Below are 107,178 nucleotides of genomic sequence, written 5' to 3' on the forward strand. Positions count from 1 at the left end.
CTGAACTGACCCCAGCAACACGGAGGGCGGGGCGGCGGTTGCCGTCCCGCCCTTCGCGTTCGGAGGAACCATGACTGTCCCCATGACGGGGTCCCTGCAGATCACCGCGGCCGCCCCGGACCCGGCGCTGCTCGACCTCCCCTGGCACATCCCGCTCGAGGACTGGCCGGCCGAGAACCTCGCCGCGCTCCCCCGCGGCATCAGCCGGCACGTCGTGCGCTTCGTCAAGCTCTCCGGCCGCGTCATCGCGGTCAAGGAGATCGGCGAGACCGTGGCCTACCGCGAGTACGAGCTCCTGCGCGCCCTCCGCCGCATCGGCACCCCGAGCGTCGAGCCGGTGGGCGTCATCAACGGGCGGGTCGACCTCGAGGGCGAGCGCCTGGAGACGGTGCTGGTGACGCAGCACCTGCAGTACTCGCTCCCCTACCGCGCGCTCTTCAGCCAGCAGAGCCTGCAGCCGGACACCACCCGGCGGCTCATCGACGCGCTCGCCGTGCTCCTGGTCCGGCTGCACCTGTCGGGCTTCTACTGGGGCGACGTGTCGCTGTCGAACACGCTCTTCCGGCGCGACGCGGGCTCGTTCGCCGCGTACCTGGTCGACGCCGAGACCGGCGAGCTGCACGACCGGCTGTCGAACGGCCAGCGGGCCTACGACATGGACGTCGCCCGCGTGAACATCATCGGCGAGCTCATGGACCTCGAGGCCGGTGACATGCTCGAGCCGGGCGTCGACCCGATCGAGATCGGCGACCGCCTGGTCACGCGCTACGACGAGCTGTGGGACGCGCTGACGGGCGAGGAGTCGTTCGGCACGAGCGACCGCTGGCGTGTCGCCGCCCGCATCGAGCACCTCAACGAGCTGGGCTTCGACGTCGGCGAGCTGGCGATCACCACCGACGTCGACGGCACCACCGTGAGCATCCAGCCGAAGGTCGTCGACGCCGGTCACCACTCCCGGCGGCTGCTCCGGCTCACGGGGCTCGACGTCGAGGAGGGGCAGGCGCGTCGTCTGCTCAACGACCTGGACGCCTACCGGGCCGCGACGGACCGCCAGGGCGAGGACGAGGAGTTCGTCGCGCACGACTGGCTGACGAACGTCTTCGAACCCGCCGTCCGCGCCGTCCCGCGCGAGCTGCGGGGCAAGCTCCAGCCGGCCCAGATGTTCCACGAGATGCTCGACCACCGCTGGTACATCTCGCGCGAGCAGGGCCGCGACGTGCCGATGGTCGAGGCGGCCCGCAGCTACGCAGAGACCGTCCTGCGCCACCGGGCGAGCGAGGCCCAGGTCCTCGGCGCCGACACGGCGATCATCCCCCGCATCGCCGACTGACCGAGTGGAGCCTTCGCGCCCTGTGTGGAGCGAGAACGACCGACACGCGCGCGTGTCACGTCGGTCTCGCTCCACACGGGAGCAGGGGTGGTCGGTCGAGGGGCGGGGTCAGGCCTGTGAGCGGAGGCGGGCGACCTCGTAGAGGGAGATGCCCGTCGCGACGCCCGCGTTGAGCGACTCCGTCTCCGCCCGGATCGGGATGGACGCGACGACGTCGCACGTCGAGCGCACCAGCCGCCCGAGGCCCTTGCCCTCCGACCCGACGACGAGCACCACCGGGTCGGTCGCCAGGTGCAGCTCGCTCACCGGCGTGGTCCCGCCCGCGTCGAGCCCGACGACGAAGCAGCCCGCCTCGCGCAGCTCGCCGAGCGCACGCACGAGGTTGGTCACCCGCGCGACCGGCACGCGTGCCGCGGCACCGGCGGAGACCTTCCACGCGGACGCGGTCACGCCGGCGGCGCGCCGCTCGGGGATGACGACGCCGTGCGCGCCGAACGCGCCCGCCGAGCGCAGCGCGGCCCCGAGGTTGCGCGGGTCCGTCACGCCGTCGAGCGCGACGACCAGCGGCGGCTCACCCGCCCGCTCTGCGCGCGCCAGGATCTGGTCGAGGTCGGCGTACCGGTAGGGCTTGGCCGCCATCGCGACACCCTGGTGCACCATGCCGCCGGTCATCCGGTCGAGCTCGGCCGTCGTGACCTCGAGCAGCGGGAGGTTGCGCTCGCCCGCCATCCGCCGGATCTCGCGGATGCGGTCGTCGGCCTCCACGCGGTGGCCCATCCAGATCGCCTCGCACGGCACGCCGGCCCGCAGGGCCTCGACGACGGCGTTGCGGCCGGTCACGATCTCCGAGGCGGGGGCCGTCGACCCGCGTCCGGCCGGACGCGTCCCCCGGGGCGTCCCGGTGCGGCCGGTGCCCGCGGACGACGCGCGGCCGGTCGCCGACGCACGGCCGGTCCCGGCGCGCTCGCCGCTCCGGGCGCCCGGCTTGCCGCCCTTGGCGGCGGCGCGCTCGGCGGCGGCCTTGCGCTTGGCGGCCGCGTGGTACGGGCGGTCCTCCGCCTTGGGCGTGGGGCCCTTGCCCTCGAGCGCGCGACGGCCCTTGCCGCCCGTGCCGACGGTGGCGCCCTTCTTCGAGCCCGGCTTGCGCGTCGCGCCCCGCCGCTGCGAGTTCCCCGCCATCAGTCCTCGCCTCCCAGCGTCCAGCGCGGGCCCGTCGGCGAGTCCTCGACGACGATCCCCGCCTCGGCCAGCCGCGCCCGGACGGCGTCGGCGGTGGCCCAGTCCCGCTCGGCACGGGCCTTGGCCCGCGCCGCCAGCTCGGCGGTGACCAGGGCGTCGAGCGCACGGGTGGCCCGTGACTCGTCGCCCGCGCCCGCCCAGCGGACGGGGTCGAGGCCCAGCACGTCCAGCATCGCACGGACGGCGACCAGCTCCGTACGCACCTCGTCCGGCGTCCCGTCGGCCAGCGCGATGTTGCCCGCGCGCACGTGCTCGTGCACGACGGCGAGCGCCGCGGGCACGTTGAGGTCGTCGTCGAGCGCGGCGGCGAAGCCGGCCGGCAGCTCCGCCGCGGCGACCTCGGCGTCGGGCACCGTGCCCGTCCGCTCCGTGGCGCGCTCGACGAAGCCCGCGATCCGGGACCACGTCGCCTCCGCCTCGGGCAGCGTGTCCGCGTTCCACTCGAACGTCGAGCGGTAGTGGGCGGCCGTCAGGGCGTACCGCAGCACGACGGGCGTCGTCGTCGCGAGCACGTCCCAGACCAGCAGGAAGTTGCCGAGCGACTTGCTCATCTTGGCGCCGTCGACGTTCAGCAGCCCGGCGTGCAGCCAGATGCCCGCGAAGTCGTCGCCCGCCGCACGCGACTGCGCGAGCTCGTTCTCGTGATGGGGGAACCGCAGGTCGCGGCCGCCGCCGTGGATGTCGAAGGCGCTGCCGAGGTAGCGCCGCGCCATCGCCGAGCACTCGAGGTGCCAGCCCGGGCGCCCGCGCCCGTACGGCGTCGGCCACGACGCGTCGAGCGGCTCGCCCGGCTTCGGCGCCTTCCAGAGGGCGAAGTCCCGCGGGTCCCGCTTGCCGGCCTCCTCGGGGCCGCCGGCGGCGTCGTCAGACGCCGGCACGTCGTCGGGGCGCTGGTTCGTGAGCGCGCCGTACTCGGGCCAGGACCGGACGTCGAACCACACGTCGCCGGCCTCACCCGGATAGGCGTGGCCCTTGTCCAGGAGCCGGTCCATGAGCTCGATCATCTCGATCACGTGCCCGGTCGCACGCGGCTCGTAGGTGGGGGGCAGCACACCCACGGCGTCGTACGCCGCGGTGAACTCGCGCTCCCACCGGGCCGCCCAGGCCCACCAGGGCACGCCCTCCTCGGCGGAGCGCTGGAGGATCTTGTCGTCGATGTCGGTGACGTTGCGCACGAAGGTGACGTCCAGGCCGCTGCGGCGGAGCCACCGGACCAGCACGTCGAACCCGACGGCGGTCTTCACGTGGCCGATGTGCGGCGGTCCCTGCACGGTCGCTCCGCACACGTACAGCCCCACGTGGCCGGGGCGGAGCGGGACGAGCTCGCGCGTGGTCCGGGAGGCCGAGTCGTAGAGGTGGAGCGTCACCGCGCCAGGTTACCGGCGGCGCCCGGGGTGGGTGACCTGCTGTGTCGTGGCTGGACCTCGCACGTCTCGGCGGCAATGATCGGGTCATGGCGCACGCAGTGGTGGCGACCTCGTACGGCGGGCCCGAGGTCCTCGATGTCATCGAGCTGGACCCGGGGCACCCTGGCGCGGGGGAGGTCCTCCTCGACGTGCGGGCGTGCGGCGTGAACGCCTCGGACTGGAAGCGGTACTCGGGCGCCTGGGGTACGGACCCCGACGACCTGCCGATCCGCATCGGCCAGGAGTGCGCGGGCGTCGTGCTCGAGGTCGGGCCGGACGTCGAGGACGTCCAGGTGGGCGACGAGGTGATCGCCTACCGCGTCTCGGGCGCCTACACCGACCGGCTGGTCGCCCCGGTCACCGCACTCACCCCGAAGCCCGCCGCGCTGACGTGGCAGAAGGCGGCGGGCCTCATGGTCACGGGCGCGACCGCCGTGCACGCGCTGAGCGCGACGAAGGTCGGCGCCGGCGACACGGTGCTGGTGCACGGCGCCAGCGGCGGCGTCGGCTCGATGATCGTGCAGCTCGCGCACGCCAAGGGCGCACGCGTCATCGGCACGGCCGACCCGAGCAACCACGAGTACCTCGTCGACCTCGGCGCCACGCCCGTCGGCTACGGCCCCGGCCTCGTCGACCGCGTCCGCAAGGCCGCGCACGGCGAGCTCACCGCCGCGATCGACGTGTCCGGGACGCGCGAGGCGCTCGACGCCTCGGTGGCCCTCATCCGCGACCGCCGGCGGGTCGCGACCATCGTCGGGTTCAGCTACGGCGCGGCGCTGGGCATCAAGCTGCTCGGCAACGGTCCCGGTGCGGACCCCGGGGTCGAGATCCGTGCGGCGGCCCGGCCGCAGCTGGCCCGGCTCGTGGAGCAGGGACGCCTGGACGTGCGGGTCGGCGCGACCTACCCGCTGCACGAGGCGGCGCGGGCGCACCGGGCGGGCATCGAGATGCGCGTCCAGGGCAAGGTCATCCTCATCCCTGGTGAGGTGCCGGCACGAGCAACGCAGTCGCGATCGCGGCGACTCCTTCGCCGCGCCCGGTGAAGCCGAGCCCGTCCGTGGTCGTGGCGGCCACCGAGACGGGCGCCCCGCAGGCCGCGGACAGGGCGGCCTCCGCCTCCGCGCGCCGCGGGGACAGTCGCGGCCGGTTGCCGACGACCTGGACGGCGACGTTCCCGACCTCGTAGCCGGCCGCGCGCACGCGCGCCGCGGCCTCCGCGAGCAGCCGCGCCCCGGACGCCCCGGCCCACTGCGGGTCGGACGTGCCGAACACGGCGCCCAGGTCACCGAGCCCGGCCGCGGACAGGAGCGCGTCCGCCGCCGCGTGCGCCGCAGCGTCCCCGTCGGAGTGACCCGCGAGCGCGCGCTCGCCCGGCCAGTGCAGGCCGGCGAGCCAGAGCTCGCGCCCGCTGCCCTCGTCGGCGAAGGGGTGGACGTCGATGCCGATGCCGGTGCGCGGGATCACGGCTCCCCCACCCCCGCGGCCGTCGGCGCCGCGGCGGGGACCGCGACGGACGGGCCGACGAGAGCCGACACCAGGGCGGTCGCGACGACGAGGTCGCGCGGCGTGGTGATCTTCATGGCGTCCTCGTGTCCCTCCACGACCCAGACCTGGCCACCCGCGGCCTCGACGAGACCGGCGTCGTCCGTCGCCGCGAGCGCCTCGTCGTCGGCGCGGTGCGAGGCCGCCGCGTGTGCCGAGCGCAGGGCGCCCAGCGTGAAGCCCTGCGGCGTCTGGACCGCACGCAGCGCGGGTCGCTCGAGGGTGCGCACCACGGCGCCGTCTGGCCCGACCTGCTTGATCGTGTCGGCGACGGGCAGCGCGGGCACGACGGCGTCGCGCCCCATGGCCACGGTGCCGGCCACCCGGCGCACGACGCGCACGGGCACGAGCGGCCGCGCGGCGTCGTGCACGAGGACGACGGCGTCGTCCGGCTCGTCGGCGAGGCGGGCGAGGGCGGCGGCCACCGACGCCTGCCGGGTGGTCCCGCCCGGGACCACCTCGAGGCCCGGCACCGCCCCGGGTGCCGCGCCGAGCGCCGCGACGACGTCGTCCAGCGCCTCCGGCGGGGCCGTCACGACGATCCGGCGAACGATGCCCGAGGACGTCAGCGCGTGCGCGGCCCGCACGACGAGCGGGATGCCCGCGAGCGGCACCAGGGCCTTCGGGAGGGCATGGCCGAGCCGCGTGCCGGAGCCGGCCGCGGTGAGGATCGCGACGGCGCGCATCAGCGGGGGTGCGGGACTGCGCCCCTGCTCAGGACGCGAGGACCTCGTCGAGGATGGCCTCGGCCTTCTCCTCCTCGGTGTGCTCGGCGAGCGCGAGCTCCGAGACGAGGATCTGACGCGCCTTGGCCAGCATGCGCTTCTCGCCGGCCGACAGGCCGCGGTCGGCGTCGCGGCGGGACAGGTCGCGCACGACCTCGGCCACCTTGATGACGTCGCCCGAGGCGAGCTTCTCGAGGTTGGCCTTGTACCGGCGGGACCAGTTGGTCGGCTCCTCCGTGTACGGGGCGCGCAGGACGTCGAAGACCCGCTCCAGCCCCTCGGCGCCCACGACGTCGCGGACGCCGACGAGGTCGACGTTCTCGGCCGGGACCTCGATCGTCAGGTCGCCCTGGGCCACCTTGAGCTTGAGGTAGAGCTTGTCCTCGCCGCGGATCGTCCGGGTCTTGATCTCCTCGATGAGCGCTGCGCCGTGGTGCGGATAGACGACAGTCTCGCCTACGGTGAAAGTCATGTGGAGGCGTCCCCTTTCGCGGATGCCCAGTCTACCACGCCCACTGTGACGCCCGGGCGGCGCTGCGAATGTTTGCGCAGGTCAGGGGCACCCCGAGGCGCCGATCAGCCGAAACGGCCCGAGATGTAGTCCTCGGTGGCCTTCTGCGAGGGCACCGAGAAGATCGTCCTCGTGTCGTCCATCTCGACCAGGCGGCCGGGCTCCCCGGCCTCCGTCACGTTGAAGAACGCGGTCCGGTCACTCACCCGCGCGGCCTGCTGCATGTTGTGGGTGACGATGACGATCGTGTACTCGTTCTTGAGCTCGGCGATGAGCTCCTCGATGGCGAGCGTGGAGATCGGGTCGAGGGCCGACGCGGGCTCGTCCATGAGGAGGACCTGCGGCTTCACCGCGATCGCGCGGGCGATGCACAGCCGCTGCTGCTGACCACCCGAGAGCGAGGACCCGGGCTTGTGCAGCCGGTCCTTGACCTCCTTCCAGAGGTTCGCCCCGCGCAGCGACGACTCGACGAGGTCGGCGGCGTCGGACCTGGAGATCCGCCGGTTGTTCAGCCGCACGCCCGCGAGGACGTTCTCCGCGATCGACATCGTCGGGAACGGGTTGGGCCGCTGGAACACCATGCCGATCTGGCGCCGCACGGCGACCGGGTCCACCTCACGGTCGTAGAGGTTCACGCCGTCGACGAGGACGGTCCCCTGCACGTGCGCGCCCGGGATGACCTCGTGCATCCGGTTCAGCGTGCGCAGGAACGTGGACTTGCCACACCCGGACGGGCCGATGAGCGCGGTCACCGACCGCGGCTCGATGACCATCGACACGTCCGCCACGGCGCGGAAGTCGCCGTAGAAGACGTCGAGGTCCTTGACGTCGATGCGCTGGGCCATGGTTCTCCTCAGTGCCCCTTGGCCGGGGCGAAACGCCGGGCGACGACGCGCGCCAGCAGGTTCAGCAGCAGCACGATGACGACCAGGACGAGAGCCGCGGCCCAGGCCCGGTCGAAGTTGATGGTGGCGATGCAGTCGAGCTGGTCCGGCCGGCACGGCACGAGACCCTGCGAGTACTGCCGGTAGATGAAGACCGGGAGGGTCATCATCCGGCCGTCGAACAGGTCGTAGTTGATCGAGTCGACCACGCCCAGGGTGATGAGCAGGGGCGCCGTCTCGCCGATCACGCGCGCGACGGCGAGCATCACGCCGGTCACGATGCCCGCGGCCGACGTGCGCAGCACGACCTTGACGATCGTGCGCCACTTGGGCACGCCGAGCGCGAGCGACGCCTCGCGGAGCTCGTTCGGCACGAGGCGCAGCATCTCCTCGGTGGACCGCACGACCACGGGGATCATGAGCACGGACAGCGCGACCGCGCCGGCGACGCCCATCCGCACACCGGGCCCCAGGAAGATCGCGAAGAGCGCGTACGCGAAGAGGCCGGCGACGATCGAGGGGATGCCGGTCATGACGTCGACGAAGAACGTCACGGCCCGTGCGAGGGCCCCGCGCCCGTACTCGACCAGGTAGACCGCCGTCATCATGCCGATCGGCACGGAGATGACCGCGGCCGCCCCGGTGACCAGCAGGGTGCCGACGATCGCGTGGTAGATGCCGCCCGCGTCCATGCCGCCGAAGACGCCGCGCATGGACACGGCCAGGAAGTACGGGCTCAGCCGGTGGTAGCCCTCCGACAGGACGATCCACACGAGCGAGACCAGCGGGATCATCGCGACGAGGAACGCGAGCGTCACGACCACGCGCATGACGCGGTCGACGGTGTGGCGGCGCCGGTCGGGTCGCGTGAGCAGCTCGTGCGTCGTCGGCTGCGGGGCGTCGGTCCGCGTCACGGTGTCCGTGCTGGCCATCAGTTCGCTCCCGAGAAGGCGGCGCGACGGGAGACCACCCAGCGGGCCGCCATGTTGACGAGCAGGGTGATGACGAACAGCGCCAGGCCCGTGGCGATGAGGGCGCTCACGCCGAGCGGGTTCGCCTCCGGGAACTGCAGCGCGATGTTCGCGGCGATGGTCTGGTGGCGCCCGGCCATGAGCAGCGCCCAGCTGTACGTCAGCCCCGGCGACAGGATCATCAGCACGGCCATCGTCTCGCCGAGCGCGCGCCCGAGGCCGAGCATGGACGCGCTGATGACCCCCGACCGGCCGAACGGCAGGACCGCCATCCGGACCATCTCCCAGCGGGTCGCCCCGAGGGCGAGCGCGGCCTCCTCGTGCAGGCGCGGCGTCTGCAGGAAGACCTCGCGGGAGACGGCCGTCACGATGGGCAGGATCATCACCGCGAGCACGACGCCGACGGTCATCATCACGCGGGGCGGCGTCGCGGCGGGGCCCTCGAAGAGCGGGATGAACCCGAGGTTGTCCGAGAGCCAGCCCCACACGCCCTGCAGCTTCGGCGCGAGCCACAGCCCGCCCCACAGGCCGTAGACGACGCTCGGGATGGCGGCCAGCAGGTCGACGAGGTATCCGAGCACGTCGGCGAGCCGGCGCGGTGCGTAGTGCGAGATGAACAGCGCGATGCCGATGGCGACGGGCACCGCGAGCAGCAGCGCCAGGATCGCGGCGAGCACCGTGCCGAAGACGAGTGGGCCGACGTAGCCGAGCAGCGAGCCGTCGTCGGGGATCCAGCTGATGGCCGCGAGGTCCTCGCGGCTCGCCGACAGGGCCGGCCACGCCTCGAGCAGCAGGAAGCCCGCGACGGCCGCGAGCACGGCGAGGATGAGGACGCCCGAGCCCGTGGCGAGCCACCGGAACACCCGGCCGGCGCGGTCGTGACCGCCGCCGCGCACGCTCAGCGGGGCGGGGGCCAGCTCCGGCTCCGCCTCGGCCTGCAGACGCTGTCCGCTCATGGTGCGATCCCCTCGACGACCGCGAGCACCTGCTCGCGCAGGGCGGGCGAGACGGGGGCCGACCCGGCCGCCGACGCCGCCGCGGCCTGCCCCTCCTCGCTCGCCACGTAGGCCAGGAACGCGGCCACGAGCTCGGCGTCCGCGTCGTCCTCGTAGGCGGTGCACGCGAGCGTGTACGAGACGAGCACGAGGGGGTAGGTCCCCGGGGCGGTGCTGGTCCGGTCGAGGTCGACGACCAGGCTGGCGGCCGGGCGGCCGGCGGCCCGCGGCGACGCGTCGACGAGCGCCGCGGCGGCCTCGGGCGAGAACGGCACGAAGTCGTCTCCCACGCCGAGCGCGACGGTCCCGAGCGACCCGGCCTTCGAGGCGTCCGCGTACCCGATCGTGCCGACGCCGTCGGTCACGGTCTGCACGACGCCGGAGGTGCCCTGGGCGGACTGGCCGCCGTCCAGCGGCCAGTTGCCGCTCGGCTCGTACGGCCACGCCTGCGGCGCGGCGGCGGCCAGGTACTCGGTGAAGTTCTCGGTGGTGCCGGACTCGTCGGACCGCGTCACCGGGGTGATCGCCAGGTCCGGCAGGGCGACGCCGGGGTTGTCGGCCGCGATCTCGGCGGCGTTCCAGCGCGTGATCGTCCGGGCGAAGACGCCGGCCACCGTCGCCGGCGACATGTTCAGGCTCGCGATGCCGTCGAGGTTGAAGACGACGGCGATCGGCGAGACGTACAGCGGCAGCTCGGCGACGTCGCCCGGGGCGCAACGGTCCTGCGCCGCCGCGAGCTCCTCGTCGTCGAGCGGGGCGTCGCTGCCGGCGACCTGGATGCCGCCCTCGACGAACTGCGTCCGCCCGCCGCCGGACCCGACGGGGTCGTAGCTCACGACGACGTCGGGGTAGGCCGACTGGAAGCCGGCGGCCCAGGCGGCCATCGCGGACTCCTGCGACGAGGCGCCGGCGGCGGTGAGGCTCCCGGCGAGGTCACCCTCGGCCACCGGGGCCGCCGGGCCCGGCGTGCTTCCGCCGGGGCGCCAGGGGTGGTTGATGGGATCGTCCGAGCCGCACGCGGCGAGCGGGGCTGACACGGCCACTGCGAGCGCGATCGCGAGCGCCGTCCGGCGTCGTGTCACGGTCCTCCGATCCTGGGCGAGGCGGTCGCCTCGTCTGCCCCTCAGCGTAGGAAGGGCCGGAACGCCGACGTCGCCGCCGGGTGAACGCCAGGTGAACACCGGCGGAACACTGGCGACGAACGCCGCAGGGCGGCCGGTCGGGATGACCGGCCGCCCCGCGGGCGGTACGTGACTCAGGCGATCGCGTCGACGATCTCCATCACCGCGGCCCGCATGTCGGCCGAGATCGGCGCGGAGCCGGCGGCGTCGGCCGCGGCCTGCTGGCCCTCCTCGCTCGCCATGTAGGTCAGGAACGCCTTCACGAGGGCGCCCGTCTCGGCGTCCGCGTACTGGGTGCAGGCCATCGTGTAGGAGACCAGCACGATGGGGTACACGCCCGAGGCGGTGGTGTCGCGCTCGAGCTCGCGCACCAGGCTCGTCTCGGCCCGGCCCTCGGCGAGCGGCGAGGCGTCGACGACGGCGGCCGCGGCCTCCGGCGAGTACGGGACGTACTCCTCGCCGACCTTCACCGCGACGGTGCCGAGCGCGCCGACCTTCGAGGCGTCGGCGTACGTGATGGCACCCTCGGCGGACTGGGTCGTCTGGATCACGCCCGACGTGCCCTGGGCCGACTGCGTGCCCGAGACGGGCCAGTCACCGCTGGCCTCGTGCGGCCACGCACCGGCCGCGGCGGCCGCGAGGTACTCGGTGAAGTTCTTCGTGGTGCCGGACTCGTCGGAGCGGTTCACCGGCGTGATGGCCAGGGCCGGCAGCTCGACGTCGGGGTTCGCGTCGGCGATCTCCGGCGCGTCCCACGAGGTGATCTCGCCGTTGAAGATCTTGGCGATCGTCTCGGCGGACATGTTGAGGGAGTCGACGCCGGGCAGGTTGAAGGCCACGGCGATCGGGGAGATGTACAGCGGCAGCTCGGCGGCGGTACCCGGCTCGCAGCGGGTCTCCGCGAGCGCCCACTCGTCCTCGTCGAGCGCGGCGTCCGTGCCACCGAAGTCGGTGGCGCCCTCGGTGAACTGGGTGCGGCCACCGCCGGACCCGACCGGGTCGTAGGAGATGGTCACGTCGGGGTTCGCAGCCTGGAAGCCGGCGACCCAGGCCGCCATGGCCGACTCCTGCGAGGAGGCGCCGGCACCCACGAGGTCGCCGCTGAGCGACTCGGTGCTGGTGCCCTGCTCTGCGTCGGTCGTCGGGTCGGTCGTGGCGTCGCCGGTGGGGTCGTCCGAGCCGCAGGCGGCCAGGGTCAGCGCGAGGGCGCCGAGCGCGGCGATCATGCCGAACTTCTGTCGGTGAGGCTTCACTGTTGTCCGTCCTGTCGCGTCCACCGCCCGCGGTGCGCAGGCGGCCGTGGCCGACGCTAGGAGCGGCGGGTGACCGGTTCGCCGTCGCAGGCTGAACCCCAGGTGAACGACGGACGAGCGTTCGGGGAGCTCAGGCCTCGTCGGCGATCTTGTAGCCGAGGCCGCGCACCGTGAGCAGGTGCACGGGGTTCGCCGGGTCCGGCTCGATCTTCGCCCGGATGCGCTTGACGTGGACGTCGAGCGTCTTGGTGTCCCCGACGTAGTCCGAGCCCCACACGCGGTCGATGAGCTGCCCGCGCGTCAGCACGCGGCCCGCGTTGCGCAGCAGGACCTCGAGGAGCTCGAACTCCTTGAGCGGGAAGGGCGTCGGCTGCCCGTCGACCTCGACGACGTGCCGGTCCGGGTCCAGGCGCACGCGGCCGACGGCGAGCACGTCCGGCTCCTCGGTCACGGGGGCGCTGCCCCGGCGCCGCAGCACCGCGTGCACGCGCGCGATGAGCTCGCGGGACGAGTACGGCTTCGTGACGTAGTCGTCCGCACCGATCTCGAGCCCGACGACCTTGTCGATCTCGCTGTCCTTGGCCGTCAGCATGATGACCGGGACGTCGCTGCGCCGGCGCAGCTCACGGCACACCTCGGTGCCGCTCATGCCCGGGAGCATGAGGTCGAGCAGCACGAGGTCGGCGCCGCCGTCCGCGAACCGGTCGAGCGCGGCGTCGCCGGTGGCGGCCTCCACGACGTCGTACCCCTCCTTCTTCAGGAGGTAGGCCAGCGGCTCGCGGTAGGAGAGCTCGTCCTCCACGACGAGGATGCGGGTCATGCGGCACCTTCCGGATCGGTGGTGGTCGCGCCGCGCTCGAGAGCAGGCGGCAGCGGCAGGTGGATGGTGAAGGTGGAGCCGTGCCCGGGCTCGGACCACAGGGTGACCTCGCCGCCGTGGTCTGCGACGACGTGCTTGACGATGCTCAGGCCCAGACCGGTCCCGCCGGTGTCGCGGGCGCGCGCGGGGTCGACGCGGTAGAAGCGCTCGAACACCCGGGCCTGCGCGGACGCCGGGATGCCGATGCCCTGGTCGACCACCGCGATGTCCACGGTCCCGCCCTGGCGGTCCACCGAGGTCGCGACGGCCACCCGGGTGCCGGGGTCGGAGTACGTGACGGCGTTGTCGAGCAGGTTGCGCACCGCCGTCACGAGCATCCGGTGGTCGCCGAGGACGGTCGCGGCCGGGCCGCTCGACTCGAGGGTGATGCCGCGGGCGCTCGCGGTGGTGCGGCTGCGGTCGACGGCCTCGCTCACGACGGCGGCGACGTCGACCTCCTCGGCGGCCTCGAAGGCGCCCTCCGACTGGACCCGCGACAGCTCGAGGATGTCCCGGACCAGCGCCGCGAGGCGCTGGGACTCCACCTGGATGCGCTCGGCGAACCGCTTCACCGCCTCGGCGTCGTCGGCGGCCTCCGCGACGGCGTCGCCCAGCAGGGCCAGGGCGCCCACCGGGGTCTTGAGCTCGTGGGAGGCGTTGACGACGAAGTCCCGACGCGCGGCCTCGACCCGGCGCGCCTCGGCGCGGTCCTCGGTCAGCAGCAGCAGGTGGCGCACGCCGAGCGGCACGGCGCGCATGCGCAGCGGCACCGGCCCGCGACCCAGGGTCGGCGCGGGCAGCTCGAGCTCGACGTCCCGGCTCTCGCCGTCGGCCGCGACGTCGGACAGCAGGCGCTGCGCGACGGGGTTCACCACGCGGTCGCCCCCGACGATCCGGTGCGCCCGAGCGGCCGCGCTGGCGCGCACCACGCGCAGGTCCGTCGTCGTCACGACCGCGTCGAAGGGCAGGACCTCGAGCAGCTGCGCGACGTCGTCGGACAGCTCGGGCTCGTCGGGCGGCCCGGAGGGCGCGCCGCGCTGGGCGCGCTCGCTGAGACGGAACGCCACGCCGGCGACCAGGCCCACGACGAGCCCCAGCAGACCCGCTCCGAGCACGGCCACTCCCTCGATCACGAGGTCAGCGTAGGCGTGGCCGTGCGCGGCGGATGCGCACCGGCGCCTCCCGCCGACTAGCGTCTGTCAAGAGTTCACCTGACCGTGGGGATGCGTTCACGTAGCGCCGTCATCCTGGTGGACACCGGACGAGAGGACGAGATGCGGCAGGTATTCATCGCCGAGCTGGAAGCGCTCGGCCACGACCTGGTGGCCATGAGCCGGCTGGTCGAGACGGCGATCGACCGCGCGGGTACCGCGCTCCTCACCGCGGACCTCGCGCTCGCGGAGCAGGTGATCGAGGCCGACCGGGCCATCGACGCGATGGAGAAGGACCTCGACGAGCGGTGCGTCCTGCTCATCGCGCAGCAGCAGCCGGTCGCCAGCGACCTGCGCACCGTGATCTCCGCGCTGCGGATGAGCGCGAGCCTGGAGCGGATGGGCGACCTGGCGCGGCACCTCGCGGAGCTCGCGCGCCTGCGCTACCCGGCCACGATGGTCCCCGAGCCGCTCGCGGAGCTCTTCGGCCAGCTGCACGACGCCGCGGTCCGCATCGCGGGCGAGGTGACGGCGGTCCTGGAGGCCCGCGACACCGAGATGGCGAAGGCCATCGACGAGGACGACGACCTGCTCGACCGGCTGCACCAGGAGACCTTCAGCGCCACGCTCGGCGGCACGCTCGAGCTGACCGCCCAGCAGGTCGTGGACGTGACGCTCTCCGCGCGCTACTTCGAGCGGTTCGGCGACCACGCCGTCTCGGTCGCCAGTCGCGTGATCTACATCGCCACCGGCGAGGAGTACGTGCACCACTGACCGGTGCCCGACCGACCGGTGCTGACCCACCGACGCCCGCCCCCGACGCCCGCCCCGGAATCCGAGGGCGGGCGTCGGCGTTCCGCCGTCATGGAACCCCACGCCGCGGCCGAGCCGGCCGTCTCCCCGTCGCAGGCACCCGTGACCGAGCTCCGCCTCGCCGTCACCGTCGAGGACTGGGCCGCCGCCGTCGCCTTCTACCGGGACACCCTCGGTCTGCCGCAGCTCGCGGACTTCTCGTCCGCCGACGGGCGCGTGGTCCTGCTCGACGCCGGGCGCGCCACCCTGGAGCTGTTCGACGCCGACCAGGCGGCGCTCGTCGACGACCTGGAGGTCGGTCGCCGCGTCGCACCCGCGATCCGGGTCGCGCTGCGCGTGCCCGACGCCGACGCCGCCGCCCGGCGCCTGGCGGAGGCGGGGGCCGACGTCGTCGCCGAACCGACGGCGACGCCGTGGGGCTCCCGGAACGCGCGCCTGGACGGGCCCGGCCTGCACCTGACGGTGTTCTCCGGCGGCGAGTGAGCCCCTACTCCCCCACGCCGACGACGACGGGCTCCCGCCTGGGCTCGTCCTGACGTTCCGCGGGCCGGGCAGGGTGCAGCAGGGCGACGAGCCCGACCCCGGCGGCCGCGCCGACGAGCTGCGCCGCGACGAACCCCGGGACGTCCGCCGGGGCGATCCCCGCGAAGGTGTCGCTCACGGCACGGGCCACGGTGACCGCGGGGTTCGCGAAGGACGTCGAGGACGTGAACCAGACGGCCGCGCCGATCCACGCCGCGACGGCGGGGGCCGCCAGGTGGGTGCGACCCGTCCGGACCAGCGTCAGGACCAGGACGACGAGGCCGGCCGTCGCGACGACCTCGCCGAGGAGCTGCCCGCTGCCCCCGCGGGCGGTCCGGGCGAGCGTCGTCGGCACCTCGAACATGAGGTTGGCGAGCACGGCGCCGCCGAGGCCGCCGACCGTCTGCGCCGCGACGAACGCACCCGCGACGCCGAGGCTCGGGCCGCCGTCGGCGCGACGGGACGTCCACCAGTCGGCGAGGGTGACGACCGGGTTGAGGTGCGCTCCGGAGACGGGCGCCAGCACCACCACGAGCACGCCGAGGGCGAGCACCGTCGCCCCGGTGTTCGCCAGGAGCTGCAGGCCGACGTCGTCCGGCGAGAGGCGCTCGGCCATGATCCCGGAACCGACGACGGCCGCCACGAGCGTGCCGGTCCCGACGAGCTCCGCGGCGAGCCGGCGCCCGAGCGGCTGGGTCACGCGACCGGCTCGACGCCGAGCTCGCGCAGCAGGGCCTCGACGCGGCGACGGATCTCGTCCCGGATCGGCCGGACGGCATCGACCCCCTGGCCGGCCGGGTCGTCGAGCTGCCAGTCCTCGTACCGCTTGCCGGGGAAGATCGGGCACGCGTCGCCGCAGCCCATGGTGATGACGGCGTCGGACGCCTGCACGGCGTCGGTGGTGAGGACCTTCGGCTGCTCGGCGCGCATGTCGATGCCCACCTCGAGCATCGCCTCGACAGCCGCCGGGTTGATCTGGTCGGCCGGCGCGGAGCCGGCCGAGCGCACCTCGACCGACCCGCCGGACAGGTGCCGCGTCCACGCGGCGGCCATCTGCGAGCGTCCGGCGTTGTGCACACAGACGTACAGGACGCTCGGACGGGGGTCGCTCGGGCGGTCGGTCGTCTCGCTCATGGGGTCTCCTCAGGGGTGCGGGCGGCCGGGGTCAACCGCGGGGCCAGGTCGGCAGCGCGGCGCTCGATCTGGGCGAGGGCGGCCTCGAAGGCCGCGTCGTCGCCCCGGCGCACCGGGTCGGGCACCGACCAGTGCCCGACGGCGATGCCCGGGGTCTCCTCGTGCGCGCGGTCGCACACCGTGACGACGTAGTCGCCGTCGGCGAGCACGTCGTCCAGGGCGCGCGGGATGCCCAGAGGGGGCAGGTGGTGCCGGCGGGCCGCGCGGACCGCTCCGGGGGCGACCTGGTCGGCGGGGTGCGTGCCGGCCGAGGCGGCCGGGAGGCGGCTGTGACGCTGCCAGACGGCGGCCGCGAGCTGGGACCGCGCGGAGTTGGCGGTGCAGACGAAGACGACGCGGGCGGGCGTCGGGCGGGGCGTTCCGCCCGGGAGGCCGATGCCGTCCAGCGCGCCCGGGACGAGCGAGAGGTAGGTCCGGCGTCGGTCGCCCTCGGACCTGGTGCGGGCGACCACGCCGTGCTCCACGAGCACGCCGACGTGGTGCGCGAGCAGGTTGGACGACAGCCCGAGGGCGGCCCCCACCTCGGACGGCGCCGCGTCGGACCACGCGAGGAGGTCGACGATCGCGAGCCGCGCCGGGTCCGCGAGGACGCCGTGCAGCGTCGCGCGCTCCCGCGCCCGCTCAATCCAGTCAGTGTCCATTGAGTCAATGGTCACTGAGCGACCGGCCGATGTCAACGATCGGCGTCTGGCCCGAGGCTGCGGCCGGCCGTTCGATCAGCGCCCGATGAGCGCCGCCGCGGCGACCTGCCGCTCGGCCTCCACGGCATCCAGGTACGTGCGGGCGACCGGCTCGAGCGTCGCCTCGTCGAGGTCGTAGCGCAGCGGGACGCCGTTGGGGATCTCCAGGGCGGCGATGGCCTCGTCGGAGATGTGGTCGATGTACTTCAGCAGCGCGCGGATCGAGTTGCCGTGCGCCGCGACGAGGACCACGCGCCCGCTGCGCAGGTCCGGCACGATCGCGTCGGTCCAGTACGGTAGCGCCCGCACGACGACGTCGCGCAGCGCCTCGCCGTGCCCCTCCGGCTCGTCCGCGGGCCGGGCGGAGGGGACGCCGTCCGGCGCCGCGCCGCCGTCGGGCGCGCGCTCCCCCGACGGCTCCTCGGGCGGCGGCGCGACGCCGTACGACCGGCGCCACGCCATGAACGCCTCGTCGCCGTACTGCTCGCGCACCCGGCGCTTGTCCTTGCCCTGCAGCGCGCCGTAGTGGCGCTCGTTCAGCCGCCAGCTCCGCGCGACAGGGATCCAGTGCCGGTCGCACGCGTCGAGGGCGAGGTTCGCCGTCGTGATCGCCCGCCGGCGCAGCGAGGTGTGCACGAGGTCCGGCAGGAGCCCGGCGTCGCGCAGCAGCTCGCCCGCGCGCACCGCCTGCGCGAGCCCGAGCTCGGTGAGCGGCACGTCCTGCCAGCCCGTGAACACGCCCTCGGCGTTGCCCAGGCTCTGCCCGTGCCGCAGCAGCACCAGCGTCAGCGTCACGCGACCTCCTCGTGGGCGGGGCCGGGTACGCGACGGCCCGTCGCCCAGTGCTGGACGACGGGCCGGCGCGGACGGCTACTTGCCCTGGTTGGCGACGGCCTTGATCGCCTCGGCAGCAGCGGCCGGGTCGAGGTAGAGGCCACCCTTGGTGATGGGCTTGAGGTTCTCGTCGAGCTCGTACTTCAGCGGGATGCCGGTCGGGATGTTCAGGCCGGCGATCGACTCGTCGTCGATGTCGTCGAGGTACTTCACGATGGCGCGCAGCGAGTTGCCGTGCGCCGCGACGAGCACCGTCCTGCCGGCCTGCAGGTCCGGGACGATGTCCGAGTGCCAGTAGGGCAGGGCGCGCTCGAGCACGTCCTTGAGGCACTCGTTGAGCACGGGCTCGATGTCCGCGTAGCGCGGGTCGGCGTCCTGGCTGAACTCCGAGCCCAGCTCGATGGCGGGCGGCGGGACGTCGTAGGAGCGGCGCCACAGCATGAACTGCTCGTCGCCGTACTCGTCGCGGATCTGCTTCTTGTCCTTGCCCTGGAGCGCACCGTAGTGACGCTCGTTGAGCCGCCAGCTGCGCTTGACGGGGATCCAGTGCCGGTCGGCCGAGTCGAGGGCGAGGTTCGCGGTGGTGATCGCGCGGCGCAGGAGCGACGTGTGGACGACGTCGGGCAGCACGCCCTCGCCCTTCATCAGCTCGCCGCCGCGGGCGGCCTCCGCCAGGCCCTTCTCGGACAGCGGGACGTCGACCCAACCGGTGAAGAGGTTCTTGGCGTTCCAGTCGCTCTCGCCGTGGCGGAGCAGCACGAGGGTGTAGGTCATGGGGTCAATCCTGCCGCAGCAGCCAGGTCCGTGCGTCAGGACCTCGGGCCCCTGAGACGCCCGGACCCCACCCCACCCCCACCCTCGGTGTGGAGCGTTTCCGACCGACACGCCCGCGTGTCGCGTCGGCAACGCTCCACTCGCGTCGCGAACGCGCCACTCGACGCGCGAACGCTCCACTCGGGCGGTGTCGTCAGGCGGTGTCGTCAGGCGGTGTCGTCGGGCGGTGTCGTCAGGCGGCGACGCGAGCCGCGCGCTCGCGGGCGCGCCGGTAGACCGTGAGCATCGCCTGCGCGGCCGCGTCCCAGCCGCGGCGCCCGGTGCGACGGACCCCACCGGCGCCGAGGGCCGCGCGTCGGGCCGGGTCGGCGAGCAGGTCACCGATCGCCCGGGCCCAGGCCGCGGGCTCGTGCCCGGGCACGAGGACGCCGGAGACGCCGTCGTGCACCACGGACCGCAGCCCGCCGACGTCGGCCGCCACCACGGGCGTGCCGCACGCCTGCGCCTCGGCCGCGACGAGGCCGAACGACTCGCTGCGCGAGGGCACGGCCACGACGTCGGCGGCGCGGTACCAGCGGGCGAGGGTGGCCGGGTCGACCGGCCGCCGGATCTCCACCAGGTCCGCCACGCCCAGCGACCGGGCGAGCCCCGCCAGCTCCGTCACGTGCCGGGCGTCGCCGCTCGGCCCGCCCAGGACGACGACGCGCGGCGGCCGGCGGAGCGCACGATCGGCGCCGACCTGCTCCACGAGCGCGGCCAGCGCACGGACCAGGACGTCCGGGGCCTTCAGCGGCTGGACCCGCCCGGCGAAGAGCACGAGCAGCTCGTCCGGGTCCAGGCCCAGCGCACGGCGCGCGCGGGCCTGCGCCGCGGCCAGGTGGCGCGCGTCCGGGTGCGCGTCGTCGGCGCCGGCGTCGGGGTGGAAGACCGCACGGTCGACGCCCGGGGCCACGACGTGGACGGCACCGGGGTCGGCGCCGTAGCGGCGCACGAGGTCGTCGGCCTCGGCCTCGGTGTTCGCGACGAGGGCGTGCGCGGCCCCGACCACGGTCTCCTCGCCCCGGATCCGGGCGCACGGCTCGGGCGCGTCACCGGGGGCCAGCGCGGCGTTCTTGACCTTCGCGAGCGTGTGCATGGTGTGCACGAGGGGCGCCGCCCACAGCGGCGACGCCACGCTCGCGGCCAGCCCGGACAGCCAGTAGTGCGAGTGCACGACGTCGTACGGCGCGCGGCGCACCCAGCCGTCGTCGCCCATCAGGTTCGCGGTGAACTCGCCGACCCGCTGCGGCAGCTCGGCCTTGGCCAGGTCGCGCGCCGGGCCCGCGTGCACGTGCCGCACCGAGACGCCGTCGGCCAGCGGCACGACGCACGGGGCGTCCGGGCGGGTCGCCCGCGTGAAGATGTCGACGGTCGCCCCGGCGTCCGCCAGCGCGCGCGCCAGCGACGTCAGGTACACGTTCATCCCGCCCGCGTCGCCGGTACCCGGCTGGTCGAGCGGGGACGTGTGCACCGACAGCATCGCCACGCGGGGGCCGGACATCGAGCGGTCTCCGATCAGTTGAGGACACAACTATTATCGGGCGTCCGGAAGGGCTGCGCGTCCCACGACCACGCAGGTCGGCGCTGGTACGGGGGCGATCCGCTCAGGTTCACCCGCTGACACGCCCCCGGGCCCGCCCGCGGCCCCGCTCGCAGCGCCGTCCCCCGGGCCCACCCGCACCACCGCGACGGCGTCGGACCGCTGCCCCGCCACGACCAGCCCGACGGTCGACGGCGCGCCCGTCGCGCCGTCGCCCGCGATCGACTCCCCCGTAGCCCCGCCGAGCAGCGCGAAGTGCCGAGGCCACACGGCGCCCAGACCGCCGACCGGGACCGCACCCAGGTGCTCGAGGCGCGCGCCGCCGTCGGCGATCCGCCAGACGCCGACCGCGTCCGGGCCGCGCACGCTCGCCAGGACCAGGCCGCCGTGCCGCACGACGTGCGCCGCCAGCGCCTCGCCGCCGCCGGCCGCGAGGTCGCGCACGACGTCGACCGGCCGCAGCTCCGCGCCGTCCCAGGTCAGGACGTGCACCGTCGCGTCGAGCTCGCCGGTGACGTACAGGTGGTCGCCCGGTCCCCAGGCGGCGTGCCGCGGCCCGGTCCCCGGGGGCAGGCGCAGCGCGACGCCGTCGGCGTCCAGCAGGCCGTCCGCGCGCACCCGGTAGCGGCGGATCTCGTCGGTCCCGAGGTCGAGGGCGAGGAGGACGGCGCCGTCGGCGGTCAGCACGGTCGAGTGCACGTGCGGTGCCTCCTGGCGACCCGCGACCGGCCCGCGCCCGGAGTGCTCGAAGACCTGCGCGACGCCGCCCGCGATGCCCGCCGCCCCTTCGGCGTCGGGCCGCAGCGGCACGACGCCGACCGAGCCGCTCGCGTAGTTGGCGACGTAGAGCGCGTGCCCGCCCGGGTGCAGCAGGAGGTGGCACGGCCCGGACCCGCCCGACGAGACCCGCTCGGCCTGGGTGAGCCGCCCGTCCCGCCCGACGGCGAACCGGGTCACCGCCCCCGGGGCGGTCTCCCCCGCCGCGAAGAGCGAGCGCCCGTCGGGCGTGAGGGCGAGGAACGACGGCGCGGGCGTGCGGGCCCGGAGCACCGGCGCACCGACCCGGCCCGACGCGGGGTCGAGGTCGGCCGACCAGATGCCCGCGGCGGCGCCGTCGGGGTGGTCCTCGGGTGCGGTGCCCAGCCACAGCCGGACGGTGTCGGGCGCCATCGGGGCAGCCTACGGCCGCCGCCCGCACCCGGCAGTCCGGGTCCGGACACGGCTGTGCCCCCGGGACGAACCCGGGGGCACAGCGGGCACAGCATGCGCGGAACGCTCCGCGCGGAGGTGTCAGCGGACGAGGGCGCCCGACCGACGCTTGTTCACCAGGTCGAACGCGACCGCGGCGAGGAGGACCAGGCCCTTGATGACCTGCTGCCACGCCGGGTCGGTGCCGATGATCGACAGACCCATGTTCAGCACGCCCATGATGAGCGCACCGACGATGACGCCGGACACGCGGCCGATGCCGCCGTACACCGACGTACCACCGATGAAGCAGGAGGCGATGGCGTCGAGCTCGTAGCCCTGGCCCGCCAGAGCGCTCGCCGCGCCGGCCTTCGACGTCGTCACGATGCCCGCGATCGCCGCGAGCATGCCCATGTTCACGAAGATCATGAAGTTCATGCGCTTGGTGTTGACGCCGGACAGGATCGCGGCCTGCAGGTTGCCACCCATCGCGTACACGTTGCGACCGAAGACGGTCTTCTGCGTGATGAACGAGTAGGTGACGACCAGCGCGCCGATGATGATCAGCACGATCGGGGTACCGCCGCGGCTGCCCGCGAGCACGAAGGTGAAGTAGCCGATGAGCAGCGAGAACAGCACGAGCTTGATGAGCAGGCCGCTGACCGGCTCGACGTGGAGCTCGTGCTTGCGGAGCGTGCGACGGGCGCGGAGCTGGCTGAGGATCAGAGCGGCGACGACGACGGCACCGAGCACGATGGTCACGGTGTCGCGACTACCGCCGAGCCAGCCCAGGAAGTTCGCGATCGACTTGTTCGAGATCGCCACGAACTCCTGCGGGAAGCTCGCGATCGTCTTGCCACCGAGGATGAGGATGGCCAGGCCGCGGAACGCGAGCCAGCCCGCCAGTGTGACGATGAACGCCGGGACCCCGACGTAGGCGACCCAGAAGCCCTGCCAGGCACCGACGAGCATGCCGATGACGATGGCGCCGACGATCGCCAGCCACCACGGCCACGACTGCTCGCGCATGAGCACTGCGACGAAGGCCCCGACGAAGCCCACCACCGAACCGGCGGACAGGTCGATGTGACCGGCGATGATCACGATGATCATTCCCAGGGCCAGGATCATCACGTAGGCGTTCTGCTGGATCAGGCTCGCCACGTTGTTGGGCAGCAGCAGCTTGCCGTCGGTGAGGATCTGGAACAGCACCACGATGACGCCCAGGGCGCCGACGATGCCGTACTGGCGGAGGTTCCCGCCGAGCGTGTCCTTGAGGGTGGTCACCGGGTCACTTCCTTGTCGTCACTAACCATGGTCATGTAGCGCATGAGGTTCTCCTGGGTGGCCTGCTCGCGCGGCACCTCGCCGGTGACCCGGCCCTCGCTGATCGCGTAGATCCGGTCGCACATCCCGAGGAGCTCGGGCAGCTCGGACGAGATCATGATGATCGCCTTGCCCGCCGCAGCGAGGCTGTTGATGATCGTGTAGATCTCGTACTTGGCACCCACGTCGATGCCGCGGGTCGGCTCGTCGAGGATGAGCACGTCGGCATCCGTGAAGATCCACTTGCTCAGCACGACCTTCTGCTGGTTGCCACCCGAGAGGTTCCCGGTGAGCACGTCCACGCTGGGCGCCTTGATGTTCATGTCGGAGCGGAACTTGCTCGCGACGTTGGACTCGGCGCCGGCGTCGACGACGCCGTACTTGGACACCTTGCGCAGCGACGCCGCGGCGATGTTGCGCTTGATGTCGGTGAGCAGGTTCAGCCCGTACCGCTTGCGGTCCTCGGTGGCGTAGGCGATGCCGCTGTCGATGGCGGCCCCGACCGTGTGCGTGGACACCTCCTGGCCGTCCTTGAAGACCTTCCCGGAGATGTTCGTGCCGTAGGTGCGGCCGAAGATGCTCATCGCGAGCTCGGTGCGCCCGGCGCCCATGAGGCCCGCGAGGCCGACGACCTCACCACGCCGCACGTACAGCGACGCGTTGTCGACGACCCTGCGCTCCTGCTGGATCGGGTGGTGCACCGTCCAGTCCTCGATCCGCAGCACCTCAGTGCCGATGTTCGGCGTGCGCTCCGGGAACCGGTGGTCCATCGACCGGCCGACCATCGCGCGGATGAGGTCCTCCTCGGTGACCGTCTCGACCCTCATGTCGAAGGTCTTGATCGTCTGGCCGTCCCGGATGACCGTCGTCCGGTCGGCGACGCGGAGGATCTCGTTGAGCTTGTGGCTGATGATGATCGAGGTGATGCCGCGCTCGCGCAGCGACTGGATGAGCGTCAGGAGCTTCGCGCTGTCCTCGTCGTTCAGAGCCGCCGTCGGCTCGTCGAGGATCAGCAGCTTGACCCGCTTGGCCATGGCCTTGGCGATCTCGACGAGCTGCTGCTTACCGACGCCGATGTCGTAGATCTTGGTGTCCGGCGACTCGCTGAGGCCGACCTCGGCGAGAAGCTTCGCCGCGTCGGAGTTCGTCTTGTTCCAGTCGATGACGCCGCGGGTGGAGCGCTCGTTGCCGAGGAAGATGTTCTCCGCGATCGACAGGTAGGGGCTCAGCGCGAGCTCCTGGTGGATGATCACGATGCCGTGGTGCTCGCTGTCGCGGATACCCCGGAACTGCACCGGCGTGCCCTCGAAGACGATCTCGCCCTCGTAGGTGCCGTGCGGGTAGACCCCCGACAGCACCTTCATGAGGGTGGACTTGCCTGCCCCGTTCTCGCCGCAGATGGCGTGGATCTCGCCCGGCCGCACGTCGAGGGACACGTCCTTCAGGGCCATGACGCCGGGGAACGTCTTGGTGATGGAACGCATCTCGAGGATGGTCTCCGCGACAGCGGTGGCCGCACCTTCGGGCGTGCTGGGCTGAATGCTCTCGGACATGACTCGCTCGCGTTCTCTCGTCTAGGACGGGGCTATCAGGCCGCGGTCCGCCGACCTGCCCGGTGGCGCGAGCCACCGGGCAGGTCGGCGATTGCCGTACCTGCAGGACCTGTCAGAGACCGAGGTCCTCGGCCGAGTAGAACTCGGAGTCGACGAGCGCGGACTGGACGGTGTCCTTCGTGACGACCATCGGGTCCTCGAGGTACGTCGGGACGACCTTGACCCCGTTGTCGTACGTCTCGTTGTCGTTCGTCTCCGGCTCGCCACCGGCGACGATCTCGTCGATCATCGTGGCCGCACGCTGGGCGAGGACGCGGGTGTCCTTCCACACGGTCATCGACTGCTTGTCGGCGAGGATGTTGATGACGTTCGCCTGGTCGGCGTCCTGGCCGGTGAGGACCGGGTAGTCAGCGCCGGGGACGATGCCGGCGGTCTCGAGAGCCTGCGCGATGCCCAGGGCCAGCGAGTCGTTCGGCGAGAGGACGGCGTCGAGCGGGGTGCCGTCGTTGTAGAAGGAGTTGAGACGGTTGGTCATCTCGTCCTGAGCACCCTCGGTCTTCCAACCGGTGATGCCGATGGACTGCCACTCGTCGTTCGTGGCCGGGTTCTTGCCCGACGGGGTGACCAGCTGGCCCGACTCGAAGTACGGGTTCAGGACGTCCCACGCACCGGCGAAGAAGAACTTCGCGTTGTTGTCGTCCGGCGAGCCGGCGAAGGGCTCGAGGTTGAACGGGCCCTCGCCATCGGCGAGACCAAGGGCCTCCTCGATGAACTTGCCCTGCATCTGGCCGACCATGTAGTTGTCGAACGTCGCGTAGTAGTCGACGTCCGGCGTCTCGTTGATGAGACGGTCGTAGGCGATGACCGTGATGTCCTGGGCCTTGGCCTCGGACAGGATCGGCGCGAGCGCGGTGCCGTCGATGGCGGCGATCACCAGGATGTCGACCGGCGCGTTCACCATGTTCTGGATCTGCGAGATCTGCTGGTCGACCTCGTCGTCAGCGAACTGCAGGTCCGTCTGGTAGCCGGCGTCCTGGAGCAGGCCCTCGAGCTGAGCGCCGTCCTTGTTCCAGCGCTCGAGGCTACGGGTCGGCATGGAGATGCCGACGAGGACGTCCTCAGCAGCGGCACCCTCGTCGCCACCGTCGGTGGTGGTGTCGGTGCCGGTGTCGGTGTCGTCGTCGCGCTCGGAGGAGCACGCTGCGACGCCCGAGAGGAGGATCGCTGCGCTGGCGAGCGCCGCGACCGTCTTGAACTTGCGCAATGACATCTTCGTCACCCTTCGTCGAGCCGCCGTCCGGCTGCTCCGGACGCGTACGGCCTTCCGCCAGAACCCCTCGGGGCTGGGGCGGTGCGCCGTCGAACGCCGCCACTGCCAGCCGTCGGGTGTGTTGACCCGGGGACGGTATTGCGGCCTCCGGGGGCCATCAAGACGGATCGGCCAGAATCGAGGTAACGATGTCATCACAAGTTGAAGACAACGCCTGAACGGATGCATGGGAGCGTGTGTCAGAGGACGAAGGTCCCGCCGCCCTGAGACGGGAGGCCCCGCGTCGGCGGGCGCCGGAAGGCCCACCCGAGGGGCGGCCGAGCCCGACGGCGACGGCCGCGAGCCGAGCTCGCGGCGGGCGCCGCGGAGAAGAACGACGCCGGCACCCACGGTGCCCGGGTCCGAGCGAAGGCCGGGCGCGAAGGTGCCGGCGTCGGAAGCAACGAACGCTCGGCTGAGATTTGTTGCTGCGCTGAACATATCCGGCCGCCGGGCCGCCCGTCCAGCGATGCGCGGGTGATCCGGGCCGCCGACGTCAGGCGGGCACCCAGGCGGCGGGCTCCTCCACGAGCGCCTGCAGCACCTCGAGCGCACCGCCCGTCATGGCCGGGTACTTGCCCGCCCGGGCCACGCTGACGTCGACGGCGGCCCACGGCGCCGTGATCACCCGCCGCTCGAGCTGGGCCAGCACGGGAGCACGCAGGTACGGCGCGAGGTCCGCGTAGATGCCGCCGAGCACGACGTGCTCGAGGTCGACGGCGTGCACCACGTTCGCCAGGGCCACGCCCAGGGCCGCGCCCGCGCGCTCGAGCGCCGCGACGACGCGCGGCTCGCCCCGCTCGGCCGCGGCGACGACGTCGGCGACGGGGCACTCGCGGGGCAGCCCCGAGGCGGCCACGATCGCGTCCTGGCCGGCGTACGACTCGAGCGTGCCGCCCTCGTCGAACGCCCCGGCCGTGGCGAGCGCGGTGTGCCCGATCTCGCCGCTCCAGCCGTGCCGACCGCCGAAGATCCGCCCGTCCAGGACCAGGGCGGCGCCGATGCCGACCTCGCCGGAGACGTAGACGAAGCTGCTCGGCTCGCCGCGGCGCACGCGGGCCTCGGCCCGCGCCGCCAGGTTCGCCTCGTTCGCCAGCCGCGGCGGCATGCCCGCGAGGACCGGGTGGGCCGACATCAGGGCGACGACGTCGACGTCGCGCCAGCCGAGGTTAGGGGCCAGGCGCAGCGGCCCGGTCACGGAGTCGACGAGGCCGGGCAGCGCGAGCGCCGTGCCGACGATGACCACGCCGTCGGCGGACAGGACCGCGAGCACCGAGCCCGCGAGCGCGGCCAGCCGACCGAGCACCGCCTCCGGGTCGCTCCCCCGGAAGTCGCCCATCTCCACCCGCTGCTGCAGCACGCGGCCGCCGACGTCGACGGCGCGCACGCCGAGGTAGTCGACGTTCACCTCCATGCCGACGGCGGCGACGGTGCCCTGCGCGGGTGCGAGCGGGACCGCCGGGCGCCCGGCCCGCTGGGCGGCGACGGGCTCGAGCTCGGCCACGAGGCGCGCGGCGAGCAGCCGGTCGACGAGCGCCGAGACGGTCGCGCGGGTCAGACCCGTAGCGGCCGCGATGTCGGCGCGGGACACTGGCGTCGGGGCGTCCAGCACGTGGCGCAGCGTCAGCGCGAGGTTGTGGTGGCGCAACGTCTCCTGACGCGCTGCGCGCCCTCCGCTGGACGCGCCCTTGGACCCCGGCATGCCTTGACCCTACAGGTCTTCGGGGCATAAGTTTAGTGGGTCAACAAATATCTCCGTGGCCGACCGCTCCCAAGGAGGCCACGCGGAGGCCGGCGAGCGACCGGCCCACGGTTCTCGACGAGGAGACGTCAGATGGTTCGCAAGCCCACCCCCGAGGACAAGTTCTCGTTCGGTCTCTGGACCGTCGGCTGGTCCGCCCGTGACCAGTTCGGCGAGGCCACCCGCCCCGACCTCGACCCGGTCGTGTCCGTCCACAAGCTCGCCGAGCTCGGCGCCTCGTTCGTGACCTTCCACGACGACGACGTCGTCCCCTTCGGCTCCAGCGCCACCGAGCGCGACGCCATCCTCGCCCGCTTCAAGGACGCGCTGGCCGAGACCGGCATCAAGGTGGAGATGGTCACCACCAACACCTTCACCCACCCGATGTTCAAGGACGGCGCGTTCACCTCGAACGACCGCACCGTGCGCCGCTACGCGCTGCGCAAGATCCTCCGCAACGTCGACCTGGCGGCCGAGCTCGACGCCAAGACGTTCGTCATGTGGGGCGGCCGCGAGGGCGCCGAGTACGACGCCTCGAAGGACCTGTACGCCGCGCACGCCCGGTACGCCGAGGGCATCGACACCGTCGCCGGCTACATCAAGTCCAAGGGCTACGACCTCAAGATCGCCCTCGAGCCGAAGCCGAACGAGCCCCGGGGCGACATCCTCCTCCCGACGATCGGCCACGCGCTCGCCCTCATCGACCGCCTCGAGAACAGCGACATCGTGGGTCTGAACCCCGAGGTCGGCCACGAGCAGATGGCGGGCCTGAACTACACGACCGGCCTGGCGCAGGCGCTGTGGTGCGAGAAGCTCTTCCACATCGACCTCAACGGCCAGCGCTCGATCAAGTACGACCAGGACCTCGTCTTCGGCCACGGCGACCTGTTCTCCGCCTTCGCCACCGTCGACCTGCTCGAGAACGGCTTCCCGAGCGGCGGCCCGAAGTACACCGGCCCGGTCCACTTCGACTACAAGCCGTCGCGCACCGAGGGTGTCGAGGGCGTGTGGGAGTCGGCCGCGGCCAACATGGCGACCTACATCCTCCTCAAGGAGCGGGCGCTGGCCTTCCGCGCCGACCCCGAGGTCCAGGAGGTCCTGGCGGCCGCCGGCGTCTTCGACCTGGCCAAGCCGACGCTGGACGAGGGCGAGTCGCTCGAGTCCTTCCTGGCCAACCCGGCCGCGTACGAGGACGTGGACGTCGACGCGCTCGGCGCCCGCGAGTACCACTTCGTGCGCCTGAACCAGCTGGCCCTCGAGCACGCCATCGGCGCCCGCTGACCCCGTCCTGACGATCCCGGCCCCGGCGGCACCCGCCGCCGGGGCCGGGTTCTCGTTGGCCCGTAGACAAGGAGCTCTCATGACGCTCGTGGCAGGGGTGGACTCCTCCACCCAGTCGTGCAAGGTCGTGATCCGGGACGCCGAGACGGGCGCGCTCGTGCGCACCGGCCGCGCGACCCACCCCGACGGCACCTCGGTGGACCCCCGGCACTGGTGGGACGCCCTCCAGACCGCGCTCGCCGCGGCGGGCGGCCTGGACGACGTCGCCGCGGTCGCCGTCGGCGGCCAGCAGCACGGCATGGTCGCGCTCGACGCGGACGGCAACGTCGTGCGCGACGCGCTCCTGTGGAACGACACCCGCTCGGCCGACGCCGCCGTGGACCTCATCCGCGAGCTCGGTGACGGCGACCTCGCGGCGGGTGGAGCGGCCTGGGCGCAGGCCATCGGCTCGGTGCCGGTCGCCTCGCTCACCGTGACCAAGCTGCGCTGGCTGCGCGACAACGAGCCCGAGAACGCGGCGCGGGTCGCGGCGGTCTGCCTGCCGCACGACTGGCTGACCTGGCGGCTCGCGGGCTACGGCCCCGGCAACGCGGACTTCTCGGCGCTGACCACCGACCGCTCCGACGTGTCCGGCACCGGCTACTGGTCGCCGTTCACCGAGGACTACCGGCTCGACCTGCTCGAGCGGGCGCTCGGCCACGTGCCGGCGCTGCCGCGCGTCGTCGGGCCGGCCGAGGTGGCCGCCGTCGTCGAGCGGCCGCAGGGCCGGCTCCTCGTCGGCGCAGGCGCGGGCGACAACGCGGGCGCCGCGCTCGCGCTCGCGATGCGCCCCGGCGACGTGGCGATCTCCATCGGCACGTCCGGCGTGGTCTCGGCGGTCTCGGCCGCCCCGACGGCCGACGGCAGCGGCATGGTCACCGGCTTCGCCGACGCGAGCGGCTCGTACCTTCCGCTCGCCTGCACGCTCAACGCCTCCCGCGTGCTCGACGCGGCCTGCCGGATCCTCGGGGTGGACCACCCCGGCCTGTCCGCGCTCGCCCTGTCCGCACCGGTCGGCGCCGATGGCCTGGTGCTCGTCCCCTACCTCGAGGGCGAGCGCACGCCGAACAAGCCCGACGCGACCGGCGCCCTGCACGGCCTGCGCCTGGCCAACACCACGCCCGCGCACGTCGCGCGCGCGTTCGTCGAGGGCATGCTCTGCGCCCTCGCCGACGGCCTGGACGCCATGACCGTCCTGGGCGTGCCCGTCGAGCGCATCCAGCTCATCGGCGGCGGCGCGCAGTCGGAGGCCGTCCGGCGCATCGCCCCGGCCGTGTTCGGCATGGACGTCGTCGTGCCGGCCCCGGGCGAGTACGTGGCCGACGGCGCCGCGCGCCAGGCCGCGTGGGTCCTGTCGGCCGCCACGGGCGGCTCGACCGAGCCCCCGACCTGGTCGGCTGCCGGCGTCGACGCCGAGGTCTACTCCGCCGAGCCCGCACCGTCGGTCCGGGCGCAGTACGCGGCGGCGCGCGAGCTGACTGTCGACAGGCGCTGAGCACGGCACGCCGTCAGCACGGCACGCGCTGACCGGCGGCAGGCAGCACGACGAGGAAGCCCCCGGGGACGGATCCCCGGGGGCTTCCTCGCGCACCGGCCCGCCTTTGACCCGGCCCCGCGTCTCAAGCGGACCGGCCATTCCTCCGATGACACTCCCGGCGGGGTGCTCGGCCCGCCGGGATGTGGGGGGACATGACGCCGTCGACCGGTCGCACGATCGGGATCGCGCTCGCCGCGGCCCTCGCGGTGACCACGATCGCCACGACGCTCCGCGACGGGCGACCGACGACGGCCGTCGAGGCGGCCTCCCCCGTCGTGGTGAGACCCGACGCGGTCGCCGCCGGCGACCCCCGCGAGGCAGGCTCAGCGGCCCGGCCTGCCGACGGGTGGGGAACCGGTGCCGTCCTGGCACTCGACGCCGCCCGCCCGGCCACCCCCGCCGCGGTCGCGCTGGCCGAGACGGTCCCGCTGCCCGCCACCCCGGACGTCCCCGCGGCCTCGCCGGTCGTGGACCCGTCGGTCGTCGAGTCGCCGGTCGTCGACCCGTCGAGCCCGACGCCGGACGAGCCCGCGACCGAGACGACCGCGCCGCTCGACGCGCCGGCAGCAGCCCTCGAGCGGTCGGCGACGACGGGCGTCCCCGCGGGCACCGTGCTCACCCCCATGACCGGCGGCACCGTGACGACGTCGGGCACCATCGCGAACCGCGTGATCACCGGCGACGTGGTCTTCACCGGCTCGAACCTGACGGTGCGGAACGTGCGGGTGACCGGTCACGCGGTGTTCCGCGGCGACGACGTCGTCATCGAGGACTCCGAGTTCGGCTCCTGGGCGCTGTCCGGCACGGAGCGCGTGCGGGCCGCCCGGATCGACGTCTTCGGCGACCCCGCCAACGACGGCCTGCACGTGACGGCCGACGCCGGCCCGGTGCGCGACGTCGTCGTGACGGACTCGTGGATCCACAACCCGCTGATCGCCAACGGCTCCCACTACGACGGCATCCAGGTGCGCGGCGTCGACGGCCTGACGATCCGGAACGTGCTCATCGACCTCGGCGGCTACGCCACCGGCCAGAACGCCGCGCTGTTCCTCGAGAACGCGAACGGCGGGAACCGGAACGTCGTGGTGCAGGGGTCGTGGCTGCTGGGCGGCGGGTACACGATCGCGTCGTACGCGACCGACGTGCGGATCACCGACACCGTCGTCCGGGCGGGCCGCTGGGGCTACCTCAACCCGACCTCGTGGCCGCTCGCCGCCTTCACCGGCAACACCACCGACGGGGCCGCCGGACTCAACGGGCTCGGCTACGACGGCACCGTGGTCACGGTGACCGGGCCGAGCATCGTCGAGTGCTGGCCGCTGCCCGACGCCGCAGCGCTCCTCGGGTCGTCCCCGCCGGCGCTCGCGGAGGCGCCCGTGGACGCGCCTGTGGACGCGCCCGTGGACGGCGCAGCCCCGGACGGGGCCTGAGCGCGGGAACGACGAAGGGCCCCGGGGTCTCCCCCGGGGCCCTTCTCAGCTCGGCTGCCGTCGTCCTGTGCGCCACCCCCGCGCGCCGCCGACGGCCAGGCCTCAGCGTGCGTCGAAGGCGGCCTTCACCTCGGCAGGGATGCGGCCGCGCTCGCTGACGGTGTAGCCGTTGGCGCGGGCCCACTCGCGGATCTCGGTGTTCTTGCCACCGGCCGACCGCGGCGTGCCGCCGCGCCGGGCAGAGCCGCCGCGCGAGCGCCCACCCACCCGACGGCCGTGGCCGACCCACGGCGCGAAAGCGTCCCGCAGGGCCGCAGCATTCGTGGCGTTGAGGTCGATCTCGTACGCAACTCCGTCGAGCGAGAACGTCACCGTCTCGTCGGCGTCGCCGCCGTCGACGTCGTCGACCAGAACGACCTGGACCTTCTGTGCCATCGCTGCCTTCTTCCGATCGGGGGGGAATGACGCGTCACATTGCGTCAGTCGCACGCTACCGCACGGATGGCCTAACGGTCGCGTCGGCCGCTGACCTATTCCGTGCGCTTTTCGGAAGCCTCGGCCTCCATCGCGGCAATTGACGCACGCTCCCGCCGGTCGGCACGCACGATGGCGCGCATCGCGAACCAGAAGAGCAGACCCACCCCGATGGACGGGACGAGGGCCGCCAGGGCGTCGGTGAGCGAAGGCACCCGACCATGGTACGTCCGCCGCTCAGCGGCCCGGGCGCACCAGGGGGAACAGGATGGTCTCGCGGATGCCGAGGCCGGTGAGCGCCATGAGCAGGCGGTCGATGCCCATCCCCATTCCCCCGGAGGGCGGCATCGCGTGCTCCATCGCGGCAAGGAAATCCTCATCCAGGCGCATCGCCTCGTCGTCGCCGACGGCCGCCATCCGCGCCTGCTGCTCGAATCGCTCGCGCTGCACGACCGGGTCGACCAGCTCGGAATAGGCCGTCGCGAGCTCGAATCCGCGCACGTAGAGGTCCCACTTCTCGACGACGCCGGGAACGCTCCTATGGTCACGTGTCAACGGGCTCGTCTCGACCGGGAAGTCGCGCACGAACGTGGGTGCGTGCAGTGTCCGGCCGACGTGGTGCTCCCACAGCTCTTCGACGAGCTTGCCGTGGTTCTGCCGCTTCGGGTCCACCTCGATGTCGAACCGCGCCACCAGCGCGAGCAGGTGCTCGACGCTCGTCGCCGGCGTGATCTCCTCCCCGAGCGCGGCCGACAGCGACGGGTACAGCTCGAGGGTCGCCCACGCCCCGCCGAGCTCGTACTCCTCGCCGTCGGGCAGGGTGACCAGGGTGGTGCCCAGCGCCTCCTGCGCGGCGGTCTGCACGAGGTCCTGGGTGAGGGCGGCCATGGTGTCGTAGTCGCCGTAGGCCTCGTACGCCTCGAGCATCGCGAACTCCGGCGAGTGCGACCAGTCGGCGCCCTCGTTGCGGAAGTTGCGGTTGATCTCGAAGACCCGCTCCACGCCGCCGACCACGGCGCGCTTGAGGAACAGCTCCGGGGCGATCCGCAGGTACAGCTCGATGTCGAACGCGTTCATGTGCGTGACGAACGGCCGGGCCGCCGCGCCGCCGTGCTGCGTCTGCAGCATGGGCGTCTCGACCTCGACGTAGTCGCGCCGGTGGAAGTTCTCGCGCAGCGAGCGCATGACGGCGGCGCGCAGCCGCACCGTGTCGCGCGCGACCGGCCGCACGATCAGGTCGACGTAGCGCTGGCGGACCCGCGCCTCCTCCGACAGGGGCTTGTGCAGCACGGGCAGCGGGCGCAGCGCCTTGGCCGCGAGCGCCCAGTCGTCCGCGAAGACGCTCAGCTCGCCGCGCCGGGAGCTGATGACGCGCCCGTGGGCGAACAGGTGGTCGCCCAGGTCGACGTCGGCCTTGAAGGCGTCGAGCGACTCCTCCCCGACCACCGCCTGGCTCAGCATCACCTGGAGGCGGTGCCCCTCGCCGTCCTGCACCGTGGCGAAGCAGAGCTTGCCGGTGTTGCGCAGGAAGACCACGCGCCCGGCCACGCCGACGACGACGTCGGTCTCCTCCCCCGCGGCGAGCTCGCCGTGGGCGTCGCGCACCTGCGCGATGGTGTGGGTCGTCGGGACGCCGACGGGATAGGGGGCCCGCCCCTCGGCGAGCATCCGGTCGCGCTTGGCCCGGCGCACGCGCATCTGCTCGGGGACGTCGTCCGTCTCGTGCTCGTGCCCGACCGGATCGGGCTCGCGCGGCCCGCTGGCGCTGCTGCTCACCGGGGAATCGTAGTGGCCGGACCGTCGAGGTCGAGGGCGACGTCCAGCTGGGGGGAGGAGTGCGTGAGGGCGCCGACGGACAGGTAGTCCACGCCGGTCGCCGCGACCTCGTGCGCGGAGGCGAGGGTCAGGCCGCCCGTGGCCTCGAGCTCGACGCGGCCGGTCTGCGGCTCGCGCGCCCGCACGGCGGCGACCACCTCGGCGAGGACGGCCGGCGGCATGTTGTCCAGCAGGAGGAACCGGGCCCCGGCGTCGAGCGCGGTCATCACCTGCTCGAGCGTGTCGGCCTCGACCTGGACCACGACGTCCGGGAAGGCCTGCCGGACCGCGGCGATCGCCTCGGCGACCCCGCCCGCGGCGACGACGTGGTTGTCCTTGACCATGGCGACGTCGTACAGGCCCATCCGCTTGTTCGTACCGCCGCCGCAGCGCACCGCGTACTTGTCGAGCGCGCGCAGGCCGGGCGTGGTCTTGCGGGTGTCGAGCACCATCGCGCCGGTGCCCGCCAGGGCGTCGGCCCAGCGGCGGGTGTGCGTCGCCACGCCCGAGGCGTGCGAGACCAGGTTGAGGAGCGTCCGCTCGGCCGTCAGCAGCGTGCGGACGGGACCGTGCAGGACGGCGAGCACGTCCCCCGCGCCCACGCGCGCGCCCTCGGGAACGGTGAGCTCGACGCGGACGGTCGGGAGCCCGGTCCGCCGGCTCACCTCGTCCAGCACGGGGGCGACGACGACCAGGCCCGCCACGACGCCGTCGGCCCGGGCGACCAGGCGCGCGGTGCCCGTCAGGGACGACGGCACGGTCGCCTCGGTCGTGACGTCCCGGCCGGGGTCACCGCCGAGGTCCTCGTCGAGCGCGCCGGCGACGGTCGCGCGAAGCCACCCGGGGTCGAGGTCCACGGGGCGACCCTAGTCCCCATCATACCCCCTGGGGTATCATGGTGCTTCCCGGCGAGAGGACCACCATGACCGCGACACGCACGCAGGTGCCGCAGCGAGGACCTGCGGCCCGCGAGGCCGCCGACCGGAGCATGACACGATGACCCCGGACGTGAGCCCGCAGGCGCTCCCGGACGCGACCCCGGACGTCGCGCCGGGCGCCGGAGCCGAGGGAGGACGCGGCATGCAGCTGGACCCGGAGGAGATGACCTCGGTCATCAACCGCCTGCGTCGCGCGCAGGGCCAGATCGGTGGCGTCATCAAGATGCTCGAGTCCGGCGCGGACTGCGCCGACGTCGTGACCCAGGTCTCCGCAGCCTCGAAGGCGCTCGACCGTGCGGGATTCTCGATCATCTCCACCGGCCTCGAGCGCTGCCTCACGCAGGGCGAGGAGGCCGCGGGCATCGACCGCGCCAAGCTGCAGAAGCTCTTCCTCTCGCTCGCCTGACGCGCGCGATGGATGCGGGCGACGCCCGGAGCGCGGCCCGCGAGTGGGACGCCCGGTACGCTCACGGGCCCGTGTGGACCCGTGAGCCGAACGTCTGGGTGCGCGACGCCGTCGCGCACCTGACACCCGGGCGCGCGCTCGACGTCGCCGCGGGCGACGGCCGGCACGCGCTGTGGCTGGCGTCGCTGGGCTGGTCGGTGACCGCCCTCGACATCTCGCTCGAGGGCGTGCGCCAGGGCGCCGCGCTCGCCCGGGCGCAGCAGCGGGACCAGCGCCAGGGCGCCCGACGCGCGGGGGAGGTGGCCTGGGTGGTCGCCGACGCCCGGACCCCCGCGGTCGCACCGGGCTCCGCCGACCTCGTCCTCGTCGCGTACCTGCACCTGCCCGCCGACGACCTCGCCGAGGCGCTCGGCCGCGCGGGCGACGCGGTCGCCCCGGGCGGGCGCGCCGTCGTCGTCGGGCACGACGTGCGCAACCCGGCCGAGGGCACGGGCGGGCCGCAGGACGTCGCGGTGCTCACCTCCCCCTCGCTCGTCGCCGGGGTCCTGACCGATCATGGGCTGCAGGTCGAGCGCGCCGAGGTGGCGGCCCGTCCCGTGCCCGACGCCGCCCGGCCGGCGCTCGACACGGTGGTCGTCGCCGTCCGACCGGCGGGACCCCGGTCCCGCACGGAATAGATACCCCCCGGGGTATCTTGGAGGGAGTGGGGCGGCGTGCCGCCGCCCGTGCACCGTCCACACACGTGAGGAAGTGACCATGCGCATCGTCGTCGTCGGAGGCGTCGCCGGAGGGATGAGCGCGGCCGCCCGCGCCCGCCGCCTGGCCGAGGACGCCGAGATCGTCGTGCTCGAGCGCGGCGAGTTCGTGTCCTTCGCCAACTGCGGGCTGCCGTACCACGTCAGCGACGAGATCCCTCGGCGCGACTCCCTGCTCGTGCAGACGCCCGAGTCGCTGCGCGCCGCGTTGAACCTCGACGTGCGCACCGGGCACGAGGTCGTCGCCATCGACCGCGACGCGCGCACCGTGACCGCGGTGCACACGACGCCCGCAGGCGTGCAGGAGACCGTCCTGCCCTACGACGCCCTCGTCCTGGCGCCGGGCGCCGCGACCGTCCGCCCGCCGATCGCGGGCCTCGACCTGCCGCAGGTCCACACGATGCGGACCGTGCCCGACGCCGACGGCCTGCGCGCCGTGCTGGCCGACGGCGCCCGCTCGGCCGTGGTGCTCGGCGCCGGCTTCATCGGCCTCGAGGTCGCCGAGGCGCTGCGCACCCGCGGCCTGGAGGTGGACCTCGTCGACCTCGCGCCGCACGTGCTACCCCCGCTCGACGACGAGCTCGCCTCGCTCCTGGACGCCGAGCTGCGCGCCCACGGCGTGCGCACCCACGTCGGCGTCGCCGCCGAGGCGATCCACGCGACCGGACCCGTCGCCGCCGAGGGCGAGAGCACCGAGCCGGAGGGCGCCGACCGCCCGGCCGCCGTCGAGGTGCGCCTCTCCGACGGGACCGCCCTGAGCGCCGACCTCGTCGTGCTCTCCGTCGGCGTGCGGCCTGACAGCCACCTCGCGGCGAGCATCGGGCTCGAGCTCGCGGCCGGCGGCGCCATCGTCGTGGACGGCCAGCAGCGCACCTCCGACCCGCACATCTGGGCCGTCGGCGACGCGACCGCCGTCCGCAACGCCGTGACCGGCGCCGTCGGGCCCGTGCCGCTCGCCGGGCCGGCCAACCGCCAGGGCCGCCGGGCCGCCGACGCGATCCTCGGCCGCGTCACGCCCGAGCGCGAGGCGCGGGGCGTGCTGGGCACCGCCGTCGTGCGCGTGTTCGGCCTGACCGCCGCCATGACCGGGGCGAGCCAGCGCGCCCTGCAGCAGGCCGGCATCGCGCACCACGTGGTGCACGTGCACCCCGGCCACCACGCGGGCTACTTCCCCGGCGCCGAGCAGCTGCACCTGACGATGTCGTTCGCGCCCGACGGGCGTCTGCTCGGCGCGCAGGCCGTCGGCCGCGCGGGCGCCGACAAGCGCATCGACGTCCTGGCCACGGCGCTGGCCGCGGGCATGACCGTCGACGACGTCGCGGAGCTCGAGCTCGCCTACGCCCCGCCCTACGGCTCGGCCAAGGACCCGGTGAACATGGCCGGCTTCGTCGCGCAGAACGTGCTCGACGGCACCCTGGCGCTCTGGTACCCCGCCGACCTGGAGAAGGTCCTCGACAGCGCGCTCGTCCTCGACGTGCGCTCGCGGGGCGAGTTCGCGTCCGGCCACCTGCCCGGCGCGCTCAACGTCCCGCACACCGAGCTGCGCGACCGCCTCGACGAGGTCCGCGCCGCCGCCGACGGCCGTCCGGTGCGCGTGCACTGCGCGAGCGGGTTCCGCTCCTACCTGGCCCACCGCGTCCTGGTGCAGGCCGGGATGGACTCGGCGAACCTCTCGGGCGGCATGCTCACGCTGCGGGCCGCGCGCCCGGACCTGGAGCTGGTCCGCGCCTGACGCCGCGCCCGGCGCCGCGCCTGACCACACACGCACGCCGGAGCGTCAGGCTTCGACCCCGGGGGTGAGCGGGGCGCGCGTGAGCGCCAGCCCGCCGTCGGGGTCGAGCCTGGCCGCCAGGCGCACCAGCCAGGCGTCGGCCGCGGCCGGATGGTCCTCGCGGTAGTGGCCACCGCGGCTCTCGGTGCGGGCCGACGCCGTCGCGGTGAGCACCGAGGCGACCTGGTGCAGGTTGGTCGTCTCCCACTCGGCGGTCTGCGGTGACGCGACGACGCCGGGGGCCGCGTCCGGCGTCGTCGGCACGCCCGCGAGGCCGGCGGCGGCGACGTCGAGGTCGGCGCCCGTGCGGATGACGCCCGGGCCCTTCTGCGCGAGGCGCTGGATGCGCGGGCGCGCCGCCGCGGCGCACAGGCCCGCCGGCCCGGACCGCTCGACCGGCTCGACGCGCGGCAGCTCCCCCGCGGCCAGCCGGGTGGCGACGTCGTCGGCAGCGCGGTGCGCGAAGACCAGGCCCTCCAGCAGCGAGTTCGACGCGAGCCGGTTCGCCCCGTGCACGCCCGTGCAGGCCACCTCGCCCGCCGCGTAGAGCCCGGGCACGTCCGAGCGACCGACGAGGTCCGTCAGCACGCCGCCGGAGTGGAAATGGTGCGCCGGCGCCACGGGCACCAGGTCGGACGCGAGGTCGATGCCCTCGGCCAGCAGCCGCGCGTGGATCGTCGGGAAGCGCTCGTGCACGAAGTCCGCGTCCAGGTGCCGGCAGTCGAGGTAGACGTGGTCGGCGCCCGTGGCGGCCATCCGGCGCACGATGGCGTGCGCGACGACGTCGCGCGGCGCGAGCTCGGCGAGCGGGTGGATGTCGGGCATGAACCGCACGCCGTCGGTGTCCACGAGCAGCGCGCCCTCACCACGGACGGCCTCGCTCACGAGCGGCAGCTGCCCCTTGGCGCCGGCCCCCAGCCAGAGCACCGTCGGGTGGAACTGGACGAACTCCATGTCCGCGACCGTCGCGCCCGCGCGCAGGGCCGCGGCCAGGCCGTCGCCCGTGGCCAGCGACGGGTTCGTCGAGGACGGGTACACCTGCCCGATGCCGCCCGTCGCCAGCAGCACCGCCGGCGCGAGGGCCGCGCCCACGCCGTCGCGCGACCCGGCCCCCATGACGTGCAGGGTGACGCCGCAGATCGGGCCGGGGCCGCCGTCGGGGCCGGGGGCACCCGTGAGCAGGTCGAGGACCAGGGCGTGCTCGATGACCTCGATGCCGGGGTCGTTGCGGACGGCCTCGATGCGCGCGACCAGCGCGCGGCTGATCTCCGCGCCCGTCGCGTCGCCGCCCGCGTGCGCGATGCGTCGCGTGCCGTGCCCGCCCTCGCGGGTCAGCGAGATCTCCCCGGCCGCGTCGAGGTCGAACGCCGCGCCCAGCCCGGCGAGCTCGCGCACCCGCGCCGGCCCCTCGGTGACCAGCACCTCGACCGCGGCGGGGTCGCACAGGCCGGCGCCCGCGACGAGCGTGTCCGCCAGGTGCGCGTCGGGGGTGTCGCGCGGGTCGAGGGCCGCGGCGATGCCGCCCTGCGCCCAGATCGTCGAGCCCGACGCGAGCACGCTCTTGGTGATGAGCAGGACGCGCGGTCCGCGCGCACGCAGCGCGAGGGCCGCCGTCAGCCCGGCGATGCCGGAGCCCACCACGACGACGTCCGCGGTCGCCGTCCAGCCTGGCTGGGGGGCGAGCAGACGCCGCGCGAACCTCACCGGGGGCCGGGAGCCCAGGCGATGGCGGCCGTGTGCATGCCCTCGGGGGCCGCACCGGGGTCGCCGTCGATGCTCACGATGCGGTTGGCGGCGTCGACGTGCACGACGCTCGGGTTGTACGTGCGGGCCTCGTGGTCCGGCAGCATCGCGTACGCGATGACGATGACCATGTCCCCCGGGTGGATCAGGTGCGCCGCCGCGCCGTTGACGCACACGACGCCGGAGCCCGGGTCGCCCGCGATGGCGTAGGTGGTCAGGCGCGCGCCGTTCGTCACGTCGACGACGTCGACCTGCTGGCCCGGCAGGATGCCGGAGGCTGCGAGCAGGTCGGCGTCGAGGGTGATCGAGCCCACGTAGTCCAGCTCGGCGGCGGTCACGATGGCGCGGTGGATCTTGCCCACCATCATCGTCCGCAGCCAGCCCTGCGTCGGTGCCGACATCACCCCTCCTTCCCGATCCGGCTCGTGCGGGTCGTGCCGCTCGTGTGGTTCGCCTGCGTCACAGCACCACCATCGTATTGTCGATCAGCCGGGTGCTGCCCACCCGGGCCGCGAGCGCGAGCAGCGCGGGCCCCGCATGGTCGTCCCCGACCTCGGTCATGGTGTCGGCGTCGACGAGGGCGACGTAGTCGGTCGTCACCCCCGGCTCGGCGGCCAGCACCTCCTCGGCGGCGCGCCGCACGCCGGCCGCACCCGAGCCCTGCTCGGCGGCCGCCTGCGCGGCGAGCACCGCCTCGTACAACGCCCGCGCGTGCTCCCGCTGTTCCCCGTCGAGGTAGGCGTTGCGCGAGGAGAGCGCGACGCCGTCGGTGTCCCGCACGATGGGCGCGGCCACGACCTCGACCGGGACGTCGAGGTCGCGCACCATGCGGCGGATCGCGGCGAGCTGCTGGGCGTCCTTCTGGCCGAAGATCGCGACGTCGGGCCGCGTCAGGTGCATGAGCTTGAGCACGACGGTGAGCACGCCGTCGAAGTGGCCGGGCCGGACGGCGCCCTCGAGCACGTCGGCGACCGGTCCCGCGTGCACGGTGACCAGCGGCTGGGTCGGGTACACCGTGGCGACGTCCGGGGCGAACACCAGGTCCGCGCCCGCGCCGGCGAGCAGGCGCACGTCGCCGTCGAGGTCGCGCGGGTAGCTCTCCAGGTCCTCCCCCGCCCCGAACTGGAGCGGGTTGACGAAGATCGTCACCACGACCTGGTCGGCCAGCTCGCGTGCCCGCCGCACCAGGGACAGGTGCCCCTCGTGCAGGGCGCCCATCGTCATCACGACGGCTCGTCGCCCCACCGGCGCCACGAGCGCCTCGGCGAGCTCCGCACGCGTGCGCACGACGCGCGGGGCCGTCGTCGGCCGGGGGTCCATGGTCGTCATCGCTCCTCCTGGGTGCTGCCGGCGCCGCCGGGCGGGTCGGCGAGGACGTCGAGCAGGGCGGCCGCCTGCTCGGGGCGCAGCCGGCCACCGGCCAGCGCCCGGGTGGTCGCGGCGCGCGCGAGGACGCGGTAGGCGGCGGGCACGTCGGCCGTGGACGGGTCGCGGCCCGCGAGCCGCGCGAGCTCGGCCAGGTGCGCCTGCACCGTGCGCACGTCGGCGCGCACCACCGGCCCGGTGAGCGAGGCGACGCCGCTGGCGCCCGCCGTCGTGCCGCTCGAGGCGGCCGACGACGCGCGGACCGCACCGTCCAGGGCCGCGCCGAGCAGGGGCCCGAGCACGCGGTCGGGGGCCGCGACGCCCGCGGCCGCCAGGGCCTGCGCCGCCTGGGCCACCAGGACCACCAGGTGGTTCGCGGCGTGCGCGAGCGCCGCGTGGTAGAGCGGCCGGTCCTCCTCGGCGACGACGACGGGCTCGCCGCCGAGCTCCACGACGAGCGCCTGAGCGATGGGCAGCACCGGCGTCGGCGCCGTGACCGCGAACGTGCACCCCACGAGCCGCGCGACGTCCAGCGACGTGCCCGTGAAGGTCATCGCGGGGTGCAGCGCGAGCGGGATCGCGCCGGCCGCGCGCGCCGGGGCGAGCACGCCGGTGCCGAGCGCGCCGGCCGTGTGCACGACCAGCTGACCCGGCTGCCAGCGGCCGAGGGTCGCGAGCCCGGTGACCAGGTCCGCGAGCGCGTCGTCGGGCACGGTGAGCAGCACCAGCTCGGCGCGCTCCACGACCTCGGGCACGTCGAGCACCGGCACCCCCGGGAGCAGCGCCTCGATCCGCTCGCGGCTCGCCGCGGAGACCCCGCTCGCGCCGACGACGGCGTGGCCGGCCGCGCGCAGCGCGTTGCCGAGCACGGCGCCCACCCGGCCCGCGCCGACGATGCCCACCCCGAGCCGGTCGCTCACGCGGGCGTCGCCCCCCGGGCCATCCACCGCTCGGGCACCGCGGTGGCGCGCGCCGCCCGCGCCCGGGCCGCCTGGTCGTCGAGGAGACGTCCGGCGACGTGCGCGTCCAGGTGCGGCACGACTGGCACGACGGGCCCGGGCGTGGAGTGCAGGTGCACGCTCGCGATGCCCAGCCGGCGCTGGAGGGGGCCCTGCTCGACGCCGAGGGACTGGGTGCGCTCGTGCGGCACCACGGTGAGCGTCCGGACGAGCCAGCCGCCCCGGACCAGGACGGCCCGGCCGGTGAGGGCCACGCCGTGGCGTCGCCACGTGAGGGGGTCGAGCCAGCGGGCCTGCCGCGGCGGGGTCACGAACCCGTGCCCCTCACCCGAGCCCGCGAGCGCCGCGTCCAGCAGCGGGCGGGGGTCGCCCTCGACGCCGAGGTCGGGCAGGACGAGCCAGAGCGCGAGCAGCGCCTCCTGCCGGTCGCCGACCGGCAGGAGCACCGACTCGACCTGGCGGCCGCCGTTCTCCGACGAGCCCGTGCCGTACCCGGCGACGTTCATCTGCACGCGCCACCAGTCCTTGCCGCGCCACAACAGCCCCTGCGTCAGCCGCACGGCCTGGACGCGCCCCGGGGGCACCGTCTGGGCCCGGGCCTCGAGCAGACCGTGCCGCAGCCGGATGCCGTCCGGCGACATGGCCACGCGGAAGCCGAACTCCCCGGCGAACCGCTGCCACACGTAGCCGCCGGCGCCGAGCGCCGCGGGGAGCATCGCGACGAGGCCCCCGGGCTCGCCCGTGGCGATCGCGGCGACCGCGAGCCCGACGAGCGCGAGGACGGACACCAGGACGCTGCCGGAGCGCACCAGCGACGCCAGGAGCCGGCCGGGCGTGACGTGCACGATCTCGCGCTCGGGGGCGACGGGGATGCCAAGGCCGGGCCCCGCCGTCGGCGCAGGGCCGCCCGGGCCGGCCGCGGACGCGCCGGGTGGCGGCGGCACCGGCGGCACCCCCGCCGCGGCGTCGACGGGCTCGACCGGGAGGACGTGCGGCGCGCCGGCCCCCGCGGCGGGCACCGGCGAGCCGGCGAGGGCCGCACCGGCCCCCGACGGACCGATCCGCAGCCCGGCGGCGCGGGCGAGGAGCTCGGCCCGGAGCTCCTGCGCGTGCTGCTCGCGCAGGAAGGCCAGGCGCACCGCGGAGTCGGCACCCCCGGCGACCTCGATCTTCAGCTCGGCCAGCCCGAACACGCGACCCAGCAGGGGCTGCACGACGTCGATGGCCTGGATGCGGTCCAGGCGGGCGGTCCGCTGCTGCCGGAAGAGCACCCCCGTGTGCAGGAAGACGGCCGTCTCGTCGACCGCGTACCGGCTCATCCGCCACGCGATGGCCGCGTAGCCGGTGGCCAGGAGCAGGACGGCGAGCGGCACGGCCCCGACGGCCCACCAGCCGACCGAGCTCAGCACCTCCCAGGTCCCCGAGAGGTTGTCGCCGGCCTGCTGCCCGAGGACGACGAGCAGGACGAGCAGCACCTTCCAGCCCTTGACCACGGGCGTGACGGGGTGGAACCGGCGCCAGACGCGCGGGTCGCCGTCGGCCGGGGCCACCGGTGCCGACGGGACGGGTGCCTCGCTCACAGCCCGGCCAGCCGGGCCTCGCCGCGCTCGGCGAGGCGGTCGCGGAGCCGGTCGGCCTCGGTCGGCGGCAGCCCGGGGATCGCGGCGTCGCTCGCGGGGGAAGCCGTGTGCAGCTGCACCTTCGCGATGCCGCCCCAGCGGTCCAGCGGGCCGGCCTGCACGTCCACGAACTGCATGCGGCCGTAGGGCACCACGACGAGCGTGCGGAACATGATGCCCTTGCGGATCAGCAGGTCGTCGTCGCGCTCGGCGTAGCCCAGCGCGCGGACCTGCCGCGGGACGAGGATCGCGAGCCACGCGGCGAACGCGGCCACCGCCGCCGGGACCGCCCACAGGCCCGGCACGCCCACGAGCGCCGCGACGACCACCGACGCCACCAGGGGCAGGCCGAGGCTCAGCGCGAGCGAGATGAGGCGGACCGTGACGAGCTTCGGCGACACCGGCTGCCAGGTCACGCCCGGCGGGTCGAACGGGCCCGCCGAGGTGGGCGGGGTCGGCGGCGCGGCAGGGGACGCTGCGTCGGGGGCGGCCGGGGACGCTGCCGGGGTGGGCCAGGGCTCGGTCATGGCGGCCATCCTTGCACTGTCGCCCGGCCGCGCCGGGGGCCGCTCGGCCCGGGCGGGCGTCAGGCGGCGCTGCCCGCGGCGGACGCGCCCGGGCCCCCCTCGTCGTCCTCGGGCGGGGGCACCTCGCACCAGCGCTCCGCCACCAGCCCGACCACCGCCAGCACGACGGCGGCCAGCGCGGACACCCCCGCGCTCAGGGCGACGTCGCGCCGTCCGGCGATGTCCAGGTCCCCGGCGAGGAGCACGACCAGCACCTGGGCGGCGTACCAGCCGAAGAGCAGCCCGCCGGTGTAGGCGGACGCGGAGGCGAGGACGACGGTCCGCGCGGCGAGCAGGACGTCGAAGCCCGGGCGCTTGCCGCGCACGTACTGCCGCACGTTCCACGCCAGCACGCCGACGACCGCGGCGATGAGGAGCACCGCCACCCAGGCGATCGGCGGGACGGGCAGGAGCGTGCCGCCGCGGCTCTCCAGGAGCCGGAGCGCCGTGAACGACAGCAGCGTCGACGCGAGCGCGATCGCGAGGACGCGAGCCCGGGACGTCCGCCGCATCAGCCCGCCGTCCACCAGTCGAGGTTCACCCAGCGCACGCCCTCCCGGTCGGGCGCGGTCTCGGCGAGCGCCGCCACCGGACCGCCGCCGAGGCCCGGCAGGACGGCACCCGGGTCCACCTGCGCCCACGGGAGCAGGACGAACGCCCGCTCGTGGGCGCGCGGGTGGGGCAGCTCGAGGTCGTCCGTGACGCCGATCGTGGAGCCGTGCACGATGACGTCGACGTCCAGCGTGCGCGGACCCCAGCGCTCGGCGCGGACCCGGCCGAGGCCGGCCTCGACCTCCAGGCACGCATGGAGCAGCGCGCGCGGGCTGAGGACCGTGCCGACCAGGACGACCGTGTTGAGGAAGTCGGGCTGCTCGGGCCCGCCGACGGCGGCGGTGCGCGCCAGCGGTCCGACCGCGGACACCTCGATGCCGGGCACGTCCGCGAGCGCCCGGACGGCCGCGCGGAGCGTGTCCTGGCTCGCGCCGACGTTGGAGCCGAGCGCGAGCACCGCCTGCACCGGGGCCTCGGGTGCCACGTCCATCCGGTCCGACGGCGGCGGCGCGGCCGCGTGCTGCCCGCGCGGGGCGGGCGCGTCGCCGCCCGGGCCGGGCAGTGCGGCGTCGGCCGGGGCACCGGCCGCCGGGTCCAGCGGGTCGGGCACGAGGGCCGGGACGTCGAACGGGTCGGCCGCGGGCCCCGCCTCGAGCGGGGACGTCACCTCGGGGCCGGGCGCACCTGAGGAGGCCGCGCCGGTGGGCAGCACGAGGTCCGCGATCGTCGGGGGCACAGCGCCGACCGGCACAGCACCGACCGGCACAGCACCAACCGCGACGCCGCCGACCGGCGCGACGGCGACCGCAGGCGCGGGGGGCAGCGGCGCCACCGGGGGCGGCTCGGGCGCGTCCGACAGCGGCGACCAGGTCGGCATCGGCGCCAGGGCCTCGGGCGGCATCGGCGCGGGCGGCAGCGGAGCGGGCGGCATCGGCGCGGGCGGCAGCGGAGCGGGCGGCAGCGGCGCGACGGGGGGCGCGACGACGTCGGGCACCCCGGCCCCGGCCGTCAGGTCCAGGACCCCCGGCGCCGGCACCGCGGGGGGCGTCGCGCGGTCCCGGTGGATCTCGACCGTCACGTCCGTGAACGGCACGGGGATGGGCGCCTGCGGCTTGTGCAGGACGACGTCGACCGCGGACACCCGCGGGTCGGCGAGCAGCGCCGCCGCGATGCGTTCGGCGACGGTCTCGATGAGGTCCGCGGGCGCCCCCGCCAGGATCTCCGTGACCCGCACCGCCACCGACGCGTAGTCGACCGTGGCGTCGAGCCGGTCCCCCGCCGCCGCCTCCCGCGTGTCCACGTGGAGCACGACGTCGGCGACGAAGGTCTGGCCGTCGCGGCGCTCGGCCGGGAGCACCCCGTGGTACCCCGTCGCGGAGACGCCCGTGAGGCGGATCAGGTCAGCCACGTCGCCCACCCTGCCCTTCGTCGTGCTGCTCGTCGTTCCGGTCGCCGTGCTCGTCGTCGTGCCCGTCGCTGTGTCCGTCGTCGTGCGGCGCGTCGTCGGGCCGATCGCGCCGCGCGGCCAACCATGCCGCACCGACCCGCACCGCGTCTGCCGAGCCGGGCACGTCGTGCACGCGCACGCACCACGCGCCCGCGGCCGCGCACAGCGCGCTCACGGCCGCCGTCGCCAGGTCCCGCGCGTCGGGCGGGGCGGGCTCCCCGTCCGGCCCGGCCAGGAGGTGGCCCAGGAAGCGCTTGCGGGACGCGCCCACGAGCAGGGGCCGACCCAGGCCGGCCAGCACGTCGAGGTTGGCCAGCAGCGGCCAGTTGTCGCGGCCGGGCTTGGCGAACCCGAGCCCCGGGTCGAGCACCACCTGGTCGAGGCGGACACCGGCCGCCAGCAGCTCGTCCAGCCGTCGCGCGAGCTCGTCCCGCACGTCCGTCACGACGTCGTCGTAGTCGGCGAGCGCGTCCATCACGTCGGCGTGCCCGCGCCAGTGCATCGCCACGTAGACCACCCCGGTCTCGGCGACCACCGAGCGCATGCCCGCGTCGGCGAGACCGCCCGAGACGTCGTTGACGACGCTGGCCCCCGCCTCGACGGCCGCGCGGGCGACCCCGGGGCGCGTGGTGTCGACGCTGACGACGGCGCCCTCCGCCGCGAGCGCGTGGACCACCGGCAGCACCCGGCGGCGCTCCTCGTCCTCGTCCACGCGCGGCGCGCCCGGGCGGGTGGACTCCCCGCCCACGTCGAGCAGGTCCGCGCCCTGCGCGCGCAGCTCGAGGCCGTGCGCGATGGCGCGGTCGCGGTCGAACCACCGCCCGCCGTCGCTGAACGAGTCGGGCGTCACGTTCACCACGCCCATGACGAGCGTCCGGTCGAGACCGGTCAGGTTGGCGGGCAGGGGCGCCGGGTGCCTCACGCGCGCCTCACCGGCCGATGATCAGGCTCATCGCCTCGGCGCGCGTGGCCGGGTTGCGCAGCTGCCCGCGCACGGCCGACGTCACCGTGTGCGAGCCCGGCTTGCGCACGCCCCGCATGGTCATGCACAGGTGCTCGCAGTCGACGACGACGAGCACGCCCCCGGGCGCCAGCACCTCGACGAGCGTGTCCGCGATCTGCGACGTGAGCCGCTCCTGCACCTGCGGGCGGCGCGCGTAGAGGTCGACCAGCCGCGCGATCTTCGACAGGCCGGTGACCCGCCCGTCCGGCCCGGGGATGTAGGCCACGTGCGCGACGCCGTGGAAGGGCACCAGGTGGTGCTCGCACGTGGAGTACACGGCGATGTCCTTGACCAGGATCATCTCCTCGTGCCCGAGCTCGAAGGTCGTCGCGAGGATCTCGCGCGGGTCCTGGTACAGCCCGGCGAAGGTCTCCGCGTACGCGCGGGCGACCCGGGCCGGCGTCTCGCGCAGACCGTCGCGGTCGGGGTCCTCCCCGATCGCCAGCAGCAGCTCACGGACGGCCGCCTCGGCCCGCGGCGCGTCGTAGTGCGGCTCGGGCGGGACGGCCAGGTCGGGCTCGCCGGGGAGCGGGACGTCGTCGGGCAGGTCGGTCATCGCGGCCCTCCTCAGCCGAGCCGGCCGGGGTCCACGGACCCCCCGGGCGGCACCTCGCCGACCGGGCCGGCCGGGTGCTCCGGGCGGGCGCCCGCCGCCTCGTCCTGCGGCACCTCCTCGGGCGTGCCCGCAGGGGCGCCGTCGGCCGCCGCGGCGGACCCGTTGCCGTCGCGCAGCTCCTTCGGGGTGCGCACCGGCGGCAGGTCGGAGACGGGCCGGTCGGGGCTCGACAGCCACACCTCGCGCGGCTCGCGCTTGACCACCGGCGCGAAGATCTCCGCGAGCTGCGCCTGGTTCAGCGTCTCCCGCTCCAGCAGCTCGGTGACCAGGGTGTCGAGGACCTCGCGGTACGCGTTGAGGATCTCCCACGCCTCGTCGTGCGCGAAGTCCACGAGGCGCCGCACCTCGCCGTCGACGACGGCCGCGATCTCCTCCGAGTAGTCGCGCGTGTGGCCCATGTCGCGGCCGAGGAACACCTCGCCGTCCCCCTGACCCACGCGGACCGCCCCGACGCGCTCGCTCATGCCGTACTGCGTGACCATCTTGCGCGCGACGGCGGTGGCCTTCTCGATGTCGTTCGAGGCGCCCGTGGTGGGGTCGTGGAAGACGACCTCCTCCGCCACGCGGCCGCCCATCGCGTAGGCGAGCTGGTCGAGCAGCTCGTTGCGGGTCGTGGAGTACTTGTCCTCGCTCGGCATGACCATCGTGTAGCCCAGCGCCCGGCCGCGCGGCAGGATCGTCACCTTCGTCACCGGGTCCGTGTACCGCAGCGCGGCCGCGACGAGCGCGTGCCCACCCTCGTGGTACGCGGTGATCTTCTTCTCCTTCTCGTTCATCAGCCGGGTCCGCTTCTGCGGGCCGGCGATGACGCGGTCGATCGCCTCGTCGAGGTGGTGGTTGGTGATGAGCTGACCGTTCGTGCGCGCGGTCAGCAACGCGGCCTCGTTGAGGACGTTCGCCAGGTCGGCGCCCGTGAAGCCCGGCGTGCGCTTGGCGACGGCGCGCAGGTCGACGTCGGAGGCCAGGGGCTTGCCCTTGCCGTGCACCTGGAGGATCTTCTCGCGCCCGAGGAGGTCCGGGGCGTCCACGGAGATCTGCCGGTCGAACCGGCCCGGGCGCAGCAGGGCGGGGTCGAGGATGTCGGGCCGGTTGGTCGCCGCGATGAGGATGACGGACGTGTTGACGTCGAAGCCGTCCATCTCGACGAGCATCTGGTTCAGCGTCTGCTCGCGCTCGTCGTGCCCGCCGCCCAGGCCCGCGCCGCGGTGCCGGCCGACGGCGTCGATCTCGTCCACGAAGATGATCGACGGCGCGTTCTGCTTGGCCTGCTCGAAGAGGTCCCGCACGCGCGAGGCGCCGACCCCGACGAACATCTCGACGAAGTCCGAGCCGGAGATCGAGTAGAACGGCACGCCCGCCTCGCCCGCGACCGCGCGGGCCAGCAGCGTCTTGCCCGTACCGGGCTGGCCGTACAGCAGCACGCCCTTGGGGATCTTGGCGCCGACCGCCTGGAACTTGCCCGGGTCGGCGAGGAAGTCCTTGATCTCCTCGAGCTCCTCGACGGCCTCGTCGACGCCCGCCACGTCGGCGAACGTGACCTGCGGCTTCTCCTTGCTGACGAGCTTCGCGCGCGACTTGCCGAACTGCATGACGCGCGAGCCGCCGCCCTGCATCCGGGACATCAGGAACCAGAACAGGCCCAGGATGATGACGAACGGCAGCAGCAGCGACAGCAGGCTGACCCACCACGACGTCTGCGGGACCTCGGAGTTGTAGCCCTTCTCGAGGTCCGCCGAGGCCAGCGCCTCCGCGACCATCGGGCCCTGCGGGGTCACGTAGTAGAACTGCACCCGCAGGCCCTTGTCCTCGAACTCCTCGCGCAGCACCAGGTCGACGCGCTGCTGGCCGTCGACGATCTTGGCCTGCTCCACGGTGTCGCCCGCGAGCAGGGCGAGGCCGTCGGAGGTGTCGATGCGCTGGACGCCCGACGTCATGAAGGACTGGGCCCCCAGCCAGAGGATGAGGACGGCGAGGGCGATCCAGATCACGGGGCCGCGGGCGAGGCGCTTGAGGTTCATCGGCGACGGGCCGGGGCCCGATCCCTTCTGGACGGTGGAGGCTCTCCCAGCACGCTACCGTGCGCCTCACCGCGGCCCGGCCGGTGTTCGCCCAGGGCGTCAGGTCCCCACAGGGCCCTCACATCCGGGGCCCTCGCCTCGCGTGCGTCAGTCCGCGTAGACGTGCGGGGCGAGCGTGCCGACGAACGGCAGGTTGCGGTACTTCTCGGCGTAGTCCAGGCCGTACCCGACGACGAACTCGCTCGGGATGTCGAAGCCCACGTACCGCACGGACACGTCGACCTTGGCGGCCTCGGGCTTGCGCAGCAGCGCCGCGATCTCCACGGACGCCGCCCCGCGCGTGCGCAGGTTCGACAGCAGCCACGACAGCGTGAGGCCGGAGTCGATGATGTCCTCGACGATGAGGACGTGCCGGCCCGTGAGGTCGGTGTCGAGGTCCTTGAGGATCCGCACGACGCCCGACGACGACGTGCCCGCGCCGTAGGACGACACGGCCATCCAGTCCATCTCCACCGCGGAGTGCAGGTGCCGCGACAGGTCTGCCATGACCATGACGGCGCCCTTGAGCACACCGACCAGCAGCAGGTCCCGGCCCGCGTAGTCGGCGTCGATCTGCGCGGCCATCTCGGCCAGGCGCGCGTCGATCTGCTCGCGGTCCAGGAGCACCCGCTCCAGGTCCTGACCCATGTCGTCGACGTCCACCGAATGCTCCTCCTCGTGTGATGCGAGGGTCAGCCTGCCATACCTTCGGGCCACCCGAACGCCGCCCGGAAGACTGACCGGCCCCTGCCCGCGCCAGTTCGTGACGAGCGCGTCGACGGCCGTCACGTGGCGCCGCGTCAGGGCCCCCGCGGGGGCCCCCGCCCGGACCAGGAAGGCCCGCAGCGCACGACGGCGGACGGCGGCCGGCGCGACGGCCAGCACGCCGACGTCCGGCCCGGCGTCGGCCCCGGCGTCCGGCCCGGCGTCGGCCGGCGCGGCCCCACCGACGCACGCCGCGGCCAGCAGCGCGTCGGCGAGCGGGTCGAGCGCCTCCGCGTCCTCGCGCAGCTGCTCGGCCGTGCGCGCGAGCGCCTCCGCGACGCCCGGGCCCAGCACGTCCTCGAGCACCGGCAGGGCCTCGTGCCGGACCCGGCTGCGCACCGGCAGGTCGCCGTCGTCGGGCACCGCGCGGTTCCCCGCGCCGTCCGCCGCGCCGTCCGCGGGGCCGTTCGTCGGGTCGTGCCAGGGCGCCAGCCCGAGGGCCGCGCACGCCCGCAGCGTCCCCGCGCGTCGGACGCCCAGGAACGGCCGGCGCCACGGGCCGCGCCGCGCGGGCATGCCGGCGAGCGACCGCGCGCCCGAGCCCCGGGCCAGCCCCAGCAGCACCGACTCGGCCTGGTCGTCGAGGGTGTGCCCGAGGAGCACGACGCCCGCGCCGTGCCGCTCGGCCGCCTGCTCCAGGGCCGCGTACCGGGCCGCCCGCGCACCGGCCTCGGGGCCGCCGTCGGGCCGCACCGTCACCGCGACGACCTCCACGGGGTCCAGGCCGAGCCCCCGGCAGACGTCGGCGGCCCGGGCGGCCACGACGTCGCTGCCCGCCTGGAGCCCGTGGTCCACGACGACGGCGCCCGCCCGCCAGGCCGCGCGTCGGGCCTCGAACGCGAGCGCCGCGGCCAGGGCGAGCGAGTCCGCGCCGCCCGAGCAGGCGACGAGGACCGTCGCGCCCGGCGACAGGTCCGCGAGCGCCTCACGGACCCGACGGCGCTGCTCGGCGACGTCCGGGTCGAGCCGCCCGACCGGCCCCGCCGGCCCGAACGGCCCCGCCGGCGTCTGCGTCACGGCACGCCCACCTCAGCCGACGCGCCGCAGCCACGCCGCCGGGTCGGCGATCTCGCCCGGCAGCGGCAGGCCCTCGGGCGAGGCCCAGGCCGCGTCGAGCACGTCCCGCCCGCCCCGACGGCGCACTGCCCGCACGAACGCCGCCCCGCCGCGGTACTGGGCGAGCTTGGCGTCCAGCCCGAGCAGCCGCCGCAGCAGCAGGTCGCCCGGCGCCGTGCTCGAGCGCCGCGCCTCCATGCGCCTGCGCAGCGTCCGTGCCGACGGGATCGCGCGCGCGGCGGCGTCCATCGTCACGTCCGCGTGGCCCTCGAGCAGCGACATCACCGCGGTCAGGCGCTCCACGCGCTCGCGCTGCCCGGCCGGCAGGACGTCGAGGAACGACCACTGGTCGCGCGTCCCGCCGCGCAGCGCCCGGACGACGCCCGTCAGGAGCGCCCCCGCCTCGGCGGTCGCCGGCGTCGACTCGACCTCGGCCAGCAGCCCGGCGAGCTCGCCCCGGAGGTGGTCGGCGAGCCACGGCGCGGCCGCGAACTGCAGCGCGTGCGTCTGCTCGTGCACGCACACCCACAGCCGGAAGTCGTCCCGCGGGACGCGCATCGTCCGCTCCGCGCGCAGCACGTTCGGCGCCACGAGCACCAGGCGCCCGTCCCCGGTGTACGGGTCGTACTGCCCGAGCACGCGCGTGGCCAGGAGCGTCAGGAGGCCTGCGGCCTGCGCCGTCGGGCCTGGGATCGGCCGCCCGCCCGCGATCCCCGTGAACGACGACGCCGCGGCCCGCGCCCAGCCCGCCCGGTCCACCACGAGCACCTGCGCGGGTTCGGTCCGGGCGCCCGGCGACTCGAGCGCGTGGTCGAGGCGGGCCGCGCGTCGGGCGAGCTCGCGGGCACGGACCGCCGACGACCGCAGCGTCGCGACCAGCTCGGCCGCCTCGTCCCCCGAGGGTGCGGTGCCCGCCGGGACGAGCGTGCCGGCGAGGCGACCGGCGGCGGCCCAGTCGACGGTCGGGGTGGGGCGGCTCATCCGCCCACGCTAACCGGCCGCGGCCGGCGGCACGGCCGCGAGCCGGGTCACGAGCTCGTCGATCGCGGCCCGCGGACGGTCCTGCCCGACGGCGCCCGTCGCGTCCGCCATGACCGCGAACGCCAGCAGCCGCCCGCCCTGGGTGAGCACCGTGCCGGCCAGCGACGTCACGCCGGGCAGGCTGCCGGTCTTGGCGCGGACGAGGCCGCGCGCCGGGCCCTGCCCGAACCTGTCGAGCAGCGTCCCCGTCCAGCCGCCGACGGCCAGGTCGTCCACGACGGGCAGGAGCTCCGGGTGCGCGGGCGAGCCGGCGAGCACCAGCACGTCGACCAGCAGGTCGGCGGGGATCCGGGACCCCGCGGCCAGGCCGCTGCAGTCCGCGATCACGGTGCCCGTGGTGTCCAGGCCCAGCCCGGCGACGGTCCCGACGACGGCGCGCGTCGCGCCCTCGAAGCTCGCCGCCTCCCCCGTGGCGATGGCGACCAGGCGCCCGAGCACCTCGGCGATCGTGTTCTCCGACTCCTGCACGGTCAGCCGCACGATCTCCCGCATCGACGCGGACTCCACGGCGCCGAGGCGCGTCGCCCCCTCGGGCGCGGTCATCCGCACCGGGTCGCCGACGACGGCGACGCCGCGCTCCCCCAGGGCGCGCGCCAGCTGCCGCGCGGCCTCCAGGGCCGGGTCGGGCTGCCGGACGGAGTACGGGTGGTCGCTCGTGTGGCCGATGTCGATCGCGAGCGCGGAGATCGGGGCGACGTAGCGGTTGTGGTCCGGCGCCCAGCCGGGGTTCCACGACGGGCCGGTGAAGAGCGTGTCGTCGAGACCGAGCGTCACCTGCGTGACGCCCGCGGCGGTGAGGGCCTGGGCGACCTGTGCGGCGAGGTCCGCCAGCCCGGCCCGCCCGTTGACGGCCGCCGGGTCGCCGGCGCCCGCGGCGAGCATCATGTCGCCGCCGCCGACGAGGACGATCGTGCCGGGCGCCGCCTGCACGACGCTCGTCGTGAGCGTCGCGTCGGGGCCGAGGACCTCCGTGGCGGCCGCGGCGGTGAGGATCTTGGTCGTCGACGCGGGCTCCTGCGGCTGCCGGCCGCCCACGTCCGCGATCACCTGCCCGGTCAGGACGTCCGTCACGACGACGGTCGTCGAGCTGCCGAGCCGCGGGTCGGCGACGGCGGTCGCCGCGAGCGCGGCGACGGCCTCGCCCGAGGGCAGCGGCGCCTGCGGGTCCAGCTCCCCGAGGACCGCCGCGACGTCGGGCGCCGGCGCCACGTCCGCCGTCGGGAAGGGGGCGGGGGTGGGCGGGGGCGAGGCGAGCGTGAGCCGGCCGGGGGCGACGTCGTAGGCGTCGGCGACGGCGTAGCCGCCCGCGCCCAGCACCAGGAGGACGGCCGTCGTCCCGACCGCCCACCGCGCACCCCGTGCCATCGCCTGCCTGCCTCCGTCGTTGTGCCGTTGGTCGCCGCCGTGCGTCACACTAATGATCGGCACGCCCGCCCGGCCCACCGGCCGCGCGTCGGGACGTGCCCGGCAGCGAGCGAAGGAGAGCCGTGGAGTTCGACGTCACCATCGAGATCCCCAAGGGCCAGCGCAACAAGTACGAGCTGGACCACGCGACGGGTCGGATCCGCCTGGACCGGATGCTCTTCACCTCGACCCGCTACCCGGACGACTACGGGTTCATCGAGGGGACGCTCGGCGAGGACGGCGACCCGCTGGACGCGCTGGTGCTGCTCGAGGAGCCCACGTTCCCCGGCTGCCTGATCCGCTGCCGCGCGCTCGGCATGTTCCGCATGCGCGACGAGGCCGGCGGCGACGACAAGGTGCTGTGCGTGCCGGCCGGCGACCAGCGCGCCTCGTGGCGCCAGGACATCGACGACGTGTCCGAGTTCCACCGCCTGGAGATCCAGCACTTCTTCGAGGTCTACAAGGACCTGGAGCCGGGCAAGTCCGTCGAGGGCGCCCACTGGGCCGACCGCGCCGCCGCCGAGGCCGAGATCCAGGCCAGCCGCCAGCGCGCCATCGACGCGGGCTACACCACCCGCCCGACCGCCCACTGACCGGGCCCCGCCTGCCCAGCCCCGACCCAGCCCGCCCGCGAGACGCGGGTGGTCGCCACGCGGCACGGCACTCAGTCCGCCAGGACCCGGGTGCGCCGCAGCGCGCCGGGGGGCAACCGCGCCCGGAGCCGACGCGCGAGAGCGATCGGGTCGCGCACGTCCGCCGCGGTCAGCCTGATCACCCGCCAGCCCGCCTCCTCGATGGCGTCCTGACGGCGCTTCTCGGCGAGGACGATGGCGGTGGTTGCACCGCCGTACTTGGCGACGCCGTCGTACTCCGCGGCCATGCGCCACGCCGGCCACCCGAGGTCCACCCAGAAGGTGCCGAGGTGCGTACCGACAGGCACCTGGGTGACCGGGGCGGGCAGCCCCGCACGGATCAGCGACCACCGCGCAACGCTCTCGCCGGCGGACTCCGCACCATCGTCGGCAGCCGCCACGACGTCGCGCGCGCACCGCACGCCACGCCCACCCCGCGCGGCCGCCACCAGGGTCTCGAGGACGTCGCGTCGTGCACCGGCGGCGAGGGCAGCATCCGCCACGACGAGACCGCCGCGGGCATCCAGCGTTCTCGCGCAATCCACGACGGTGCGCTCGAGTGTCGTGACGACGAGGCCCCGGCGTTCCGCGATGCCCTCGGTCGGCTTGCCCACGTCGTGGCGCGCGATGTCACGCGAGGTGTCTCCAGCCCGCGAGGACGACACGAGGATGTGTGTCCGTTCCGGCAGGCGGTAGAGCGGAAGCCCCCAGATCGCTGCAGCGGTGGCATGGCTGAAAACGGCCGTGGCGGAGGTCTGCAGGTCAACGGCGACGGCGGTCGCCAGGACGAGCTGTCGTGCACGCCTATGGACGTCGTCGTCGAGTTCGGCGGTCTCGACGTAGGCCCCGCGCCGTATTCGTAGCCATGCCCCACGGGTCACCTGAGCACGTGCGACGCCTGGCGCGATCTCCCGGTCGAGGAACACCGCAGGAATCGCCAGGCGGGCGTACGGCAGCGGGTCGGGGGCGGACAGTCGGCGTGGCACCCGACGAGCCTCGCGCAGGCGTCCGTACCCCCACGCTTCATCCACAGCCATCTGGGCACCCGCGCGGTGTCCCCGGCCACCGCCAGGACAGGTACGCCTCGGCCAGACCGAGGCATTGGTTCCAGACCGAGGGCTTGAGCCCTCGGCTTCACATCAAGCCCTCGGGTTCGGCGTTGGGAGCGGCAGGTACGGGCTACGCGGGATGGGGCAGGGCCGGCGGGGTGAGGGGCAGCCCGGGGCGCTGGGCGGGGGTTACGGGCGGGCCGCGTAGGGCATGGTGCTCTGCCAGCGGATGTTGACCACGCGGACCGGGACGCCGGGGCGGCTCGCCTCGACCATCTGACCGTTCCCGATGAACATCGCCACGTGGTAGACGCTGCCCGGGTCGGCGGCGTTCGTGCCCCAGGCGATCAGGTCGCCGGGCCGCATCTGGTCGTAGGGCACCTTGTAGTACGAACGGTACTGGTCGCGCGACGTGCGGTTGATCGACAGCCCCGCGTTCTGCCACGCGCGCATGGTCAGGCCCGAGCAGTCGAAGCTGTCCGGCCCGCTGGCGCCGTAGACGTACGCCTTGCCCACCTGCTGCAGCGCCCACGCGACGGCCGCCGCGCCCTGGTCGGCGGTCCCGCGCTGGGAGCCGGTCCCGACGCCGTACGGGTCGCTCGGCGGGGCGGGCGGGTTGACCGGCGGGGCCGGCGGGTTGACCGGTGGCGGCGTCGGGGTGCCCGGCGCCGGCGGCGGGGTCGTGGTGGGCGGGGTCGTCGGCTGACCGCCGCCCGAGCCTCCCGAGCCGCCCGAGCCTCCGGTGGCGGGCGGCGTCGCGCCACCCCCGCCCGACGACGGGCGTCCGTTCTGGGCCGCGGCGTCGGCGCGGGCCTGCCGCTCGGCCTCGAGCTGGGCTTGGCGGGCGCGCTCGACGTCGATCGACGTCTGCCGCAGCTCGGCGAGCCGGGCGACGAGCGTCTCCCGCTCCGCGGCGATGCGGTCGACCTCGGCCTCGGCGGCGGTCTGGAGCTCCTGCGCCTGCGCGAGGGCGTCCTCGGCCGCGTCGGCGGCGGCCGACGCGTCGGCGACCGCCTGGTCGGCGAGGTCGGCGAGCGTCGAGCCCACCACCTCGGCCGCCTGGAAGCGCTGGACGGCGCGGTCGGCGCGGTCGCCCATGTGGTCGAGGGCCGTCGTGCGCGCGACGTAGTCCTCGTAGCCGTCGGACGTCAGCATCGCGCCGAGCGAGTCCATGGCACCGCCGGAGCGGTAGGCCTCCAGCGCGATGGCGCCGAGCTCGTCGCGGGCCTGCTCGACGTCGGCCTCGGCGGCCTCGGCGCGCTGCTGGGCCTCTGCGGCGGCGGCGTCGGCGGCGTCGCGCTCGACGAGGGCCGCGGTGTAGTCCTCCGCCGCCTGTGCGACGGCGACCCAGGCGGCGTCGAGCGCGGCCGACTGCTCGGCGAGCTGCAGCTCGATGGCGGCGACCTGGGCGGCGGTTCCGGCGACGGCGGCCCGCGCCTCGTCGACGTCGTCGTCCGTGACGGGGTCAGCTGCGGCTCCCGCGCCGGCGAGGCCGAGCACGGCGACCAGAGCGGCCGTCAGTCCGGCGCGACCGCGCTCGCGACGGTGCTCGCGGCCGCGCTCGCGACGGTGCACACGGGCACTCCCCGTCATCCCGGCTCCTCTCGTGGCTGTCCGACGCTACCCGCGTCTGTCACACAAGTGAACTCTTGTCACACCAGTCACACCCGTACGGCCTAGTCACTCATCGGCGCGCGACGGCACCGACGTGAGCGCTTCCCACGATGCGAGACGGGCGTTTCACGAGGGATGGACACCGACCTACCCTGGCCGCATGTTCCTCCACCGAATGTGCCGCTGACCCGCGCACGTTCGGTGGTGTGCCCACTGACCGGTAGGACGTCGTCGCTCCCCCGAGGAGCACACCGACGGACCGGCAGCACCGGCACCGAGCCTCACGTGCACCCTGTCCCAGTCCCGTCCTTCGGGCTGCCCGGGTCAGTGCGCTGACGGTGGGCCGCCCTGCACCCGCAGACCGACCCGCAGACCTGCCCCCACCCGCAGACCACCGTCAGGAGCACCCGATGAGCACGCAGAACTGGTCTTTCGAGACCCGCCAGATCCACGCCGGCCAGCAGCCCGACCCCGCCACCGGTGCCCGTGCGCTGCCGATCTACCAGACGACCTCGTTCGTCTTCCCCGACGCCGGCACCGCCGCCGCCCGGTTCGCGCTGCAGGACCTCGGCCCGATCTACACGCGCATCGGCAACCCGACGCAGTCGGTGGTCGAGGACCGCATCGCCAGCCTCGAGGGTGGCGTCGGCGCGCTGCTGGTGGCCTCCGGCCAGGCCGCGGAGACCTTCGCGATCCTCAACATCGCCGAGGCGGGCGACCACGTCGTCGCGAGCGCGAGCCTGTACGGCGGCACGTACAACCTGCTGCACTACACGCTGCCCAAGCTCGGCATCGAGACGACGTTCGTCACCGACCCGCACGACCCGCAGGCCTGGCGCGACGCCGTCCGCCCGAACACCAAGCTGTTCTTCGGCGAGACCATCCCGAACCCGCAGTCCGACGTCCTGGACATCGCGACCGTCGCCGGCATCGCGCACGAGGTCGGCGTCCCGCTCATCGTCGACAACACGATCGCGACGCCGTACCTCATCCGCCCGCTCGAGTGGGGCGCCGACATCGTGGTCCACTCGGCCACCAAGTACCTGGGCGGCCACGGCACGGCGATCGGCGGCGTCATCGTCGACGGCGGCTCGTTCGACTTCGCCCAGCACCCCGAGCGGTTCCCGAACTACAACACCCCCGACCCCAGCTACCACGGCCTCGTGTTCGCACGGGACCTCGGCGTCGGCGGCCTCTTCCCGGTGAACCTGTCGTTCATCCTCAAGGCCCGCGTGCAGCTGCTGCGCGACCTCGGCTCGGCGATCTCGCCGTTCAACGCCTTCCTCATCGCGCAGGGCCTGGAGACCCTCTCCCTGCGCATCGAGCGGCACGTCGAGAACGCGCAGAAGGTGGCGCAGTGGCTCGAGGCGCGCGACGACGTCGTGCGCGTGCACTACGCCGGGCTCCCCTCCTCGCCCTGGTACGCCAACGCGCAGAAGTACGCCCCGCGCGGCGCGGGCGCGGTGCTCGCGTTCGAGATCGACGGCGGCGCGGAGGCCGGCAAGGCCTTCGTCGACGCGCTCGAGCTCCACTCGAACGTCGCGAACATCGGCGACGTGCGTTCGCTCGTCATCCACCCGGCGTCGACGACGCACTCCCAGCTGACGCCCGAGGAGCAGGCGCTGTCCGGCGTGACGCCGGGCCTCGTCCGCCTGGCGGTGGGCCTGGAGCACATCGACGACATCCTGGCCGACCTCGACGCCGGCTTCCGGGCAGCCAAGGGCGCGTGACATGTCCGTGGACGCCTCGCGCCGGCGCGGGCCGCGCACCGTAGGTTTGCATCTCGTGCAGACCGATGGCGTGGCCGCGCCGGGCGAGGGTCCCGGGCAGGCTCCCGGCGCGCCGTCGACGGCGGAGCGCTGGGCCCCTGCCTGGGCCGCCGGCGACGACCTGCCGCCCGCGAGCGCCGCGTGGCGCGAGGGCGACCCCACCGGGCGCCGGCAGTTCCTCGAGATCGGTGACCTGCCGCTGGAGTCCGGCGCGACGCTCCCCGGCGTCCGGCTCGCCTACGAGACCTGGGGCACGCTCAACGCGGCCGGCGACAACGCGGTCCTCGTCGAGCACGCACTGACCGGCGACTCGCACGTCACCGGCCCCGCCGAGCCCGGGCACCCGACCGAGGGCTGGTGGGACAGCCTCGTCGGCCCCGGCCGGCCCATCGACACCGACACGTGGTTCGTGGTGGCGCCCAACGTCGTCGGCGGCTGCCAGGGCAGCACCGGCCCGGCCAGCACCGCGCCTGACGGGCGTCCGTGGGGCGCCCGCTTCCCGTCGGTCACCGTGCGCGACCAGGTCGCCGCGGAGATCGCCCTGACCGACGCGCTCGGCATCGACAGCTGGGCCCTGGTCATCGGCGCCTCGATGGGCGGCATGCGCGTCCTGGAGTGGGCGGTCACCGCGCCGTCGCGCGTGCGCGGCATCGCCCCGATCGCGACGACGGCGGCCAGCACCGGCGACCAGATCGCCTGGGCCCACCCGCAGCTCGCCGCCATCCGCGCGGACGCGGGCTGGCAGGGCGGGGACTACTACGACGCCGCCCCCGGTCAGGGTCCGCACGTCGGCCTCGGCATCGCGCGCCAGATCGCGCACACCACGTACCGCAGCGCGCTCGAGCTGGACGAGCGCTTCGGCCGGCTGGTGCAGGACGGCGAGGACCCCGCCACGGGCGGGCGGTACGCCGTGCAGTCCTACCTGGACCACCACGCGCGCAAGCTGGCGTGGCGGTTCGACGCGAACAGCTACCTGGTCCTCACCGAGTCGATCCTGTCGCACGACGTCGGGCGGGGCCGTGGCGGCGTCCCGGCGGCCCTGGCCGAGGTGACCGCCCGCGCGCTGGTGATCGCGGTCGACAGCGACCGGCTCTACCTGCCGTCCCAGTCCGAGGAGATCGCGGCCGGCATCGCGGGCGCGGACGGCGTGCACTACGTGCGCTCGGACTTCGGGCACGACGGCTTCCTCGTGGAGCGCGACCAGGTCGGCGCGATGGTCTCGGCCTTCCTCGCCACGCACTGAGGTCCGCGGCGTCGCCGGGACGGCGCCGTGGTGCCACCATCGGTGCATGCGGACCGAGCCGAGCCACGACGTCGCCGTCCTCGAGACCTTGCTGCGGGCGCAGTGGCTGCGCCTGCGCGACTGGATCGACGAGCGGGACCTCGCGCTCGACGACGCCCCGAGCGCGCTCCCCGGCTGGACCGTCGGGGAGCTGGTCGTGCACCTCGGCATGGCGATGGGCACCCTGACGCGGGCACAGCCCGCGCCGCCCGACGCCGAACCGCTCACCTTCGCGGCGTACGTCACCACGTACCCGGAGACGGCCGAGGACATCGCGGAGCGCACGCGCCGCCTGGCCGACGAGACGCGTGACGGACCCCTGCCCGCCGTCGAGCGCATGGTGGAGCAGGCGCTCGCGCAGCTCGTGGTGCTTCGCGACCTCGGCGCCGACCCCGTGGTCGCCGCCCGCCGCGGGCCGGTGCTGCTCTCGACGCTGCTGGTCACGCGGCTGCTCGAGCTCGTGGTGCACGGCGACGACCTCGTGCGCTCGGTCGGCGGCACCGCGCCCGGGACGCTCGGGCCGCTCGAGCCCGGCGCGCTGCTCGTGGTCGCGGAGGCGCTGCGGGCCGCGCTCGTCGAGACCGGTGGCCCGGGCCTCGAGGTGGCGGACGCTCTCGCCTGGACGCGCGTCGCGTGCGGCCGGGTACCCGCGACCGCCGACGCCGTCGGCTCGGCCCTGCGCCCCCGTCACCTCGGCGACGGCCTGCCAGAGGTCGCCGGCCTGCTGCCGCTGCTCTGAGGCCTTACCGTGGCGACCATGGTCGCCACCGGAGCCGACAGCGCCCCCACCAGCAGCGCCCCCACCAGCAGCGCCCCCACCGACATGCTCGCCGCGGTCGCCGTCGCGGCGGATCGCACGGACCCGCTGGCCGCGCTCGAGGTGCGGCGCGTCCCCCGGCCGGTCGCCCCCGAGCACTGGTCGGTGGTCGACGTCCGCGCGGCCTCGCTGAATCAGCACGACCTGTGGTCCCTGCGCGGCGTCGGCCTGGCGGCCGAGCTCCTGCCGATGGTGCTGGGCACCGACGCGGCGGGCGTGACCGCGGACGGGCGCGACGTCGTCGTGCACGGCGTGATCGGGGCGACGGGGCACGGGGTGGGCCCGGACGAGCGGCGGTCGCTGCTGTCGGAGCGGTACCCGGGCACGCTCGCGGAGCAGGTCGCGGTGCCGACGTGGAACCTCGTCGACAAGCCGGCGGAGCTCTCCTTCGCCGAGGCGGCCTGCCTCCCGACGGCGTGGCTCACCGCCTACCGGATGCTCTTCGTGAGCGCGGGCCTGCGGCCGGGCGACCGCGTGCTGGTCCAGGGCGCGGGCGGCGGCGTGTCGACGGCGGCGGTCCGGCTGGGTGCGGCAGCCGGGCTCGAGGTGGTGGTCACCTCGCGCGACGCGGGGCGCCGGGAGCGCGCCCTGGCGCTGGGCGCGACCCACGCCGTCGAGCCGGGCGGGCGGCTGCCGTTCCGGGTCGACGCCGTGCTCGAGACCGTCGGGCAGGCCACCTGGGCGCACTCGATGCGCGCGGTGCGCCCGGGCGGCGTCGTCGTCGTGGCGGGGGCGACCACCGGCGACCAGCCGGGCGCGGAGCTCTCGCGCGTCTTCTTCACCGAGCTGCGCGTGGTCGGCGCGACGATGGGCACGAAGGAGGACCTCGAGGCGCTGCTGCGGTTCTGCGTCCGCAGCGGCGTGCGCCCGGTGATCGACTCGACCGTCCCGCTCGCCCGCGTCGGCGAGGGCCTGGCGCGGCTCGCGTCAGGCGAGCAGTTCGGCAAGGTCGTCGTGACGATGGCGGATGCCTGACCCTTGCGCGCACTCAGCGAGAGCCCTATCGTTTATCGATAGTATCGATTCTCGATAGGGAGCGAGCGAGCGATGGACGAGCGGAAGCAGGACAGGCGACTGACCCTCGCGGTCGTCGCCGTGTGGGTGTGCGCGGGGATCATGGCGCTCGGCGCCGTCATCGCGGCGGCCGTGCTCGCCAAGGGCGGTGCGCTCTGGACCCTCGGCGGCGCCGACGGCGACCTCGACATCGTGCAGATGGGGCTGCTCGACCAGGTCACGCCGGAACCGGGCCTCGACCCCGTCCTGGCCGACATCCCCCTGGCCAACCGGCTGCTGTTCGCCGTGGCGCCCCTGGTCACCGCGGCGTCCTGGCTCATCGCGGCCGTCCTGGTCACGCGCGTCCTGCGCGGGATCGCCGCAGGCCGCCCGTTCGGGGCCGACGTCGTCCGGAGGCTGCCCCGCGCGGCCGTGGCCCTCGGCGCGGGAGCGCTCGCGAACCTCGGCGCCGACATGGTCGCGACGATCGCGCTCACGGCGTCCCCGCAGGTCAACGACCTCTACTCGACGATGGCCAGCGAGGGCTTCGACTTCCCGGGCACGACGTTCGTGTGCGCCGTGATCATCGGGGCGCTGGGCGTCGCATTCCGCCGTGGCGCCGTCATGGAGCGCGAGCTGGCCGGGTTGGTCTGAGATGGCACGGCCCACCGGCGACACCCCCGATGACCTCGACCTCGACGCGACGGACGACGACGCCACCCACATCCAGTGCCGGCTCGGCGAGGTCCTGGCCGAGCGGGGCATGACGCTCACCGAGCTGTCCGCCCGCACCGGCATCACCGTCGTGAACCTGTCGGTGCTCAAGAACAACCGGGCCCGCGCCGTCCGGTTCAGCACCCTGGCGCGCATCTGCGCCGTGCTGCAGACCACGCCGGGCGAGCTGCTGGTGCACGCACCGCCGGAGCGGCCCGAGTCGCCGTCGTAGCGGGCGCTCGGACCGGTCGGTCAGAACTGCTCGGGGAACACGGCCGCCGCGAGCTCGGCGAGCGTCGGGCCGGTGGCGCTGTCGACGTGCCACACCTGCCACGAGTCCAGCGGCCCGTCGACCCCGCTGATCGCGCGGGTCGCCGCGTCGACGTCGCCGAACCGGGACCCGTTCGCGAGCTCGACGAAGCCGTCGGGACGCAGCGTGGCCTCGAAGCACACGTCGCCGTCGGGGCACCACACGAGGGGCGCCGGGCCCTCGAGCGCGTCCGCGAGCGCGACGAGCACCGGGTCGGCGGGCTCGGGCGCGCGCTCGGCCATCCGGACCGCGTACGGCGGCGCCACGACGGCGGGCGCAGGGCGGGCCGGCGTCGGTACGTGGGGTGCGGGCGCGGCCTGGACCCGCTCGTACGCGGGCGGCGGAGCCACCGGCGCCGCGGCGACCGGCGGCTGCGGGGCGACCGGCTGCGAGGCCGTCACCCGCGCGGGCGACCGGCGCTCGTCGTGGCGCCGCTCCCAGGGGTCGCCACGCACGTCGTCGTAGCGGCGGGCGAGGCTGTACCGCTCGTCGTCGAACGGGTCGTCCCAGCGCTGGAGTGGCGTCGACGGCCCGAGCCGGCGCTCGGGCCGGGTCGCCGACGTCGAGCGGAACAGCGGCGTCGGGTCGAAGAGGGGGTCTGGGCGCTCCGGCTCGGCCCACGGCGGGAGCTCGAAGTCGCGCCGCGGCGGCGTCGGGCGGGCGACCGGCGACAGCTCGACCACGCGCTGGCCGTCGGGCTCGGTGACCACCTGCGCCCGCAGCACGTCCACCTGGTAGCGCGGCTGGAGCAGGAACTCGAGCACGTCGGCGGCGCCGGCCGACACGTGCGAGCAGACGAGCAGCAACCGGGCGCCGCCGCGCACGAACGTCGAGAGCAGCGCCGTCGCGGGCACGGTCAGGCGGAAGGCCGCCAGGTGCGACGCGAACCGGTCGGCGCCGCCGCTGTAGGCCTCCGCGAGGTCGCGCGTGGTCATCCGCGCCGCCCGGCCGGCGTGCCGCAGGGCGGCCATGACGGCGTCCTCGTCGAGGATCGCCACCACCTCCACGACGACGGGCTGGCCGGAGGCGTCCACGGCGAGCAGGTAGGGCTCGTCACGTCCCGGCGTGCGTGCGCGCAGCGGCATCAGGTGCTCGCCGAGCAGCGCGTCCAGCTGGTCGGCGACCATCGCCTGCGGTGGCGTCGTGCGTCCGCGGGGCTGCGGGGGCGCGACGGCGGGGTTCGTTGTCATGGCGTCTCTGCACAGTTCGACGAGGGGGTGTGTCTACCTGGCCAGGCGACTCTAGCCGCTGAGCGCCGTGTCCGGAATGCCCGGAGTAGTCCCGGCTCGCCCCGGACACCCGGACGGGTGACACGTGTCGGCCGAACGGGTGACCTGACCAGGGACGATGGGCCTGACCTCCGCCCGCCGCCCCCCGCAGCGGATCTCGCGCCGGTTCAGCGCGTGAGCAGCTGCGCCAGGTGCACGCCCTTGACGTTCGCGAGCTGGTCCGCCTGCGTCCGGCAGGAGAACCCGTCGGCGAGCAGGACCGTGCCCGGCTCGGCCTCGCGCAGGGCCGGGAGCAGCGCGTTCTCCGCCACCGCGACCGACACGTCGTAGTGCCCGGCCTCGTAGCCGAAGTTCCCCGCCAGGCCGCAGCAGCCGGCGAGCGTCGTCACCGTCGCCCCGGCGCGCCGCAGCAGCGCGAGGTCGGCCTCGTAGCCCATCACGGAGTGCTGGTGGCAGTGCGGCTGCGCGACGACGGTCGTCCCGGTCAGGTCCGCCGGCTCCCACGCCTGGTCCGGCCCGTCGGGCCCGTCGGACGTGAGGAGCTCGGCGAGCGTGCGGGTGGCGCGCGCGACGGCGACGGCGCGCGGGTCGTCGGGGTTGAGCTCCACGAGGTCGCTGCGCAGCAGCGCGGTGCAGGACGGCTCGACGCCGACGATCGGCACCCCGTTGACCGCGAAGGGCCCGAGGATCCCCAGCAGGTGCTGCTGGCGCTTGCGGGCCCCCTCGAGCTGGCCCGTGGACACCCAGGTCAGGCCGCAGCAGGCGTCCTCCTTGGGCACGATCACCTCGTACCCGGCGGACTCGAGCAGGTGCACGACGGCGCCCGGCACGTCCGGGTCGAACGCGTCGGAGAACGAGTCGTCCCAGACCACGACCCGGCGGACGGCGTCGGACGAGCCGCTCGCACCGGCCCGCGCGTGCCCGGTCGCCTCCCCCACGCCCTGCGGCCGGTGGTGCTGCGCGCGGTCGCGCGCCCAGCCGGCGCGGAACGACGTCGTCGCGAAGCGCGGGATGCCGCGCCGCGGGTCGAGCCCGGCCACCCGGAGCACCACCGAGGCGAGGGGTCGGATGCCGAGGAACCAGTTCGCCAGGCCCGCGAGGTGCAGCCTCGACACGAGCCGGGTCCAGCGCGGCAGCCAGCCGAGGGCGTAGTGGTTGCGCGGGCGCAGCCGGCGCCGGTACGCGCGGTGCAGCACCTCGGCCTTGTACTGCGCCATGTCGACGCCGGCCGGGCAGTCGGACGAGCACGCCTTGCAGGACAGGCACAGGTCGAGCACCTCGCGGAGCTCCTTGGCCCGCCAGCCGCCCGTGACGAGCGTGCCGTTGGCGAGCTCCTGCAGCACCCGGGCGCGGCCGCGCGTGACGTCCTTCTCCTCGCCGGTGGCCTGGTAGGAGGGGCACATGAAGCCGCCGTCGGCGGACGTGTCGGCGCGGCACTTGCCCACGCCGACGCAGCGGTGCACGGCCTTCGTGAAGTCGCCGTCGTCGTGCGGGAAGGAGAAGCCGGTCGCCTTGGGCAGGGGGCGCGCGTGCGGGCGCCGCAGGTCGGCGTCGAGCGGGCGCGGCGCCACGAGGATGCCCGGGTTGAGCAGGTCGGCCGGGTCGAACAGGTGCTTGACGCCCGCGAACACCTCGAGCGCCTGTGGGGAGTACATGACGGACAGCAGCTCGCTGCGCGCCCGCCCGTCACCGTGCTCACCCGACAGCGACCCGCCGTGCGAGGCCACCAGCTGCGCCGCCTCGGTCATGAAGGACCGGAACGCGGGCACCCCGGCCGGCGTCTCGAGCGGCAGCCCGACGCGCACGTGCACGCAGCCGTCGCCGAAGTGCCCGTACGTCAGGCCGTCCACGCCGTGCGCGGCCATCAGGGCCTCGAACTCGCGCAGGTAGGCACCCAGCTTCTCGGGGGGCACCGCCGCGTCCTCCCAGCCCGGCCACGCCTGCACGCCGTCGGGGGTGCGCCCGGCGAGCCCGACGCCGTCGGCCCGGATCTGCCACATCGCCGAGGCCTCCGGGCCCGGTGGGACGACGCGCGAGGCGAGCGCGCCGGCGTCGGCGACCAGGGCCTCCGCGGCCGCCACGGCCTCGGCGCGGCTCGCGCCGCCCATCTCCACCAGCAGCCAGCCGGCGCCGTCCGGCAGAGCCGGCACCCTGGCCTCACCGCGGTGCCGGCGGACGACGTCGACCAGCCGCGCGTCGAGGCCCTCCACCGCGAGCGGGGCGTGCGCGAGCAGGGCGGGGACGGCGTCGGCGGCCGCCGGCATGTCCGGGTAGCCGAGCACGACGAGCACCGCGGCGTCGGGGACCGGCACGAGCGACACCGTCGCGGAGAGCACCGTGACGAGCGTGCCCTCGGTGCCCACGAGCATCTTCGCGAGGTCCGTGCCCCGCTCGGGCAGCAGGTGCTCGAGGGAGTAGCCGGAGACCTGGCGGGAGAACCGGCCGAGCTCGGTGCGCAGCAGCGGCAGGTTCGCCGCCACCAGGTCCGCCAGGCCCGGGACCGGGGCGAGCGCGCCGTCGCCGCGCGTGGCGGTGAACCGGCGGCCCAGGCCGTCCACCACGTCCAGGCCGACGACGTTGTCCACGGTCCGCCCGTACGCGACGGCGCGCGGCCCGCACGCGTTGTTGCCGATCATGCCGCCGAAGGTCGCGCGGTTCTGCGTCGAGGGGTCCGGGCCGAAGCGCAGGCCGAACGGCTTCGCCGCCTTCTGCAGGTCGCTCATGATCACACCCGGCTGCACGACGGCGGTGCGCGCCTGCGGATCGATCTCGCCGATCGCGTTCAGGTACCGCGAGGTGTCCACGACGATCCCGGTCCCGATGGCGTTGCCGGCCACCGAGGTGCCTGCCCCGCGCATCGTCAGCGGGGTGCCCGTGGCGCGTGCGACCTCGGTCACGGCGAGGAGGTCGTCGACGTCCCGCGGCACGACGACGACCTGCGGCACGACGCGGTAGTTCGACGCGTCGGTGCTGTACTCGGCGCGCACCCGGGTACTGGTCTCGACGTCGCCCCGGACGGCGGCCCGCAGGGCCCGGACGACGTCCGCGGCCCCCTCGGCGACAGGTGCGGCGGCAGAGGTGGCGGTCACGCGCGCATCCTGCCACGCGGCCCGGGGGCCACGACCGGGCCCCGCGCGCACAGGAGCGATCTGACCAGCAGGCGGACGGGCGCCGTCGGCCAGCGGGTGCGGGCCGGCTCGCCGCGGGGGAGCCTGGACCCTCCGACCAGCCGCCACCCGCGGCAGACAGGGGGGACCGTGCGCGCACTGACCTGGCAGGGCACCGAGAAGCTCAGCGTCGAGACCGTCCCGGACCCGGGCATCCTCGAGCCCACCGACGCGCTCGTGCAGATCACCTCGACCGCGATCTGCGGGTCGGACCTGCACCTGTACTCGACGCTGGGCATGTTCATCGACGCCGGTGACGTGCTCGGCCACGAGCCGATGGGCCGGGTGCTCGAGGTCGGCTCGGCGGTGACGAACCTGCGGCCCGGCGACCGCGTCGTCGTGCCGTTCGTCATCGCGTGCGGGCGCTGCTGGATGTGCGAGCGCGGCCTGCCCACGCAGTGCGAGACGACGCAGGTCCGCGCGCACGCGAAGGGTGCCGCGCTGTTCGGCTACACCAAGCTCTACGGCCAGGTCCCGGGCGGGCAGGCGGAGTACCTGCGCGTCCCGCACGCGGACTACGGCCCCGTCGTGGTGCCCGACGACGGCTCGCCCGACGAGCGCTGGCTCTACCTGTCCGACGTCGTGCCCACGGCCTGGCAGGGCGTGTCCTACGCGGACGTGCCGAGCGGGGGCAGCGTCGTCGTGCTCGGCCTGGGTCCGATCGGCCAGATGGCCGCGCGGATCGCGGCCTACCGCGGCGCCGGGACCGTCGTCGGCGTGGACCTGGTGACCGAGCGGCTGCAGATGGCGCGCCGGCACGGGGTCGACGTCGTCGACCTGCGCGACGTCGGGCTGGACGGCCTGCCCGACGCGATGCGGGACCTCACCGGTGGGCGCGGCCCCGACGCGGTGATCGACGCCGTCGGGATGGAGGCGCACGGGTCACCGGTCGCCGAGGGGATCGCGAAGGCGACCGCCCTGCTGCCCGACGCCGCCGGCCGGGCGCTCATGGGCAAGGCGGGCATGGACCGGCTCGCGGCCCTGCACGCGGCGATCGCCATCGTGCGGCGCGGCGGGACGCTGTCCCTGTCGGGCGTCTACGGCGGGGCGGCCGACCCGATGCCGATGCTCGAGCTCTTCGACAAGCAGGTGCAGGTGCGGATGGGCCAGGCGAACGTGCAGCACCTGGTGCCCGAGGTGCTGCCGCTGGTGGCGCGCGACGACGACCCGCTCGGCGTCCTGGACCTGCGCACGCACCGGGCGAGCCTCGAGGACGCGCCGGCGATGTACGAGACCTTCCAGAAGAAGCAGGACGGCTGCATCAAGGTCGTCCTGGACCCGGCCCTGCCGCAGGGCACGGTGGACCGCACGCCGGTCGGCTCGCCGACGCCGCCGGAGTAGTCGACGTCCGCGGCGCCGCCCCCGCCGACCTCCCCCGGGCGCCCCTCAGCCCGCAGATCACGAACATCGGTGCGTTCTGCGAACGACCGTCGTTCGAACCTGCGTCGACGTTCGCGTTCGAACGACGGTGGGAGTGGCGGCGCCCGGGCGTCAGACCAGGGTGATCGTGGTCCCCGCCAGCGCCTTGCTGACCGGGCAGGTCGCCTTGGCCTCCTGCGCGATGCGGCGGAAGTCGGCGTCGTCCAGACCGTCCGCGGAGCCGGTGACGCTCAGGCGGATGCCGGGGATGTGGAAGCCGCCCGCGGGGTCCGGCGCCAGGTCGACCTCGGCCGTGACGTCGAGGCTCGTGGGGTTCCCGCCCGCCTGGCCGAGCAGCGCGGAGAACTGCATGGCGTAGCAGGACGTCAGCGCCGCGGCGATCAGCTCCTCCGGGCTGGTGGTGCCGTCGGCGTCGTCAGCGGCACGCTTGGGGAAGGACACGGCGAACGTGCCGACCCCAGAGCTGGCGAGCGTGACCTCGCCCGAGCCGTCGGCGAGCGAACCGGTCCAGGCGGTGCGTGCGGTGCGGGTGGCCATCGGGAACCTCCGTTGGGCGGTCGAGCGATCCGGTCGGTCGAACGGTCCAACGTAACCCGGCCGTGCCGCCGTCGGCATCAGGAGGTGATCACGGTGGCGAGGTCGGGAGGCGTCCGCAGCGACGACGTCGTCGGCCGCCCGGACAGGGTGGACGCGGCGTTCGCGGCGTGCCCCCGCACCGGGTTCCTGCCGCCGTCGGAGCAGCGGCACGCGGGCCGGGACCACCCGCTGCCGATCGGGCACGGCCAGACGTCGTCGCAGCCCAGCACCGTGGCGCGCATGCTGCGCATGCTCGACGTCCCCCCGGGCGCCCGGGTGCTCGACGTCGGCTCGGGCTCGGGCTGGACGACGGCGCTGCTGGCCCACCTCGTCGGGCCGACGGGCTCGGTGCTGGGCGTCGAGCTGGTGCCGGACCTCGCCACCTGGGGCGCGCGCAACCTCGCCGCGACGGGGCAGGGCTGGGCGCGGATCGTCCTGGCGCGCCCGGGGGTCCTCGGCGTGCCGGACGAGGGCCCGTACGACCGCGTCCTCGTCTCGGCGGAGGCGCGGGAGCTGCCGACGGCGCTCGTGGACCAGCTCGGCCCGGCGGGCCGGATGGTCGTCCCGGTCGCGTGGGGCCTGGACGTGGTCCAGCGCACCGCCGACGGCGTGACGATCACCCGCCACGAGGGCTACCGCTTCGTCCCCCTCCGCTGACCCCAGTGGAGCGTTCCTCCCGCGAGTGGAGCGAACTCGACCGACACGCCCGCGTGTCCCGTCGGCTTCGCTCCACTCGAAGGGTGGCCGGGTCGGTGCGCGTGAACAGCCGAGGGCCCGGCCCGCTTGTGGCGAGCCGGGCCCTCGGTTCCGTCAGGGTGCTGACCGGGTGATCAGGGGGTCAGCGGGTGTCGCCGCCGCCGGAGACGACGGCCGCACGGCCGGCCTCCAGACGCGCGATCGGGATGCGGAACGGCGAGCACGACACGTAGTCGAGCCCGACGCCGTGGAAGAAGTGGATCGACTCGGGGTCGCCACCGTGCTCGCCGCAGACGCCCAGGTGGATGTCGGGGCGCGTCGCCTTGCCCTTCTCCACCGCGAGCGCGACGAGGCCGCCGACGCCCTGGGTGTCGATCGACTCGAACGGCGACACCGAGAAGACGCCCTTCTCCGTGTACTGGTTGAAGAACGCGCCCTCGACGTCGTCACGCGAGAAGCCCCACGTGGTCTGCGTCAGGTCGTTCGTGCCGAAGGAGAAGAACTCGGCGACCTCCGCCATCCGGTCCGCCGTGTAGGCGGCGCGCGGCAGCTCGATCATCGCGCCGATCGGGATGTCGAGCTCGACACCCTGCTCCTTCGCGACCTCGGCCAGCACGACCTCGGCCTCGTCGCGGATGAGGTGCAGCTCCATGACCGACGCCGCGAGCGGGATCATGATCTCCGCCTTGGGGTTGCCGCCGGCCTTGATCCGGGCCGCCTGGGCCTCGGCGATCGCGCGCACCTGCATGGTGAACAGGCCCGGGATGACGATGCCGAGACGCACGCCGCGCAGGCCGAGCATCGGGTTCGCCTCGCGCGTCTTGTTGACCGCGGTGAGCAGCATCCGGTCGCGCTCCGCCTCGTCCGACTCGTCCCCGCGCGCCTCGGCGAGGGCGACCTTCACCGACAGCTCGGTGAAGTCGGGGAGGAACTCGTGCAGCGGCGGGTCGATGAGGCGGATGGTGACGGGCAGGCCGTCCATCGCCTCGAGGATCCCGATGAAGTCGCCGCGCTGGAGCGGCATGAGCGCGTCGAGCGCCGTCTGCTGCTCCGCCTCGTCCTTGGCGAGGATGAGGCGCTCGACGAGCACCCGGCGGTCGCCGAGGAACATGTGCTCGGTGCGGCACAGGCCGATGCCCTCGCCGCCCAGCGTGCGGGCGCGGGTGGCGTCCTCGGGCGTGTCCGCGTTGGCCTCGACGCCGAGCCGGCGCACGGAGTCCGCGTGCGTGAGCAGCGCGTCGACGGCGACCACGAGCTCCTTGGTCTCCTCGTCGTCGCCGACCTCGGCGAGCGCGGCCTCCAGGCCGTGCTCGAGGTAGCGCACGACGGGCGACGGCACCACGGGCACGTCGCCGAGGAAGATCTCGCCGCTCGACCCGTCGATGGCGATGACGTCGCCCTCCTTCACGACGGTCCCGTTGACGGTGAACTTCTTGGCGACGACGTCGACGTCGAGCTTCTCCGCACCGACGACGCAGGTGGTGCCCATGCCGCGCGCGACGACGGCCGCGTGCGACGTCTTGCCGCCGCGCGAGGTGAGCACGCCGACCGCGGCGATCATGCCGCCGAGGTCGTCGGGGTTGGTCTCGCGGCGGACCAGGATGACCTGCTTGCCCTCGGCCGCCCACGCGGCGGCGGTGGGCGAGGAGAACACGGCCTGGCCGACGGCGGCACCCGGGGACGCCGCCATGCCCTTGGCCAGCAGCGTGCGCTGGGCGTGCGCGTCGAACTGGGGGAACATCAGCTTCGAGAGCTGCTCGCCGGTCACGCGCTCGATCGCCTCGTCGAGGGTGATGAGGTGCTCCTCGACCAGCTGGTGCGCGATCCGGAAGGCGGCCGCGGCGGTGCGCTTGCCGACGCGGGTCTGGAGCATCCAGAGCTTGCCGCGCTCGACGGTGAACTCGATGTCGCACAGGTCGCGGTAGTGGGTCTCGAGGCGGCGCATGACCTGGCGCAGCTCGGTGTACGCCTTCGGGTCGATCTTCTCCATGTCGGCCAGCGACAGGGTGTTGCGGATGCCGGCGACGACGTCCTCACCCTGGGCGTTGGTCAGGTAGTCGCCGTAGTCGCCCTGCTCACCCGTGGAGGGGTCGCGGGTGAAGCAGACGCCCGTGCCGGAGTCCTCGCCGAGGTTGCCGAAGACCATGGACTGGACGTTGACGGCGGTGCCGAGGTCGTCCGAGATCCGCTCGCGGCGGCGGTAGAGGCGCGCCCGGTCGGTGTTCCAGGAGTTGAAGACGGCCTCGACGGCCAGGTCGAGCTGCGCGCGCGGCGTCTGCGGGAAGTCCTTGCCCGTCTCCTCCCTGACGATCGCCTTGTAGACGCCCACGAGCTCCTTGAGGTCCTCGGCGGTCATCTGCGGGTCGGCCGTGTAGCCCTTGGCCTTCTTCGCGTGGTCCAGGGCGTCCGCGAACTTGTCGCCGTCGATGTCGAGCACCGTCTTGCCGAACATCTGGATGAGGCGGCGGTAGGAGTCCCAGGCGAAGCGCTCGTTGTTCGAGAAGCGCGCGAGGCCGTCCACCGTCTCGTCGTTCAGGCCGACGTTGAGGACGGTCTCCATCATGCCGGGCATCGAGAACTTGGCGCCGGAGCGGACGGACACCAGCAGCGGGTCCTTCACGTCGCCGAGCTGACGCCCGAGCGCGTCCTCCAGGGTGCGGACGGCCTTCGTGACCTCGACCCGCAGCTCCGGCGGGACCTCGCCCGTCTGCATGTAGATGCGGCACGCGTCGGTCGTGATCGTGAAGCCGGGCGGTACCGGCAGGCCGAGGTTGGTCATCTCGGCGAGGTTCGCGCCCTTGCCACCGAGCAGGTCCTTGAGGTCCTTGTTGCCTTCACTGAAGTCGTAGACGTACTTCGCCACGGTGAGCCTCTCTACCTCCGGACGCCCGCCTCGTTGCCGACGTCCACGCAACTCCCAAGACTGCGGGAGCCGGGTCCATCTTCAAGGGGACCTTGGACCCTGCGGAAGACCTGGCGGGAGCCTGTTCCCGGCCTCGTGCGGGCGCCCGACGCGCGGCGTTCGGATGCTGGACAGGTGCCGGCCGGACCGGCCCGTCCGGCCGGGGCCGAAGGTCACACGTGATCATCGTGGGACCCCCCTAGCGTGAAAGAGACAACGATGTCCCTCCTCCACGCATGCATGGGGTTGATCGTGAGCACACGAACGGAAAGTACTGTCCCCGCGTCGCACCGGCGGCCGCGCCGCCTCGCGGCGCTGACCGGCCTCGCCGGCCTCGTCGGGCTCGCCCTCACGGGCTGCTCGTCGGAGAGCTCGGCGTCGGGCGGGGAGTCCCACGGCGGCGAGGTGAACCTCGAGGTGCCGAGCCTGAGCGACGTGGCGATCGTCGGCGGCGACGCCGGCTCCGGCCGCCTGCTCCTGCTCCTCGGCCTCGTGGTCTGCGCGATGGGCCTGCTCTTCGGCTACCTGGTCTACCGCCAGCTGAAGACGCTGCCGGTCCACCCGACCATGGGCGAGGTCGCCGACCTCATCTTCACCACCTGCAAGGCGTACCTGCTCAAGCAGGGCAAGTTCCTCATGGTGCTGTGGGCGTTCATCGCGGCGGTCATCGTCGTCTACTACGGCGTGCTCGTCGAGCTGCCTTGGGGCAAGGTCGCGATCGTCATCGCGTTCAGCCTCGTCGGCATGGCGGGCTCGTACTCCGTGGCGTGGTTCGGCATCCGGGTCAACACCTTCGCCAACGCCCGCACGGCGTTCGCGTCGCTGTCCGGCAAGCCGCTGCCCATGCACCGGATCCCCATGAAGTCCGGCATGTCGATCGGCATGGTGCTCATCAGCCTCGAGCTGCTGACCATGCTCGTCATCCTGCTGTTCCTGCCCGGTGACATCGCCGGCGCCTGCTTCATCGGGTTCGCGATCGGCGAGTCGCTGGGTGCGGCCGCGCTGCGCATCGCCGGTGGCATCTTCACCAAGATCGCCGACATCGGCTCCGACCTCATGAAGATCGCCTTCAAGATCAAGGAGGACGACGCCCGCAACCCCGGCGTCATCGCGGACTGCACCGGCGACAACGCGGGCGACTCGGTCGGCCCGTCGGCCGACGGCTTCGAGACCTACGGCGTCACCGGCGTCGCGCTCGTGACCTTCGTGCTCCTCGCGGTCGACAGCACGGCCATCCAGGCCAGCCTGCTCGTCTGGATCTTCGCGGTGCGCGCGATCATGGTCATCGCCTCGGCGATCTCCTACCTCGCCAACGACGCCTGGGCCCGCGCGAAGTACGCGAGCGCCGAGCGGTTCGACTTCGAGGCCCCGCTCAGCTCGCTCGTGTGGATCACGTCGGTCGTGTCGATCCTCGGCACCTTCGGCATGACGTACGTCGTGCTCGGCGAGGTCGGCGACGGCTCCCTGTGGTGGAAGCTCTCGGCGATCATCTCCTGCGGCACCATCGCGGGCGCGCTCATCCCCGAGCTGGTCAAGGTCTTCACCTCGACCAAGAGCCGGCACACCCAGGAGGTCGTGAAGAGCACCCGCCAGGGCGGCGCCTCGCTGAACATCCTGTCCGGCCTGGTCGCGGGCAACTTCTCCGCCTACTACCTGGGCATGGCGATCGTCGCCCTCATGGGTGCGGCGTTCCTCATCAGCGAGCAGGGTCTCGACGAGGTCATGCTCGCGCCGGCCGTGTTCGCGTTCGGCCTGGTCGCCTTCGGGTTCCTCTCGATGGGCCCGGTGACGATCGCCGTCGACTCCTACGGCCCGGTCACCGACAACGCCCAGAGCGTGTACGAGCTGTCCCTCATCGAAGAGGTCGAGGGCATCGACGCCGAGCTCAAGAAGGACTTCGGCATCGACGTCCAGTGGGACAAGGCCAAGCAGATGCTCGAGGAGAACGACGGCGCGGGCAACACCTTCAAGGCGACCGCCAAGCCCGTGCTCATCGGCACCGCGGTCGTCGGCGCGACCACGATGATCTTCTCGATCATCATGGCGCTGACGGACGGGCTCCAGGAGGGCCTGGGCAACCTCTCCCTCATGCACGCCCCGCTGCTGCTCGGCCTCATCACCGGTGGCGCGGTCATCTTCTGGTTCACCGGCGCGTCCATCCAGGCCGTCACCACGGGCTCCTACCGGGCCGTCGAGTTCATCAAGAGCACGATCAAGCTCGACGGTGTCACCAAGGCGAGCGCCGAGGACTCCCGCAAGGTCGTGGAGATCTGCACGCAGTACGCCCAGCAGGGCATGCTGAACATGTTCCTGGGGATCTTCTTCTCGACCCTCGCGTTCGCGTTCGTGGAGCCGTTCTTCTTCATCGGCTACCTCATCTCGATCGCGATCGTCGGCCTCTACCAGGCGATCTTCATGGCGAACGCCGGCGGCGCCTGGGACAACGCGAAGAAGATCGTCGAGGTCGACCTGCACGCCAAGGGCACGGCCCTGCACGACGCGTCGATCGTGGGCGACACGGTCGGCGACCCGTACAAGGACACCTCGTCCGTCGCGCTCAACCCGGTCATCAAGTTCACGACCCTCTTCGGCATGCTGGCCGTCGAGCTCGGCGTGATGCTGACCAACGACGGCAACGGGACCCTCGTGCACGTCCTCGCGGGCGTCTTCTTCCTGACGTCGGCCTACTTCGTGTGGCGGTCGTTCTACGGGATGCGCATCCAGGCCTCGATGACCGACGAGTCGGACGCCGAGACGGTCGCCCCGGACGACGCCGATGTCACACCTGCGGCGCTGGACGAGGCCGCCGACGCGGAGAAGGCTGAGGTCTAGCCGGACGACGCGTGACGCGCCCCGTTGCGCCCAGTCCGACAAGGACGGGCGCAACGGGGCGCTCGCACGTCTAGGGGAGCTCGGATGAAGATCGCGATCCGCTACAGCGGTGCTCTGGTCGACCACGAGGGCCACGTCGCCGGCCACGACGCGGGGGCCACCCTCGTCCGGCGGCTGCTGCGGGTGTTCCCCGGCTCGACGCTCGTCGGCCCGGGCCCGCGCCACGGCGAGGGCTTCGACGTCGTGCCGCTGGAGTTCGTCGACGGCGAGGACACGCTGGTCATCACGATGGACGTGCTCGACGGCATGGACGTCTGGCGCACCCTCAAGGCCAGCTGCGACGAGCCGCGGGTCATGAACTTCGTCTGGTGGAACACCTCCGAGCGCAGCCACCCGGTGGAGCGCGCGATGCTCGGCCTTTCCTGCGCCCTCTTCCCGACCTTCGCGAACTCGGAGCGCACGGCGAACGAGGTCCGCGAGATCGTCAATGCGACCACCATCCAGCCGCTGGCGGAGAAGGCCCGGATCGCGTGGGTGAACCTCGGCTTCCGCCACGAGCACGTGCAGCCCCGCCAGGAGCCGCCGGTGCCGGTCGTCCTCTACCCGGCCATCTACCTCTCCGACCGCAAGCAGCCCCAGCTGTTCCTCGACGTCGTCGAGCGGGTGGTCAAGCGCACGCCGATCCGCGTCGAGGCGCGCCTGCACGAGTCGCACCTCGTGTCGGACAAGGCGATGCGCCTCTCGCGCCGCGAGTGGGCCTGGGTGGGCCCGCTGACCGCGAGCCGCGAGGACTACTGGCAGGCCCTCGCGCGCACGACGGCGTTCCTCGCCACCGCGACCGACGAGTCCTACGGCCTGGCGTACGTCGAGGCGCTCGCTGCGGGCGTCGTCGGCGTGTTCCCGGACCGGCCGTGGGCCCGGGCGCTGGTCCCTGAGGGCTACCCGTTCTTCTACCGGACGCCCGCCGAGGCGGAGGAGCTGCTGGTCCGGGCCGTCACCGACACGGCGGCGTGCCGGCGTGAGCTGGACGCCGCGGCGGGTGGGGGCTTCCTCGAGTGGCTCAAGGCGCGCCACAACGACGACGTGTTCGAGCAGGCCATCGAGGCCCGCGTGAAGGAGTGGTTCGGGGCCTGACGGACGGCCCGCACGCACCGGGCAGCGGGGCCCCGGCGGACACCGCCAGGGCCCCGCTCCGTCGTCGGGCTCAGGGCACCAAGGGGTCCGAGTCCCCCCAGGCCACGAGGCGCAGGCGCCTGGCGTCGGAGGCGAGGATCTCGGCGACGTGGGACTCGAGCTCGTCCGCGGTGTCCGAGCCTGCCCGCAGGAAACGGCCGGCCAGCCGGTCCAGGCGCCCCTCGGCGACGGCGACCAGGAGCTCGACGACGGCCTCGATCGGCGTCCAGTCGGTGCGGGTGTCGTGCACGGGCATCGACCCGGTCATGTCCGTGCGCACGACGCCCGGGGCGAGGTCGAAGACCCGGAGCCCACGCTCGCGGTACTGGGTGTCGAGCTCGGTCGTGAGCCTGGCCAGCGCGCCCTTGCTGATGGCGTAGCCGGTGTAGTCCGACGTCCCGCGGTGCCCGGCGCCGGAGTTGATGTTGACGACGCGCCCGCCACCCCGGGCGAGCATCCCCGGCAGCAGGGCGTGCGCGGTGTTCATCGGGCCGCGGACGTTGGTCTCGACGACGCGCCACATGTCGAGCAGGTCGTCGTCGCCGAAGGGCACCTCGCGCCGCTCGACGACGCCGGCGTTGTTGACCAGGAGCCCGACGCCGCCGAGGGCCTCCTCGACCTGCGCGAGCGCGTCGTGCGCCGCGGCCGGGTCCGTCAGGTCGGCCACCCCGACCGCCGTCCGCACGCCCGGGGCGGCGGCGGCGACCTGCGCCCGCGCGTCGGCCAGGTGCTCGGCGGTCCGGCCGACGAGGCCGACCGACCAGCCGCGCGCGGCGAGGCCGAGGGCGAGGCCGCGGCCGATGCCGCGACCGGCTCCGGTGACCACCGCGGTCCGAGGGAGCGCGGGCAGGGCGGGGGGCGCGGGGGGCAGGGCGTGGGTCGTCATGCCCTCATCCTCGCCCAGCCGCGTCACCGCGTCGGCAGCGACCGGACCAGGTGGCGGAACTCCAGGTCCGGACGCAGCGGCACCCCGAACCGCTCGTCCCCGTACGGGAACGGCGAACGCTCGCCCGTGTCCGCGAAGCCGAGCCGCTCGTACCATGCGATGAGCTCGGCCCGCTGCGCGATCACGGTCATCTCGAGACGCTGCGCGCCCGCGGCGCGGGCCCGCGCCTCGGCGGCGCCGAGCATCACCCGGCCGAGGCCGCGCGCCTGGGCGTCCGGCCGGACGGCCAGCATCCCGACGTAGCAGCTGCCGTCCGCGCGCTCCTGCACGTGGCAGCAGGCGAGGAGCGAGCCGTCGCCCGCGGACGCGTCGTCGAGCACGAGCACCGTGCTGCCGGGCACGTCGAGCAGGGCGCGCACCATCGCGTCGTCCGCCCGCTGCCCGCCGAGCAGGTCGGCCTCGGTGGTCCAGCCGGCCCTGCTCGCGTCGCCGCGGTACGCGGACTGCACCAGGGCGACGACGGCCGGGACGTCGTCGTCGGTCGCAGGACGGGGCACAGGGCTGGTCACGGGGCTGGTCACGGCTCGCCATCCTGCCAGCGGGCGGGGGCGCGCGCGGGCGACGCCGACGCGCGTTACAGGCCGTCCGCCGCCGCCGCGGCGACCCGGAGCCAGGCGCGCCGCGTGGCCTCGGACAGGTTGTCCACCTCGATGGGGCCGCCCGAGACCAGCGCGGGCTCGTACGGCACCTCGAGCACGGCCCGCGTGAGCCGGCCGAAGTGGTCGTGCAGACGCGCGGTGAGCTCGGTGTCGATGCGCGGGGCGGGCTGGCTGAGCACGGTGACCGCGCGCGCCACGGCCTCCTCGTGGCCGGTCGCGCGCAACGCGTCGAGCGCCCAGGCGGCCGACTGCGCGGTGTCCTCGCGCATCGTCGAGACGACGACCACCTGGTCCGCCGCCTCGATCGCCGCCTGCCAGTTCGAGGCCCGCATGTTGTTGCCCGTGTCGATGACGAGCAGCCGGTAGAAGCGCAGGAGCGTGCGGTGCAGCGCGCGGAACGCGAACCCGTCGACCGACGCCGCCGACGCCGCGTCCTCGTCCGAGGCGAGGACGTCGAACTGCGCGGACCCCTGCGAGCGCACGTACGCGTCCAGGTCGCCGACGCGCGAGGAGCTGGGGTCGGCGAACCGGTCGAGGTCCTCGAGCAGGTCGACCGCGGTCCGCGTGTGGTGCGTGTGGCGGGACCGCCAGCCGAGCGTGCCGCGCGTCTCGTTGTTGTCCCAGGCGAGGGTGTACCCGCCGCGCAGGCGCCCGTACGTGGCCGCCAGCATCAGCGTGGCCGTGGTCTTGTGCGCGCCCCCCTTGGGGTTGATGACGACGATCGTGCGGGGACCGTCGAGCGGCCGCTGGACCGCGGCCACCGCCGCCCGCTCCGCGCGCTCGGCCGGACCCGGCTCGGGGGCCAGAAGCCCGCCGCTCACCCGGCGCACGACGGCGCGCCAGCCCCACTCGGCCGGGCCGTCGGCCGGGGCGGGCCGGGTGGACATGAGGTCGTCGAGCGTGGGCGGGGGCAGGGGCACCGCGCCGGTGGACGCGATCACGGGGAGGTCCCGCTGGACGGGCTCGCGCTCGTGGGTGTCCTCGTCGACGGCCTGGGGGTCGGTCGGCTGGAGGTCGGTCGGCTGGAGGTCGGTCGGCTGGAGGTCGGTCGGCTGGAGGTCGATGCGCTGGAGGTCGACCGGCCGGATGCCGAGGAGGCCCATGTCGAGGGGACCCATGTCGAGGGGCTCGACGTCGAGGTGCACGACGTCGAGGTGCACGATGTCGGCCGACTCACCGGTGGGGGCGTCCTCGTCGCGCGAGGGCACGACCGGCTCCCCCACCTGGGTCGGCACCGCGGTCGTGGGTGTCCAGGCCCGCGCCGGGAAGGCGGCGCCCGTGACGGCCGCCCCGAACACCGACACGCGCCGCGGCTGGCCCTCGGCGTCCCCGGGCGCACCGGCGTCGGGCTCCTCGGCGCCCCACAGGCCCGACCCCGAGCCCGGGCCCCAGGGGCGCCGGTCGTCGGCCACCTCGGCCGGCAGCGCGTGGATCGCCGGCTCGTCGAGGTCGCGCGGGTCGAGGTCGCGCGGGTCGACGTCGCGCGGGTCGAGGTCGCGCGGGTCGCTCGTCGTGCCGATGGTCGCGGTCTCCCAGCGGACGTCGTCGGGCTCGACGGGCTCCGGCGGCAGGGCCGGGAGCTCGCCGCGCAGCGCCCACCCGACGGCGGCCTCCCAGGAGTCCGCCTCGCGGGGACCGCTGACGGGGCCGTCGAGCGGGACGTCCGGCGACCCGTCGCCGGACGGTGCCGCAGCGGCCTGCGCCGCCCTCAGCTCGCGGCGGGTGAGCGGTCGCTCCCCCGCCGTCGGGGCCTCGTGGCCTTCGCGTCCGTCCACTGTCTCGCTCCCGCGCGCCGGTGCCGTGTGGGACCCGAACCTACGCCGTACGGGTGAGGAGTGCACAGGCACGACGCGCACGAACTGGGACATTGCGCCCGTCGCGGGCCGGTTTGACCCGGCGGGGGCCGGTCATGCCTCAGTCGGTGGCGAACTGCAGCTGGGCCTCGTCGACCGCGATCACCGACCACACCGAGCCGTCGGCACCCGTCAGCTCGTACGACGGCGCGAGCGCGGTCGCCCCGTCCGCGCCCGTCACGACGGCGACGCCGAGGCGCGCCTGCGTGATCGTCACGAACTGCACCGGCCAGGCGAACGCCGAGCCCGGCGTCAGCGGCGCCGGCGGCGTCCCGTCCGGCTCCTCGGGTGCGACGCTCACGGACGCAGCCGACTCGGCCATCCGCACCGGCCCGGACACGCTCGCGCCGAAGCGGGGGTCGTTGAGCCGCTCGACGGCGGCCGCCGGGCTGATGACGTCGTACTCGCCGAGGTCCACGAGCGCGGCCGTGAACCCGTACAGGCCGCTGACGCCGGCCCCGGTCAAGGTCGCGTTCCAGGTCAGGCCCGTGCGCTGGCCGTCGACGACCTGGTGCCCGACCACGTACGCGTAGGCGGGGTCGCCCGAGTCCTCGACCACGACCTCGTACCCGGCGGGGTCGACGCCGAGCGCCGACATCCGCTCGCGCAGCACGTCCGCGGCGGCCTCACCGGTCGGCGCGTCCCCCAGGTCGCGCTCCTCGCAGGTCTGCGGGGCGACGGGATCCACGAGCCCGGGCTCGACCGCGTCGGTCCCGCCCTCGAGCGTCGCGGCGCAGGCCCAGGTCTCCATGGTCGGGTCCCAGTAGGACAGGCTGCCCAGGCCGTCGGCGCTCAGGGAGACCGTCGGGCCGGTGCCGTCCGTCGAGCCCACCACCCACGACCCGTACTCGAGCCGGGGCTCACCGCTCACGCCGAGCGCGGCCGCGGCCGCCGACGCCCCCGCGGAGGAGACCGCGCCGGCGTCCAGCGCCCACGCCCGCCCGGTCGCGGGCGCGTCCGAGAGCCCGTCCGAGCTGAAGACCGTGCGGCCGTACCAGCCGCCCCAGTAGGTGTCCGCCCCCGCCATCCGGGCGGGGCCCGCCACCGCGGCGCCGTCCGTCGCCGCCATGTCGGCGCCGCCCTCGGCGGCGGCCGACTCCGGCGCCGAGAGCGAGATCGGCGCCTCCGCGGTCAGGTCCGCACCGCCGGTGCCCTCGTCGCCACCGGCGGCGCCGAGCGCGTAGCCGCCCCCGCCACCCGCGACCAGGGCGACGGCGGCGACGGCCGCGGCGCGCGCCGGCCAGCTCGTCAGCCGCCGCCACCGGCGCGCGGCCAGCTCGTCGGTCGCACCGTCCGCCGCCCCGCGCCGCCGGTCGACCGCCGCCCGGAGCGCCGTCAGGTCGGCGTCGGTCAGGCTCGCGTGCACGGCGGGGTCGGCGTCGCGCACCCGGGCGACGGCGTCGTCCTCGGCCTGCCGGTCGAGCGGGAGCTTCTCGTCCACGACTACCTCCTCCGCCCGCGGAGCGCGGGTCTGTTCGGTGCCCGACCTGCTTGTGTCCCGGCGCCCGGGCCGCTTGCAGGATCGCGCTCGAGCCGCCCGCCACACCCACGGGTGCGCGGGCGAGGGTTCACGGAGCGCGCAGGGCGCCGTCCTCGTGCGCGGCGAAGGCCTCGCGCAGGCGCGCGCGGGCCCGGGAGAGCGCCGCGTCCGCGCCGCCGCGGGAGATCCCGAGGACCTCCGCGAGCCCGGCCCCGTCGAGACCCTCCCACGCGTGCAGCACGAGGATCCGCCGGTCCCGTGGCGACAGGGCCGCCAGCACCGCGCGGACCTCGTCGTCGGCGACCGCCAGGTCCTCCGGCTCGTCGTCGGTGGCCTCGTCCGCGATCTCGGCCACCGGCACCGGGCGGCCCTTGCGCCGGTGGTTGGCCAGCACGAAGCCCGCGGTCCGGTAGAGCCAGGGCAGCTCGGCGCCCTCGGGCACGTCGTCGCGGCGCCGCCAGGCGGTGGCCAGGACGTCAGCCGTCAGGTCCTGCGCGTCGTCGCCCGCGCCGCGCCGCAGGAAGTACCTCAGGACGGCCGTCGAGTGCGCGCGAAAGAGCGCGTCGAACCAGGCGTCGTCGCGCACCACGGCTCCCTCCGGCCCGCTCATCCGGTCAGTATGTGTGGCCCGCCGGTGCGATCTTGCACGGACACACCCACGCAGGCGCACGACGTCGCGGCCGGCCGCTCGCCGCGCCGGGCCCGCGCCCCCGACCTACCGTGGCAGGCATGAGCACCCACACCCCACCTCTGCCCGAGAACGACCGGCCCGAGAACGACCGGCCCGACGACGACCGGCCCGAGAACGACCAGCCCGACGAGAGCACGCCCGGCCAGCCCGACGCCCTGACCGGCGCACCGCCCGAGGCGGACGAGATCGCCGCGGCGGACCCGGACCGCGAGGGCGACGACGCCGACCCGTACGAGCTGCGCTCGGGCCTGGAGACCTCGCCCTCCGACGACGACCCCGGCAGCATGCTCAACCGCTGATCGACCCCTGGGTCCGGCGCCGCGACGGCTAGTGTCGCGGCGTGAAGCCGTTCGTCCTCCTGGCCACGCGCGCCGAGGACGAGGCCGCCGACGACGAGTACGAGGCGATGCTCCGGTTCGGCGGTCTCTCGTCCGCGCAGCTGCGCCGCATCCGGCTCGAGGCCGGCCCGATGCCCCCGATCGACCTGGCCGAGGTCTCGGGCGTCATCGTCGGCGGCAGCCCGTTCACCACGAGCGACCCGCCGGAGAAGAAGACCCAGGTCCAGGTGCGCGTCGAGGCCGAGCTGGCCGCTCTCACGCGCGAGGTCCTCGCACGCGAGACGCCGTTCCTGGGCGCCTGCTACGGCGTGGGGACGCTCGGCGTGGTCGCCGGGGGCGTCGTCGACGGCACGTACGCGGAGCCCGTGGGTGCGGTGCCCGTCACGCTCACCGACGCCGGCCGGGCGGACCCGGTGTTCGGCGTCCTCCCCCGCACGTTCGACGCCTTCGTGGGCCACAAGGAGGCGGTCACCGTGCCGCCGCCGGGCGCCGTCGTGCTCGCCACCTCGCCCGGCTGCCCGGTGCAGGCCTTCCGGCTCGGGAGCCACCAGTACGCGACCCAGTTCCACCCCGAGCTCGACGTGGCCGGGATCGTCACGCGCATCGACGTCTACCGGCACGCGGGGTACTTCGCGCCCGACGAGGTCGACGCCCTCACGGCCCAGGTGAGCCGTGCGGACGTCGCCTCGCCGCCGCTGGTGCTCCGCTCGTTCGTCGAGCGCTACGCGCGCTGACCCTGGCACCGCCGCACCGTCAGCACGGCCACCCCGTCAGCACGGCGTGCCGCCGAACGGCGTGCTGCACACGACCCCCGACCACGGCCCCTCGCCGGCCGCGTTGTAGCCCGCCACGCGGAAGTACACGGGACCGGGGTAGGACTCCTCGACGTACTCGAGGTAGGCCGAGGCGTCCCAGATCTTCTTCGCCTGACCCGCGATCATCCGGTCCTCGGCCGTCGCGACCTCGTACTCCGCCGCCGGGCTGAACGGGCCGTCGGGCGACGCCGAGCGGTACACGCGGTACGACGTCGCGTTCGGCACGCCCGTCCAGCTCATCAGGACCTCGCCGGAGCCGGCGCCGTCGACGTCGCCGCTGGCCGAGGGCGCCTCGGTGACGGGCGGGACCACCCGGTCGCCACCGCCGGTCCCGCCGGCACCGCCACCGCCGCCACCCTCGTCGTCCTCGCCCTGCGGGGGCGGGGGCGTCGTCAGCTCGAGGGGGAACGGACCGCTCGCGGCGCGCACGACCCACGGGAACACCGACTGCGGCGGCCCGGCCGCCGATCCGTCCTCCGGACCCCACAGCATCAGGCCCTGCACCACCCACACCTCGTAGACGCCGGGCGCGAGAGGCGCGCCGCCGCAGCCGGCCAGCGTCACCGTGGCGTCCTGGACCACCGCGTCCGCGATCTCACCCGACACGGCGTCGGACGGCACCGTCCGCACGGGCTGCGCCCCCGCGAAGGTCGTCCGGCTGCGCTCGGCGGAGCCCGTGCCGGTCCCGACGACGAACCCGTCCTGCACCAGGACGACGTCGGGCAGGGCCGGGTGCTCGACGGCGTACCAGGAGTCGTCCGTGTCGTCCGCGGGCGCCAGCGTGCCGTGCACCGCGAGCGGGACGGCAGCCGGGTCGACGGTCGAGAGGTCGATCTGGCCGACGTCGAGGCCGACGTCCCAGGCGAGCCACGTCGGCAGCGCCCCGGCATACCCCCGCGCCATCCCGCAGGGCCAGGTGGCCTGGGACGGCGCCTGGAGGTACAGCGGGGTCCCGGCCCACGGCGGCGCCCACGACACCGGGGCCGGCGTCGGCGTCACCGTCACGGCCGGCGGCTCGACGTCCTCGTCCCCGGCGCCGCCGAGCGCCAGCGCACCCGCCGCACCCAGGCCGATCGCGGCGACCCCGCCGAGCGCCAGCACCGAGCCGTACGCCACCCGCCGACGGCGCACGTCGCCGACGAGCCCCGCCAGCAGGTCGGGGCCGTCAGGGCGCTCGGCCGCAACCGCGAGCTCTTCGGCCCGCCCGGCCGTGCGCAGCATCGTCGTCAGGTCCTCGCCCATGGGATCCACCTCCGGGTCCGCGTCAGGGGTCGCGTCAGCGTTCAGGTCGGCCGGCCCGGCGGTCACGTCGCCGCTCGGGTCCGGGCATGGTCGGGCGGGCGTCCCGCGACGGTCTCCACCGTCGCGTCCACGTCGCCCGTCAGCGTCGCCGGCGGCACCCCCAGGAGCGCGCCGAGGTGCCCGACGCCGTCGCTCAGGTAGCGCTTCACCGCACCGTCGCTGACCCCCAGGGCGTCGGCGATGTCGGGCACGGTGAGGTCCTCGTAGAACCGCAGCACCACGCACGCACGCTGCCGCCGCGGCAGGCGCGCGAGGGCGGCGCGCAGGTCGAGCCGGCCGGCGACGTCCGCCTCCGTCGCCGCGGTCGCCCCGGCGAGCCGGGGCAGCAGGGTCAGCCACCGGCCGCGGGCGCGGCCGTGGTCGACGTACGTCGTCGCGATGGCGCGGCGCACGTACGCGTCCGCCGCGTTGAGGGACGGGAACCGCCGCGGTCTCGCGAAGGTCCGCACCAGCGCGTCGTGCACGAGGTCCTCGGCCTCGCCACGATCGCCGGTGAGGAGCGCGGCGTAGGCCACGAGCGCCGGCCGCCGTGTGCGGAGAAGTTCCTCGAGACGCTCGTGCCACGCAGCCATGGCCGCTCCCTGCCCGTGCCGTCAGGTCCGATCCTGTCAGGCGGACCTACGAGATGAACGTCTCTCGAGGGGCGATCGTTGTGCGGCCGGGCGCACCGCCCGCGCCGGCGGCGTGGGCCCTGAGCCGCCCCTGGGGCGCCGGGCCGCAGGACCAGGGTCGCCCCCGGGGGGACCCCGATGCGCGCGCACCGCCGCTGACGGGATGCTCATGATCGTCACCAGACCCGAGCAGGACCGAGGAACCCCCATGCGCCCCCGCCGTGCCGCCATCGCCCGTCGTCCCCGTGCCGCCCGTCCCCGGACCGCGCGCCCCCGCGCCGTGACCGCGGCCCTGGTGGGGGCGAGCGCCCTGCTGGCCGCCGGCGCGCTCGCCGGGTGCGAGGGGTCGGTCGTCATCGGCGACGGCGACGCCGGGCCGCGCCAGACGATCACGCAGGAGCTGTCCTCGCCCGTCACCAAGGTCGACATCGGCACCTCCGGGACGATGACGGTCGTCGTCGGCGACGAGCCGAGCCTGACCATCACGGCCGGCGACCAGGTGATCCGGGAGATCACCGCCGTCGTGCACGGCGACACCCTGGACATCGACCTGCCCGGGGCGTGGTTCAACACCGGCCGGATCGAGTACGAGCTGGTGCTGCCGGCGCTCTCGTCGATCTCGGTGCGCGGCTCGGTCGACGTGTCCGGTGAGATCGCCCCGGCCGGGCCCGTCGCGGTGTCCATCGAGGGCTCCGGCGACGTGGACGTGACCGGCGCCGACGGCGCGGACGAGGTGCTGGTCGACATCGAGGGCTCCGGGGACGTCGCGCTGGACGACCTCGACGCGCAGGCCGTGACCGTCGCCATCGACGGGTCGGGCTCGGTCCGGCTCGCCGGGACGACCGCGTCCCTCGACGTGAGCATCCCCGGGTCCGGCGAGGTCGACGCCGACGGCCTCCTCGCGGCCGACGTCCGGGTCGCCATCGAGGGCTCCGGCGACGCGCGCGTGCACGCCGAGCGCACCCTCGACGTCCGCATCGACGGCTCCGGCGAGGTCCGCTACACCGGCGACCCGCAGGTCTCGGAGGACATCGACGGGTCCGGCGACGTCGGGCGCGCCTGACGCCACCGGAGTGATCTCCAGCACGAATCCGCAGGTCGGCGTGTCCGGACACTTCACCCGGAACTTCACCCGGGGCTAGGGTGCGGCCACGCCGTCCTGCCGCCGAGGCCCCCGCTCGCGGTGAGGCAGCCGATCGAAGGTCGCCTGACTCGCGAACGAGGAGAGTGCCTCATGTCCCGAACCAGACAGCTCCGAGTCGTCGTCGCCGGGGTGGCGGCAGCCGCCCTGGCGGTGCCGCTGAGCATGGGGGCCGCGGCCGCCGCGCCCCCCGACGACGACGGCCCGACCGTCCCGAGCGCGCCGTCCCCGGAGCTGGCCGCCGGCCTGCCCGCGGCGGGCGACCCGGACCTGGCCGGCACCGACCGCGCCGAGGACCGGATCAGCCGCGCCCTGCGGGAGGCCGACGGCGTCGTGACGGCGTTCGTGGAGCTCGAGGCACCGTCCGGCGTCGAGACGGCCGAGGCGGGCGGCGACAGCGCCGACGTGGCCGCCGCGGTGGCCGAGGTCGAGCAGGTCGCCGAGGACGTCGTCCCGGCGGACGCGGGCGAGCCCGCGGACCCCGAGACCCCCGCCAAGGTGGCCGTGACGGCGAACGTGGTGTCCGGCGTCGTGGTCACCGGCGACGCGCAGGAGATCGCCGCGCTCGCGGCCGACCCGGCCGTCACCGCGGTGCACCTGGTGGTGCCCAAGACCCTCGACAACAAGGGCACCGACGTGTTCACGCGGGCCATCGACGCCTGGACGTCGGCCGGCGCGACCGGTGAGGGCGTCACGATCGGCGTCATCGACACGGGCCTGGACTACACGCACGCGACGTTCGGCGGGCCGGGGACGACCGAGGCGTACGCGGAGGCGTACGGCGCGGACGGCACCGGGCCGGTCCCGGCCGGGCTGTTCGACCCTACCAAGTTCCTCGGCGGCCACGACTTCGCCGGCCCGCTGTACGACGCCGGCGGCACCACCGAGGCGGAGCTGGTCCCCCAGCCGGACGAGAACCCGATCGACGCCCCGCACACCGCGGGCGGCGGGCACGGCTCGCACGTCGCGGGCACCGCGACCGGCTTCGGCGTGACCGCCGACGGCGCGACCTTCCGCGGCGACTACGCCGCGCTCGAGGACATCAGCGACTGGCAGGTCGGGCCGGGCACCGCGCCCGAGGCCGGCGTGTACGCGCTCAAGGTCTTCGGCGACGTGGGCGGCAGCACCGGCCTCGTCGTGCAGGCGCTCGACTGGGCGGCCGACCCGAACGGCGACGGCGACTACTCCGACCACCTGGACGTCGTGAACATGTCGCTGGGCTCGGACCTGAGCCCCGCGGACGACCCGGAGAGCCTCTTCGTCGACCGGCTCACCGAGCTCGGCGTCCTCACGGTCACCTCGGCCGGCAACGGCGGCGACGTGACCGACGTCGGCGGCTCGCCGGGCAACGCGGCCAGCGCGCTGACGGTCGCCAACTCGGTGGCCTCGACCCAGACCTTCGACGCCGTCGAGGTCACCGCGGCGCCCGACCCGGCGCTCGTCGGCACGCACGCCGCGCAGAACTCGCAGAACTACGCGGGCGGCGACGACGTCACGGCGCCCGTGGCGTACGTGGGCGCCGACGTGGACGGCTGCACGGTCCGCAACCCCGACGGCAGCACCACCAACCCGCTCCTGGCGTACGCGGACCAGCTCGCCGGCAACGTCGCCTGGCTCTGGTGGAACGACGACGACGCCGCCCGCCGCTGCGGGAGCGCCGACCGGTGGAACAACGCCGAGGCGGCAGGCGCCGTCGGCGTCCTCATCGGCACCGAGCTGCCGGTCTTCACGGCCGGGATCGCGGGCAACGCCGGCATCCCGGGCGCCCAGCTGACCGCGGCGTCCACGGACGCCCTGCTGCCGGCGATCCAGGCGGCGACGGCCGAGGCCCCCGTGGTGGTCCACCTCGGGCCGTCGCTGGCCAACGCGGCGTTCGTCACCGACCCGAGCCTCGGGGACACGCTGAACAGCGGGTCGTCGCGCGGCGTGCACGGCTCCCTCGGCGTCGTGAAGCCCGACGTGGCGGCGCCCGGCACGCTCATCAGCTCGGCCGCCTCCGGCACGGGCGACGGCACGGTGACCTACTCCGGCACCTCGATGTCGTCCCCGCACGTCGCCGGCATCGCCGCCCTGGTCACCCAGGCGCACCCCGAGTGGTCGCCGCAGCAGGTCAAGGCCGCGGTGATGAACACGGCCACGCACGACGTCTACAGCGAGCTCGGCCAGACCGGGCCGGTCTACGGGCCCGAGCGGGTCGGCTCCGGCCGGGTGGACGCGCTCGACGCCGTGAACGCGTCGGTCCTCGCCTACGACACCCAGAACCCGGAGCTCGTCTCGGTGACCTTCGGGCTCGTCGACGTCGGCGCGACGCGCGTGACGCTCCAGCGCACGGTCACGGTCGCCAACACCGGGAACCGTCAGCAGACGTTCACCACGTCGTTCGACCAGTCGACGACGGCGGGCAGCGCGACCGTCTCCGTCTCGCCGCGGCAGGTCACGGTGCGACCGGGCAAGACGGCCACCGTGAAGGTCACCCTGACGGTCGACCCGGCGACCCTGAGCCGGGACATCGACCCGACCCAGGCGACGACCTACCTCGGCAGCGTGGCGCGCGAGTACGTCACCTCGGTCTCGGGCCGGCTCGTCCTCACGCCGCGCACCGGGCCCGAGCTGCGGGTGCCCGTCCAGGCGGCACCCCGGCCGGTCAGCGAGCTGACCTCGCCGACCGTCGCGATGACGACCGACCAGACCTCGGCGCCGCTCGTCGTCGAGGGCCGTCCGGTCGCCTCCGGCGGCTGGTACTCGCTCATGGCGCCGTTCGGCCTCGTGGCGTCCAGCCCCGCGCTGGAGGGCACCGACGCGGCGACCCCGCCGACGGCGTTCCGGGCGGCCGACGTCCAGCACGTCGGGTTCACGTCGACGGCACCGGAGATCGCGGCGGCGGGCGGCGCGGCGGAGGACGGCGTCATGGCGCTCGGCATCTCGACGTACGGCGAGTGGGCGACCCTCGGCGGCGTCATCGTGCCGGTGATCGATACCGACGTCGACGGCGACGGCACGTACGACTACGAGACGTACGTGTGGAAGTACGCCGACGACATGGACCTGACGACGGTCGAGACCTACGACCTGCGCACGGGCCAGGGCGTCGACGTCTGGACGGCGAACGGCATCGACGCGCCGCTGGACAGCTCCGTGTTCGACAGCAACGTCATGGTCGTGCCGTTCACGCTCGCGGCGCTGGGCGTCGAGCCCGGGGACACCCCGACGTTCGCCATCTCGACGTTCTCCCCGTACGAGGGGACCTCGGGCGGCTTCGTCGACCAGGTCGACCCGTTCACGGTCGACCCGTACGACCCGCCGGTCTGGTTCGACGTCGACCCCACGGCCGCGGAGAGCTCGCTCTGGTACGTCGGCGCCCCGGGCGCGGACGTCACGGTGCACCGCCGCGCGGACGTCACGGACGCCGACCTGCTCGTGCTGCACACCCACAACGACAACGTGGGCACGCCGCGCGCGCAGGTGGTCGACCTCACCGTCGCCGACCCGAAGGCGGCCTCGCAGATCGACGCGGTGGCCCCGCGTTCGGTGCTGCGCGGCCTGCCCGTCCCGGTCTCGGCGGTGGTCCGCACCGCCGGCCCGACGCCGTCGGGCCGGATCGAGGTCAGCGAGGGTGACCGCGTCGTCGGGTCGGCCTCCGTCGTCACCGTGGGTCGCACCGGCGTCGCCGTGGCCCTGGTGCACGGGCTCGGCGTCGGGCGTCACCAGCTCACGGTGAGCTACCTCGGCAACGACGCGGTCGCGCCGTCGTCCGACACCGTGACCGTCACGGTCACCTCACCGCGGGGCCCCGGCCGCCGGTGAGGTGACGGCGTCGCCCTGACGGGTCCGCCCTGACGGACGAGCACGAGGGCCCGGCCCCCGCGGGAGCCGGGCCCTCGTCATGTCCGCCCGTCGCCGGTCGGTCCCGCCGTCAGGCCTCGGCCGCCTCGCGGGCCGACGCGCGGGACGCCCGCACGCGCATCGTCACGACGTGCACGACCCACGCCAGGACGAACGCCGCCGCGAACAGCAGGGCCGCCGCGACCGGGTTCTCCATGAGGGTCGGGTCCGCGACCATGACAGCCGCGAGCGCGAGCATCGTGACGCCCGCGAAGAGCTTGAGCAGCTCGCCGTGCTTCTCCTGCATCTTGGTCGCCTTCATCGTGAAGACGGCGATGGCGAACACGATCATCTCGTCCAGCAGGAACGGGACCATGTAGGCGACGAACAGCAGGGCCGACTCCGCGAACCCGATCCCGTTGGCCTTGAGCAGGCCCGTCCAGAGGACCGGGAAGCCCGCCGTGCACGGGGTCTCGATGAGCGACACCGCCACGCCCAGCGCGCCGGTCGCCAGGAGTGCGGGCAGCAGCCGCTCGTGGCCGGCGGCGGCGCGCATGCGCTTGTAGATGCCCGGCTTGGCGGAGTCGGGGATGGTGAACGACAGGCCCTTCTTGAACGCGAAGTAGTCCTTCACGCTCACCAGGCCGAAGACGCCCGCGGCGACCGCGACGATGATCTGGATCGTGCCGAGGAAGCCGACGACGGTCAGCGCCGAGTAGATGCCCGCCATGTACAGCGCGTACATGCCCGCGGTGACCAGCAGGAACGCCGAGCCGATCGCGATCACCCGACGCCGCGACGCGGTCCGCACGACGATCGTCAGCAGCACCGAGATGACCCACAGCGAGCACGGGTTGACGCCGTCGACGAAGCCGATGATGAGCGTGGAGACCAGCAGGTTCTGGTCGTCGAGCGCGACGGTGCCGACGAGCGGCACGTCGATCTGGGCACCGGTGTCGCTGCCGTCGTCGCAGGACAGGCCGCCCGAGTCGTCGGCGGGGTCGCACGTGCCGGTCCCGGGCTGCCCGTAGACGCCAGGCGAGACGCTCTCGCCACGGGAGACGCGCTGGACGGCGCCGGCGATGTCCTCGCTGATGGAGTCGGTGTAGCCGATCCACACGCGCTCGCCGATGATCGTCGTCGGCACCGCGCCCGCCTCGAAGCCGAGGTCGGCGGCGGTCTGCTCGAACAGCTCACGGTTGTCGCCGTCGTGCCAGACCTCGTACTCGATGCGGTTGAGGTCGTAGTCGTCGGCGAGGTCGTCGAGCCACTCGCGCTCCGCCTCGCACTTGGGGCACTCCCGCCCCCAGAACAGCGTGATGTCGACGGTCTCGTCGCCGGGCGCCGTGCTCGCCCCCACCAGCCCACCGCCGACGGCGGCCGCAGCCGGGAGCAGCACGGCCACCAGAGCGCCGACGACGGCGAGCAGCGCGCGCCAGGGGCGGCGTCGGGCACCGGGAGAGGAGACGGGACGTGCGGGGACGGCGTCGGCCATGGGTCGGACCTCCTCGGGTGCACGGACCCGCCGGCCCGTCGCCACATTCTCCGCAGACCGGACGGGCGACGCCGTGGGAACTACGTCCCGCGCTCGTGCCGGGCGGTCAGTACTCGTCGAGGTCGATCTCGAACCAGACGGTCTTGCCGCCCGTCGGGTGCGGGTCGACGCCCCACCGGTTCGACATCGCCTCGACGATGGCCATGCCGCGGCCGGCCGGGGCGATCGGCTCGGGGTGCAGCACCACGGGTCGCTGCGGCAGGTTGTCGGTCACGGCGACGCGGACCACGGTGTCGCTGCACGACATCTCGATGCGGATGGCCTCGTCCCCCGCGCCGTGCAGGACGGCGTTGGCGAGCAGCTCGCTCGCCAGGAGCTCGACGACCTGGTTCGCCATCCCCGTGACGTCCGCCGCGGCCGCCACGCGCACCACCCAGTGCCGCCCGACGCCGACGGACCGTCGCTGGGGCGGCAGGTCGAGCCAGAGGAGGTCCTCGTCGTCCTCGGGGGGCTGCCCGGGGCCGCCGTCGGACCGGGCCGTGGCGGAGACTCCGCCGACGAGGCGGAGCGAGCGCCCCGTGGGCGTCCGGCGGGCGGGCTCACCGCTCATGCCGCTCCTCCCCACGCACGCCGTCCCTGCCCCCTGAGCACCCTCCCAGGGTGCACCGTCCGGACGCTGCTGGCGCGCCGAGACGTGGGTGAAGTGGGCAGAACGGGCGTCGGACCCTCAACGCGGGTAGGCCTCGATGAGGCGCGGGATGCCCGGGGGCGCGGCCGCGGAGAGCTCCAGGTACTTGGCCTCGGCGCGGTGGAGGCGCACGTGCTCGTCGAGCGTCCAGGTCGGGCCGTTGCGCAGCACGGTGCCGCAGGAGCACTCGAGCCAGACCGTCCCGTCCGGGTCCTTGCGCAGCGTGCCGACCGTGTAGTGCGCGGAGCGCGCACGGGCCTTGGCGTCGCGGAGCACGGCGCTGACCGGCTCGACCTCTGCGGGGACCTCAGTGCTCATGGCTCCAGTCTGGCGCACGGCGACCACCGCACCGGGGCCCGTCCTGCGAGCACCCCCGGCCGGGGTTAGGGTGACCGCCTCATGTCACCGACCAGCAGCTCACCGACCAGCACCTCACCGAGCAGCAGCGCCGACGTCGGCAGCGGGCCGACCACCGGCAGCCCGCGCCCCGTGGTGTTCGTGCACGGGCTCAGCACCTCGTCCGCCATCTGGGCGCACCAGGTGGAGGTGCTCACGCGCCTCGGGCACGACTGCGTCGCCGTCGACCTCCCGGGGCACGGCCGCCGCGGCCACGAGCGGTTCACGCTCGAGGCCGCCCTGCGCGTGATCGACGACGCCGTCCGTCGCCTCCCCGCGCCGCCGCTGCTCGTCGGCCTCTCGCTCGGCGGGTACACGTCGCTCGCCTACGCGGCGCGGCACGAGGACGCGGTGGCCGGCGTCTTCCTCTCGGGCTGCTCGACGGAGATCAAGGGCTGGCCGCTGCGCGGCTACCGCCGCGTCTCGCCGGTCGTCGCCCGTGGCCTGCGCAAGGCGACGGACACGTGGCACGTGGTCACCGACATGCTCACGGCACTGCACGGGCACTCCTCGCTCGCGGACCTGCGGCGACTCCCGGTCCCCGTGCCGGTGTGGTTCGTGAACGGGCGGTGGGACGTGCTCCGGTTCGGCGAGCGGCGGCTCGTCGCGGCCCGGCCCGGCGCCCGCCTGACGGTCGTCAAGGGGGCGGGGCACGACGTCAACACGCATGCGCCCACGGCCTTCACCGCCACGCTGGTCCGGGCGGTGCGCGAGCTCGGCGTCGCGCCGGTCGCAGCGACCGCCTGAGCCGTCGCGCCGGGCCCGGCTCATGGGTCGGGGGCGAACCATTGGCCCGGCGCGCGCCAGGTCTTACCGTCGAGGCATGTGCCGCAACATCGTGCCCCTGAACAACCTCGAGCCCGCCGTCACCCCTGACGAGGTGCGCGCCGCCGCGCTGCAGTACGTGCGCAAGGTGGCGGGCACGACGCGGCCGTCCCGGGCGAACGCCGAGGTCTTCGAGCGCGCCGTCGACGAGATCGCGCACGCGACCATGCACCTGCTGGCCGGCCTGGTCACGACCGCACCGCCCCGCGACCGCGAGGTCGAGGCCGACAAGCGCCGGGCCCGCAGCCAGGCCCGGTACGCCATCGCCGCCGCCCGGGGCTCGGCCGCCTCAGCCTGAGACGCCCAGCCTGAGACGCCCAGCCTGAGACCCGCAGCTGGAACAGGTACTGAGGCGCCTTAGGCCCACCTCAGCTCCGACCCTGCCCCGGAAACCGGTCATCTGCCCGATCCGCGTCGTCCCGCCTCAGCACGAGAGTCGTGACATCGACAAGGAGGCAGAGATGACCACCATCTGGGGGCCCGCGTTCGACGCGGAGATCGACTACCGGCGCTCGACCATGATCGCGGCGGCCGCACCCCGCCGGGCCGGCCGGGCGCTGCGGAGCAGCCGGACCCGCCGCGCGCAGGGCCGCGCAGCGGCGGAGCGGCGGGCGAGGGCGGCGGCCGCGAGCGCACCGCGGGCCGGCGCCCCGCTCGTCGCCGGCTTCACGGCCGCGTCCCCGCGGTGACGGGGCCGGACCGGGCGGTCGCCGCCGTGGGCACGTCTTCACCACGTCGGTGACGGCTGACACCATCGGGGGCATGTCGACCGGACCCTTCGTCGCCCGCGAGGCCGAGGTCGGGCGCCTCGCCGCCGCCCTCGCGCGCGCGGACGACGGCGACCCGTCGCTCGTCCTGCTCGGCGCGGACGCCGGCGTGGGCAAGACGCGCCTGCTCGCGCACGTCGGCGAGATCGCCGCCGAGCGGGGCGCCACGACGGTCACGGGCGCGTGCGTCGACCTGGGCGACGTCGGGCTGCCGTACCTGCCGTTCGCCGTCGCGCTCGGCCAGCTGCACACGCACCCCGCGACGCGGGAGGCGGTCGAGGAGGTCGCCCGCACGCGGCCGGCCCTCGTCCGCCTCCTGCCGGCGCTCGGGGGGGCCGCCCCCGCGCCGATCGAGGACCAGTCGAGCCGGCTGCAGCTCTTCGACGGGATCGCCGCGGTGCTGACGGCGGTCGCGGAGGCGACCGGCCCGCTGCTCCTGGTGCTGGAGGACCTGCACTGGGCCGACCCGTCGACGCGCGACGTCCTGCGCTACCTCGTCGCCCGGCTGCGCGACGAGCGGCTGCTCGTCGTCGGCAGCTACCGGACCGACGACCTGCACCGCACCCACCCCCTGCGCCCGTTCCTGTCGGAGATGTGGCGCCACCCGCGCGTCGAACGGCTCGACCTGGCGCCCTTCACCCCCGCCGAGCTGCGCCAGTTCGCCACGGTCGTGCACGGCAGCCCGCTGACCGACGCCGAGCTGGCGACCGTGCTGGAGCGCTCGGAGGGCAACGCGTACTTCGCCGAGGAGCTCATCGCGGCCGGGCCGACGTCCGCGACGCTGCCCTGGTCGCTCGGCGACGTGCTGCGGTCCCGGCTCGAGCGGCTGCCGGCCGACGTCCAGAGCCTGGCCCGCGTGGCCTCGGTGGCGGGGCGGACGGTGAGCGAGCCGCTGCTGCGCGCCGTCGCGGAGGAGCACTGCCCGGCCGAGTTCGAGCACCTGCTGCGCGAGGCGATGGCCGCGAACGTCCTCGGCTGGGAGGACGGCCGCATCGCCTTCCGGCACGCGCTGCTCGCGGAGGCGGTCTACGCCGAGCTGCTCCCCGGTGAGCAGGTGACGCTCCACCGGGCATTCCGGGACGCGATCCTCGCGACGCCGTCCCTCGCGTCGTCGGCCCGCCTGGCCCACCACGCCCGGCGCTGCCAGGACCTCCCGACGGCGCTCAGCGCCTCGCTTCGCGCCGCGGACGAGGCCGCCGGCGTCGTCGCGCCCGCCGAGGAGCACCGGCACCTCGAGACGGCGCTCCGCCTCTGGCCCTCCGTCCCCGACGCCGCCGAGCTCGCCGGGACGACCCGGGTCGCCGTCCTCGAGCGCGCCGCGAGCGCGGCCAGCCGGTCCGGTGACTTCCCGCGGGCCGTCGCGCTCGGCCGGGAGGCCGTTGCCGAGCCCGGCCTCGGCCCCGTCGAACGCGCGCACCTGCACACCTGCCTCTCCCGGCACCTGCTGGGCCTGGAGCGCGAGCACGAGGCGCTCGAGCAGGCCGAGCTCGCCCTGGCCGCGCTGCCCGACGACGCCCCCCGCGGGGACCGCGCGTGGGCGCTGGCCACGCACGCCCGCGCCAGCCTGGTCCGCGACCGCGACGACGACGCCCGCGACAGCGCGCGCCGCGCGGTCGAGGAGGCCGACGCCGTCTGCGAGAACGCGGCCGCCGCGGACGCCCTCGCGACGCTCGCCGTCCTCGTCGTGGACGACGCCGACGCGGCCGCACGGCTCCTCGTCGAGGCCCGGGAACGGGCGCGCGAGGCGGGCGACCTCGTCACGGAGCAGCGGTGCCAGCACAACCTGGTCACGACGCACTACTACGCGGGCCGCCTGGACGAGGCGGCGGCCGACCTCGAGGTCGCGTTCGCCCGCAACCGCGAGGCGGGCCTCGAGTGGTCCGAGTTCGGGATGTCGCAGCGGTTCTTCGACCGGCTGGTCCGCTACTGCCGCGGCGACCTGCGCCCGCCCGAGGCGATCGGCCCGGGCCACCCGGTGGCCAGGGCCGCGCAACGCGATGCCGCCCTGGAGCCGCTCGTGGCCGTGTTCGACGCCGTCGCCGTGTACTCGGCGGTGGCCCGGGGCGACGAGGACGCCATCGCCCGGGCGCAGGCCCTGCGGCCGATGTGGGAGCGGGACAGCCAGGTGGCGCTGCTGTCGGGCGGCCCGACGATCGACGCGCTGACCTGGGCGGGTCGCCTCGACGAGGCGGTGGAGCTCGCGACGGCGCTGGTCGAGCACCTCGGGCGCAGCTGGGACGACTACTTCCTGGGCGGCATCTGGCTCGCGGCGCTGGCCCTCTCCGCGCTCGCCGACGGCGCGGAGGCGGACCGGCGGGTCGGCGTCGACCCGGCGCTGAAGCTGCGGCACGGCGACGAGCTGCTCGAGCGCGCGCGGGCGACGGCCGAGCGCGGCCGGCCGCGGGGCGGTCGGCTCGGGCCCGAGGGCGTCGCCTGGCTCCGGCGGGCCGAGGCCGAGCACTCGCGGCTCGTCGGCGAGAACGACCCGGCGCTGTGGCGGGCCGCTGTCGCCGCGTTCGACTACGGGTACCGGTACGAGGTGGCGCGCTCCCGCTGGCGGCTCGCGGAGGCGCTGCTCGGGGCCGGCGACCGCGAGGCGGCCCGCACCGAGCTCGACCTGGCCATCGCCGAGGCGCGCGCGATGGGCGCCCGCCCGCTGCTCGAGGCGGCGACCGGCCTGGCGCGTCGGGGCCGGCTCGAGGCGGGGGCGCCGCACCGCGGCGAGGTGCTGACCGAGCGCGAGGCGGAGGTGCTCGAGCTGGTCGCGCAGGGCCTGACCAACCGGCAGATCGGCGAGCGCCTGTTCATCAGCGGCAAGACCGTGAGCGTGCACGTGTCGAACGTGCTGGCCAAGCTCGGCGTGACGGGCCGGGCGGAGGCGGTGGCGGTCGCGCACCGGCGGGGACTGCTCGCGGGCTGACGCGGGCCGGGCGTCGGCCGCTCAGAAACGGTCGACGCCGTCGGAAGTCGCGTCTACGGTGACGACATGGCAGCCGCCAGCAAGGCACCCGCGGAGGAGCTCGAGGTCGCCGGACGCACCGTGCGCGTCACGAGCCCGGACCGCGTGGTCTTCCCCGAGCGCGGGCTGACCAAGCTCGACGTCGTGCGCTACTTCGTGGCGGTCGGCGACGGCATCCTCGGGGCGCTGCTGCACCGGCCCACCACGCTCGAGCGCTGGCCCAAGGGCGTGTTCGACGGCGCGGTGATGGCGACGCGCGCCGACAGCCGCGGGGACGCGTTCTACCAGAAGCGCGTGCCGCAGGGCGCGCCCGACTACGTCGAGACGTCGACCATCGCGTTCCCCAGCGGACGCACGGCCGACGAGGTCGCGCCGACCGAGCTCGCCGTCGTCGCCTGGGCGGCGAACCTGGGCACGATCACCTTCCACCCCTGGCCGGTGACCGCCGCCGACGTCGACTCCCCCGACCAGCTCCGGATCGACCTGGACCCGCAGCCGGGCACGGACTTCTCCGACGCGGCGCGGGTCGCGCCGCACGTGCGCGAGATCCTCGAGGAGCTGGGGATGCAGGGCTACCCCAAGACATCGGGCGGCCGGGGCGTGCACATCTTCGTGCCCATCGAGCCGCGCTGGACGTTCACGCAGGCCCGCCGGGCGACCATCGCACTGGGCCGCGAGCTCGAGCGACGCCTGCCCGACCAGGTGACCATCAAGTGGTGGAAGGAGGAGCGCGGGCGCAAGATCTTCGTCGACTACAACCAGATGGCCCGCGACCGGACCATCGCGTCGGCGTACTCGATCCGGCCGAACAAGCGCGCCACCGTGTCCACGCCCCTGCGCTGGGACGAGCTCGGCGACGTCCACCCCGACGACTTCACCGTGACCACCGTCCCGGAGCGCTTCGCGGCGGTGGGCGACCTGTTCGCGCCGCTGGTCGCCGGAGCCGGGCCTCGCTCCTCGATCGAGCCGCTGCTCGAGCTCGCCGACCGCGACGAGCGCGAGCACGGCAGCGCCGACCTCCCCTACCCGCCGGAGTACCCGAAGATGCCGGGCGAGCCGAAGCGGGTGCAGCCGAGCCGAGACCGCGACCGCCCGCGCTGAACGTGCGCGCTGTGCGCGCGCGCTGGCCGCCTGCGCCGGTCGCCCGCGCACAGCCACCGCACAGGCCCCGCACACCCACGGCCCAGCGCGGCGGGGTCTGCTGAGCAGGTCGGTGCCGCACCCGGGCGTCCGCCCCCTTGGCACCCGGGGCGGTGCCGACGGCCACAGCGACGCAGACCCGGGCCGCGCAGACCCGGGCCGCGCAGACACGACCTGCGCAGACCCGACCTGCGCAGGCCGGGGACCCTGCGGGCCGCCCGCCGCCCGCCGCCTCAGGCGGGCGCGGGCCCGGTGCTGTGCCGCACGACCAGCTCGGTCGGCAGCACGACGTGCACCGCGTCGTCGGCGTCGCCCGAGCCGTCCCGGTGCCGCGCGATGGCGGCGGTCAGCTGGGCTGCCGCCGCACGCCCCTTGGCCACGACGTCCTGCCGGACGGTCGTCAGCGCGGGCCGCGCGCGGCGGGCGATCTGCGCGTCGTCGAAGCCGATCACCGAGACGTCCTGGGGCACGCGCAGGTCGAGGTCCTGCGCGGCGCGCACCGCCCCCCACGCGAGGGTGTCGGAGAAGCAGAGGATCCCCGTCGGGCGGTCGTCTGTGTCGAGCAGGAGGCGTGCGCCCTCGTACCCTTCGCGGTCGGTGTTCTCCCGGACCTGCACGGCGGACATCCGCACCCCGGCGGCGCCGAGGGTCTGCGTCCAGGCGGCGATCCGCTCGCGCGCGACGAAGTCGCCGCCGGCCGTCGCCACGTCCGGCACGATCCCGTGCGGTCCCTCGAACGAGGACGTCAGGAGCCCGACGTGGCGGTGCCCGAGGGACAGGAGGTGCTCCGCGCCCTGGCGACCGCCGCCGCGCTCGTCGAGCGTGACGCTGGCCGCCCCGGGCGTCGGCTCCCGATCCACGAAGACCAGCGGCAGCCGGCGGCGCACGAGCCAGTCGAGCGCGGGCGCGCCGTCCGGGCACGCGTAGACGAGCGCGCCGTCGATGGGCACGTCACGCGCCGGGATGGACTCGGCGGAGCCGTACAGCGGCAGCAGCGTGACCGCGAGCCCGGTGGGCGCCAGCTCCTCGGCCACGGCACCGAAGAACGACGTCGCGACGTCGTCCCGGAACGCCGTGCCCATGGAGTTCGTCAGCAGGATCCCGACGGCGCCCGTCGTGCCCTTGGCCAGGGCGCGCGCGGCGGGGTCGGGGCCGACGTAGCCGAGCTCGGCCGCCGTCGCGAGGATCGTCTCGCGCAGGGCGGCGGAGAGCTGGTCGGGACGCGAGAACGCGTTCGAGACCGTCATCCGGCTCACGCCGACCTGCTCGGCGATGGTCTGCAAGGTCACCCGCGCCATGGGCGCTCCTTCCGGTCGCCCGCCAAGCCTAGGCGCACGTGGCGACGCTCCCACGCGACTTGCCGGGTGGCTTCACACCCGACCCTCACGGAACGTCGTGGCAGGCGTCGTCGACGTGCTCGTGGTCGGCGAGCACGTCCAGGGCCTGCGTGCGGCCGAGGTTCCAGCCCGCGAGGTCCACGGCCGGCGTGACGTCCTGCGCGGAGAGCACGCACGAGCGCAGCGGCTCGGGCAGGGCCGCCGCGTCCGGCACCGCGTCCGCGGACAGTCCCCGCAGGTACTCGACGTCGAGCGGTTCCGCGAGGCTGCCCGAGAGCCAGCCCTGGGCGTTGTGGCGCAGCACGAGCCCGTCGGGGTTCACCGCGGCCAGCGCGAGCAGGGTGACCGCTGCCACCCCGACGACGGCGCGCGGCAGCCACGGCGCGCGCCAGCGCACGCCGGCCAGGAGCACGAGCAGGAGCACCACGCCGAGCGCCGCCTCCACCGCGACGACGAAGACGCGCAGCCGGGTGAGCCCGAAGGCCTCGACGTACAGGTCCATCCGGCGCAGGGCCGACGCGACCACGCCGAGCGTGCCCACGCACAGCACGGCCAGCGTTGCGGAGGTCGCGAGCCGCTCGGCCCGGGTGCCGCGGGGCGCGCGCCGCGCCGCGACCGCCACCACGACGAGGGTGAGCACCGTGACCGCCATGAGCTGTCCGAACCCCTGGCGCGCGTACTCGGCGTACGTGAGGCCCGCGCTGGCGAGCACGTGCCGGTGCCCCCCGAGCAGCGCGCTGACCTGGAGGCCGATGAACCCGAGCACGAGGGCCGCCAGGGACGCCACCGGGAGGAGCCACTCCCCCAGGCGGGCCGCACGCGGTGTCGGTGCGCGCAGCGCACCCCAGGCCGGCGGCACCAGGGCGAGGTGGGCGGCCGCACCGGCCGCGACCGCCACGACCGCGGCGACGACGAGGCGCGCCGGCGCCAGGTCGACGTCGATGCCGCGCACGTAGGCCGCGAACACGCCGTCCGCGCCGACGAGCAGGGCACCGAAGACGGCGAGCAGCACGACGGTGACCGCGAGGCTGCGCGCGATCGCGGCGACCTGCCGGCGCCGGCCACCGAGGCGCGCGCTCGTGCCCCGGGTCAGCCACGGCACCGCGCGGAGCACGCCGGCGCCCGCCGACAGCGGGACGGCGAGCAGGGCGGGCACGGTCCGCGCGTCGGTCACCGCGGCGGCGCCGGCGCCGATCGAGCCGACGACGCACAGCGCGAGCAGCCAGGGGGCGTCGCGGACGGCCGTCACGCCGACGAGCGCGACGGCGGCGGCCACCAGGCCCAGCGCACCGACCGCGCGCCGCCGGACGAGGGCCGGCACCGCCGGCGCCCACACGGCCGCCCCGACGACGGCGAAGCCCAGGCCCGGGCGCTGCCCGACGGCGAGGATGCCGGCGCCCGCGCCGACCGCCGCCGCCGCGAGGAGGACCCCGCCCGTCGCGCCGCCCTTCGCTGCCCAGAAGTCCGAGATCGCCAGGGCGAGCCTGCTGGGCGGGAGGGTCGCACCGAGCGGCGGCGCCCCCCACGCGCCGGCCGCGGGCCACGGCCCGCCGGCCGGGGCGGCCCACGCGGTCGGGCCCGGCGGTGGAGGCGGCGGCACCGGCTGGGCGGACGGCAGCGGCTGGGACGACGGCAGCGGCTGGGACGGCGGGACCGGGGAGGGAGGGACGTCGGCGTCGGTCATGGCGCTCACGCTAGGGAGCGGGCCCACGCGCAGGGGCGGCCTCGGCGGAAGGGTCCTGTGCGGGTTCGCGCACATCCGTGCAGGTCACGTGAGCGCGCGCACACAACGAGGGCCGGCGACGGGCGACCTGTGGCCATCGACGGACGAGGGCCCCGTCCGTCCGGACGGGGCCCTCGGGTGGAGCCGCCTTGGGGAATCGAACCCCAGACCTGTTCATTACGAGTGAACCGCTCTGCCGACTGAGCTAAGGCGGCGGGCGCGACGTCCGGCAGGGCCGGACGGCGAGCGGGCTCTACTGTACCCAGCCTGGGCGGGGCGATCCAAAGCGGATCTCGCACGGGTGTCGTCAGCGAGGACGCGCCGGCCCGTGGCGCCGTCAGCAGGAGGCGCCGCCCGCGGGGAGCTCGCCCTCGAGCAGGTACGTCTCGACGACGTCGCTCACGCACGACCCGCCCCGGCCGTACGCGGTGTGGCCCTCGCCCTCCCAGGTGAGGAGCTCCGCCGACGCCAGCTGGTCGGCGAGCGCGACCGCCCACTCGTAGGGGGTCGCGGGGTCGCCGGTCGTGCCCACGACGAGGATCGGTGCCGCACCCTCGGCGGTGATCGGCCGGCGTTCGCCCGTCGCCGGGAACGGCCACGTCTCGCAGCCGATCGCCATGGCGAAGTCGCGGCCGAACGTCGGGGCGACCGCCGCGACCTGGTCCGCGAAGGCGACCATCTCGTCGTAGTCGCGCACGACCATCGGGTAGTCGAGGCAGTTGATCGCCTGGAACGCGACCATGCTGTTCGCCGTGTAGGAGCCGTCCGGCGTGCGGTCGAGGTAGAAGTTCGCCAGCTCGAGGAGCGTGCTGCCGGTCCCCGAGTTGATCGCCTCGTCGAGCGCCATCGTCAGGTAGGGCCACGAGCCGTCGTCGTAGAGCGTGACGACGATGCCGTACCAGGCCAGGGTGCCGTTGACCTCGGCGCCGCTGCCCGCGGGCAGCGGCGAGGCCTCGGCGTCGGCGACGAGCTGGGCGACCCGGGCGAGCCCCTGGTCCAGCGTGCCCTTCAGCGGGCAGGCGTCGTCCTGCTGGCAGTCCTCGACGTACGCCCGCAGGGCGTTCTCGAAGCCGATGGCCTGTCCGACGACGAGGTCGTCGTTCGACATGGACGGGTCGAGCGCGCCGTCGAGCACCAGGCGGCCGACGTTCTCCGGGTAGAGGTCCGCGTACGTCGCGCCGAGGAAGGTGCCGTAGGAGAAGCCCAGGTAGGAGAGCTTGTCGTCGCCGAGCACCGCACGGATCAGGTCCATGTCGCGCGCCGCGCTCACGGTGTCGACCTCGCCGAGCACCGGCCCGGTCGCCGCGAGGCACGCCTCGCCGAACGCGCGGGCGCGCTCGCGCGCGGCCTCGACGTCGGCCTGGCTCTCCATCGGGAAGTCGGTGGTGAAGAAGGCGTCGATCGTCTCGTCGTCGCCGCAGTCCACCGGGCTGGACCCGGCCACGCCACGCGGGTCGAACCCGACGATGTCGTACGCCGCCAGCACGTCGTCGCCCACCACGTAGTCGACGACGGAGCTGAGGAAGTCGACGCCGGAGGCGCCCGGACCGCCAGGGTTGACCAGCAGGGAGCCGAGCCGCTCGTCGGCGGAGCCCGTGGCCGGGGACCGCTTCACCGCGAGCTCGATCGCGCCCGCCGTCGGGTCGTCCCAGTCCAGCGGCGCCTGCACGGTGGTGCACTCGTAGCCCGAGCCGCAGTCCTCCCAGCCGAGCGTCTGACCGTAGAAGGCGTCGAGGCCCAGCGACGGGTCGACGGTGGTGCCCTGGTCAGGGGAGTCGCTGCCGTCGTCGGACGGCGTGGACTGCTCCTTGCCCCCGACGCAGCCCGCGAGCAGCAGGGCGACGGTCAGGCCGAGGGCGACCGGGCGGGCGGGACGGGGCAGGCGGACGGCGCGGCGCACGGGCTCCACCGTAGCCCGTTCGGGGGATGCCGACCTCAGCCTTGGGGACGCAGTGCGACCGCCATCGCCTCCATCGCGAGGAGGGGTGCGACGTTGCCCTCGAGCCGCTCCCGAGCCTCCGCGATGGCGTCCATCCGGCGGATCGTCTGCTCGGCCGTGGAGTCGCCCGCCAGGCGCGCGACCTCGGCCGACTCGGCCGTGTTGACCAGCGGGACGTCGGCCCCGAGCTGGACCACGAGGACGTCCCGGTAGAGGGAGAGCAGGTCGAGCAGCGCACGGTCGAGGACGTCGCGCTGGGCGCGGGTGGCGCGCCGCTTCTGGTCCTCCTCGAGCTGGCGCACCTGCGCGCGCAGCGTCGGCGGCAGCTGCTGCCCCTCGCCCGCGCCGAGGGTGCGCAGGAGGTCGGCCTTCTCCTGCGCGTCCCGGTCGCCGGTCGCGGCCTTGGCCTCGGCCGCCGCGACCTCCACCAGGTCGGCCGCGGCGAGGACGGCGTCGCCGACGCCGCGGATCTGCGCCGCCAGGCGCAGCGTCCGCGCCCGGCGCTCCCGCGCCTCGGGGTCGCGCGCCAGTCGCCGCGCGAGGCCGATGTGGCTCTGCGCGGCGCGCGCGGCGGCGTCGGCCACGGCCGGGTCGACGCCGTCCCGCCGCACCAGCAGGGCCGCGACGTCCTCGACGGGCGGCACCCGCAGCACGACGCCGCGGCACCGCGACCGGATCGTCACGACGACGTCCTGCGGGCTGGGGGCGCACAGCAGCCAGACCGTCCGGGGCGGCGGCTCCTCGATGGCCTTGAGCAGCACGTTCGAGGTGCGCTCGACCATGCGGTCGGCGTCCTCGAGGACGACCACCCGCCAGCGGCCCGACGCCGGGGACCGCTGCGCGACGCCGATGAGGTCGCGGACCTCGGCGATGTTGATGGTGACCTTGTCCGTGGCCACCACGGTGACGTCCGCGTGGGTGCCGCCCATCGTCGTCGTGCAGGCCTGGCAGACCCCGCAGCCGCCCTGCTCGCACTGGAGGGCCGCGGCGAAGGCGCGGGCGGCGACCGACCGTCCCGACCCGGGCGGGCCGGTGAGCAGCCAGGCGTGGGTCATCGCGGACGGGTCCGCCACGGCGCGCTGGAGCACCGCGACGGCGTCCGGCTGCCCGACGACGGCGTCCCACACGCTCACGCGGGCACCCCGAGGACGGCGGCCAGGCGGGTCCGGACCTGCGCGCCGATGACGTCGGGCGGCTGGGCGGCGTCGAGCACCAGGAAGCGGGCCGGGTCGGCGGCCGCCCGGTCGAGGTAGGCCTGGCGCATCCGGGCGTGGAAGTCGGCGCCGGCCCGCTCGAGGCGGTCGGGCTCGCGCGTGATGCGCGAGAGGCCGACCGCCGGGTCGAGGTCGAGCAGGACCGTGAGGTCCGGCAGCAGGCCCTCGACGCCCCAGAGGTTGAGGCGCTCGACGGCGTCGGCGCCGAGCCCGCGACCCACGCCCTGGTAGGCGACCGACGAGTCAAGGAACCGGTCGCTGAGGACGACGGCGCCGCGCTCGAGCGCCGGGCGGACCACCGTGGCGACGTGGTGCGCGCGGTCGGCCGCGTAGATGAGCGCCTCCGCGCGCGGGGCGACGTGGTCCCCGTGCAGGACGGCGTTGCGCAGCTCGAGCCCGAGCGGGGTGCCACCCGGCTCGCGCGTCACCACGACCTCACGCCCGATGCCCGCCAGCCAGCCGCGCAGCAGGTCCAGCTGCGTCGACTTGCCGACGCCGTCGCCACCCTCGAACGAGACGAAGGTGCCGGCGTGCGCGCGAGGCGCCGGGACGGCGTCGGGCAGCGGCTGGTCCGGGGGCGGGGTCACGGCGTCAGGCTAGTCGGGCGCTGGGACAGGGCTGGGCGGGTGACCGGGGTGCGCCTCACTCGCCCGGGTACACCACCCCGACCTGGCGGCGGATCTCGTCCAGGGTCGCCATGACCTCGAGCGTGTTGTCCAGGGTGATGACCGGGGACTCGGTCTCGCCGGCGGCGATCCGGCGGGCGACCTCGGCGATCTGGTACTGGAAGCCGCCGTCGACGTTCTTGAAGTAGTCCCAGGTGGAGCCGTCGTTGCGGATCACCGAGAAGGACGTCGGGCGGTAGAAGTCGCTGTCGATCTCGATGCGGCCCTCGCTGCCGAAGATGACGCCCGTCGTGGCGGTCCGGGCCAGCGACGTCGTGTGCAGCGACGCCTGGACGTCGGCGCCGAAGCCGAGCGCCATGCTGATCTGGCCGTCGACGCCCGTCGGGGTCAGCGAGCCCACGGCGGCGACGCGGTCGGGGACGCCGAAGAGGTCGTGCGCGAAGCTGACCGGGTAGACGCCCAGGTCGAGCAGGGCGCCGCCCGCGAGCTCCGGGTTGTGGATGCGGTGGCTGGCGGGGCGGTCCGCGAAGGCCTGGCCGTGGTCGGCGATGAAGCCCACGGGCTCGCCGATGTCGCCGCGGCGCACCATCGCGCGCAGCGCCACGACGTGCGGCAGGAACCGCGTCCACATGGCCTCCATGCAGAAGACGCCGGCGGCGCGGGCGGCGTCGACGACCTCCTGGGCCTCCGCGAGGTTGCGCGTGAAGGACTTCTCCACCAGGACGTGCTTGCCCGCGGCGATCGCCATCAGGGCGTGCTCGCGGTGCTCGGAGTGCGGGGAGGCGACGTAGACGGCGTCGACGTGCGGGTCGTTGACCAGGGCCTCGTAGCCCACGTGCACCGTCGGGATGCCGTGCTGGGTCGCGAAGCGGGAGCCCCGGTCCTTGTTGCGGGAGCCGACGGCGACCAGCTGCGCGCGCGTGTAGCGGTTCACGGCGGTGGCGAAGACGCCGGCGATGCCGCCGGCGGCCAGGATGCCCCAGCGCAGCGGCGGGGCGGTGCGGGGGTCCTCGGCGTGCAGGGAGCCGGCGGGGGCTGCGGAGGGGGCGGAGGTCGGCGTCGACGTCATGCCGCCCAGGCTAGTGCGGCTGGGGCGGGTCCGGTCACCTGCGGTGGAGGGGCCGGGGGCGGCGGGTGGCGGGCGGGTGGTGGCGGGTCGTGGGCGGGGGGCGGGCGGGTGGCGGGCGAGTGGCGGGC

The 107,178-nt window shown here is 74.7% G+C and carries 94 protein-coding genes, 1 tRNA gene and 1 pseudogene (1 of these 96 running past the window's edge); 31 read left to right on the plus strand and 65 right to left on the minus strand.

The window, feature by feature from the left end:
- Both AFE02nite_RS08600 and AFE02nite_RS08605 read left to right on the plus strand, forming a co-directional pair.
- Positions 1-9, plus strand: the end of a protein-coding gene (locus AFE02nite_RS08600) for an ABC transporter ATP-binding protein (RefSeq protein WP_034248909.1). The gene continues 1,116 nt to the left of window position 1, outside the view; 9 of the gene's 1,125 nt are visible here — the last part of the coding sequence; the start codon falls outside the window, past its left edge; its stop codon occupies positions 7-9.
- A 61-nt stretch (positions 10-70) separates the two neighbouring features.
- Positions 71-1,330 carry a DUF4032 domain-containing protein gene (locus AFE02nite_RS08605; protein ID WP_034248910.1) on the plus strand — a complete coding sequence of 420 codons (1,260 nt, stop codon included), beginning with the start codon at positions 71-73 and terminating at the stop codon, positions 1,328-1,330.
- A 108-nt stretch (positions 1,331-1,438) separates the two neighbouring features.
- Here AFE02nite_RS08605 and rlmB read toward each other — a convergent pair whose 3' ends face one another.
- Positions 1,439-2,509, minus strand: a complete 1,071-nt coding sequence (rlmB, locus tag AFE02nite_RS08610) for a 23S rRNA (guanosine(2251)-2'-O)-methyltransferase RlmB (protein ID WP_146819444.1) — start codon at positions 2,507-2,509, stop codon at positions 1,439-1,441.
- Positions 2,509-3,936: a cysteine--tRNA ligase gene (cysS, locus tag AFE02nite_RS08615; RefSeq protein WP_034249309.1), complete on the minus strand. Its 1,428-nt coding sequence runs from the start codon at positions 3,934-3,936 to the stop codon at positions 2,509-2,511. Before cysS ends, rlmB begins: the two co-directional genes overlap by 1 nt.
- A gap of 86 nt (positions 3,937-4,022) precedes the next feature.
- On the opposite strand from cysS, the gene AFE02nite_RS08620 reads away from it, so the two are divergent.
- On the plus strand, positions 4,023-5,018 hold the full coding sequence (locus AFE02nite_RS08620) for an NADP-dependent oxidoreductase (protein WP_146819445.1): 996 nt from the start codon (positions 4,023-4,025) through the stop codon (positions 5,016-5,018).
- Here AFE02nite_RS08620 and ispF read toward each other — a convergent pair.
- The 10 genes from ispF to AFE02nite_RS08670 form a co-directional block, all read right to left on the minus strand.
- Positions 4,948-5,439 (minus strand): 2-C-methyl-D-erythritol 2,4-cyclodiphosphate synthase, encoded by a 492-nt coding sequence (ispF, locus tag AFE02nite_RS08625; protein ID WP_146819446.1) that lies wholly within the window; start codon positions 5,437-5,439, stop codon positions 4,948-4,950. The two genes, AFE02nite_RS08620 and ispF, sit on opposite strands and share 71 nt — an antisense overlap.
- The gene (ispD, locus tag AFE02nite_RS08630; RefSeq protein ID WP_146819447.1) at positions 5,436-6,203 is read right to left on the minus strand and encodes a 2-C-methyl-D-erythritol 4-phosphate cytidylyltransferase; all 768 of its coding nucleotides are present in this window, start codon (positions 6,201-6,203) and stop codon (positions 5,436-5,438) included. Before ispD ends, ispF begins: the two co-directional genes overlap by 4 nt.
- Positions 6,204-6,231: 28 nt before the next feature.
- On the minus strand, positions 6,232-6,714 hold the full coding sequence (locus AFE02nite_RS08635; protein ID WP_034246466.1) for a CarD family transcriptional regulator: 483 nt from the start codon (positions 6,712-6,714) through the stop codon (positions 6,232-6,234).
- Between the two features lie 104 nt (positions 6,715-6,818).
- Complete coding sequence (gene pstB / locus AFE02nite_RS08640) at positions 6,819-7,598, minus strand: phosphate ABC transporter ATP-binding protein PstB (protein ID WP_034246465.1); 780 nt, start codon at positions 7,596-7,598, stop codon at positions 6,819-6,821.
- Between the two features lie 8 nt (positions 7,599-7,606).
- On the minus strand, positions 7,607-8,569 hold the full coding sequence (gene pstA / locus AFE02nite_RS08645) for a phosphate ABC transporter permease PstA (protein WP_034246463.1): 963 nt from the start codon (positions 8,567-8,569) through the stop codon (positions 7,607-7,609).
- Entirely contained in the window at positions 8,569-9,564 is a 996-nt protein-coding gene (gene pstC, locus AFE02nite_RS08650; RefSeq protein ID WP_034246460.1) for a phosphate ABC transporter permease subunit PstC, read from the minus strand. Before pstC ends, pstA begins: the two co-directional genes overlap by 1 nt.
- Entirely contained in the window at positions 9,561-10,685 is a 1,125-nt protein-coding gene (locus tag AFE02nite_RS08655) for a phosphate ABC transporter substrate-binding protein PstS (RefSeq protein ID WP_034246457.1), read from the minus strand. Before AFE02nite_RS08655 ends, pstC begins: the two co-directional genes overlap by 4 nt.
- Before the next feature lie 173 nt (positions 10,686-10,858).
- Positions 10,859-11,950 carry a phosphate ABC transporter substrate-binding protein PstS gene (gene pstS, locus AFE02nite_RS08660; RefSeq protein ID WP_034246454.1) on the minus strand — a complete coding sequence of 364 codons (1,092 nt, stop codon included), beginning with the start codon at positions 11,948-11,950 and terminating at the stop codon, positions 10,859-10,861.
- A gap of 157 nt (positions 11,951-12,107) precedes the next feature.
- Entirely contained in the window at positions 12,108-12,797 is a 690-nt protein-coding gene (locus tag AFE02nite_RS08665) for a response regulator transcription factor (RefSeq protein WP_034246452.1), read from the minus strand.
- Entirely contained in the window at positions 12,794-13,969 is a 1,176-nt protein-coding gene (locus tag AFE02nite_RS08670) for a sensor histidine kinase (RefSeq protein WP_052113708.1), read from the minus strand. Before AFE02nite_RS08670 ends, AFE02nite_RS08665 begins: the two co-directional genes overlap by 4 nt.
- 90 nt (positions 13,970-14,059) lie before the next feature.
- Here AFE02nite_RS08670 and phoU point away from each other — a divergent pair, with 90 nt between their 5' ends.
- Together phoU and AFE02nite_RS08680 are read left to right on the plus strand one after the other, a co-directional pair.
- On the plus strand, positions 14,060-14,761 hold the full coding sequence (phoU, locus tag AFE02nite_RS08675) for a phosphate signaling complex protein PhoU (protein ID WP_307726041.1): 702 nt from the start codon (positions 14,060-14,062) through the stop codon (positions 14,759-14,761).
- A 90-nt stretch (positions 14,762-14,851) separates the two neighbouring features.
- A complete protein-coding gene (locus tag AFE02nite_RS08680; RefSeq protein WP_052113707.1) occupies positions 14,852-15,283 on the plus strand; it encodes a VOC family protein in 432 nt (143 codons plus the stop codon).
- Positions 15,284-15,287: 4 nt separating this feature from the next.
- On the opposite strand, the gene AFE02nite_RS08685 is transcribed toward AFE02nite_RS08680, so the two are convergent.
- From AFE02nite_RS08685 to AFE02nite_RS08735, 11 genes are all read right to left on the minus strand, one after another.
- Complete coding sequence (locus tag AFE02nite_RS08685) at positions 15,288-16,022, minus strand: aquaporin (protein WP_034246447.1); 735 nt, start codon at positions 16,020-16,022, stop codon at positions 15,288-15,290.
- The gene (locus tag AFE02nite_RS08690; protein WP_034246445.1) at positions 16,019-16,456 is read right to left on the minus strand and encodes an arsenate reductase ArsC; all 438 of its coding nucleotides are present in this window, start codon (positions 16,454-16,456) and stop codon (positions 16,019-16,021) included. Before AFE02nite_RS08690 ends, AFE02nite_RS08685 begins: the two co-directional genes overlap by 4 nt.
- The gene (locus AFE02nite_RS08695) at positions 16,453-17,157 is read right to left on the minus strand and encodes an arsenate reductase/protein-tyrosine-phosphatase family protein (RefSeq protein ID WP_034246444.1); all 705 of its coding nucleotides are present in this window, start codon (positions 17,155-17,157) and stop codon (positions 16,453-16,455) included. Before AFE02nite_RS08695 ends, AFE02nite_RS08690 begins: the two co-directional genes overlap by 4 nt.
- Before the next feature lie 75 nt (positions 17,158-17,232).
- Positions 17,233-17,991 (minus strand): 2,3-bisphosphoglycerate-dependent phosphoglycerate mutase, encoded by a 759-nt coding sequence (locus AFE02nite_RS08700; RefSeq protein WP_034246441.1) that lies wholly within the window; start codon positions 17,989-17,991, stop codon positions 17,233-17,235.
- A 75-nt stretch (positions 17,992-18,066) separates the two neighbouring features.
- Complete coding sequence (locus AFE02nite_RS08705) at positions 18,067-18,804, minus strand: phosphoglyceromutase (RefSeq protein ID WP_034246437.1); 738 nt, start codon at positions 18,802-18,804, stop codon at positions 18,067-18,069.
- 232 nt (positions 18,805-19,036) lie between these two features.
- Positions 19,037-20,344 carry a D-inositol-3-phosphate glycosyltransferase gene (gene mshA, locus AFE02nite_RS08710; protein ID WP_146819448.1) on the minus strand — a complete coding sequence of 436 codons (1,308 nt, stop codon included), beginning with the start codon at positions 20,342-20,344 and terminating at the stop codon, positions 19,037-19,039.
- A gap of 33 nt (positions 20,345-20,377) precedes the next feature.
- Positions 20,378-21,553: a lactonase family protein gene (locus AFE02nite_RS08715; RefSeq protein ID WP_146819449.1), complete on the minus strand. Its 1,176-nt coding sequence runs from the start codon at positions 21,551-21,553 to the stop codon at positions 20,378-20,380.
- A gap of 120 nt (positions 21,554-21,673) precedes the next feature.
- Complete coding sequence (gene mmsB / locus AFE02nite_RS08720) at positions 21,674-22,858, minus strand: multiple monosaccharide ABC transporter permease (RefSeq protein WP_034246124.1); 1,185 nt, start codon at positions 22,856-22,858, stop codon at positions 21,674-21,676.
- Positions 22,855-24,450 (minus strand): multiple monosaccharide ABC transporter ATP-binding protein, encoded by a 1,596-nt coding sequence (gene mmsA / locus AFE02nite_RS08725; protein ID WP_052113674.1) that lies wholly within the window; start codon positions 24,448-24,450, stop codon positions 22,855-22,857. The genes mmsB and mmsA overlap by 4 nt, the downstream gene beginning before the upstream one ends.
- 112 nt (positions 24,451-24,562) lie before the next feature.
- Positions 24,563-25,720 (minus strand): substrate-binding domain-containing protein, encoded by a 1,158-nt coding sequence (locus AFE02nite_RS08730; protein ID WP_034246135.1) that lies wholly within the window; start codon positions 25,718-25,720, stop codon positions 24,563-24,565.
- A gap of 535 nt (positions 25,721-26,255) precedes the next feature.
- Positions 26,256-27,461, minus strand: a complete 1,206-nt coding sequence (locus AFE02nite_RS08735) for an ROK family transcriptional regulator (RefSeq protein ID WP_034246121.1) — start codon at positions 27,459-27,461, stop codon at positions 26,256-26,258.
- A gap of 132 nt (positions 27,462-27,593) precedes the next feature.
- Here AFE02nite_RS08735 and xylA point away from each other — a divergent pair, with 132 nt between their 5' ends.
- The 3 genes from xylA to AFE02nite_RS17375 all read left to right on the plus strand — a co-directional run bounded on the left by xylA (position 27,594) and on the right by AFE02nite_RS17375 (position 31,787).
- Positions 27,594-28,781 carry a xylose isomerase gene (xylA, locus tag AFE02nite_RS08740; protein ID WP_034246118.1) on the plus strand — a complete coding sequence of 396 codons (1,188 nt, stop codon included), beginning with the start codon at positions 27,594-27,596 and terminating at the stop codon, positions 28,779-28,781.
- Positions 28,782-28,860: 79 nt separating this feature from the next.
- Entirely contained in the window at positions 28,861-30,315 is a 1,455-nt protein-coding gene (locus AFE02nite_RS08745; RefSeq protein ID WP_034246115.1) for a xylulokinase, read from the plus strand.
- A gap of 194 nt (positions 30,316-30,509) precedes the next feature.
- The gene (locus AFE02nite_RS17375; protein ID WP_186814507.1) at positions 30,510-31,787 is read left to right on the plus strand and encodes a right-handed parallel beta-helix repeat-containing protein; all 1,278 of its coding nucleotides are present in this window, start codon (positions 30,510-30,512) and stop codon (positions 31,785-31,787) included.
- Positions 31,788-31,889: 102 nt separating this feature from the next.
- Here AFE02nite_RS17375 and AFE02nite_RS08760 read toward each other — a convergent pair whose 3' ends face one another.
- The 4 genes from AFE02nite_RS08760 to nadC form a co-directional block, all read right to left on the minus strand.
- Complete coding sequence (locus AFE02nite_RS08760; RefSeq protein ID WP_034246112.1) at positions 31,890-32,222, minus strand: histone-like nucleoid-structuring protein Lsr2; 333 nt, start codon at positions 32,220-32,222, stop codon at positions 31,890-31,892.
- A 95-nt stretch (positions 32,223-32,317) separates the two neighbouring features.
- Complete coding sequence (locus AFE02nite_RS17380) at positions 32,318-32,476, minus strand: hypothetical protein (RefSeq protein WP_186814508.1); 159 nt, start codon at positions 32,474-32,476, stop codon at positions 32,318-32,320.
- A gap of 22 nt (positions 32,477-32,498) precedes the next feature.
- Positions 32,499-33,959: a lysine--tRNA ligase gene (gene lysS, locus AFE02nite_RS08765; protein WP_146819492.1), complete on the minus strand. Its 1,461-nt coding sequence runs from the start codon at positions 33,957-33,959 to the stop codon at positions 32,499-32,501.
- A gap of 74 nt (positions 33,960-34,033) precedes the next feature.
- Positions 34,034-34,933, minus strand: coding sequence for a carboxylating nicotinate-nucleotide diphosphorylase (nadC, locus tag AFE02nite_RS08770; protein WP_034246106.1), 900 nt, complete (start codon positions 34,931-34,933; stop codon positions 34,034-34,036).
- Between the two features lie 223 nt (positions 34,934-35,156).
- Between nadC and AFE02nite_RS08775 the strand changes: the two genes are divergently transcribed.
- From AFE02nite_RS08775 to AFE02nite_RS08785, 3 genes are all read left to right on the plus strand, one after another.
- On the plus strand, positions 35,157-35,420 hold the full coding sequence (locus AFE02nite_RS08775) for a metal-sensitive transcriptional regulator (RefSeq protein WP_034246130.1): 264 nt from the start codon (positions 35,157-35,159) through the stop codon (positions 35,418-35,420).
- A gap of 71 nt (positions 35,421-35,491) precedes the next feature.
- Entirely contained in the window at positions 35,492-36,097 is a 606-nt protein-coding gene (locus AFE02nite_RS08780) for a class I SAM-dependent methyltransferase (RefSeq protein ID WP_222594362.1), read from the plus strand.
- Positions 36,098-36,176: 79 nt separating this feature from the next.
- A complete protein-coding gene (locus tag AFE02nite_RS08785; protein WP_146819453.1) occupies positions 36,177-37,907 on the plus strand; it encodes an FAD-dependent oxidoreductase in 1,731 nt (576 codons plus the stop codon).
- Between the two features lie 45 nt (positions 37,908-37,952).
- On the opposite strand, the gene AFE02nite_RS08790 is transcribed toward AFE02nite_RS08785, so the two are convergent.
- The 15 genes and pseudogenes from AFE02nite_RS08790 to dacB form a co-directional block, all read right to left on the minus strand.
- A complete protein-coding gene (locus AFE02nite_RS08790; protein WP_261765552.1) occupies positions 37,953-39,650 on the minus strand; it encodes an L-aspartate oxidase in 1,698 nt (565 codons plus the stop codon).
- The gene (gene panD, locus AFE02nite_RS08795; RefSeq protein WP_146819454.1) at positions 39,647-40,090 is read right to left on the minus strand and encodes an aspartate 1-decarboxylase; all 444 of its coding nucleotides are present in this window, start codon (positions 40,088-40,090) and stop codon (positions 39,647-39,649) included. The genes AFE02nite_RS08790 and panD overlap by 4 nt, the downstream gene beginning before the upstream one ends.
- 58 nt (positions 40,091-40,148) lie before the next feature.
- A complete protein-coding gene (panC, locus tag AFE02nite_RS08800; RefSeq protein WP_034249322.1) occupies positions 40,149-41,018 on the minus strand; it encodes a pantoate--beta-alanine ligase in 870 nt (289 codons plus the stop codon).
- Positions 41,015-41,974 (minus strand): Rossmann-like and DUF2520 domain-containing protein, encoded by a 960-nt coding sequence (locus tag AFE02nite_RS08805; protein WP_146819455.1) that lies wholly within the window; start codon positions 41,972-41,974, stop codon positions 41,015-41,017. Before AFE02nite_RS08805 ends, panC begins: the two co-directional genes overlap by 4 nt.
- The gene (locus AFE02nite_RS08810) at positions 41,971-43,593 is read right to left on the minus strand and encodes a PH domain-containing protein (RefSeq protein ID WP_186814510.1); all 1,623 of its coding nucleotides are present in this window, start codon (positions 43,591-43,593) and stop codon (positions 41,971-41,973) included. Before AFE02nite_RS08810 ends, AFE02nite_RS08805 begins: the two co-directional genes overlap by 4 nt.
- Positions 43,590-44,159 carry a PH domain-containing protein gene (locus AFE02nite_RS08815; protein WP_222594363.1) on the minus strand — a complete coding sequence of 190 codons (570 nt, stop codon included), beginning with the start codon at positions 44,157-44,159 and terminating at the stop codon, positions 43,590-43,592. The genes AFE02nite_RS08810 and AFE02nite_RS08815 overlap by 4 nt, the downstream gene beginning before the upstream one ends.
- 59 nt (positions 44,160-44,218) lie before the next feature.
- Complete coding sequence (locus AFE02nite_RS08820) at positions 44,219-44,725, minus strand: DUF3180 domain-containing protein (protein ID WP_261765553.1); 507 nt, start codon at positions 44,723-44,725, stop codon at positions 44,219-44,221.
- Positions 44,710-46,158 carry a 2-amino-4-hydroxy-6-hydroxymethyldihydropteridine diphosphokinase gene (folK, locus tag AFE02nite_RS08825; protein WP_222594364.1) on the minus strand — a complete coding sequence of 483 codons (1,449 nt, stop codon included), beginning with the start codon at positions 46,156-46,158 and terminating at the stop codon, positions 44,710-44,712. The genes AFE02nite_RS08820 and folK overlap by 16 nt, the downstream gene beginning before the upstream one ends.
- Positions 46,151-47,062: a dihydropteroate synthase gene (gene folP, locus AFE02nite_RS08830; RefSeq protein ID WP_146819495.1), complete on the minus strand. Its 912-nt coding sequence runs from the start codon at positions 47,060-47,062 to the stop codon at positions 46,151-46,153. The genes folK and folP overlap by 8 nt, the downstream gene beginning before the upstream one ends.
- 64 nt (positions 47,063-47,126) lie before the next feature.
- Entirely contained in the window at positions 47,127-47,756 is a 630-nt protein-coding gene (gene folE, locus AFE02nite_RS08835) for a GTP cyclohydrolase I FolE (RefSeq protein ID WP_034249664.1), read from the minus strand.
- A gap of 11 nt (positions 47,757-47,767) precedes the next feature.
- Positions 47,768-49,834 (minus strand): ATP-dependent zinc metalloprotease FtsH, encoded by a 2,067-nt coding sequence (ftsH, locus tag AFE02nite_RS08840; protein ID WP_146819458.1) that lies wholly within the window; start codon positions 49,832-49,834, stop codon positions 47,768-47,770.
- A 147-nt stretch (positions 49,835-49,981) separates the two neighbouring features.
- A complete protein-coding gene (gene hpt / locus AFE02nite_RS17605) occupies positions 49,982-50,536 on the minus strand; it encodes a hypoxanthine phosphoribosyltransferase (RefSeq protein WP_034249271.1) in 555 nt (184 codons plus the stop codon).
- A gap of 90 nt (positions 50,537-50,626) precedes the next feature.
- A pseudogene (tilS, locus tag AFE02nite_RS08845) lies at positions 50,627-51,655 on the minus strand (tRNA lysidine(34) synthetase TilS); the annotation flags it as partial.
- A 12-nt stretch (positions 51,656-51,667) separates the two neighbouring features.
- Complete coding sequence (locus tag AFE02nite_RS08850) at positions 51,668-52,675, minus strand: zinc-dependent metalloprotease (protein WP_146819460.1); 1,008 nt, start codon at positions 52,673-52,675, stop codon at positions 51,668-51,670.
- 9 nt (positions 52,676-52,684) lie between these two features.
- Positions 52,685-54,100, minus strand: a complete 1,416-nt coding sequence (dacB, locus tag AFE02nite_RS08855; RefSeq protein ID WP_146819461.1) for a D-alanyl-D-alanine carboxypeptidase/D-alanyl-D-alanine endopeptidase — start codon at positions 54,098-54,100, stop codon at positions 52,685-52,687.
- 122 nt (positions 54,101-54,222) lie between these two features.
- On the opposite strand from dacB, the gene AFE02nite_RS08860 reads away from it, so the two are divergent.
- On the plus strand, positions 54,223-54,732 hold the full coding sequence (locus tag AFE02nite_RS08860; protein WP_034249016.1) for an inorganic diphosphatase: 510 nt from the start codon (positions 54,223-54,225) through the stop codon (positions 54,730-54,732).
- Between the two features lie 71 nt (positions 54,733-54,803).
- On the opposite strand, the gene AFE02nite_RS08865 is transcribed toward AFE02nite_RS08860, so the two are convergent.
- Together AFE02nite_RS08865 and AFE02nite_RS08870 are read right to left on the minus strand one after the other, a co-directional pair.
- On the minus strand, positions 54,804-55,757 hold the full coding sequence (locus tag AFE02nite_RS08865; RefSeq protein ID WP_146819462.1) for a hypothetical protein: 954 nt from the start codon (positions 55,755-55,757) through the stop codon (positions 54,804-54,806).
- A 252-nt stretch (positions 55,758-56,009) separates the two neighbouring features.
- Positions 56,010-57,413: a C40 family peptidase gene (locus AFE02nite_RS08870; RefSeq protein ID WP_146819463.1), complete on the minus strand. Its 1,404-nt coding sequence runs from the start codon at positions 57,411-57,413 to the stop codon at positions 56,010-56,012.
- 431 nt (positions 57,414-57,844) lie between these two features.
- On the opposite strand from AFE02nite_RS08870, the gene AFE02nite_RS08875 reads away from it, so the two are divergent.
- The 6 genes from AFE02nite_RS08875 to AFE02nite_RS08900 all read left to right on the plus strand — a co-directional run bounded on the left by AFE02nite_RS08875 (position 57,845) and on the right by AFE02nite_RS08900 (position 63,241).
- A complete protein-coding gene (locus AFE02nite_RS08875; RefSeq protein ID WP_034248680.1) occupies positions 57,845-59,164 on the plus strand; it encodes a bifunctional o-acetylhomoserine/o-acetylserine sulfhydrylase in 1,320 nt (439 codons plus the stop codon).
- A 55-nt stretch (positions 59,165-59,219) separates the two neighbouring features.
- On the plus strand, positions 59,220-60,446 hold the full coding sequence (gene metX / locus AFE02nite_RS08880; RefSeq protein WP_407643093.1) for a homoserine O-acetyltransferase MetX: 1,227 nt from the start codon (positions 59,220-59,222) through the stop codon (positions 60,444-60,446).
- 46 nt (positions 60,447-60,492) lie between these two features.
- Complete coding sequence (locus tag AFE02nite_RS08885) at positions 60,493-61,224, plus strand: maleylpyruvate isomerase N-terminal domain-containing protein (protein WP_034248674.1); 732 nt, start codon at positions 60,493-60,495, stop codon at positions 61,222-61,224.
- Positions 61,225-61,308: 84 nt separating this feature from the next.
- Entirely contained in the window at positions 61,309-62,277 is a 969-nt protein-coding gene (locus AFE02nite_RS08890) for a zinc-binding dehydrogenase (protein ID WP_146819496.1), read from the plus strand.
- Positions 62,278-62,349: 72 nt separating this feature from the next.
- Positions 62,350-62,949 (plus strand): hypothetical protein, encoded by a 600-nt coding sequence (locus tag AFE02nite_RS08895; RefSeq protein WP_034249877.1) that lies wholly within the window; start codon positions 62,350-62,352, stop codon positions 62,947-62,949.
- A gap of 1 nt (position 62,950) precedes the next feature.
- The gene (locus AFE02nite_RS08900) at positions 62,951-63,241 is read left to right on the plus strand and encodes a helix-turn-helix domain-containing protein (protein WP_052114133.1); all 291 of its coding nucleotides are present in this window, start codon (positions 62,951-62,953) and stop codon (positions 63,239-63,241) included.
- A gap of 20 nt (positions 63,242-63,261) precedes the next feature.
- On the opposite strand, the gene AFE02nite_RS08905 is transcribed toward AFE02nite_RS08900, so the two are convergent.
- A complete protein-coding gene (locus tag AFE02nite_RS08905) occupies positions 63,262-64,509 on the minus strand; it encodes a hypothetical protein (protein ID WP_146819465.1) in 1,248 nt (415 codons plus the stop codon).
- Positions 64,510-64,715: 206 nt separating this feature from the next.
- A complete protein-coding gene (locus AFE02nite_RS08910) occupies positions 64,716-67,637 on the minus strand; it encodes an FAD-binding and (Fe-S)-binding domain-containing protein (protein WP_222594365.1) in 2,922 nt (973 codons plus the stop codon).
- 168 nt (positions 67,638-67,805) lie between these two features.
- Between AFE02nite_RS08910 and AFE02nite_RS08915 the strand changes: the two genes are divergently transcribed.
- Positions 67,806-69,056 (plus strand): alcohol dehydrogenase catalytic domain-containing protein, encoded by a 1,251-nt coding sequence (locus AFE02nite_RS08915; protein WP_034246962.1) that lies wholly within the window; start codon positions 67,806-67,808, stop codon positions 69,054-69,056.
- A gap of 150 nt (positions 69,057-69,206) precedes the next feature.
- Here AFE02nite_RS08915 and AFE02nite_RS08920 read toward each other — a convergent pair whose 3' ends face one another.
- A complete protein-coding gene (locus tag AFE02nite_RS08920; RefSeq protein WP_034246964.1) occupies positions 69,207-69,632 on the minus strand; it encodes an OsmC family peroxiredoxin in 426 nt (141 codons plus the stop codon).
- A 93-nt stretch (positions 69,633-69,725) separates the two neighbouring features.
- Here AFE02nite_RS08920 and AFE02nite_RS08925 point away from each other — a divergent pair, with 93 nt between their 5' ends.
- Complete coding sequence (locus AFE02nite_RS08925; RefSeq protein WP_222594366.1) at positions 69,726-70,328, plus strand: protein-L-isoaspartate O-methyltransferase family protein; 603 nt, start codon at positions 69,726-69,728, stop codon at positions 70,326-70,328.
- Positions 70,329-70,509: 181 nt separating this feature from the next.
- On the opposite strand, the gene ppdK is transcribed toward AFE02nite_RS08925, so the two are convergent.
- Complete coding sequence (gene ppdK / locus AFE02nite_RS08930; protein WP_034246966.1) at positions 70,510-73,230, minus strand: pyruvate, phosphate dikinase; 2,721 nt, start codon at positions 73,228-73,230, stop codon at positions 70,510-70,512.
- A gap of 291 nt (positions 73,231-73,521) precedes the next feature.
- Here ppdK and AFE02nite_RS08935 point away from each other — a divergent pair, with 291 nt between their 5' ends.
- The gene (locus AFE02nite_RS08935; RefSeq protein ID WP_261765554.1) at positions 73,522-76,101 is read left to right on the plus strand and encodes a sodium-translocating pyrophosphatase; all 2,580 of its coding nucleotides are present in this window, start codon (positions 73,522-73,524) and stop codon (positions 76,099-76,101) included.
- 84 nt (positions 76,102-76,185) lie between these two features.
- A complete protein-coding gene (locus tag AFE02nite_RS08940; protein WP_034246968.1) occupies positions 76,186-77,235 on the plus strand; it encodes a glycosyltransferase family protein in 1,050 nt (349 codons plus the stop codon).
- A gap of 70 nt (positions 77,236-77,305) precedes the next feature.
- On the opposite strand, the gene AFE02nite_RS08945 is transcribed toward AFE02nite_RS08940, so the two are convergent.
- The 5 genes from AFE02nite_RS08945 to AFE02nite_RS08965 form a co-directional block, all read right to left on the minus strand.
- Positions 77,306-78,160: an SDR family NAD(P)-dependent oxidoreductase gene (locus tag AFE02nite_RS08945; RefSeq protein ID WP_146819467.1), complete on the minus strand. Its 855-nt coding sequence runs from the start codon at positions 78,158-78,160 to the stop codon at positions 77,306-77,308.
- A 23-nt stretch (positions 78,161-78,183) separates the two neighbouring features.
- Entirely contained in the window at positions 78,184-78,741 is a 558-nt protein-coding gene (locus AFE02nite_RS08950; RefSeq protein ID WP_034249066.1) for a GNAT family N-acetyltransferase, read from the minus strand.
- A 53-nt stretch (positions 78,742-78,794) separates the two neighbouring features.
- Positions 78,795-80,594, minus strand: coding sequence for a MinD/ParA family ATP-binding protein (locus AFE02nite_RS08955; RefSeq protein ID WP_146819468.1), 1,800 nt, complete (start codon positions 80,592-80,594; stop codon positions 78,795-78,797).
- A gap of 139 nt (positions 80,595-80,733) precedes the next feature.
- On the minus strand, positions 80,734-82,113 hold the full coding sequence (locus tag AFE02nite_RS08960) for a hypothetical protein (RefSeq protein WP_146819469.1): 1,380 nt from the start codon (positions 82,111-82,113) through the stop codon (positions 80,734-80,736).
- A gap of 127 nt (positions 82,114-82,240) precedes the next feature.
- Positions 82,241-82,762: an RNA polymerase sigma factor gene (locus tag AFE02nite_RS08965; protein WP_034249232.1), complete on the minus strand. Its 522-nt coding sequence runs from the start codon at positions 82,760-82,762 to the stop codon at positions 82,241-82,243.
- A gap of 119 nt (positions 82,763-82,881) precedes the next feature.
- Between AFE02nite_RS08965 and AFE02nite_RS17385 the strand changes: the two genes are divergently transcribed.
- Together AFE02nite_RS17385 and AFE02nite_RS08970 are read left to right on the plus strand one after the other, a co-directional pair.
- Positions 82,882-83,142: a hypothetical protein gene (locus AFE02nite_RS17385; protein ID WP_034249233.1), complete on the plus strand. Its 261-nt coding sequence runs from the start codon at positions 82,882-82,884 to the stop codon at positions 83,140-83,142.
- A gap of 41 nt (positions 83,143-83,183) precedes the next feature.
- Complete coding sequence (locus AFE02nite_RS08970) at positions 83,184-83,915, plus strand: glutamine amidotransferase (protein WP_034249234.1); 732 nt, start codon at positions 83,184-83,186, stop codon at positions 83,913-83,915.
- Positions 83,916-83,951: 36 nt separating this feature from the next.
- Here the strand turns inward: AFE02nite_RS08970 and AFE02nite_RS08975 are convergent, their stop codons facing one another.
- Together AFE02nite_RS08975 and AFE02nite_RS08980 are read right to left on the minus strand one after the other, a co-directional pair.
- Positions 83,952-85,238, minus strand: coding sequence for a hypothetical protein (locus tag AFE02nite_RS08975; RefSeq protein ID WP_146819470.1), 1,287 nt, complete (start codon positions 85,236-85,238; stop codon positions 83,952-83,954).
- 62 nt (positions 85,239-85,300) lie between these two features.
- The gene (locus AFE02nite_RS08980; RefSeq protein ID WP_052114167.1) at positions 85,301-85,870 is read right to left on the minus strand and encodes a SigE family RNA polymerase sigma factor; all 570 of its coding nucleotides are present in this window, start codon (positions 85,868-85,870) and stop codon (positions 85,301-85,303) included.
- Positions 85,871-86,117: 247 nt separating this feature from the next.
- Between AFE02nite_RS08980 and AFE02nite_RS08985 the strand changes: the two genes are divergently transcribed.
- Complete coding sequence (locus tag AFE02nite_RS08985; RefSeq protein ID WP_186814511.1) at positions 86,118-86,972, plus strand: head GIN domain-containing protein; 855 nt, start codon at positions 86,118-86,120, stop codon at positions 86,970-86,972.
- Positions 86,973-87,143: 171 nt separating this feature from the next.
- The gene (locus tag AFE02nite_RS08990) at positions 87,144-90,854 is read left to right on the plus strand and encodes a S8 family serine peptidase (RefSeq protein ID WP_146819472.1); all 3,711 of its coding nucleotides are present in this window, start codon (positions 87,144-87,146) and stop codon (positions 90,852-90,854) included.
- A gap of 109 nt (positions 90,855-90,963) precedes the next feature.
- Here AFE02nite_RS08990 and AFE02nite_RS08995 read toward each other — a convergent pair whose 3' ends face one another.
- From AFE02nite_RS08995 to AFE02nite_RS09005, 3 genes are all read right to left on the minus strand, one after another.
- Positions 90,964-92,367, minus strand: coding sequence for a hypothetical protein (locus tag AFE02nite_RS08995; protein ID WP_052113911.1), 1,404 nt, complete (start codon positions 92,365-92,367; stop codon positions 90,964-90,966).
- A 106-nt stretch (positions 92,368-92,473) separates the two neighbouring features.
- Positions 92,474-92,977 carry an ATP-binding protein gene (locus tag AFE02nite_RS09000; RefSeq protein WP_146819473.1) on the minus strand — a complete coding sequence of 168 codons (504 nt, stop codon included), beginning with the start codon at positions 92,975-92,977 and terminating at the stop codon, positions 92,474-92,476.
- 117 nt (positions 92,978-93,094) lie between these two features.
- Positions 93,095-93,373, minus strand: coding sequence for a hypothetical protein (locus AFE02nite_RS09005; protein ID WP_034247813.1), 279 nt, complete (start codon positions 93,371-93,373; stop codon positions 93,095-93,097).
- Between the two features lie 81 nt (positions 93,374-93,454).
- On the opposite strand from AFE02nite_RS09005, the gene AFE02nite_RS09010 reads away from it, so the two are divergent.
- The 5 genes from AFE02nite_RS09010 to ligD all read left to right on the plus strand — a co-directional run bounded on the left by AFE02nite_RS09010 (position 93,455) and on the right by ligD (position 99,103).
- Positions 93,455-94,198 carry an alpha/beta fold hydrolase gene (locus AFE02nite_RS09010; RefSeq protein ID WP_146819474.1) on the plus strand — a complete coding sequence of 248 codons (744 nt, stop codon included), beginning with the start codon at positions 93,455-93,457 and terminating at the stop codon, positions 94,196-94,198.
- A 76-nt stretch (positions 94,199-94,274) separates the two neighbouring features.
- Positions 94,275-94,574 (plus strand): DUF2277 domain-containing protein, encoded by a 300-nt coding sequence (locus AFE02nite_RS09015; RefSeq protein WP_034247811.1) that lies wholly within the window; start codon positions 94,275-94,277, stop codon positions 94,572-94,574.
- Between the two features lie 163 nt (positions 94,575-94,737).
- Positions 94,738-94,965: a hypothetical protein gene (locus AFE02nite_RS09020; RefSeq protein ID WP_146819475.1), complete on the plus strand. Its 228-nt coding sequence runs from the start codon at positions 94,738-94,740 to the stop codon at positions 94,963-94,965.
- A 73-nt stretch (positions 94,966-95,038) separates the two neighbouring features.
- Positions 95,039-97,963, plus strand: a complete 2,925-nt coding sequence (locus AFE02nite_RS17925; protein ID WP_146819476.1) for a helix-turn-helix transcriptional regulator — start codon at positions 95,039-95,041, stop codon at positions 97,961-97,963.
- Between the two features lie 66 nt (positions 97,964-98,029).
- Positions 98,030-99,103: a non-homologous end-joining DNA ligase gene (gene ligD, locus AFE02nite_RS09030; RefSeq protein WP_146819477.1), complete on the plus strand. Its 1,074-nt coding sequence runs from the start codon at positions 98,030-98,032 to the stop codon at positions 99,101-99,103.
- 272 nt (positions 99,104-99,375) lie between these two features.
- Here ligD and AFE02nite_RS09035 read toward each other — a convergent pair whose 3' ends face one another.
- From AFE02nite_RS09035 to AFE02nite_RS09065, 7 genes are all read right to left on the minus strand, one after another.
- Positions 99,376-100,440: a LacI family DNA-binding transcriptional regulator gene (locus AFE02nite_RS09035; RefSeq protein ID WP_034249720.1), complete on the minus strand. Its 1,065-nt coding sequence runs from the start codon at positions 100,438-100,440 to the stop codon at positions 99,376-99,378.
- An 85-nt stretch (positions 100,441-100,525) separates the two neighbouring features.
- Positions 100,526-102,163, minus strand: a complete 1,638-nt coding sequence (locus AFE02nite_RS09040; protein WP_186814512.1) for a DUF4153 domain-containing protein — start codon at positions 102,161-102,163, stop codon at positions 100,526-100,528.
- 178 nt (positions 102,164-102,341) lie between these two features.
- Positions 102,342-102,417: transfer RNA gene (locus tag AFE02nite_RS09045), tRNA-Thr, on the minus strand.
- A gap of 122 nt (positions 102,418-102,539) precedes the next feature.
- Positions 102,540-104,102 carry an alpha/beta hydrolase gene (locus AFE02nite_RS09050; RefSeq protein WP_034249429.1) on the minus strand — a complete coding sequence of 521 codons (1,563 nt, stop codon included), beginning with the start codon at positions 104,100-104,102 and terminating at the stop codon, positions 102,540-102,542.
- Positions 104,103-104,137: 35 nt separating this feature from the next.
- Entirely contained in the window at positions 104,138-105,274 is a 1,137-nt protein-coding gene (locus AFE02nite_RS09055; RefSeq protein WP_146819479.1) for a DNA polymerase III subunit delta', read from the minus strand.
- Positions 105,271-105,942: a dTMP kinase gene (gene tmk, locus AFE02nite_RS09060; protein ID WP_261765555.1), complete on the minus strand. Its 672-nt coding sequence runs from the start codon at positions 105,940-105,942 to the stop codon at positions 105,271-105,273. Before tmk ends, AFE02nite_RS09055 begins: the two co-directional genes overlap by 4 nt.
- Positions 105,943-105,997: 55 nt before the next feature.
- The gene (locus AFE02nite_RS09065) at positions 105,998-107,050 is read right to left on the minus strand and encodes a Gfo/Idh/MocA family protein (protein ID WP_052114122.1); all 1,053 of its coding nucleotides are present in this window, start codon (positions 107,048-107,050) and stop codon (positions 105,998-106,000) included.
- Positions 107,051-107,178: the final 128 nt, after the last annotated feature.

It is taken from the genome of Actinotalea fermentans, from assembly GCF_007991475.1.
In the GTDB taxonomy this organism is placed as follows: Bacteria; Actinomycetota; Actinomycetes; order Actinomycetales; family Cellulomonadaceae; genus Actinotalea; species Actinotalea fermentans.

What these genes read in the sequence shown, in the direction of transcription:
- AFE02nite_RS08680 (WP_052113707.1), top strand. Translation starts at nt 14,852, where the DNA reads ATGGAACCCCACGCCGCGGCCGAGCCGGCCGTCTCCCCGTCGCAGGCA.
- AFE02nite_RS08905 (WP_146819465.1), bottom strand. Translation starts at nt 64,509, where the DNA reads ATGACAACGAACCCCGCCGTCGCGCCCCCGCAGCCCCGCGGACGCACG.
- AFE02nite_RS09015 (WP_034247811.1), top strand. Translation starts at nt 94,275, where the DNA reads ATGTGCCGCAACATCGTGCCCCTGAACAACCTCGAGCCCGCCGTCACC.
- AFE02nite_RS09020 (WP_146819475.1), top strand. Translation starts at nt 94,738, where the DNA reads ATGACCACCATCTGGGGGCCCGCGTTCGACGCGGAGATCGACTACCGG.
- AFE02nite_RS08940 (WP_034246968.1), top strand. Translation starts at nt 76,186, where the DNA reads ATGAAGATCGCGATCCGCTACAGCGGTGCTCTGGTCGACCACGAGGGC.
- AFE02nite_RS09065 (WP_052114122.1), bottom strand. Translation starts at nt 107,050, where the DNA reads ATGACGTCGACGCCGACCTCCGCCCCCTCCGCAGCCCCCGCCGGCTCC.
- AFE02nite_RS08775 (WP_034246130.1), top strand. Translation starts at nt 35,157, where the DNA reads ATGCAGCTGGACCCGGAGGAGATGACCTCGGTCATCAACCGCCTGCGT.
- dacB (WP_146819461.1), bottom strand. Translation starts at nt 54,100, where the DNA reads ATGGCACGGGGTGCGCGGTGGGCGGTCGGGACGACGGCCGTCCTCCTG.
- AFE02nite_RS08690 (WP_034246445.1), bottom strand. Translation starts at nt 16,456, where the DNA reads ATGAGCGAGACGACCGACCGCCCGAGCGACCCCCGTCCGAGCGTCCTG.
- rlmB (WP_146819444.1), bottom strand. Translation starts at nt 2,509, where the DNA reads ATGGCGGGGAACTCGCAGCGGCGGGGCGCGACGCGCAAGCCGGGCTCG.
- pstB (WP_034246465.1), bottom strand. Translation starts at nt 7,598, where the DNA reads ATGGCCCAGCGCATCGACGTCAAGGACCTCGACGTCTTCTACGGCGAC.
- AFE02nite_RS08815 (WP_222594363.1), bottom strand. Translation starts at nt 44,159, where the DNA reads ATGACCGAGCCCTGGCCCACCCCGGCAGCGTCCCCGGCCGCCCCCGAC.
- ftsH (WP_146819458.1), bottom strand. Translation starts at nt 49,834, where the DNA reads ATGAACCTCAAGCGCCTCGCCCGCGGCCCCGTGATCTGGATCGCCCTC.
- AFE02nite_RS08990 (WP_146819472.1), top strand. Translation starts at nt 87,144, where the DNA reads ATGTCCCGAACCAGACAGCTCCGAGTCGTCGTCGCCGGGGTGGCGGCA.
- mshA (WP_146819448.1), bottom strand. Translation starts at nt 20,344, where the DNA reads ATGTCCGGCCCCCGCGTGGCGATGCTGTCGGTGCACACGTCCCCGCTC.
- folP (WP_146819495.1), bottom strand. Translation starts at nt 47,062, where the DNA reads ATGGGCGTGGTGAACGTGACGCCCGACTCGTTCAGCGACGGCGGGCGG.
- AFE02nite_RS08920 (WP_034246964.1), bottom strand. Translation starts at nt 69,632, where the DNA reads ATGGCCACCCGCACCGCACGCACCGCCTGGACCGGTTCGCTCGCCGAC.
- AFE02nite_RS08735 (WP_034246121.1), bottom strand. Translation starts at nt 27,461, where the DNA reads ATGCCGGGGTCCAAGGGCGCGTCCAGCGGAGGGCGCGCAGCGCGTCAG.
- panD (WP_146819454.1), bottom strand. Translation starts at nt 40,090, where the DNA reads ATGTCGGCACCGACGCAGGGCTGGCTGCGGACGATGATGGTGGGCAAG.
- pstA (WP_034246463.1), bottom strand. Translation starts at nt 8,569, where the DNA reads ATGGCCAGCACGGACACCGTGACGCGGACCGACGCCCCGCAGCCGACG.
- AFE02nite_RS08980 (WP_052114167.1), bottom strand. Translation starts at nt 85,870, where the DNA reads ATGGCTGCGTGGCACGAGCGTCTCGAGGAACTTCTCCGCACACGGCGG.
- ispD (WP_146819447.1), bottom strand. Translation starts at nt 6,203, where the DNA reads ATGCGCGCCGTCGCGATCCTCACCGCGGCCGGCTCCGGCACGCGGCTC.
- AFE02nite_RS09040 (WP_186814512.1), bottom strand. Translation starts at nt 102,163, where the DNA reads ATGACCGACGCCGACGTCCCTCCCTCCCCGGTCCCGCCGTCCCAGCCG.
- AFE02nite_RS17375 (WP_186814507.1), top strand. Translation starts at nt 30,510, where the DNA reads ATGACGCCGTCGACCGGTCGCACGATCGGGATCGCGCTCGCCGCGGCC.
- AFE02nite_RS09035 (WP_034249720.1), bottom strand. Translation starts at nt 100,440, where the DNA reads ATGGCGCGGGTGACCTTGCAGACCATCGCCGAGCAGGTCGGCGTGAGC.
- AFE02nite_RS09000 (WP_146819473.1), bottom strand. Translation starts at nt 92,977, where the DNA reads ATGAGCGGTGAGCCCGCCCGCCGGACGCCCACGGGGCGCTCGCTCCGC.
- AFE02nite_RS08695 (WP_034246444.1), bottom strand. Translation starts at nt 17,157, where the DNA reads ATGGACACTGACTGGATTGAGCGGGCGCGGGAGCGCGCGACGCTGCAC.
- AFE02nite_RS08605 (WP_034248910.1), top strand. Translation starts at nt 71, where the DNA reads ATGACTGTCCCCATGACGGGGTCCCTGCAGATCACCGCGGCCGCCCCG.
- AFE02nite_RS08715 (WP_146819449.1), bottom strand. Translation starts at nt 21,553, where the DNA reads ATGGCGCCCGACACCGTCCGGCTGTGGCTGGGCACCGCACCCGAGGAC.
- mmsA (WP_052113674.1), bottom strand. Translation starts at nt 24,450, where the DNA reads ATGTCCGAGAGCATTCAGCCCAGCACGCCCGAAGGTGCGGCCACCGCT.
- xylA (WP_034246118.1), top strand. Translation starts at nt 27,594, where the DNA reads ATGGTTCGCAAGCCCACCCCCGAGGACAAGTTCTCGTTCGGTCTCTGG.
- AFE02nite_RS08945 (WP_146819467.1), bottom strand. Translation starts at nt 78,160, where the DNA reads ATGACGACCCACGCCCTGCCCCCCGCGCCCCCCGCCCTGCCCGCGCTC.
- pstS (WP_034246454.1), bottom strand. Translation starts at nt 11,950, where the DNA reads ATGATCGCCGCGCTCGGCGCCCTCGCGCTGACCCTGGCCGCCTGCGGC.
- AFE02nite_RS09005 (WP_034247813.1), bottom strand. Translation starts at nt 93,373, where the DNA reads ATGAGCACTGAGGTCCCCGCAGAGGTCGAGCCGGTCAGCGCCGTGCTC.
- AFE02nite_RS08730 (WP_034246135.1), bottom strand. Translation starts at nt 25,720, where the DNA reads ATGTCATTGCGCAAGTTCAAGACGGTCGCGGCGCTCGCCAGCGCAGCG.
- AFE02nite_RS08745 (WP_034246115.1), top strand. Translation starts at nt 28,861, where the DNA reads ATGACGCTCGTGGCAGGGGTGGACTCCTCCACCCAGTCGTGCAAGGTC.
- AFE02nite_RS08620 (WP_146819445.1), top strand. Translation starts at nt 4,023, where the DNA reads ATGGCGCACGCAGTGGTGGCGACCTCGTACGGCGGGCCCGAGGTCCTC.
- AFE02nite_RS08875 (WP_034248680.1), top strand. Translation starts at nt 57,845, where the DNA reads ATGAGCACGCAGAACTGGTCTTTCGAGACCCGCCAGATCCACGCCGGC.
- AFE02nite_RS08885 (WP_034248674.1), top strand. Translation starts at nt 60,493, where the DNA reads ATGCGGACCGAGCCGAGCCACGACGTCGCCGTCCTCGAGACCTTGCTG.
- AFE02nite_RS08635 (WP_034246466.1), bottom strand. Translation starts at nt 6,714, where the DNA reads ATGACTTTCACCGTAGGCGAGACTGTCGTCTATCCGCACCACGGCGCA.
- AFE02nite_RS08890 (WP_146819496.1), top strand. Translation starts at nt 61,309, where the DNA reads ATGCTCGCCGCGGTCGCCGTCGCGGCGGATCGCACGGACCCGCTGGCC.
- AFE02nite_RS08985 (WP_186814511.1), top strand. Translation starts at nt 86,118, where the DNA reads ATGCGCCCCCGCCGTGCCGCCATCGCCCGTCGTCCCCGTGCCGCCCGT.
- AFE02nite_RS09010 (WP_146819474.1), top strand. Translation starts at nt 93,455, where the DNA reads ATGTCACCGACCAGCAGCTCACCGACCAGCACCTCACCGAGCAGCAGC.
- folE (WP_034249664.1), bottom strand. Translation starts at nt 47,756, where the DNA reads ATGACCGACCTGCCCGACGACGTCCCGCTCCCCGGCGAGCCCGACCTG.
- AFE02nite_RS17385 (WP_034249233.1), top strand. Translation starts at nt 82,882, where the DNA reads ATGAGCACCCACACCCCACCTCTGCCCGAGAACGACCGGCCCGAGAAC.
- ligD (WP_146819477.1), top strand. Translation starts at nt 98,030, where the DNA reads ATGGCAGCCGCCAGCAAGGCACCCGCGGAGGAGCTCGAGGTCGCCGGA.
- AFE02nite_RS08895 (WP_034249877.1), top strand. Translation starts at nt 62,350, where the DNA reads ATGGACGAGCGGAAGCAGGACAGGCGACTGACCCTCGCGGTCGTCGCC.
- AFE02nite_RS08870 (WP_146819463.1), bottom strand. Translation starts at nt 57,413, where the DNA reads ATGACGGGGAGTGCCCGTGTGCACCGTCGCGAGCGCGGCCGCGAGCAC.
- AFE02nite_RS08965 (WP_034249232.1), bottom strand. Translation starts at nt 82,762, where the DNA reads ATGAGCGGGCCGGAGGGAGCCGTGGTGCGCGACGACGCCTGGTTCGAC.
- lysS (WP_146819492.1), bottom strand. Translation starts at nt 33,959, where the DNA reads ATGCGCGTGCGCCGGGCCAAGCGCGACCGGATGCTCGCCGAGGGGCGG.
- panC (WP_034249322.1), bottom strand. Translation starts at nt 41,018, where the DNA reads ATGACGACCATGGACCCCCGGCCGACGACGGCCCCGCGCGTCGTGCGC.
- AFE02nite_RS08900 (WP_052114133.1), top strand. Translation starts at nt 62,951, where the DNA reads ATGGCACGGCCCACCGGCGACACCCCCGATGACCTCGACCTCGACGCG.
- AFE02nite_RS08665 (WP_034246452.1), bottom strand. Translation starts at nt 12,797, where the DNA reads ATGACCCGCATCCTCGTCGTGGAGGACGAGCTCTCCTACCGCGAGCCG.
- AFE02nite_RS08850 (WP_146819460.1), bottom strand. Translation starts at nt 52,675, where the DNA reads ATGAGCCGCCCCACCCCGACCGTCGACTGGGCCGCCGCCGGTCGCCTC.
- AFE02nite_RS08975 (WP_146819470.1), bottom strand. Translation starts at nt 85,238, where the DNA reads ATGGGCGAGGACCTGACGACGATGCTGCGCACGGCCGGGCGGGCCGAA.
- pstC (WP_034246460.1), bottom strand. Translation starts at nt 9,564, where the DNA reads ATGAGCGGACAGCGTCTGCAGGCCGAGGCGGAGCCGGAGCTGGCCCCC.
- AFE02nite_RS08705 (WP_034246437.1), bottom strand. Translation starts at nt 18,804, where the DNA reads ATGACCTACACCCTCGTGCTGCTCCGCCACGGCGAGAGCGACTGGAAC.
- AFE02nite_RS08995 (WP_052113911.1), bottom strand. Translation starts at nt 92,367, where the DNA reads ATGGCCGACGCCGTCCCCGCACGTCCCGTCTCCTCTCCCGGTGCCCGA.
- AFE02nite_RS08760 (WP_034246112.1), bottom strand. Translation starts at nt 32,222, where the DNA reads ATGGCACAGAAGGTCCAGGTCGTTCTGGTCGACGACGTCGACGGCGGC.
- AFE02nite_RS17925 (WP_146819476.1), top strand. Translation starts at nt 95,039, where the DNA reads ATGTCGACCGGACCCTTCGTCGCCCGCGAGGCCGAGGTCGGGCGCCTC.
- AFE02nite_RS08785 (WP_146819453.1), top strand. Translation starts at nt 36,177, where the DNA reads ATGCGCATCGTCGTCGTCGGAGGCGTCGCCGGAGGGATGAGCGCGGCC.
- phoU (WP_307726041.1), top strand. Translation starts at nt 14,060, where the DNA reads ATGCGTTCACGTAGCGCCGTCATCCTGGTGGACACCGGACGAGAGGAC.